This is a genomic window from Bacteroides sp. An51A (assembly GCF_002161565.1).
GTDB lineage: Bacteria > Bacteroidota > Bacteroidia > Bacteroidales > Bacteroidaceae > Phocaeicola > Phocaeicola intestinalis.
In genome coordinates this window covers 57,672-173,014 of sequence record NZ_NFIC01000007.1, presented here as the reverse complement: position 1 = coordinate 173,014, position 115,343 = coordinate 57,672, and the positions used below count along the sequence as shown (strand labels likewise).

104 protein-coding genes, 2 pseudogenes and 1 riboswitch (2 of these 107 cut by a window edge) are annotated in these 115,343 nt (G+C 45.4%); of the genes and pseudogenes, 34 read left to right on the top strand and 72 right to left on the bottom strand.

Annotated features, from left to right (window positions below):
• From B5G04_RS14675 to B5G04_RS14570, 22 genes are all read right to left on the bottom strand, one after another.
• Positions 1–920: the 5' portion of a hypothetical protein gene (locus B5G04_RS14675; protein ID WP_087397877.1), read on the bottom strand. It extends 214 nt beyond the left edge of the window; only the first 920 of its 1,134 coding nucleotides appear in the window; its start codon is at positions 918–920; its stop codon lies off the left edge, out of view.
• A 13-nt stretch (positions 921–933) separates the two neighbouring features.
• Positions 934–1,698 carry a DUF5045 domain-containing protein gene (locus tag B5G04_RS14670; protein WP_041584190.1) on the bottom strand — a complete coding sequence of 255 codons (765 nt, stop codon included), beginning with the start codon at positions 1,696–1,698 and terminating at the stop codon, positions 934–936.
• Between the two features lie 24 nt (positions 1,699–1,722).
• Complete coding sequence (locus B5G04_RS14665) at positions 1,723–2,448, bottom strand: hypothetical protein (protein WP_072545041.1); 726 nt, start codon at positions 2,446–2,448, stop codon at positions 1,723–1,725.
• Entirely contained in the window at positions 2,445–4,982 is a 2,538-nt protein-coding gene (locus B5G04_RS14660; protein WP_087397969.1) for a hypothetical protein, read from the bottom strand. The genes B5G04_RS14665 and B5G04_RS14660 overlap by 4 nt, the downstream gene beginning before the upstream one ends.
• Positions 4,983–4,988: 6 nt before the next feature.
• The gene (locus tag B5G04_RS14655) at positions 4,989–7,709 is read right to left on the bottom strand and encodes a conjugal transfer protein TraG (RefSeq protein ID WP_087397875.1); all 2,721 of its coding nucleotides are present in this window, start codon (positions 7,707–7,709) and stop codon (positions 4,989–4,991) included.
• 110 nt (positions 7,710–7,819) lie between these two features.
• Positions 7,820–8,116 carry a DUF4133 domain-containing protein gene (locus tag B5G04_RS14650; protein WP_022040909.1) on the bottom strand — a complete coding sequence of 99 codons (297 nt, stop codon included), beginning with the start codon at positions 8,114–8,116 and terminating at the stop codon, positions 7,820–7,822.
• A 12-nt stretch (positions 8,117–8,128) separates the two neighbouring features.
• Positions 8,129–8,497 carry a DUF4134 domain-containing protein gene (locus tag B5G04_RS14645; protein WP_013616558.1) on the bottom strand — a complete coding sequence of 123 codons (369 nt, stop codon included), beginning with the start codon at positions 8,495–8,497 and terminating at the stop codon, positions 8,129–8,131.
• 48 nt (positions 8,498–8,545) lie between these two features.
• Positions 8,546–8,872 (bottom strand): DUF4134 domain-containing protein, encoded by a 327-nt coding sequence (locus B5G04_RS14640; protein ID WP_013616559.1) that lies wholly within the window; start codon positions 8,870–8,872, stop codon positions 8,546–8,548.
• Positions 8,873–8,874: 2 nt separating this feature from the next.
• Complete coding sequence (locus B5G04_RS14635) at positions 8,875–9,315, bottom strand: hypothetical protein (RefSeq protein ID WP_022040908.1); 441 nt, start codon at positions 9,313–9,315, stop codon at positions 8,875–8,877.
• A 243-nt stretch (positions 9,316–9,558) separates the two neighbouring features.
• Positions 9,559–10,446, bottom strand: coding sequence for a toprim domain-containing protein (locus B5G04_RS14630; protein WP_021947366.1), 888 nt, complete (start codon positions 10,444–10,446; stop codon positions 9,559–9,561).
• Between the two features lie 59 nt (positions 10,447–10,505).
• Positions 10,506–11,582 (bottom strand): AAA family ATPase, encoded by a 1,077-nt coding sequence (locus B5G04_RS14625; protein ID WP_021947367.1) that lies wholly within the window; start codon positions 11,580–11,582, stop codon positions 10,506–10,508.
• Positions 11,563–12,021, bottom strand: a complete 459-nt coding sequence (locus tag B5G04_RS14620; RefSeq protein WP_021947368.1) for a helix-turn-helix domain-containing protein — start codon at positions 12,019–12,021, stop codon at positions 11,563–11,565. Before B5G04_RS14620 ends, B5G04_RS14625 begins: the two co-directional genes overlap by 20 nt.
• The gene (locus B5G04_RS14615) at positions 12,018–12,422 is read right to left on the bottom strand and encodes a helix-turn-helix domain-containing protein (protein ID WP_021947369.1); all 405 of its coding nucleotides are present in this window, start codon (positions 12,420–12,422) and stop codon (positions 12,018–12,020) included. The genes B5G04_RS14620 and B5G04_RS14615 overlap by 4 nt, the downstream gene beginning before the upstream one ends.
• 153 nt (positions 12,423–12,575) lie before the next feature.
• Complete coding sequence (locus B5G04_RS14610; protein ID WP_021947370.1) at positions 12,576–13,235, bottom strand: hypothetical protein; 660 nt, start codon at positions 13,233–13,235, stop codon at positions 12,576–12,578.
• A 188-nt stretch (positions 13,236–13,423) separates the two neighbouring features.
• Positions 13,424–14,947, bottom strand: a complete 1,524-nt coding sequence (locus B5G04_RS14605) for a hypothetical protein (protein ID WP_021947371.1) — start codon at positions 14,945–14,947, stop codon at positions 13,424–13,426.
• 13 nt (positions 14,948–14,960) lie between these two features.
• On the bottom strand, positions 14,961–16,118 hold the full coding sequence (locus B5G04_RS14600) for a site-specific integrase (RefSeq protein ID WP_021947372.1): 1,158 nt from the start codon (positions 16,116–16,118) through the stop codon (positions 14,961–14,963).
• 228 nt (positions 16,119–16,346) lie between these two features.
• The gene (gene mnmE / locus B5G04_RS14595) at positions 16,347–17,723 is read right to left on the bottom strand and encodes a tRNA uridine-5-carboxymethylaminomethyl(34) synthesis GTPase MnmE (RefSeq protein ID WP_087397873.1); all 1,377 of its coding nucleotides are present in this window, start codon (positions 17,721–17,723) and stop codon (positions 16,347–16,349) included.
• Positions 17,720–18,226: a GAF domain-containing protein gene (locus B5G04_RS14590; protein ID WP_087397871.1), complete on the bottom strand. Its 507-nt coding sequence runs from the start codon at positions 18,224–18,226 to the stop codon at positions 17,720–17,722. Before B5G04_RS14590 ends, mnmE begins: the two co-directional genes overlap by 4 nt.
• Positions 18,227–18,245: 19 nt before the next feature.
• Positions 18,246–19,130 carry a nucleoside phosphorylase gene (locus tag B5G04_RS14585; RefSeq protein ID WP_087397869.1) on the bottom strand — a complete coding sequence of 295 codons (885 nt, stop codon included), beginning with the start codon at positions 19,128–19,130 and terminating at the stop codon, positions 18,246–18,248.
• 114 nt (positions 19,131–19,244) lie between these two features.
• Positions 19,245–20,246 (bottom strand): flotillin-like protein FloA, encoded by a 1,002-nt coding sequence (floA, locus tag B5G04_RS14580; RefSeq protein ID WP_022040902.1) that lies wholly within the window; start codon positions 20,244–20,246, stop codon positions 19,245–19,247.
• Positions 20,247–20,272: 26 nt separating this feature from the next.
• Positions 20,273–20,743 carry an NfeD family protein gene (locus B5G04_RS14575; RefSeq protein ID WP_022040901.1) on the bottom strand — a complete coding sequence of 157 codons (471 nt, stop codon included), beginning with the start codon at positions 20,741–20,743 and terminating at the stop codon, positions 20,273–20,275.
• Between the two features lie 2 nt (positions 20,744–20,745).
• Positions 20,746–22,164, bottom strand: a complete 1,419-nt coding sequence (locus B5G04_RS14570; RefSeq protein WP_087397867.1) for a tetratricopeptide repeat protein — start codon at positions 22,162–22,164, stop codon at positions 20,746–20,748.
• A 123-nt stretch (positions 22,165–22,287) separates the two neighbouring features.
• Between B5G04_RS14570 and B5G04_RS14565 the strand changes: the two genes are divergently transcribed.
• Both B5G04_RS14565 and B5G04_RS14560 read left to right on the top strand, forming a co-directional pair.
• Positions 22,288–23,031, top strand: coding sequence for an ATP-binding protein (locus B5G04_RS14565; RefSeq protein ID WP_087397866.1), 744 nt, complete (start codon positions 22,288–22,290; stop codon positions 23,029–23,031).
• 18 nt (positions 23,032–23,049) lie between these two features.
• Positions 23,050–23,424: a DMT family protein gene (locus tag B5G04_RS14560; protein WP_022040898.1), complete on the top strand. Its 375-nt coding sequence runs from the start codon at positions 23,050–23,052 to the stop codon at positions 23,422–23,424.
• A gap of 105 nt (positions 23,425–23,529) precedes the next feature.
• On the opposite strand, the gene B5G04_RS14555 is transcribed toward B5G04_RS14560, so the two are convergent.
• A complete protein-coding gene (locus B5G04_RS14555; RefSeq protein ID WP_022040897.1) occupies positions 23,530–25,194 on the bottom strand; it encodes an AMP-binding protein in 1,665 nt (554 codons plus the stop codon).
• 406 nt (positions 25,195–25,600) lie between these two features.
• On the opposite strand from B5G04_RS14555, the gene B5G04_RS14550 reads away from it, so the two are divergent.
• Positions 25,601–27,343 (top strand): phospho-sugar mutase, encoded by a 1,743-nt coding sequence (locus B5G04_RS14550; RefSeq protein ID WP_087397968.1) that lies wholly within the window; start codon positions 25,601–25,603, stop codon positions 27,341–27,343.
• A gap of 110 nt (positions 27,344–27,453) precedes the next feature.
• Here B5G04_RS14550 and B5G04_RS14545 read toward each other — a convergent pair whose 3' ends face one another.
• Positions 27,454–27,969 carry a methylated-DNA--[protein]-cysteine S-methyltransferase gene (locus tag B5G04_RS14545; RefSeq protein ID WP_022040895.1) on the bottom strand — a complete coding sequence of 172 codons (516 nt, stop codon included), beginning with the start codon at positions 27,967–27,969 and terminating at the stop codon, positions 27,454–27,456.
• A 102-nt stretch (positions 27,970–28,071) separates the two neighbouring features.
• On the opposite strand from B5G04_RS14545, the gene B5G04_RS19960 reads away from it, so the two are divergent.
• Positions 28,072–28,242, top strand: a complete 171-nt coding sequence (locus B5G04_RS19960; RefSeq protein WP_158098125.1) for a hypothetical protein — start codon at positions 28,072–28,074, stop codon at positions 28,240–28,242.
• A 4-nt stretch (positions 28,243–28,246) separates the two neighbouring features.
• Here B5G04_RS19960 and B5G04_RS14540 read toward each other — a convergent pair whose 3' ends face one another.
• The 4 genes from B5G04_RS14540 to B5G04_RS19955 all read right to left on the bottom strand — a co-directional run bounded on the left by B5G04_RS14540 (position 28,247) and on the right by B5G04_RS19955 (position 30,038).
• Positions 28,247–28,966: a LytTR family DNA-binding domain-containing protein gene (locus B5G04_RS14540; RefSeq protein WP_087249146.1), complete on the bottom strand. Its 720-nt coding sequence runs from the start codon at positions 28,964–28,966 to the stop codon at positions 28,247–28,249.
• Positions 28,963–29,328: a GHKL domain-containing protein gene (locus tag B5G04_RS14535; protein WP_087397864.1), complete on the bottom strand. Its 366-nt coding sequence runs from the start codon at positions 29,326–29,328 to the stop codon at positions 28,963–28,965. Before B5G04_RS14535 ends, B5G04_RS14540 begins: the two co-directional genes overlap by 4 nt.
• Before the next feature lie 32 nt (positions 29,329–29,360).
• Positions 29,361–29,546 (bottom strand): hypothetical protein, encoded by a 186-nt coding sequence (locus B5G04_RS14530; protein ID WP_087208140.1) that lies wholly within the window; start codon positions 29,544–29,546, stop codon positions 29,361–29,363.
• 255 nt (positions 29,547–29,801) lie between these two features.
• On the bottom strand, positions 29,802–30,038 hold the full coding sequence (locus B5G04_RS19955) for a hypothetical protein (protein ID WP_158100114.1): 237 nt from the start codon (positions 30,036–30,038) through the stop codon (positions 29,802–29,804).
• Positions 30,039–30,509: 471 nt separating this feature from the next.
• On the opposite strand from B5G04_RS19955, the gene B5G04_RS14520 reads away from it, so the two are divergent.
• Genes B5G04_RS14520 through B5G04_RS14510 form a run of 3 tightly spaced genes read left to right on the top strand, consistent with a single transcriptional unit; the run spans position 30,510 to position 34,573 of the window.
• Positions 30,510–31,028, top strand: coding sequence for a hypothetical protein (locus B5G04_RS14520; protein ID WP_143270473.1), 519 nt, complete (start codon positions 30,510–30,512; stop codon positions 31,026–31,028).
• Entirely contained in the window at positions 31,025–31,534 is a 510-nt protein-coding gene (locus B5G04_RS14515) for a hypothetical protein (protein WP_087397858.1), read from the top strand. The genes B5G04_RS14520 and B5G04_RS14515 overlap by 4 nt, the downstream gene beginning before the upstream one ends.
• A gap of 57 nt (positions 31,535–31,591) precedes the next feature.
• The gene (locus B5G04_RS14510) at positions 31,592–34,573 is read left to right on the top strand and encodes an AsmA-like C-terminal region-containing protein (RefSeq protein WP_087397967.1); all 2,982 of its coding nucleotides are present in this window, start codon (positions 31,592–31,594) and stop codon (positions 34,571–34,573) included.
• 2 nt (positions 34,574–34,575) lie between these two features.
• Here B5G04_RS14510 and B5G04_RS14505 read toward each other — a convergent pair whose 3' ends face one another.
• The 14 genes from B5G04_RS14505 to B5G04_RS19950 all read right to left on the bottom strand — a co-directional run bounded on the left by B5G04_RS14505 (position 34,576) and on the right by B5G04_RS19950 (position 49,350).
• Positions 34,576–35,919 carry an MATE family efflux transporter gene (locus tag B5G04_RS14505; RefSeq protein WP_087397856.1) on the bottom strand — a complete coding sequence of 448 codons (1,344 nt, stop codon included), beginning with the start codon at positions 35,917–35,919 and terminating at the stop codon, positions 34,576–34,578.
• Between the two features lie 281 nt (positions 35,920–36,200).
• Positions 36,201–37,157, bottom strand: a complete 957-nt coding sequence (locus B5G04_RS14500) for a nitronate monooxygenase (protein ID WP_087209878.1) — start codon at positions 37,155–37,157, stop codon at positions 36,201–36,203.
• A 34-nt stretch (positions 37,158–37,191) separates the two neighbouring features.
• Complete coding sequence (locus B5G04_RS14495) at positions 37,192–38,829, bottom strand: radical SAM protein (RefSeq protein ID WP_087397854.1); 1,638 nt, start codon at positions 38,827–38,829, stop codon at positions 37,192–37,194.
• A gap of 105 nt (positions 38,830–38,934) precedes the next feature.
• A complete protein-coding gene (locus B5G04_RS14490) occupies positions 38,935–39,873 on the bottom strand; it encodes a ribose-phosphate pyrophosphokinase (RefSeq protein WP_087209873.1) in 939 nt (312 codons plus the stop codon).
• A gap of 83 nt (positions 39,874–39,956) precedes the next feature.
• A complete protein-coding gene (locus B5G04_RS14485; RefSeq protein WP_022040885.1) occupies positions 39,957–40,565 on the bottom strand; it encodes a thiamine phosphate synthase in 609 nt (202 codons plus the stop codon).
• 57 nt (positions 40,566–40,622) lie between these two features.
• On the bottom strand, positions 40,623–41,318 hold the full coding sequence (locus B5G04_RS14480) for a HesA/MoeB/ThiF family protein (RefSeq protein WP_022040884.1): 696 nt from the start codon (positions 41,316–41,318) through the stop codon (positions 40,623–40,625).
• A 138-nt stretch (positions 41,319–41,456) separates the two neighbouring features.
• On the bottom strand, positions 41,457–42,578 hold the full coding sequence (gene thiH, locus B5G04_RS14475) for a 2-iminoacetate synthase ThiH (protein ID WP_013619484.1): 1,122 nt from the start codon (positions 42,576–42,578) through the stop codon (positions 41,457–41,459).
• A 299-nt stretch (positions 42,579–42,877) separates the two neighbouring features.
• A complete protein-coding gene (gene thiC / locus B5G04_RS14470; protein ID WP_087397852.1) occupies positions 42,878–44,569 on the bottom strand; it encodes a phosphomethylpyrimidine synthase ThiC in 1,692 nt (563 codons plus the stop codon).
• 135 nt (positions 44,570–44,704) lie between these two features.
• Positions 44,705–45,481 carry a thiazole synthase gene (locus tag B5G04_RS14465; protein ID WP_022040882.1) on the bottom strand — a complete coding sequence of 259 codons (777 nt, stop codon included), beginning with the start codon at positions 45,479–45,481 and terminating at the stop codon, positions 44,705–44,707.
• A gap of 31 nt (positions 45,482–45,512) precedes the next feature.
• Complete coding sequence (locus tag B5G04_RS14460; protein WP_087397850.1) at positions 45,513–46,142, bottom strand: thiamine phosphate synthase; 630 nt, start codon at positions 46,140–46,142, stop codon at positions 45,513–45,515.
• Positions 46,132–46,332 (bottom strand): sulfur carrier protein ThiS, encoded by a 201-nt coding sequence (thiS, locus tag B5G04_RS14455; RefSeq protein ID WP_022040880.1) that lies wholly within the window; start codon positions 46,330–46,332, stop codon positions 46,132–46,134. Before thiS ends, B5G04_RS14460 begins: the two co-directional genes overlap by 11 nt.
• Positions 46,333–46,418: 86 nt before the next feature.
• A riboswitch (TPP riboswitch) is annotated at positions 46,419–46,511 on the bottom strand.
• Positions 46,512–46,712: 201 nt separating this feature from the next.
• Complete coding sequence (locus tag B5G04_RS14450) at positions 46,713–47,345, bottom strand: trimeric intracellular cation channel family protein (protein ID WP_022040879.1); 633 nt, start codon at positions 47,343–47,345, stop codon at positions 46,713–46,715.
• Between the two features lie 99 nt (positions 47,346–47,444).
• Positions 47,445–48,962 carry a DUF3078 domain-containing protein gene (locus tag B5G04_RS14445; protein ID WP_087397847.1) on the bottom strand — a complete coding sequence of 506 codons (1,518 nt, stop codon included), beginning with the start codon at positions 48,960–48,962 and terminating at the stop codon, positions 47,445–47,447.
• Positions 48,963–49,197: 235 nt separating this feature from the next.
• Complete coding sequence (locus B5G04_RS19950; RefSeq protein ID WP_158100113.1) at positions 49,198–49,350, bottom strand: hypothetical protein; 153 nt, start codon at positions 49,348–49,350, stop codon at positions 49,198–49,200.
• A 475-nt stretch (positions 49,351–49,825) separates the two neighbouring features.
• On the opposite strand from B5G04_RS19950, the gene B5G04_RS14440 reads away from it, so the two are divergent.
• On the top strand, positions 49,826–51,424 hold the full coding sequence (locus B5G04_RS14440) for a CTP synthase (RefSeq protein ID WP_022040877.1): 1,599 nt from the start codon (positions 49,826–49,828) through the stop codon (positions 51,422–51,424).
• A 116-nt stretch (positions 51,425–51,540) separates the two neighbouring features.
• Positions 51,541–53,400 carry a membrane protein insertase YidC gene (gene yidC / locus B5G04_RS14435; protein WP_087209855.1) on the top strand — a complete coding sequence of 620 codons (1,860 nt, stop codon included), beginning with the start codon at positions 51,541–51,543 and terminating at the stop codon, positions 53,398–53,400.
• Here the strand turns inward: yidC and B5G04_RS19945 are convergent.
• Positions 53,397–53,567, bottom strand: a complete 171-nt coding sequence (locus B5G04_RS19945) for a hypothetical protein (RefSeq protein WP_158100112.1) — start codon at positions 53,565–53,567, stop codon at positions 53,397–53,399. The two genes, yidC and B5G04_RS19945, sit on opposite strands and share 4 nt — an antisense overlap.
• 273 nt (positions 53,568–53,840) lie before the next feature.
• Between B5G04_RS19945 and B5G04_RS14430 the strand changes: the two genes are divergently transcribed.
• Positions 53,841–55,517, top strand: coding sequence for a putative transporter (locus B5G04_RS14430; RefSeq protein WP_087397845.1), 1,677 nt, complete (start codon positions 53,841–53,843; stop codon positions 55,515–55,517).
• 117 nt (positions 55,518–55,634) lie between these two features.
• Here the strand turns inward: B5G04_RS14430 and B5G04_RS14425 are convergent, their stop codons facing one another.
• Positions 55,635–56,078 carry a PepSY-like domain-containing protein gene (locus B5G04_RS14425; protein ID WP_022040874.1) on the bottom strand — a complete coding sequence of 148 codons (444 nt, stop codon included), beginning with the start codon at positions 56,076–56,078 and terminating at the stop codon, positions 55,635–55,637.
• 379 nt (positions 56,079–56,457) lie between these two features.
• On the opposite strand from B5G04_RS14425, the gene B5G04_RS14420 reads away from it, so the two are divergent.
• From B5G04_RS14420 to B5G04_RS14400, 5 genes are all read left to right on the top strand, one after another.
• Complete coding sequence (locus B5G04_RS14420; RefSeq protein ID WP_087209849.1) at positions 56,458–57,633, top strand: iron-containing alcohol dehydrogenase; 1,176 nt, start codon at positions 56,458–56,460, stop codon at positions 57,631–57,633.
• Between the two features lie 79 nt (positions 57,634–57,712).
• Positions 57,713–58,204 (top strand): pyridoxamine 5'-phosphate oxidase family protein, encoded by a 492-nt coding sequence (locus tag B5G04_RS14415; RefSeq protein ID WP_022040872.1) that lies wholly within the window; start codon positions 57,713–57,715, stop codon positions 58,202–58,204.
• 148 nt (positions 58,205–58,352) lie between these two features.
• Positions 58,353–58,784 (top strand): hypothetical protein, encoded by a 432-nt coding sequence (locus B5G04_RS14410; protein WP_087397966.1) that lies wholly within the window; start codon positions 58,353–58,355, stop codon positions 58,782–58,784.
• Between the two features lie 107 nt (positions 58,785–58,891).
• A complete protein-coding gene (locus B5G04_RS14405) occupies positions 58,892–61,015 on the top strand; it encodes a S9 family peptidase (protein ID WP_204247026.1) in 2,124 nt (707 codons plus the stop codon).
• Between the two features lie 5 nt (positions 61,016–61,020).
• Positions 61,021–61,677 (top strand): HAD family phosphatase, encoded by a 657-nt coding sequence (locus tag B5G04_RS14400; RefSeq protein WP_022040869.1) that lies wholly within the window; start codon positions 61,021–61,023, stop codon positions 61,675–61,677.
• A 162-nt stretch (positions 61,678–61,839) separates the two neighbouring features.
• Here B5G04_RS14400 and scpA read toward each other — a convergent pair whose 3' ends face one another.
• Both scpA and mutA read right to left on the bottom strand, forming a co-directional pair.
• A complete protein-coding gene (scpA, locus tag B5G04_RS14395) occupies positions 61,840–63,987 on the bottom strand; it encodes a methylmalonyl-CoA mutase (protein ID WP_022040868.1) in 2,148 nt (715 codons plus the stop codon).
• 40 nt (positions 63,988–64,027) lie between these two features.
• Positions 64,028–65,890 carry a methylmalonyl-CoA mutase small subunit gene (mutA, locus tag B5G04_RS14390; protein ID WP_087397840.1) on the bottom strand — a complete coding sequence of 621 codons (1,863 nt, stop codon included), beginning with the start codon at positions 65,888–65,890 and terminating at the stop codon, positions 64,028–64,030.
• Positions 65,891–66,197: 307 nt separating this feature from the next.
• Here mutA and B5G04_RS19940 point away from each other — a divergent pair, with 307 nt between their 5' ends.
• Positions 66,198–66,410 (top strand): hypothetical protein, encoded by a 213-nt coding sequence (locus B5G04_RS19940; protein WP_158100111.1) that lies wholly within the window; start codon positions 66,198–66,200, stop codon positions 66,408–66,410.
• A 156-nt stretch (positions 66,411–66,566) separates the two neighbouring features.
• Here the strand turns inward: B5G04_RS19940 and ligA are convergent, their stop codons facing one another.
• Positions 66,567–68,567, bottom strand: a complete 2,001-nt coding sequence (gene ligA, locus B5G04_RS14380; RefSeq protein WP_087397838.1) for an NAD-dependent DNA ligase LigA — start codon at positions 68,565–68,567, stop codon at positions 66,567–66,569.
• Between the two features lie 101 nt (positions 68,568–68,668).
• Here ligA and trmD point away from each other — a divergent pair, with 101 nt between their 5' ends.
• The gene (gene trmD, locus B5G04_RS14375; RefSeq protein WP_022039191.1) at positions 68,669–69,343 is read left to right on the top strand and encodes a tRNA (guanosine(37)-N1)-methyltransferase TrmD; all 675 of its coding nucleotides are present in this window, start codon (positions 68,669–68,671) and stop codon (positions 69,341–69,343) included.
• 153 nt (positions 69,344–69,496) lie between these two features.
• Here trmD and B5G04_RS14370 read toward each other — a convergent pair whose 3' ends face one another.
• The 4 genes from B5G04_RS14370 to holA all read right to left on the bottom strand — a co-directional run bounded on the left by B5G04_RS14370 (position 69,497) and on the right by holA (position 73,665).
• The gene (locus B5G04_RS14370) at positions 69,497–70,408 is read right to left on the bottom strand and encodes a dihydroorotate dehydrogenase (protein WP_087248872.1); all 912 of its coding nucleotides are present in this window, start codon (positions 70,406–70,408) and stop codon (positions 69,497–69,499) included.
• Complete coding sequence (locus B5G04_RS14365) at positions 70,396–71,172, bottom strand: dihydroorotate dehydrogenase electron transfer subunit (RefSeq protein WP_087211903.1); 777 nt, start codon at positions 71,170–71,172, stop codon at positions 70,396–70,398. Before B5G04_RS14365 ends, B5G04_RS14370 begins: the two co-directional genes overlap by 13 nt.
• A 103-nt stretch (positions 71,173–71,275) precedes the next feature.
• Positions 71,276–71,728 (bottom strand): helix-turn-helix transcriptional regulator, encoded by a 453-nt coding sequence (locus B5G04_RS14360; protein WP_087211900.1) that lies wholly within the window; start codon positions 71,726–71,728, stop codon positions 71,276–71,278.
• Positions 71,729–72,648: 920 nt separating this feature from the next.
• The gene (gene holA / locus B5G04_RS14355) at positions 72,649–73,665 is read right to left on the bottom strand and encodes a DNA polymerase III subunit delta (protein ID WP_022039186.1); all 1,017 of its coding nucleotides are present in this window, start codon (positions 73,663–73,665) and stop codon (positions 72,649–72,651) included.
• Between the two features lie 56 nt (positions 73,666–73,721).
• Here holA and B5G04_RS14350 point away from each other — a divergent pair, with 56 nt between their 5' ends.
• Positions 73,722–74,171: a type I restriction enzyme HsdR N-terminal domain-containing protein gene (locus tag B5G04_RS14350; protein WP_022039185.1), complete on the top strand. Its 450-nt coding sequence runs from the start codon at positions 73,722–73,724 to the stop codon at positions 74,169–74,171.
• 79 nt (positions 74,172–74,250) lie between these two features.
• Here B5G04_RS14350 and B5G04_RS14345 read toward each other — a convergent pair whose 3' ends face one another.
• The 10 genes from B5G04_RS14345 to B5G04_RS14305 form a co-directional block, all read right to left on the bottom strand.
• A complete protein-coding gene (locus B5G04_RS14345) occupies positions 74,251–75,042 on the bottom strand; it encodes a C4-type zinc ribbon domain-containing protein (protein WP_022039184.1) in 792 nt (263 codons plus the stop codon).
• Positions 75,043–75,048: 6 nt separating this feature from the next.
• Entirely contained in the window at positions 75,049–76,143 is a 1,095-nt protein-coding gene (locus B5G04_RS14340; protein ID WP_087397836.1) for a Nif3-like dinuclear metal center hexameric protein, read from the bottom strand.
• A gap of 76 nt (positions 76,144–76,219) precedes the next feature.
• Entirely contained in the window at positions 76,220–76,414 is a 195-nt protein-coding gene (locus tag B5G04_RS19935; protein ID WP_158100110.1) for a hypothetical protein, read from the bottom strand.
• 405 nt (positions 76,415–76,819) lie between these two features.
• On the bottom strand, positions 76,820–78,085 hold the full coding sequence (nqrF, locus tag B5G04_RS14335) for an NADH:ubiquinone reductase (Na(+)-transporting) subunit F (protein ID WP_087212213.1): 1,266 nt from the start codon (positions 78,083–78,085) through the stop codon (positions 76,820–76,822).
• Between the two features lie 19 nt (positions 78,086–78,104).
• Positions 78,105–78,728, bottom strand: a complete 624-nt coding sequence (nqrE, locus tag B5G04_RS14330; protein WP_041584217.1) for an NADH:ubiquinone reductase (Na(+)-transporting) subunit E — start codon at positions 78,726–78,728, stop codon at positions 78,105–78,107.
• Between the two features lie 18 nt (positions 78,729–78,746).
• Positions 78,747–79,385, bottom strand: coding sequence for an NADH:ubiquinone reductase (Na(+)-transporting) subunit D (locus B5G04_RS14325; RefSeq protein WP_087397834.1), 639 nt, complete (start codon positions 79,383–79,385; stop codon positions 78,747–78,749).
• Positions 79,386–79,399: 14 nt separating this feature from the next.
• A complete protein-coding gene (nqrC, locus tag B5G04_RS14320; RefSeq protein ID WP_013616830.1) occupies positions 79,400–80,077 on the bottom strand; it encodes an NADH:ubiquinone reductase (Na(+)-transporting) subunit C in 678 nt (225 codons plus the stop codon).
• Positions 80,078–80,092: 15 nt separating this feature from the next.
• Positions 80,093–81,256 carry an NADH:ubiquinone reductase (Na(+)-transporting) subunit B gene (locus B5G04_RS14315; protein WP_022039179.1) on the bottom strand — a complete coding sequence of 388 codons (1,164 nt, stop codon included), beginning with the start codon at positions 81,254–81,256 and terminating at the stop codon, positions 80,093–80,095.
• A 130-nt stretch (positions 81,257–81,386) separates the two neighbouring features.
• On the bottom strand, positions 81,387–82,739 hold the full coding sequence (locus tag B5G04_RS14310) for a Na(+)-translocating NADH-quinone reductase subunit A (protein ID WP_087397832.1): 1,353 nt from the start codon (positions 82,737–82,739) through the stop codon (positions 81,387–81,389).
• A gap of 165 nt (positions 82,740–82,904) precedes the next feature.
• A complete protein-coding gene (locus tag B5G04_RS14305) occupies positions 82,905–84,278 on the bottom strand; it encodes a C1 family peptidase (protein ID WP_087212205.1) in 1,374 nt (457 codons plus the stop codon).
• Between the two features lie 371 nt (positions 84,279–84,649).
• Here B5G04_RS14305 and B5G04_RS14300 point away from each other — a divergent pair, with 371 nt between their 5' ends.
• Genes B5G04_RS14300 through B5G04_RS19930 form a run of 4 tightly spaced genes read left to right on the top strand, consistent with a single transcriptional unit; the run spans position 84,650 to position 91,391 of the window.
• Positions 84,650–89,164 carry a translocation/assembly module TamB gene (locus tag B5G04_RS14300; RefSeq protein WP_087248886.1) on the top strand — a complete coding sequence of 1,505 codons (4,515 nt, stop codon included), beginning with the start codon at positions 84,650–84,652 and terminating at the stop codon, positions 89,162–89,164.
• 7 nt (positions 89,165–89,171) lie between these two features.
• On the top strand, positions 89,172–90,203 hold the full coding sequence (locus tag B5G04_RS14295; RefSeq protein WP_022039175.1) for an agmatine deiminase family protein: 1,032 nt from the start codon (positions 89,172–89,174) through the stop codon (positions 90,201–90,203).
• Positions 90,204–90,246: 43 nt separating this feature from the next.
• On the top strand, positions 90,247–91,134 hold the full coding sequence (locus B5G04_RS14290; RefSeq protein WP_022039174.1) for a carbon-nitrogen hydrolase: 888 nt from the start codon (positions 90,247–90,249) through the stop codon (positions 91,132–91,134).
• Positions 91,135–91,166: 32 nt separating this feature from the next.
• On the top strand, positions 91,167–91,391 hold the full coding sequence (locus B5G04_RS19930; protein WP_158100109.1) for a hypothetical protein: 225 nt from the start codon (positions 91,167–91,169) through the stop codon (positions 91,389–91,391).
• An 88-nt stretch (positions 91,392–91,479) separates the two neighbouring features.
• On the opposite strand, the gene B5G04_RS14285 is transcribed toward B5G04_RS19930, so the two are convergent.
• From B5G04_RS14285 to B5G04_RS14270, 4 genes are all read right to left on the bottom strand, one after another.
• Positions 91,480–93,012 carry an acyl-CoA carboxylase subunit beta gene (locus B5G04_RS14285; RefSeq protein WP_022039172.1) on the bottom strand — a complete coding sequence of 511 codons (1,533 nt, stop codon included), beginning with the start codon at positions 93,010–93,012 and terminating at the stop codon, positions 91,480–91,482.
• Positions 93,013–93,028: 16 nt separating this feature from the next.
• Positions 93,029–93,544 carry an acetyl-CoA carboxylase biotin carboxyl carrier protein subunit gene (locus B5G04_RS14280; RefSeq protein WP_022039171.1) on the bottom strand — a complete coding sequence of 172 codons (516 nt, stop codon included), beginning with the start codon at positions 93,542–93,544 and terminating at the stop codon, positions 93,029–93,031.
• A gap of 13 nt (positions 93,545–93,557) precedes the next feature.
• Complete coding sequence (accC, locus tag B5G04_RS14275) at positions 93,558–95,069, bottom strand: acetyl-CoA carboxylase biotin carboxylase subunit (protein WP_022039170.1); 1,512 nt, start codon at positions 95,067–95,069, stop codon at positions 93,558–93,560.
• Between the two features lie 514 nt (positions 95,070–95,583).
• Positions 95,584–96,378: a DUF4738 domain-containing protein gene (locus B5G04_RS14270; RefSeq protein ID WP_022039169.1), complete on the bottom strand. Its 795-nt coding sequence runs from the start codon at positions 96,376–96,378 to the stop codon at positions 95,584–95,586.
• Positions 96,379–96,484: 106 nt separating this feature from the next.
• Here B5G04_RS14270 and B5G04_RS14265 point away from each other — a divergent pair, with 106 nt between their 5' ends.
• Positions 96,485–97,603: an SPOR domain-containing protein gene (locus tag B5G04_RS14265; protein WP_022039168.1), complete on the top strand. Its 1,119-nt coding sequence runs from the start codon at positions 96,485–96,487 to the stop codon at positions 97,601–97,603.
• A 13-nt stretch (positions 97,604–97,616) separates the two neighbouring features.
• Positions 97,617–98,150 (top strand): FHA domain-containing protein, encoded by a 534-nt coding sequence (locus B5G04_RS14260; RefSeq protein WP_022039167.1) that lies wholly within the window; start codon positions 97,617–97,619, stop codon positions 98,148–98,150.
• Between the two features lie 91 nt (positions 98,151–98,241).
• On the opposite strand, the gene B5G04_RS14255 is transcribed toward B5G04_RS14260, so the two are convergent.
• Positions 98,242–99,129 (bottom strand): glucosaminidase domain-containing protein, encoded by an 888-nt coding sequence (locus B5G04_RS14255; protein WP_087211712.1) that lies wholly within the window; start codon positions 99,127–99,129, stop codon positions 98,242–98,244.
• Between the two features lie 111 nt (positions 99,130–99,240).
• Between B5G04_RS14255 and B5G04_RS14250 the strand changes: the two genes are divergently transcribed.
• The 9 genes and pseudogenes from B5G04_RS14250 (at position 99,241) to galK (ending at position 109,427) form a co-directional block, all read left to right on the top strand.
• Positions 99,241–99,717: a cytidine deaminase gene (locus tag B5G04_RS14250; protein ID WP_087211715.1), complete on the top strand. Its 477-nt coding sequence runs from the start codon at positions 99,241–99,243 to the stop codon at positions 99,715–99,717.
• Between the two features lie 478 nt (positions 99,718–100,195).
• Positions 100,196–102,076 (top strand): TonB-dependent receptor, encoded by a 1,881-nt coding sequence (locus B5G04_RS14245; protein WP_087397965.1) that lies wholly within the window; start codon positions 100,196–100,198, stop codon positions 102,074–102,076.
• A gap of 207 nt (positions 102,077–102,283) precedes the next feature.
• The gene (locus B5G04_RS14240; RefSeq protein ID WP_087248887.1) at positions 102,284–103,258 is read left to right on the top strand and encodes a DUF362 domain-containing protein; all 975 of its coding nucleotides are present in this window, start codon (positions 102,284–102,286) and stop codon (positions 103,256–103,258) included.
• A 245-nt stretch (positions 103,259–103,503) separates the two neighbouring features.
• A complete protein-coding gene (locus B5G04_RS14235; RefSeq protein ID WP_239414120.1) occupies positions 103,504–104,154 on the top strand; it encodes a hypothetical protein in 651 nt (216 codons plus the stop codon).
• 26 nt (positions 104,155–104,180) lie between these two features.
• Positions 104,181–105,473 (top strand): folylpolyglutamate synthase/dihydrofolate synthase family protein, encoded by a 1,293-nt coding sequence (locus B5G04_RS14230; protein ID WP_087248905.1) that lies wholly within the window; start codon positions 104,181–104,183, stop codon positions 105,471–105,473.
• 95 nt (positions 105,474–105,568) lie between these two features.
• Positions 105,569–106,663, top strand: coding sequence for an aldose epimerase family protein (locus B5G04_RS14225; protein WP_087248889.1), 1,095 nt, complete (start codon positions 105,569–105,571; stop codon positions 106,661–106,663).
• A 75-nt stretch (positions 106,664–106,738) separates the two neighbouring features.
• Positions 106,739–107,752 (top strand): annotated as a pseudogene (locus B5G04_RS14220) (MFS transporter); the annotation flags it as partial.
• Positions 107,753–107,932: 180 nt separating this feature from the next.
• Positions 107,933–108,226, top strand: a pseudogene (locus B5G04_RS20750) (MFS transporter); the annotation flags it as partial.
• 46 nt (positions 108,227–108,272) lie between these two features.
• Complete coding sequence (gene galK, locus B5G04_RS14215; RefSeq protein ID WP_022039158.1) at positions 108,273–109,427, top strand: galactokinase; 1,155 nt, start codon at positions 108,273–108,275, stop codon at positions 109,425–109,427.
• A gap of 121 nt (positions 109,428–109,548) precedes the next feature.
• On the opposite strand, the gene B5G04_RS19925 is transcribed toward galK, so the two are convergent.
• The 6 genes from B5G04_RS19925 to B5G04_RS14190 all read right to left on the bottom strand — a co-directional run bounded on the left by B5G04_RS19925 (position 109,549) and on the right by B5G04_RS14190 (position 114,527).
• A complete protein-coding gene (locus B5G04_RS19925) occupies positions 109,549–109,857 on the bottom strand; it encodes a hypothetical protein (protein ID WP_158100108.1) in 309 nt (102 codons plus the stop codon).
• 101 nt (positions 109,858–109,958) lie between these two features.
• A complete protein-coding gene (locus B5G04_RS14210) occupies positions 109,959–110,261 on the bottom strand; it encodes a GNAT family N-acetyltransferase (RefSeq protein WP_087248893.1) in 303 nt (100 codons plus the stop codon).
• Between the two features lie 232 nt (positions 110,262–110,493).
• A complete protein-coding gene (locus tag B5G04_RS14205) occupies positions 110,494–111,453 on the bottom strand; it encodes a hypothetical protein (RefSeq protein ID WP_239414119.1) in 960 nt (319 codons plus the stop codon).
• Positions 111,454–111,606: 153 nt separating this feature from the next.
• The gene (recA, locus tag B5G04_RS14200; protein ID WP_022038606.1) at positions 111,607–112,659 is read right to left on the bottom strand and encodes a recombinase RecA; all 1,053 of its coding nucleotides are present in this window, start codon (positions 112,657–112,659) and stop codon (positions 111,607–111,609) included.
• A gap of 114 nt (positions 112,660–112,773) precedes the next feature.
• Positions 112,774–113,223: a thioredoxin-dependent thiol peroxidase gene (bcp, locus tag B5G04_RS14195; protein WP_013617570.1), complete on the bottom strand. Its 450-nt coding sequence runs from the start codon at positions 113,221–113,223 to the stop codon at positions 112,774–112,776.
• A 110-nt stretch (positions 113,224–113,333) separates the two neighbouring features.
• A complete protein-coding gene (locus tag B5G04_RS14190) occupies positions 113,334–114,527 on the bottom strand; it encodes a saccharopine dehydrogenase family protein (RefSeq protein WP_013617571.1) in 1,194 nt (397 codons plus the stop codon).
• A 140-nt stretch (positions 114,528–114,667) separates the two neighbouring features.
• Between B5G04_RS14190 and B5G04_RS14185 the strand changes: the two genes are divergently transcribed.
• A protein-coding gene (locus B5G04_RS14185) for an META domain-containing protein (protein WP_087397830.1) crosses the window boundary here: on the top strand, positions 114,668–115,343 show its 5' portion. It continues 134 nt past the right edge of the window; 676 of the gene's 810 nt are visible here — the first part of the coding sequence; its start codon is at positions 114,668–114,670; its stop codon lies beyond the right edge, outside the window.

Here is a 115,343-nt window from a genome sequence, read left to right as displayed (position 1 = left end):
GTCTGCTCGCTCGCCGTTATCGCCGTCAGGTTCTCCACCTGGATGCACAGCACGATGTCGAACAGGAGCAATACGTAGAAGCCCACGAAGTAGAGCATCGCCCCGTAGAAGTGTACCGTCAGATACCTCGTGAGCCACTTCGCCCACGCGCCTTCCCATTTGGGCAGCAGGCTGAAAGCCCACTGTATTGGCCCGAATATCGTCAGCATCCCCAGCAGGATCTGCTGGCAGTATATCGTCGCCCACCACCCGATACGGAACACCACAAGGGCGATGAGCATGATGATTTTGTCGATGCCCACGACGATGCCGGAGGTCAGCGAGGTGAACCACAGCTTGGCCGCGTCTTTCTCCATGCTGGTCACTTCGTCCACGCCGGTCTGTTCCATCGTGGCCTCTATCAGGTTCGGGTCGGATGTTCCGGTATGGGCCACGTCCGCCTGCGCCTGTAGGCTGGTGTACATCGTGTCCCTGACAAAGATGAGTTCCTGCGCTTCCTCGAACTTGTCGCTGATTTGCGCGGCTTCCGCCTGATAGAGGTCGTGGGTGTACGAGCCGATGCAGTTCGGGATGTAGGACAGGAAGTCCAGGAAGCACCAGTTGCTGCCGCTGCCTGCCATGCCCGTATCTGCCGGAGGATACCACCAGCACAGCACAAGCGACACAGCCAGCGGTCTGAACAGTTTCATTATGTCCAGAGGCTCGTGCTTGACCATCATCTTGTAGGCCATGCCCGCCGTCATGATGATGGCGAACAGGGCGGCGAGTGCCATGCACATCTGCAGGATCCACCAGAACGGGCCTTGTGCACCGGTAAACGTGGCGTCGGTCAGAAACTCGTTGGTCTGAAAGATGACATCATCTATTTCCTCTTCCAGAAGGTCTATGCCGAAATTCGATAGGATATTTCCGTCTGCCATTTCCGTTTCTTTTTTAGTTCCTGTTCACGGTTTCTTCTCCGTCGCTTCCTCCGCTGCCGCCCCCCGTCTGCGAGCCACGCACGGCAAACCGGGATTCGTTCCACCGCTCCACGGCATCGCGCAGGATGCTTCCTTTGTCGATAGGCTGTGCTTCTTCTGCGTTCAGCAGTCCCTCCGTCACGGTGGCGTTCTGTTTCCGTGCGAGGTAGAGGATGAGCGTCCCGTTCTGCCGGGCCACATCCTCGCTGATGCGCAGGTACTCTTTCTTCCGCTGGGCGTTGGGCATGTAGGCATCCTTGGTGGCGTTGATGGCGCACTGGTACACCTGATAATATTCTTCCCAGCGTTCCCGTTCGTCCGGCGTGCCGCCACACAGGAGAATGCGGTCGATGTTGCGCCGGAAGCGTTCCATCTGTCCGTTCACCTTGTCGCCCTCGGCAAGCCAGGCCAGGTCCACCTGCCTGTCGGCCACGTTCAATGCCTCGACAGCGGCCCGTTTGACCAGTGCCGAGTCGATGGCTTCCGCCTCGTCCGTCTGGTTGTAGAGGTTCACTCCGGCCAGCGTCCGGAACGACAGCTTGTTCTTCGCCGCCGCCGTCTTCTTGTACTTGTTGTGCAGCAGCGTGTAGTAGATTTCCGGGGTGAATGCCCCGGTGCCGGTTTCCATCACGGTAATCTGGTTCTGCTTGGGCGAGTCGTGGTTGTAGGTCACATACTGCGCATGGGCGGCATGTGCCGTCAGGACTGCCGCCGCAAGAAGTGTCATTGTTCGTTTCATGTGCATATCCTTTTCCTTTTTTCGTTAATAATCCAGTCTTCCGGCACCGCGCCAGCGGCCAAAGGCTCCGTCGATGATTTCCTGACGGCTGCGTGCCTGGTATATCTTTTCTTTCCAGTAGCCGATGCGTACCTGTATGTATCGCCATGTCTCCATATAGGCACGGTTCAGGTGCCGCTCGATGTCGTCGAGAGAGCCGTTGATGGCTTCCATGACCATCAGCAGGTCGGAAGTCGAGCAGGCAGCCGCTCCGGTGGCGTACAGCACAAGGTCGTTGAGCGACTTGTACAACTGTTCCCCGTCATTGGCGATGTCTTCTATCGCTTTCTTGTTTATCGTGAGTATCAGGAGGTCTTCCGGCTCGGCCTTTCCGCGCTTCAGCACCTTGTCGTTGAACTCGGTCAGCATCTCCTTGTAATCGCCGATGCGGTCGCTCACAGTCGTATAGGTGTCCTTGGCGTTCAGCACCGTCCGCAGGGACTGGTACATCACGTCGATGACATCAAAGGCGCGTGTGTACCGGTCAAGGTCCACGTTCAGCTCCTTGTATTCCACGGTAGCGTCCTTGCTGTACTCGTGCAGCAGCTTGTTGCTGTATTCCAGGGTGGAACGTGCCAGCAGCAGGCTGCGCTGTTTCTTGTGGTCGTTGATGTAGGCTTCCACCGATACGATGTCGAAAGTCCATTGGGCTTTGGCGACATACGGCAGAAGAGCCAGCAGCAGGAAGGTCAAAGTCAGTCTCTGTCTCATCTTACGTCCTCCTTTCTGCCGTTCCCGTTGCGCAGGTTACGGGCATTTTCCACCCACCGCTCATGGCATTCTTCCACAAGCGTGAGCCTGCGTCCTTCATCCGTGTCCAGTTCGGGCAGCACATCCTTCAATAGGTCGATGATGCTGTACTTGTAGTGCATCATCTTCTCCAGCGACACGAGGTCGGCGTAGATTCTCGTGAGGCGGGTGTCCACCTCACGGGCGATTTCAAGGCGGTCGCTCGACCATAGCAGGTGGTACACATCGCCCGTAGGCGTGTCTTCCATCGGCGGCGTGCTGGCATATTCGGTAGTAATCTTGCAGGAGGGGTATTCCCTCGCTATCTCCGCGATACGGTCGTTCACTTGCTTGGCCTTTTCCGCGTCCGACAGGTTCGGGTCGAGCGTCAGAACATCGGCCACATGGGTGTCGGTGTATTCCGTGGTCAGTTCCCATGCTATCTGCAGGATGGCACGGTGTATCTTGATGCCGAGGAAGTATTTGGGCTTCCTCGCGATCGAAAGGGTCGCCTTGAAGGTGATGACGCCGTTGATGTCCGTCATGGTGGCCTTGCGCACGAAGGTGTAACCGTTCCATGCTCCGCCGTCCTGCCACGTCAGGTTGTAGGCGGTCTTGCAGTCCTGCATGATGGCCGGGATGCGGTAGTAGTCGTCCGTCGCCACGGCATTGTCGCCGGCAGCCTCCGATTTTGCGTTTTCGTAGTCTGCCAGTTTTTGCTGCCACTCGGCCAATTCGTTCTTCAGTTCCTGTAGCCGGGTCTGGTTCGCATTATACTGCTGGCGGTAAGCGGCGGCATCTTCCACGCTCGATTCGGAGATTTTCTTCAATAGGGCGGCATTCTCATCCTCCAGAGCCTTTATCTGCGACTGGAGGGCGGCGACCTGGTTCTCGGCTTCCTGCACCATCCCGTCCAGTTCCGAGGTGTCCAGTTCATTGTCCGTCACGGTGGTCTGCATGGCGCACTCCTTCGAATGCCCGTCCAGCGAACTGCCGCACTTGCGGCATTTGTATTGGGTGCTTCCTTGTCCGAGGGTCGCGCCGTCAGAACAGGTCACGCTAATGGTCACGCTCTCGCAGCCCTGCAGCTTGGCGGCGTCCGTCGCCTGATAGTAGTTCCGGGCATCGGAAGCGATATAGTAGGTGTACCCCTCCTCGTTTTCGTTGATTTCCGACAGGCGGGCGTTGAGCTGCGCCTTGAAGGTGTTCAGGTCCATCGAATAAGAGTCAAATACATCCTCATAGACGACTTCCTCCCGGTTCCAGCTCTGGGTCACATGGATTTCGTAGGCGTATGCCTTCTTAGTCTGTTTCCCGCCACGGCTGATGACGTAGGCCTTCTGGCTGTAACGGATGGAGTAAGTGAAACCGTCGTTTTGGTTGTTCAACTGCTGCACCCGGTCGCGCGACCATCCGGCATACCGCTCCGAGTTGGAGAGGGCCTGCTCACGCTGCGAGGCGTTGGGATAGAACCCGGCGTCGGTGGTCTCGAAACGGGTCCATTCGCCGCCGTTCAGTATGCTGTTGTCGTCGGTGGGCGGATAGTAGTCGCACAGCGACACGCTGCCTTGTTCTCGGCGGGCGATGTACCACCGCTGGGTGTAGTAATTCCCGGCGGCTTCGTCCATGTAGTCGGTAATCCACGAGGTCAGGTCGTAGTTGCTGAAGTTGAACAGCCCGGCCACATTTTCCGGGCCGCCCACCATGTCGAGCAGGAGTCGTCCGGCATCCTGTTCCGCAGCTTCGTACAGGTGGCTGTAATGGTCGTACAGGTGGAATATCTCTTCCACCTTGCCGTTCATCAGGTCATGGAACGAGCTGGTCTGCAGCAGGGCGTCGCCGATATTCCCGATGCCAGCCGTGGCCAGCCCCACACCCATGTTGTACAAATTGTCGAGGTCGCTCTGCAGGTTTTCTTTCGTGAAGTTGCCCGGTATGCGGGCCAGGTCGTCCAGCATCCGCTGCCAGTCAATGTTTCCCAGTTCGCTGAGCCGCAGCAGGGAGGCGAACTCTTCCTTGATTTCGAGAAAAGCCACATCGGAAAAAGTCAACGTGCTGTTGGTCACGATGCTCTCGAACTGCATGCACAGGCTCTTGGTGTCGTCGCACACTTTCATCAGGTAGCTGCCCCAGTAGAGGGCTGTCTGCGGGGATTGCAGCATCATCTTGGCCACCACCCAGATCTTCGGTATGATTTTCCGGGCAACCATGTTGTAGATGCGGCGATAATAGTAGTTCTCCGTGCTGCTGCTCCATATACCCAGCTCGGACAGGGCCTTGTGCTCAAGGAATTTCGACGAGAAGATGCCGGCGGCGGCGACCTCTGCGGCCGTATAGTGTTTGAGAATGTCATCCACTTGTTCACGGTAATAGCTCTCGGCGACCGTCTCCGTACCGAAGGCGGCGGCCATCGCCGCCACGGTGCGTGTGTCGTAGTTCACGCTGTAATACTGGGCGTGGACATGCTGCACGGTGGCGAGCGACAAGAACATTAGTATGAACGACAGCCGTTTCATGGTCATTTATTGCTGATTGTTTTTATCCCTCTTTTTCAGATTCAACACATGCCCCGCCGCATTCACCTTCTGGGCGAAAGGCAGGGACTTGCTTATGCCGCTGGCATCCCAGTCGCGGCAGTAGGCTTCGATGGCTTCCTGGTGGCTGCAACGGAGTTCTTTCTTGTACAGTTTCAACGCTTCCTTCTCCGCGCGTTCGGTGGTGTAGGTCATATAGCATTCGTGCGGCTCTTCCACGCCGTACACGCCGCTGGTCGAACCACGCCGGATGAATACCTCGCGGAAGAAGCTGCGCCCTTCCTTGTTTTCCAACCTGTTGATGGTGAATATCTTCTTGCAGTCCACATCAGTCAGTCCGAGAATGGCCTTGATGCTGTCGAACCGCTCCTTGAACTTGCTCTGGTCGAGCAGCATCACCACATCGGAGTTGTTGATGATGGCTTCCTTTACTATCTCGCTGCCGATGATGTCCTGTATCTCCTGCGTCACCACGCCCACCGAGGCCCAGAACTTTCTTGCGGTCTTGTACATGAACTTGATGTATTCGGCCATGAGCGGCGATGCGATGGCCTTCCACGCTTCCTCTATCACAAGGACTTTCCGGTTCTTCTTGATGCGCATCTTCTGCAGGAACACGTCCATGATGATAAGCGTTACGATGGGAAACAGTTTCTTATTTTCCTTGATGGCATCTACTTCGAAGACAATGAACGTTTCCGAGAACAGGGTAGTGTCCACGTTCTCGTTCAATATTTTGTCGTAGTTTCCGCCCTTGTAGAACGGCTGTATCATGTAGGTATATTTGTCGTAGTCTATCTCCGTGATGTTGTTTTCCAGACAGATAAGTTCCAACCGTTCACAGGAGTATTCATAGAAGGTATTGAACGACAGCGAGTTTACTTTCAAGGCTTTCCGCCGTTCCTCCAGCAGGCGTATCTTGCTGTCCACCTTTTGTTCCAGTTCCGGCAGGTTCTCTGCATTCCATCTGCCTTTCCGCTTCTCGGCGGCTATCAAGGTCTTGTGCAGGTTCTCGCGCTGCACGGGGTCGTAACCGTCGAAGCCGTAGAAGTAAGCGTCGTAATAGTCCGTCACCATCTGCTCTACGATGCGGAACTCCAGTTCCGTGATTTTCGTGTCCGACCCTTTCCATATCAGTAAAATCAAGTTTTTCAGGAAGTCTATCTTTTCGATATTCAGTTCTGCCTGGGTGATGTTGAAAGGGTTCATGGTGATGGGCTTTTCCTCTGTATAGCTGATGTACTTGCCGCCCAGATACTCGCATAATCCCTCGTATGAATTACCCGTATCAACCATCACCACGTCCGTGCCCTGCTCATGGAGCTGGCGCACCACGCTGTTCATGTGGAACGACTTGCCGCTGCCCGAAGGCCCCAGGCAAAAGAAGTTCGAGTTGTCCGTCAGCTTGTTCTTTCCCTCCTTTCCGGTGATGTCGATGGCCACCGGCACGCCTTGGCGGTCGGTGTAGTAGATTTTCAGCGGCGTTTCCTCGCTGTGCTGGATATGTTCCTTATACATCAGGCACATGGCTGCGTCGCTCAGGGTCAGGAAACGGTCGTAGTCCTCGTTCAGGGCATAGCAGTTGCCGGGAAAAGAGGCGACGAACAGTTCCAGTTGGTTATAGGCGTGCTTGCTGATGTGGATGCCCATGCGACCGAAGGCATTCTCCAGATAATTGGTGCATTTCTGTATGTCTGTGTCGGCAGATACCCCTACAACAAGATTGAAATGGCTGTACACGAGCATCTTGCTCTCCCTGGCAACTATCTCCTGCACACGCTTGATGTCCTCCACGGCCATCTGGTTGCCGGGATTGGGGATACTTGCGTGACGGTTCTTCTTTTTGTCAAGCGCCGCCAGTTCCCGCTTTTGGTTGGGCAGGAAGATGATCTGGTTATAGATCACCGTCTCGGCTTCCGGTATGCTGTCGATGACGGACAGCAGGTCAACGGGCATCTCCGCATTGTTCACCTCTATATTGGTATAGGGCCTGACGAGCGAAGGCAGCGCGGCACAGTCCACATCCACGAGGCTGTACACTTTGCAACGCTTGCCGCCCATCGAGACCGTCTCATCGTCCACCTTGAAGTTGGTCATCGAGACAATCCTGTCCTTGAAGTTCATGGCGAAGTAGCGGTCAACGAACGCATTCGCCTGGGGCTTATCCAGGAACTCCGCCTGTATGCCTGCATCGTGCAGTTGGTCATGCACCTTGCGTATCTTCACGAGGAAGTCGCGCCACTTCTTGCCGTCGAAAGAGAATAGGCTGCTTTTCTTTGATTCCTGCGTAATGGTCAGGTAGCATACGCTGTCCGTGTACATCCGGCCTTTGAAGTACCGGAAATAGGCGGAGGATAGGAACTCGTGCCGGTCGCCCGTCACATCCTCGAACTGCTTGCGCACGAACACGTCCTGCTTGTGTATCGCATAGCCTTCGCCCAGCGTCTGTGCGACGGCGGTGAGCAGGCTTGTGAACTCGTAGTAGCTGTCGATGTTGGCCGAATACTTCTGCACGGGGTTCTCCATCCGCAGGACGGCCGAGTATTCCCCGGTCTTGGTGTACAGCACCCCGATGCCGTTCACGTCCTCCACGGTGAAATAGATGTCCTGGAAGATGCGCTTGCGCTTGCCGCCCGTGCCAAAAGCATGGACCGAAATGGCCATGCCCGCACAGAGGGCGATGAAAATCAGTATGATGTACAGTGTCATTGTCGGTTGCTTTCTGCTTAAGTAAGGGCAGACTCGCCTGTTCCAAAGCGGGCCTGCCCGGGTTCAACATTCAATAGGCCACGCGCTCTCCGTCATGGCTTTTTCTTTTTTCATATCTTCTTCGAGCGGGCATAGACATACACTCCTTTCCGGTTCTTCTTGGTGTGAAGGCCTTTCCTTTGCTTGAGGATGATGAGCGAGATGCCCGCAGACAGGATGACGGCCAATACCACCAGTCCGGCCACGAAACCGGCAAGGCAGTAGGCAATGACGAAACCGACAATGGCTCCGCCTGCCGAACCCGCCGCCCAGTAGATATACCGTCCTTGTATGCCCATGAACTCAAGGGGCCGCTGAAGCCCCTTGAACAACGGGTAGTCCGGATAGCGTTCGTCCCTGCCTTTCATCGCGTCTCCTTTTTAGCCGCCGATACCGAAAAACAGCGGAAGTGCCTGTGCCGCCGCAATCAGGAAGATGCAGGCGCCCACGACCATCATGATTTTCTTCTTGACATCCTGCTCTTCGTTGTTCATCGCGATATAGACGCTGATGGCGCCCACGATGGCCACGACTCCGGCGATAGCATAGCACAGCTTCACCATGATGGGTACATACTTGGCGATTTCCTCCGCCACGGTGGTCAGGGCGTTGGTTCCGGCCGTGTAGTCGCCTGCGGTGTTCTGCGCCATCAGTGCGGCAGGCCCCGACACTAACAGAATGGCGAGCATCGCAACCTTGTACAATACTGCGCCTACGATTCTTTTCATTGCATTCTTTAACTTCTTCATTCTCGTTACTTTTAGTGATTACTATCATTGATATTCTGAATCTCTTTTCTATATGCGGTAGCCGAAAAAGGCCGGGAATACGATGGAGGCGCCTATGATGAACATGCATGCCCCGAACAGCATCAGGATGGATTTCACGATGCCGTCCTCTCCCGTGTTCCATTTGATATAGATCTGGAGCGCGGATATGACGGCCAGCACGGAGGCGACCGCATAACAGATGTAAAGGACGTACATCATCATCGTCACCACGAAGTCGTGCATGGTGGCAAGCGCATCCGCTCCCCATGAATAGTTTACGGCTCCGCTCTTGGCGAAGGCGAAGCAGGGAACCGTGAGCATCAGCAAGGCGCATACTGTCTTCTTCGTTTTCATCGCTAAATTTTGTCCATCGGTTTCCACGCCATTGCGGGACGGTTCTCCAGACGGCCGCCGGAAACTATCGCCTTGTACATATCGTCCGCTGTGAATGCCTCTGACAGGTAAGGGGTACTGTCCTCCATTTTCGCCTCGGCTTCGGCCTTCATACGGGCAAACCGCTCTTCGGCCGATTCCTTGTCTGTGTCTGCCGCGCCGTCCTGTATGGAAGTGCCGGAATTATCAAATGCGGTCTCGTACTTCTCCGTCCCGACGTTGAATCCGGTCTCGCTTTCCGTCACCGCCACGCTGTCCTGCCCGTTATCGGGGTCGATTTCAAAGACTTCCTCGTCCGTCCTGCCCTGGCTTCTCTTTCGGTACAGGTCCCTGGCGATGTTGGCCGCATAGTAAACGACGTAGATTGCCGTCAGAATGATTGCGAATATAAAGTATGATTTCATATCCTAATATGAATTTTATTTTGTATTCAAAATTTGATTTGCAAAGAAAATCCATCTGTTCTATATTAAGAAATAATTGAAATACAAATTGCTGCTTCCTTAATAAGATTTATGGTATTTCTAAAAATCATACTCTAAAATCATATTCTGACAGCTGTTTCATACTTGAAAATGCGCATTGGCAGACAAAAAAAAGAAGCCCTCCGTCAGGAGAGCTTCATAAATTCTGACACGCTGGCCGGGTCAGCGTCTTTTGCCTCTTAAATAGTCGTTCAGGTCTTTGTAGCCGTCGTACCGGTAGGCTTCGTTGTTGACTTTCCCGGTGAACAGCATGGCGATGGTTTCCACAGTTTTCTGTCCGGCAAGGTCATTGTCGAGGTAGCAATGGATGAACGGATATTCTTGCAAGTGTCCCAATGCCTTTTTAAGGTTGTTTACGGAGTTCATCACGAGATGGTCGCAAGGAACTTCAAGGCATATCTCCCTGTCTCCGGCCTGCCGCAGGGTCATATAGGAGAGAAAGTCCATGAATCCTTCGAAGACGCACACGTGGCCCTGCGTCTCGCCGTGCGTATGGCTTATCAGCGAAACATCCTTATTCTTCAGGCAGCCCTTGTAGTAAGGGTTGCGCACTTCATAGCCTCCTGACAGATTACAGAATGCCAGTCCGAAATAGTGTCGCTTGCGCAACTCATAATGCACTTCCTTGCAGAATATCTTTCCGATGTCGGCATCGATCATCCGGGAATGGAGGTACGACAGCAGCGCATGGTGTCGTAGCGGCACCACCCTTATATCCTTCATTTCCGCTTCCACCGGCCGGAGCATCACCGCCGGAAGCCGAACCCTCGGCAGTTCATTGGTTCCGGTGTGCCGTTCGATGCAGGCCAGCACCTCGCTTACACTGTCCGTTCCGTACAGGTGCTTGCCCAGTTCCACGAGGTCGCCCCCGGTAGCCGCCCCGAAGTCATACCATTCATTGAGCCGGTCGTTCACCTTGAACGACGGCGTCTTTTCTTCCCTGAAAGGGGAAAGATACCAGTATTGTCCCCCGCGCGCATTCTTCGGCTCATGGCCGAGAAGTCGCAGGTAGTCCACAATCCGTATTTGTTTCGCTTCCGATATGTTCATGTGCATCCTGTGTTTAGTATGGTTTCTTTATATATACCCGCAAACTAAACCGATACGGCTCAGATGCTGAAATTCTCGTTGTAACGGTATTCCCGGCCATTCTTTTGTATCGCGTTATGTTGAATCAGGAACTTACACAGATTGACCAGGGTATTTCTTCCTCTGGTGTAACCGATGCTGTCATATCCCTTTTTTAGTGCGTCAAGCAATGCCTGATAGCCAAATGAGGTGTTGTCGGAAAAGGCGACTTCCAAAGCAGAACGGTGTAGCTGTTCTGTCATGTCAAGGTATGAAGACAGCCTGTCTTTCTTGTTCATCTTAAATTGATAGTCTTTTACCAAATGGGGAAGCGAGTCTTCTCCGATTTCAAAGGCAAATGGTACAAACTCTTTATCCCTGATATGCATAGCTCTTACTTCACTGATTCTTCCGTTTTCTATATTTTTGGAGATTTGCAAGATGGTTTCAGCTTTATTATTCAATTCGGTACCGATATGCCCCCTGGTATTGTCATCTCCTTTATTCAGGTGGAGTACCGTATGGATGTGAAGCTCGTAATAGCTTGACCATCTCATCAGCTCATTAATAATATCAAGTGACTCGCTTGGACTGTTGATGTCATGGATTAAGTCGCGTATTCCATCTATGATAACCAGCCCGATATTTTTTTCTTCATGGAGGGCCCATTTGATGATGTCCCTGCGTTGGTCGGGAGTGTATTCGCGGAGAACAAAAAACTCAATGCGGTCATTCTCCTGGTCTATGGGCATACCTGCCAGTTTCAGTATTCTTTGAAGTACCTTATGACAGTGGCATTTGCTCTGTTCCGTATCAATATAAAGGATACGGTTCTTGCACGGAGGCAAGTCAGCTTTGTATTTCAATACCTCTCTTCCGGAAAGCGCCGATGCGACTATGGCGCTTACATTGAAGGTCTTTTTGCTTTTAGGTTTCCCCGTGGATGCACTGAAATTGCCTAATGTGGCTATGGTCACACCGTCAATCTGGACAATCTCTTGAGGGAAATCGTATTGTTCTGTGACATTGAGCCGGATATATTTCAGCAGCGACTTGTATTTCGCCTCGTCTATTCTGTGCGTATCCGGAAACATAAAATTAGATCTTTCCGTTTCCATCTCTTCTTGTTCTGCGTTTACGTTTGTTGTTGTTTTCAAGGCGATACGACATAACATTGGCCTGTTTGTCGATTTCTTCGTAGGAGAAACATGGATTACGTCTTATCCAGTCGTTCAGGTCGTCCCGGAGTACGAATATGTTCTTGCCGTTGGGCTTGTAAACGGTAAGTTCCTTGGTGGATGTCAGCTTATAGACAAAGCTCTTGGATACTTGCAGATACGCTGCAACTTCGTCTATGTTCAGAAAATCCTTTGCCGCATATGCTATCTTTTCCACGTTTTTCAGATGAGCCAGCAGTTCGTCCAGCTTGGCGAAACGTTGCAGGTAGTTCTCTACTCTTAATATTTCCCTCTGAAAGCCCTCCAATGTATTTCCCTCAATGAAGACACTTAGCCTTTCAATGCGGGATAGTATGATGTCCATGTCATTCTTTTTCATAATACGTTGTTTTTAATTGCCATTTCCTGATGGGGTTTCACTTGATTTCTCAAAGCCCAGTCGCACAACTCTTTCCTGTTGAAATAGACGAGTTTGCCGTTGGGCTTGTAATGGGGGATTTGTTTGGAGGCGGTCAGCTTGTAGATGTAGCTCTCTGACAGCCCCAGATAGGCGGATGCCTCGGAAATGGTCAGCACTTCTTTGGTAATCCACATGCGCTCCTTTATCTGACGGACAAAATTCTCTATATTGGGAATTTTATCGACTTCGCCGATTCGCTGCTCCAAGGATTGGATACGTTCGATGGGTTTCTCGGATGTCATTTTGGAAACCATGTTTTCCATCTGTCTGATATATCGGAAAACTGGACTGCTTCCACTGTTTGTTCTTCGTTGTTTCATTTATTGCTAAAATTAAATTTGACAATAGAAGGTTTGCCCTCCGCAGTTATTGATTACGGAGGGCAAAGTTATGGACAGCTTCCTGATGAGCATGTTGATAGTGTTGAGTGTCAACGTTTCTATCAACACGACTCTCAACAAATTTGCTTTCTTTTAGTCTATTTCTTTGTCTTTGATTAGCTTTATGTACCGGTCTATTGTCGCGAAGAATTTCTTTTCAGAGATACTCGGTTGTATGTCCTTTATCCTGTTAAGGGTAGAGGATAGGTCATGCTGATTGAGAAATTTCTTACCGGAAGAACTTCTGACAAGCTGCTTTTTGGCAATGACCGATTGCCAGTCATACGGTATGATGTCGTGCATGGCGAGTTTGTCAAGTAGCAACACCAACCGTGTGTTGTTTTTCGATGTGACCGGATTTAACATGGCTCTCTCATATCGGGTGATGACATCGTTCACATCCAGTTGTTCTATAAACAGGCCGACCTCATTGACAAGCTGTACAATGAGGCCGATTGTGTCTTTGTCAATCAATGGCTCATAGGAATCTGGCAAAGGGGGCTGTTCTGATTGACGGCTGTTTTGGAAACTTTGTATCCGGGATTTTGTTTGGAGATGTTCGGATGTATTGAATGTATCGAGCAATTTTTTAATTTGGGTTTCGTCTAAGGTGGACTGACTGAAGTATTGGCATACCAGCTTTTCATGGTTTTCCAATAGCTCTGAAACAATGCAATAATTCTTCTGATGTTCATTCTTGCTCCAAGCGTCAGTAGCATCGTGGTATTGCGTCGAATGAATAAAGTCAAGCATGAAGCGCCTGTAACATTTTCTGTGAGTTAGGACTTCAGCTTTATAAACTTCATGGGCTTGATAGACCAACCGGAATAACCCTTGTTCACCGGTTTGCGCAGGAGTCTTTCCGGCTCCGCGCATCGCTCTTTTCAAAAAGAGAGAGGAGCAAAGTTAAATTCTTTGTCATTGCTTGATTGAATTTGATGTTAGGTAATATATGCTTTAGCCTTTCTATCGGAGGCTGTTGCTTCCTTTTTTATTGTACAACTATTATACTCATCAGCAATTCTTTTCAATTCTATGTCATAGGTATCCAGTTTCCCTTTACTTATGATCGACCGGAAATTGCATCTTAGGCTTTCCCGGTTTATGGGCTTGCCTTCTCGAATTTGAAAGCAGTTGGCGCATTTTGTCCAAAAGTCAAAAGGATTATCTGCTCTGAATGACAAATAAACGAAGTACATGAGTGATACCTGACTTTTTATCCATAATACAGGCCGGGTAAATACCGTTTCATCAAAAATTCCCATGAATATATCAATTGAAGTGGTTGGCGAAATATATCCGCCATTGATGAGCCCTGAAAATACCGCTTGTTTCTTTTCTTCGCTTTTGTCTGAATAGAACACCTCTTTGCCAATGTGGATAATCCGCCCTTTATTTTCCACTTTTTCTTTTGCGGTTTCTTCAATATGGTTAAATTCTTCACAGATGGCTTTTAGTCTGGTGTCAAATCTATCCATCCACCCTAAGCGTTTAATCGAGCTGTAACCTGACTTAAAACATGCTATATGGGGAGCTTTTCCGTTGATTAGAAAACATTTTCCGCCTTTTACCCATAAATTCTTCTTGTTCCATTTGCCAAAAGCCAAATATAAAAAATATGCCAGCAAGCGTTGCTCCTTAATCCATTCGACAGGTTTTACAAACTTCGCTTTGTCAAAAATCCCATTAAAGACATCGAGCGTTGTATCAGGAGCAATATACTTGTATTTTATCAGCTCGTTGTACATCTTGGTTATATCTTCTGGACTTTGTGGGGTATAGAAGGTCTCAATCCCACACGATGACTCTAAGGGCGAAAAGTCCACTTCTGGATAAAGGGATTTCGCGTATTCGTAGAATTTGGTCCTGTATTTAGGGATACTGCATGTGCTGATTCTATACGAGGTAGTATGGCTCCATTGTTTCTCGAAATCTACATAAATTCGTGGAAATTTGCATATAGAAGATACTGCAAATGCAATGACTCTCAGTTGTAGTGTTTTTGTATCTGGAGTTGGCTGGAAATGATTGTCCAACAGTCCGGCATCAACGGCTCTTTGCAAAAGGGTTGCTACTTGCTCATTGGCCAGCGTCTCTACCAAATCCTTGTATTGGCCTTTTTCTTCACGCTGATACTGCCTGCATATTTCAAATAATGACTGTAACCTTTTAATAGAATCAATAAGTAGTGTCACGCAAGCAGTAGGAGTTATGTCTTCCTTGTGTTTTGCCAGATACTTTTTTATTTCGTCTGTATATCCTATGCTTGTAATTTGCCGTGCAAGGGAAGGGGATGGCTCTTGGCTTATATATTGCTGTATGTCTGCCGTCCATTCCGCTAACATTAATAACTGAGGTGTAAGAAAAGAAAAATCCAGAATAGTGTCTATGTCTATCCCATATTTTAATTCTCCCAGAATCTTGTTTATCTTGGCTACTTTTATAACGAAATCTTGTCTTGTCATAAATCAAATGCTGTTAACCGATTTCCGGAATAAGTGATACTGCGTTCTGCTTGTTCTTATCAAGAACCTTGGCATATATTTGTGTCGTGGAAAGTTCTTTGTGCCCGAGCAGTTTTGATACAGTATAGATGTCCGTGCCCAAGTCGAGCATCAGGACTGCGAAGGTATGGCGCCCGCAATGGAATGTTAAATTTTTCTTTATTCCTGCAGTCATGCTCCATCGTTGCAACTCTACGGATGTCCAGGAGCCGTATGTGAATCCGGTAAAAACAGGATCTTCTGGATTTCCTCTTTCTCCAAGATATTTTTCCGCTTGAGGTGAAATATCCAAATATTCCTGGCCGCCGGTCTTTTTCTGTTTGAAGATAATTCTTGTGAACTCACCAAATTTTTGCACGTCTCCCCACAAGAGTTTTTGGATGTCGGATTTACGCAATCCAGTCAGGCAGGAAAAGAGGAACGCACGTTTAAGTACGGGATAGCGGCACGGCGTTTCCGCTAATTTTCTGACTTCCTCTAATGTCAGATAATCACGCTTGACCTCTGCATCTTTGAACCCTTCAATTCCGCGTAATGGATTGACGGCAATAATCCTTTCATCATAAGCATGGTTGATACAGGCGCTAAGTTTTCTGAAATAGGACGCTTTCGAATTTTGAGACAGACCTTGAAACACATCACGTTCTCTGCGCGGCCCCCTGCGTTTGTGTGTGTCCTTTTCAACACTTTCTAAGAAATCTTTGAACCCCAAAATAAATTCTGGTGTAACATCTCTGAAAGTTGTTTTCTCATCGCAGTACAGCTCCAGATAACGCAAGCAACTTTGCCAGTTGCCATAGTTGCCTCTTGTATCTGGAGTATTCCGTTCTTTAACCATGTTACGGTAATATTCCAGGAATGGAGTATCCTCCTTGAATTGATGAGTGAATGTATATTCCCCGTTTTGAATCTCAATTAAACGCTTTGATTTAATTGCTTGAGCCGTTGCTAAAGTCTGTCGGTTCTGTTCCCGCTCGATAGGTGTTTTTGCTTCTATCAAGTATAATTTCAGGTATTCTTTGTGACGCTTCCCGTTTCTATATATGTCAAGATACAGGCTGATGTTTCCATTGCTCAGCTTCTTCTCACGGAGCTTGACCGGTTCCTTTTGTGCGATAGTTTTCTTTGCCATGACTGTTTCCTGCTTTATTGGTTATTAAATTTTCCCTTTGTCGGGGGACAGTTTTTTGTCCCTCATTAATGGTCTGGGGGACAAACTGGGGACAAAAATAAGGAAAAAATATGTAATAACGCAGAAAACATGAAGAAAAAGAGAAAATACATATATCTTGAAAAGTGCCTGATAATACGCATTTTACAGATATATATTTTCTCTTTTTATGATTTTCTTTTCTTTATATCACTTTCCTATGCAAAAATGCTCAAAAATACTTCCAAGCACTTCATCTGTCGTTACATCTCCTACAATATCACTCAGATGAAAGATGCATTCGCGCAAGTCTTGCGAGATGAAATCGCCGGAGAGGTTTGTGGACAATCCTTCTTGCACGCGCCGGATAGCCGCAAGGGCATGGATGAGGGCTTCATAGTGGCGGGCGTTCGTCACGATGACATCTCCGGTCCGGATGTCTGGAAGAGCGGCAAATTCCACCAGCTTTTCTTGCAGGGCGATGATGTTTTGTCCTTTCTTGGCGGATATCTCGATGACTGTTCCTTGTGGAGAGAGGAAGGTGGGAGTGTCCGCTAAGTCACATTTGTTAAGGGCTACGATGACTTGTTTGCCTTCAAGGCGGTCGGCCACTTGTCGGTAGAATGCTTGAAATGCTGATTCTCCTTGTGATTTGTCACATACGAGAATTACGATTTGTGCCCGGTCAATGGCTTGGAAGCTGCGCTCAATGCCTAATGCTTCTATCGTGTCTTGGGTCTGGCGGATGCCGGCCGTATCGATGAAACGGAAAGTGATTCCGTTTAAGCTTATCGTATCTTCAATAATGTCACGCGTGGTGCCGTGGATGTCACTTACTATGGCGCGTTCTTCTTTTACCAAGGCATTAAGCAATGTAGACTTGCCGGCATTGGTCTCGCCTATGATGGCTACAGGAATGCCATTCTTGATTGCGTTGCCCGCATGAAAAGAGTTTGCCAGATGCTTGATGAGCTGTTCTATCTGTGTGGCAAGAGCCTGCAATTCTGTACGGTCGGCAAATTCCAGTTCCTCATGGTCGGAGAAATCCAGCTCCAGCTCCATAAGCGAAGTGAGGTGAAGGAGCTGGTTGCGCAGCTTTGCCAGTTCCCGGCTGAAACCTCCGCGCATCTGATTCATGGCCAGGCGATGGGTAGCTTCAGACGTAGAGGCGATAAGGTCTGCTACTGCCTCCGCCTGGCTCAAATCCATTTTCCCATTCAGGAAGGCGCGCTGGGTATATTCGCCGGGCATTGCCGTACGGCATCCTTGCCCGATGAGCAAATGCATCACTTGCTGGAGGATATACGCCGAGCCATGGCACGAAATTTCGGTGGCATCTTCGCCCGTATAGGAATGGGGGGCACGGAAGACAGAGACCAGCACTTCGTCGATAATTTCTCCTTTGCTGTTTTTGATATGCCCGAAGGCAAGGGTGTAGGGCTTGCGTTCCGTCAGAGGGACGGTTGAGCCTATGGGGGTGAAAATACGGCCGGTTAATGTCACGGCATCGGGACCGGACACGCGAACGATGCCTATCGCTCCTCCTTGGGCAGTAGCTATGGCACAAATGGTATCTTGTTGATTCATATGGATGGTTTGCTGTTATTATATATGGTGTCGGCAAGTATCCGGACTACTTCTTCAAGGTACAGTTTATCGGTTTCGTCAAACGTATTCAGAAGGTCTGAATCAATGTCGAGCACGCCTTTTACTTCGCCTTGGACAATAAGAGGCACTACGATTTCCGAACGCGAGAGCGAACTGCAGGCAATGTGTCCGGGGAATTGTTCCACGTCGGGCACAACCAATGTCTGCATCCGTTCCCAGGCGGTTCCGCACACGCCCCGTCCTTTCTTGATGCGATAGCACGCCACGCTTCCTTGGAAAGGCCCTAATACGAGTTCATCGTTTTCTACCAAGTAAAATCCTACCCAGAAGAAACCGAAGGCTTCCTTCAGGGCGGCACAGGTATTGGCGAGTACGCTTATTTCATGTGTTTCACCCTCGATAAGGGGGGCAAACTGGCGGAGAAACGTTTTGTAGCGTTCCGCCTTGTCTGTAATGTTTTCTTGTTTGAAATTAGCTTCCATTGTAATTAAGGATAAAAAATCAAATCCGTTCAAGCACGACACGGATAAGGTCGTCTATTTGGTTCTTGTAACCCGTATTGGCTTCTTGCTTTACCCGGTTGGCTATGACCATGCATACCGTTGTGGCTTTGTGCCCAAGCAAAAGGGAGAGTCCGGCTATGGCGGAACTTTCCATTTCGTAGTTGGTAATATGCTGTCCTTTGTACTCGAAACTCTCTATTTTCTCGTTCTGGTGCGGGTCGGCAAGAGGGATGCGCAAGCGTCTGCCTTGAGGACCGAAAAATCCGCCGCATGCCACGGTGATTCCTCTTACCATATCGTTTCTTGCGATGCGTTCCACTAATTCGTGATTGGCATGCACGGCGTATGGAGTGGGGGAGCAGAGGTTTCCTGTCCATCCCAGGTGGTTTAGCAAGGCGCGTTCCAGAGGAAGGTCGCTTACGGCATTCCGCCCCTCGTAAAAGTTGAGCAGCCCGTCGAAGCCGATGGAGATTTCCGAGCAGACGAAAGTGCCTGCGGGCGTATAGGGTTGAAGCCCTCCGCACGTGCCGATACGTACCAGTTCCAGTTGGCGCAAGCTGTCTTTCTCTTCACGTGTCCCGAAGTCGATGTTGGCAAGTGCGTCCAGTTCGTTGAGCACGATGTCGATGTTGTCGCATCCGATACCCGTAGAGACCACGGTGATACGCTTGCCTTGGTATGTTCCGGTGATGGTATGAAACTCGCGGCTCTGGATGTCGCACTCTTTCGTGTCGAAGTGCGAAGCGACCAGGTTCACCCGTCCGGGATCGCCCACCAGTATCACCTTGTCGGCAATCTGTTCGGGACGCACATGAAGATGAAACACCGAACCGTCTTCGTTGATGATAAGTTCGGATGGGGGAAAGTAAGTTTTCGTTTGCATAGTAGTCGTGTTTTTTTACCGCAGATTACACAGATTTTTCTTTCGCGTTTTTGCGTTTCTGCGTTCCATTTATCAATTGAAAATCTGTGTAATCTGTGGTGAGAATGTGAGATTCTATTTTCCTATCGGCTCGCCTCCCGCGGGATGCTGGTCGGGCTGGGCGATGCTGTTCCGCATGTCGGTATCCGCCTGGATGTTCTTCATGCGGTAATAGTCCATGATGCCGAGGTTCCCGCTCCGGAAAGCGTCTGCCATGGCCTTGGGCACTTCGGCTTCTGCCTGAATCACGTTGGCACGGGCCTCTTCCGCCTTGGCTTTCATTTCTTGCTCCAGCGCGACCGCCATGGCACGCCGTTCTTCCGCTTTGGCCTGGGCGATGTTCTTGTCGGCGTTTGCCTGGTCCATTTGGAGGGCAGCCCCGATGTTCCGGCCTATATCGATGTCGGCTATATCAATAGAGAGGATTTCAAAAGCGGTACCGGCGTCCAGCCCTTTGCGGAGCACGAGCTTCGAGATAGAGTCGGGGTTTTCCAGCACCGACTTATGATTCTCGGACGAGCCGATGCTCGATACGATGCCTTCGCCTACGCGTGCCAAGACGGTATCTTCGCCTGCGCCTCCCACCAGCTGGCGGATGTTGGCGCGCACCGTTACGCGGGCTTTGGCGATGAGCTGGATGCCGTCTTTTGCCACGGCGGTCACAGGAGGCGTGTCAATCACCTTCGGGTTGACCGACATCTGTACCGCCTCGAACACGTCACGTCCGGCAAGGTCGATGCCCGTTGCCATCTGGAAGGAAAGCTCGATGTTGGCTTTCGATGCCGATACCAGCGCGTGCACCACTTTCTCCACGTGTCCGCCTGCCATGTAGTGGGCTTCCAGTTCATCGCGGGTGATGGTGTTCAGCCCCGCCTTGTGGGCTTCTATCATGGCGGGCACGATGACATGGGGAGGCACGTTGCGGATGCGCATCAGGAAAAGCTGTACCAATGATACGCGTACGCCCGATACCTTGGCGGAAAGCCAAAGGAAGAAGGGAACGTAATGGAAGAATACCGCCAAAATGATGACAATTCCGATTACAGTAATAATTTGCAAATAGAGAGGAGGAACCATAGTGTATTTATTTTAAAGTGAATAAATCAGTTTCCGGCACGTTTTACGTATACCGTGTTATTATCGATGCGGGTCACTTCGATAGGAGTGCCTTCATCAATGAAACCGTCGGCGGATTGCACTTCGATGAGATGTCCGTTGATGTCAGCGTTCCCTATCAACGTGAGGCGTGTGGTGGATATGCCACAATCGCCCGCCTTTATCTGAATGTCTCTTAATGGGTTGTGCTGATAATTGAGTTCTTTCTTCAAGGAGAGCCGGTCAACCGTTTTCGAGCGCATCACCCATACGGTGATGCCGATGATGCCGAGAACCACGATGCCCAGCGTGACGAATCCCGCTTGCATACCCATGTCGCTGAAGGCATAATAAATGGCATAGAGCAGACTGCATGCCGACGCGATGCCTGCAAGGGTAATGCCCGGCACGAGGAACACTTCGATAAGGAAGAGTATCAGTCCTGCCACGATAAGCGCGATGATGATAAGTATTTCCATAATTATTTTGATTTACTTAATTCTGTATTCCGTATCTTCTTCTCAAGAACCGTAATTTCATCCCGCAAAGTTTTCACGCGCTGCTCTTTGTCTAAGATACCTGGGGCAAGCTGCTCTTTTCCCGTCCGGTTGCTTTCGCGGTATGCCGTACGCAGGTTCTCCAGCGAAGTCTGAAGATCGGTCAGGTCTTTTTCTTTCTGAAGATATGATTGAAATTGCTCGCGTGCCTCTTTCGAAGCGAAGTCGGAAAGACGATGATAGATGACATTGTCATCCACTACAAAGCGAAAGTCACCACTCTTCTTTTTCGTATCTTCGGCATACGTCACTTGTGCCAGGCGTTGTCTGGCATTCCGCACCACATTATCGCTAGTCTGCGTTCTCTTTATTTCCTTCAGGCTGGCAAGGGCAATGATGTCCTCAGGGGCGGAGGTCTCAAAGTCGTACACTTCTTTCGATTCGTTAGGGACGAACACGTAGACGCATACCTTACCTTCGGGCTGGTAGCGGTCGGAGGCGAACCAACCGAGGTGGTTCACTTCGTCAATGGCATACATGTAATCATTGGCTGGCGAGTTGAACGGCATTCCTATGTTGTCGGGGCGCAGGTAGGTATTGTCATCCGAGTCATAGCGCGTAATGAAAATGTCGAGCCCTCCCACGCTTTCTTCTCCTTCGGCGGCATAATAAAGAGTGATACCGTCCGAATCAAGGAAAGGGAAATTCTGGCTATATTCCGCTTGATTTATTCCATGTAAAGGCTGAGGGTCACTCCAGTGGTCGATGAGTTTTATGCGTGAATAGAGATGTGTCTTTCCTTCGGTATCAACCTGCGGAAAGAGGGTTTTGTCACCCCATTCGTTGGTATATACGACACCATCTCCATTATCAGTCTGTTCGATACTTCCCGAAGCCTTGCTTAATTTATAAGCGGAGAGGAAGGAGGTTTTGTCTACCGTGAAGCTATCTATTACAGTCACTCTTTCTGTTCCCCGTAACATGCGGGCAGCCATCCGGCATCGAGTCAGTAATTGTTCCGCTTCTTTGGTGTTCCGCTTTTTCTTTTCCAGCCATGCGATATGCTCTTCTATATTTTCCACCGCATCGTCAAACCGGTATTGAGTGTAATATAGTTTGCCTAAATACAGGTAGGCATTAATCACTTTACGTGCCGCGCTCTTTTCCAAATAGGGCTGCGACTCCTCCCATGCGCCTGTCTCAAAGCAGCATGCCCCATACCAAAAGTTATAGTTGGCATTCGAAGGTGCACGTTTCACTAGTTTTTCGAATACGGGTTTGGCTTCGGAAAATTTGCCTTCGGTAAACCATTCTTTGGCTTGATTCAATGTCTGTGCGTATGTCGTCCCTCCGCACGTAAGTGTGAGAAGCAGGATAGCAAGTGTATATTTTTTCTTGTTCATGTGTTCTTTCCGTGTTGTTTTTATCAAAAGTACAAACTTTCTTTGAATTTCGAAGCATATTTTTGATTTCTTTTTTTCAGTATCGCTAATTTGATGTACTTTTGTGCCCGATTTTGTAAAAATATGGAGAAAGAAGACAAACTGATACGCACCATCAGCCGGAGGTTCAACAAAGGGGTGGTGGAATACGGACTGATAGACGAAGGTGACAAAATACTGGTGGGGCTTTCTGGTGGGAAAGATTCGCTGGCTTTGTTGGAATTGTTGGCAAAGCGTTCGCGCATTTACAAACCGCGCTTCTCGGTGGTGGCGGCACACGTAGTGATGACAAATATCGCTTACGAGTCGGATACCGATTACCTGTGTGCGTTCTCCGAAACTTTGGGAGTGCCTTTTGTGCGTTATGAAACTTCGTTCGATCCTTCTACTGACACTCGTAAGTCGCCTTGTTTCCTTTGTTCTTGGAACCGGCGCAAAGCATTGTTCACTGTAGCGAAAGAGCATGGATGCAACAAAATCGCTTTGGGGCATCATCAGGATGACATCTTGGAAACTCTTCTTATGAACATGACCTTTCAAGGTGCCATCAGTACAATGCCTCCACGCTTGGTGATGCGTAAATTTGATATGACTATCATTCGTCCCCTGTGTCTCGTACATGAAGCGGAACTGACGGAGCTGGCACGAGCGCGCGGCTATCGGAAGCAGGTAAAGAATTGTCCTTACGAGCACGATTCGCATCGTGCCGATATGAAAGTCGTTTTAAAGACACTGGAGCAGATGAATCCCGAAGCCCGTTATAGCTTATGGAGCAGTATGGCGAATATTCAGGAGGATTTGCTTCCGGTTCGTATGACTCATAATTAATTATTCATTAAAATAAAGATGTTTACACAAGGAATTTATTCGATTGTATTGTTGGTTTTTTCGAACATCTTCATGACATTTGCCTGGTATGGGCATCTGAAGATGCGCGAAGAGTTCAGTTGGTTTGCTTCTTTACCGCTGATAGGTGTCATAGCTTTTAGTTGGGCAATCGCTTTTTTCGAATACTGCCTGCAGGTACCTGCCAATCGCTTAGGATTTCGCGATAGTGGCGGACCGTTCGACATTATGCAGCTTAAAGTGATACAGGAAGTAATAACGCTTTCCGTATTCACCGTGTTTTCGATGATAGCTTTTAAGATGGAGTTGAAATGGAACCATTTTGCTGCTTTTGTCTGTCTGATCCTTGCAGTATACTTTGTGTTCAAGAAGTAGAGAGTATTTGTATGTATCCGGCGCCATCTGTCTATGCATTCTGAGGCACACAGATGGCGTCGGGAATATGTGTAAGGTCCTTCCAGACAAAAAAGCAATTATTTATTAGTTTTCGATGTTTTGGTAAAGGAATCGCTTGATACTCTTTTTTGCCGTTTTCTCGAACTCTTCGGGATAGAGGCGGATGCGGGTTATCTGGCAATAGGCGGGGAGTTGCTTGTTCAGTTCGCCGCGGTTCACTTCCATCAGCTGTTCCAGTTGGATGGCACTTAGCCCATGTGCGAAAGTATCTTCGTGGTCGGGGTAGACCAGCGCAATAAGCTTATCGCCCGAGAGAAGCACCAGCGATTCACCCACATAAGGCATGTTGTTGAGTCGTGCTTCGATTTCTTCAGGGTAGATGTTTTGTCCTGAAGCGGTAAGCAGCATGTTTTTACATCTTCCTTTGATAAAGATATTTCCTTCGGCATCCTTTATTGCCATGTCACCTGTGTGCAACCAGCCTTCGGCATCGATGGTTTGTGCGGTGGCTTCAGGATTTTTGAAATACCCGGACATTACATTGCGTCCCCGACATACCAGTTCTCCGGGAATGTGTCCGGGGTCGGGTGAGAGCACTTTCGTTTCCATATTGCTGACAGTCCTGCCACACGAAGTGTATTCGATTTCGTCCCACCGGCTATGACAGATAAGCGGTGCCGCTTCGGTCATACCATAGGCGATGGTATAGGGGAAGTTTATTTTGCGCAGGAAAGCTTCTACTTCGGCATTGAAAGGAGCTCCTCCTACAACGATTTCGATGAAGTTGTTGCCAAATACCTCCATTGCCTGATTGCGTATCTGTTCTTTTATCTTGTCACTGATGATGGGAAGTTTCAAAAGCAACTTGCCCAGTTTGTTGTCTACTTTGGGCAGGATGTTCTTTTTAAATATTTTCTCTACGATAAGGGGTACACAGGCAATGACACGCGGACGTATTTCTGCAAACGACTCGGCTATGATTTTAGGTGAGGGCATACGGGTAAGAAACCACAGGTGCACACCGACAGTTACTCCATACAAGAAATCGAAGGTAAGTCCGAAGATGTGTCCTAAAGGGAGCATGGATACAACGTTGTCACCGGCTTGCAGCCCCACTTTGCGATGGATGTGCTGAATATTCGACAAAAAACACCGGTATGGAAGCATCACACCTTTCGAGTATCCGGTAGTACCCGAAGTATAGTTGATGACAGCCAGTTCTTCCGGATCTTCACGCCGGTAAGACACGTGCTCGGCACGGAATCGGCATGGATAGCGCTTGCCGAACTCTTCGTTCAGATGCTCGCGTGCGTAGGTCAATTGTTTTGAGCGCGATACCACCAGGTCAAAGTTCTTCAATTCGATGATGCCTTCCAGCCTGGGCATAGCAGCCTCATTGAAATTTTCCCACACCTGGTCGCCTACGAACATCATCCGGGCATCGGAATGGTTGACAATATTGTGTACGTTGTCTGCCTTGAATTCGTGTAGGATAGGTACTGCCACAGCACCGTAAGTAATGATACTTAGGAATACAGCAGTCCAATTGGCACTGTTTCGTCCACATAGGGCAATCTTGTCGCAGGGTTTAATGCCGGCAAACTCGAAAAGGATGTGCATCTTTTCTATTTTCCGTGCCACGTCCCGGTATTGCAAGGTAGCACCTTTGTAGTCGGTCATTGCATCGCGGTCCCAGTTCCGGCGTATGCTTTCTTCTATTAATTGTATCAAGCTTTCTTTGTTCTCCATTTTTCTTAAAAAATTGCACAGAAGTTGGTGAATTGTGCGCAAAAGTAATAAAAATTTAGGCTTATAAGTGTATGTGTTGCGAACTTTTTCCAAATAAATGCCTCATTCCACATTGTTTTGATTTATATTTGGATGTCAAGCATGCCTTTTGATGAACATAAGTGAGTGCCCCGTTTCACATAAGTAACCCGGGCGTTTCACATAAGTGAGTCAGTCGTATCACTTATGTTCGTTTGAGGAGGATTTTTGGTCAATTGGAGATTGGTTATTTTTCAACAGTCTATTGATTGGTTAAAAATGGCTTTAAAAAAATGTCCTAAAATTAGGATATGTAGAATGAATCTTTTATTTTTGGGGTACAAAATGTATTATGCATATTACTAACTTTAATAATATTTATAACATCATGGAAAACGAAGCATTAATCAAACTTTGTACAGAAAAGGCTCAGAGCTGGTTGACTCCTGCTTATGATGCAGAAACACAGGCCGAAGTAAAACGGATTCTTGAAGACACAGACAAAACCGGACTTATCGATGCGTTCTATAAAGATTTAGAATTCGGTACAGGTGGTCTGCGCGGCATCATGGGTGCGGGTTCAAATCGTATGAACATCTATACAGTAGGTGCTGCTACACAAGGTATGGCCAATTACCTGAACAAATGCTTTGCCGGGAAAAAAGACATTGCAGTAGTAGTGGGGCACGATTGCCGCAACAATAGCCGTAAGTTTGCCGAAATTTCAGCTGATATCTTCTCGGCAAACGGCATTAAGGTATATCTTTTTGATGATATGCGTCCTACGCCGGAAGTATCGTTTGCTATCCGTCATTTGGGTTGTCAGAGCGGTATCAATATTACGGCTTCGCACAATCCGAAAGAATATAATGGCTACAAGGCATATTGGGAAGACGGTGCACAAGTGCTTGCTCCACACGATACAGGCATTATCGATGAAGTAAACAAGGTAAAGGTAACCGATATCAAGTTCCAGGGCGACAAAGAACTGATTCAAATTATTGGCAAAGATATCGATGATATTTATTTGGAAAAGGTGCATGGCATATCTATCGATCCTGAAGTAATCAAGCGTCAGAAAGACCTGAAGATTGTTTATACGCCGCTGCACGGAACCGGTATGATGCTGATTCCACAATCATTAAAGCTGTGGGGCTTCGAAAACGTGCATTGTGTTCCTGAACAGATGGTGAAGAGCGGCGATTTCCCGACAGTCGTATCTCCGAATCCGGAAAATGCAGAAGCTTTGACTATGGCCATTAACCTTGCCAAGAGCATTGATGCCGATATCGTGATGGCTTCCGATCCGGACGCAGACCGTGTAGGCATGGCTTGCAAGGACGATAAAGGTGAATGGGTATTGATTAACGGTAACCAGACCTGCCTGATATTCTTGTATTACATCATCAAGAACCGTATCGCAATGGGCAAAATGAAAGGCAACGAGTTTATCGTGAAGACCATTGTGACTACCGAAGTTATCCGTAAAGTGGCAGAAAAGAATAACATCAAGATGATAGATTGCTATACCGGTTTCAAATGGATTGCCCGTGAAATTCGTTTGCGTGAAGGCAAAGAGCAATACATCGGTGGCGGTGAAGAAAGTTACGGTTTCCTTGCTGAAGATTTCGTACGCGATAAAGACGCGGTATCTGCCTGCTCGTTACTGGCTGAAATCTGTGCTTGGGCAAAAGACCAGGGAAAGACTTTGTACGACATCCTGATGGAAGTTTATCTGGAATATGGATTCTCGAAAGAAGTAACCGTAAATGTAGTGAAACCGGGTAAGAGCGGTGCCGATGAAATCAAGGCGATGATGGACAACTTCCGTGCTTGTCCGCCGAAAGAATTGGGTGGATCAGAAGTGACCTTGACTAAAGACTACAAGACGCTGAAGGCTACCGATAACAAGGGCAATGTGACCGATATTGAAATGCCTGAGACCTCAAATGTGCTTCAGTTCTTCACGGCAGATGGTACGAAGGTATCTGTTCGTCCGTCGGGCACTGAACCGAAAATTAAGTTCTACGTGGAGGTGAAGGGCGAAATGGGCTGTCCGAAGTGTTATGCCCGCGAAACAGCCGCTGCTCTTGAAAAAGTAGAAGCTGTGAAGAAATCGTTGAATATCTGATCAGTAGCTTAGATTAATTACCAACTAATTCACATTTAAAGTGTGAATTAGTTGGTTTTTTTGTCTTCAGATATTTACTTGAAAATTCAAAAACACTTTCTGAAACAGGCTCAGGCATTGCGGGAAAGGAAATGTTCCCTTTCCAATTCCAGTAATTTTTCTTTTCGCCAAAGTCCGCCTGCGTAACCAGTCAAATTTCCGTTGCTTCCTATAACCCGATGGCAGGGAATAAGAATGCTGATGGGATTATGTCCGATAGCTCCACCTACAGCTTGTGCCGAAAAATGCTCGACACCTTTTTGGCGGGCGAGTTTTTGTGCAATGTCTTTGTAAGTGACGGTTTGTCCGTAAGGAATTTCTTTTAGTATATTCCACACAGCTTGCCGGAAAGGGGAACCTTGCGGTTGAAGGGCAGGCGGTACACCCGGAAGTTCTCTGTTGAAATATCGTTCCAGCCATTCAAGAGTCTCAACAAACACAGGAAGCTCCTTTTCAACGTAGGTAGCTGTCAGTGCAGGGTCAAAATATTTTTGTCCGTCGAACCATAATCCGGTCAGCGCTTCACCGTTGCTGGCAAGGGTTATGTCACCCAGTGGAGACAGGTATTTATATAGATATCCATTCATGCGAAATCGTTTTTTTATTGTAACAAAGATACGTTTTTCTTCCCAACCATCCAATGAAAGCTATGACTGTTTTTTTAGAAGCTGTTTTGAATTTATCGTGCGATGATTTGGGATGAGTTTTTGAGGCATTTCCGCTTCTGTGATGAGGAAGATAGCGGGCTATCTGACGAAGAACAGGAGCGAAAAAGACCAAAAAATCGCCCAAAGCACACACGAAAACGGATACATCAAGCCAAGAAAAACTTTTTGGAGAAATTCAAAACAGCTTCTTAGTGAATTATAAGATGCCATGCTTGCGGATGTACTCCATAAATTTTTCTTTGTAATTCTCGCCTACGGGAATCAGTGCTTTGGGTGAAAAGCAGATTCGGAATCTGGAAATTTCTTTGATTTTCTGCATATTGACGATATATGAGCGATGTACTCGCATGAAATGAGCGGGTAAACGAGCCTCCAGCCGTTGCAGGCTATAGAGGGTAGTAACGGGCTTCTCGCGTTCGTCGGTATAGATTCGAATGTATTCGCTCATGCTTTCAATGTAGTTGATGCTGTCTATGTTGATGCGTACAACCTTGTAATCGCTCTTTACAAAAAGAGTTTCGGGGTTCTCTGTTTCTGCAGTTGCAGGAATGGATTGTGAAAGGCTTTGCATCTTTTGTGCTTTTTCAGCCGCATGCAGGCAATCTTCGAATTCGAAAGGTTTCAGCAGGTAATCTACCGCGTTCAGTTTGAAGCCTTCGATGGCATACATGGGGTATGCTGTAGTAAAAATAACCATTGGCGGGTGTGTGAGCGACCGGATAAATTCTATGCCGTTTTTGTCTGGCATGTCGATGTCTGTGAATAATAAGTCTATGTTTTTCCCTTCTAAAAGAGATTGGGCCTCATGTGTTTCCAGACAAGCTTTTTCTAAAGTCAAAAATGGGATTCGCTTGATATATTCAGCCAGTTTAAGCAAGGCCAATGGTTCGTCGTCAAGGATGATACAGTTTATCATTGTGCTGGAATAATTAAAAGTACACGATATTGATTGTCTTTTCTTTCGGCATTCAGTGTATAATTATTGCCGAAAAGCAAGTTGAGTCTTTTTTGTATGTTGAGCAATCCGATACCTTGATGTTGGGTTGCTGCCGATTGGTGTGCCAGACTGTTCTTGCAGGTAAAATAAACAGAGTCCCCTTCTACATGGATGCTGGCATCAATAAATGAGTTGTCGCAATGGCTGATGCCGTGGGTAAAAGCATTTTCCAGCAGCGAAATGAAAAGCAGGGGAGGAACTTGCACCTCAGGGATGATGATGAATAACAAAGGGATAATGAATATGACGGCTGTTACATATCCGGCATATTGCTTTTTCAATAGCAGGACCGGAATCAGTACATAGTTATTTATTAAGAAGAGGAAAAAAAGGGACTGGTAATAATCCACATATCAATGGCAGGACGGGTAATCTCGGTTTTTCCATTAGTCTGATATGCCATCAACAAGGCATTGATGATAGGAGTAGCAAAAATCAGTATGGCAATTGTTGCGTAAATTGTATGCTCGAAAAATTGTTGTTTTTGTAAAGTAGTCATAGTCTTGTCGTCTTTTTAATATTGCATGAAACAAAGATAAAAGAAAAGATATGTTGCAGCAAAAATAATCGGCGAATTGGACGATTTCACAGACTGTTCAGCCAATTTTGCAAGCTATTGGGGTTATAGACATTTTAGCGTATAGAACGGTGTTTTTATTGAGAGAATCCTTTGGTTAGCTGATAGTTTTTTGCCGAGTGTTTGCAGTAATCTAATTTCGTAGTGGTGAGCCGACAGATGATGTGAACAATAATCCTAATTTGGAGCAGTTGCCAGGCTGGTAACAAACATCAAAAAGATTCCAAAACATGAATGTACAAAGTAAGAAGCTGTTTTGAATTTCTCCAAAAAGTTTTTCTTGGCTTGATGTATCCGTTTTCGTGTGTGCTTTGGGCGATTTTTTGGTCCTTTTCGCTCCTGTTCTTCGTCAGATAGCCCGCTATCTTCCTCATCACAGAAGCGAAAATGCCTCAAAAACTCATCCCAAATCATCACACGATAAATTCAAAACAGCTTCTAAAAAATCAATTTTTTTCTCATAACAGCTGCTACCTTGTGAAAGGTGGCGGCTGTTATACTTAATGAATTCCTGCAAACAGTCATACCCTTGAAAAATGAATATATACTGCATCAACGGTTGAATATATACTGCATTCGCGGTTGAATATATACTGCATTCGCTTACGGATATATACTTCATCGGCAGATGCAGTACTACTGCGTTTTCAACTCGGCCGGATTGGCTGATGACGGAATTCATATCATACTTTATACAAACGTTTTTCGGTTTAAATATCATATTGTTGACAAGTGATTAGGCCTTTCCTTGTATGTATGTGCCGAAATGACAGATTCATTATGAAAATAGAGCGATTTACTGATAAGATAATCCGGTTGGTTGATAGTTTTTGGTATGGGATGAAAGAGCGCTTAACTTTGAAACATCATTAAAACAAAGAAGATATGAAAAGATACATTTGTAGTTTGTTGTTGGGGATGGCTTTCGGCGGAGAAATGTTTGCCGTGGCAGATAATTTTTCTGCTTTTCCTTGGCAAGCAGAAGAACAGGTAAAGGAAGTCCCCAACCCGGAGAAGATGGCAAAAAGGCGAACGGACGAAATGAACGAACTTTTGCAATTAAGCGAAAAGCAATACAAAAAAATATATAAGCTTTACTTGAAACAGGAAAAAGAAAAAGTGGAAAGGATGACAGAAAGACATCTGCCTGAAGGAGGGCGTCCTCCAATGCCTCCTGAAGGAGGAGGAGGGATGCCTCCACAAGGCGGAATGCCTCCGAGAATGGAAGGGATGCCACCTTCGATGCCCATGAAGAATGAACGGGAAGATATGCAGAAACAGATAAAAAAGTTCGACAAGAAGTTAAAGAAGATTCTAACTGACGAACAATATGAAATTTGGTCTTCCCGAACTCCTGCAGGGAAAGAGGACGAGATGTTGGTACCGGAAATGCTGATGGAATGAAAACGATAATAATATGGAGTGTGTTTGTTTTGTCAGTTATCAGTTCCTGCCAGCAAGCAGACATCGAATATTATCCGATAGAAAAGCATCATTTGGGGGAAACTTATACCTCATACACAATAAATAATGTGATGCAAAGCGATTCGGCAGGAGTGGTAGTATTCAATTTTTATCCCGAAGAAGTAACCAGTCTGTCGTATATCAATTACGATGAAGCGACATGTGTCTTTACTTTTCACCGGGGAGAAACGGCCGACTATCTTATTTCCTGGGATTATGAAACAGACGGCAACTACGTGGAAGTACAGTATGGACAGAATGCGATGTGGTATACCGTTAATGAACAAAAACACACAGGCGAATACCTCTTACGGGCGAATGACGGTATGTCAGTGCGCATGTGCATGCGGTCGGGAGGAAGTATGTATATTGAAAATGGGGAAACGTTTTATCAGGCAAATGTGACAGTGATAAAGTTTTCTATTGAAGAAGCGGCAGAAGAATAACCGCCGCTTCTTTTTATTTGTATCTTTGCCGTTGTTTTATGAACAAATAAAAGAATGATGAAAAAACGGACAAAGAATATTCTGAAAATAACCAGTTTGTCGGTCGTTGCACTGATTGTTCTGGCGTTGGGAGGCATAGCTTTGGCGGTTAATTTTATATTTACGCCCGAAAAACTTACTCCAGTGGTATTGAAGGTATCCAATCAGGTCTTGAATGCCAAATTGGATATGAAAAGTGTGGAATTGACTTTCTTTTCCACATTTCCCCGTTTCGGACTGAAACTGACAAATGGAAGTCTGGTCTCGAAAGCGTTGAAAGACACATTGTGGCAGAAAACAGATTCATTGGTCGCGTTCGACAAGTGTGTGGTGGTAGTTAACCCGTTGGATTATTTGTATAAGAATAAAATTACGGTTAATTATCTGGGATTGGAAAATGCCTCTGTCTATGCTTATAAAAGTAAGGAAGGGGTGGCAAACTGGGACATCATGCAGGTTGACACTTCTGCTGTGGCAGCAAAGGATACGGTAACGGCAAAGCCCCTGACGGGAGGCATTGACATCCGCCGGGTTTCGCTGAAACATGCAGATGTGGTTTTTGACGACCGCGACACACGGTTGTATGCCAGCTTGCAGAATGCTTCTTTAGGATTGCGTGCCGCTCTGCATAAGGAACGTTCGCGATTGTCGTTGAAGTTTAAAAACGATAACATTATTTTCTGGCAAGACGGTCAGTTGTTGCTGCACCGGATAGCTGCAGAGTTGGATACCGACCTTGAACTGGAACGGCAAACACGTAAACTGGTGTTGCATGATGCCGGCATCAAGGTCAACGGTATTCATTTTGATGTGAAAGGGACATTGCAGGGCGATACGGTTCGTCGGGCACTGGCTGTAGATCTCACATACGGTCTGCATGCTCCTACGCTTGAAACGGTACTGAGCATGATACCCGAAAGTATTTTAAAACGTGAAAGCATGACTGCCAAGGGGGAAGTGATGATGCGGGGAACGGTAAAAGGCTGGTACGGGAAAAAACAGGTACCTGCTGTCACACTGGATGTCCGTATCAAGGATGCTTCTGCCAAATACGATAAATTGCCCTATGGAATTGACCATCTCTCGGCAGATTTTCAAGCTTTTGTAGACCTGATGCGTCAGAAACCTTCGTATGCCGATTTGAAAATTTTCCGTTTCCAAGGTGCACATACCGATGTATTGGCAGATGCGAAGGTGGATGATTTATTGGGTGATCCGGTGATTACGTTCAATACCCAATCAAAGATAGACCTGACTTCGTTGGCACAGACTTTCCCGTTACAACAGGGAGTAACTATCCAAGGAGCTGTCGAAGCAAACTTACGGTTGAAGACACGGTTGTCATCTATTAAGAAACGTGATTTGGGACGTATCCGGGCGGCAGGTAAAGTCACGATGAATGACATGTCGCTGCAAGATACAGCCAAAGGCTTCGAGTTTACCAGCGATGCATCACTGGCATTTTTAGGCAATGATTTCTTGGCCGCCCGTGCTCAGATAAGCAAGCTGGTGTTACGCTCTCGCCGTCTGGATGCCAATCTTTCCAGTCTTACCGCTACAGCAAAAACAACCAATCCGCAGGATACGGCACGAATAGCTAAAATGGATTGCAAGGTGGAATTGAATCAATTGAAAGGGAATATGGGAGATTCATTGGCTGTGTTTTGTAAGAAGACTACTGCCACTATCAGTCTGGAGCCAGGACAGCGGAATCCTTCCATGCCACGTATCGGACTTTCAATGGAGGCAGATACATTGTTTGCACGTGCAGGCGATATCCGGTTCGGTATGGACAAGGCAGGGTTTGGCGTATCGGCAGAAAAGGTGCGCGATTCATTGTGGATACCTAAAGGCATCATTGGTTTCAATCGCCTGAAAGTAAATGTTCCTCAATTTGCTTTGCCTGTCCGTATGCGCAAGACGGCACTTACTGTAGGCGACCGTCGGATAACATTGAAAAATGCCAGTTTCCGTATTGGCCGTTCCGATTTGACAGCAAGTGGTGTGGTTTACGACTTATATGGCGTAATGAAGCATCATAAGGTATTGCGTGCCCAGTTGGATGTGTCTTCGCACAACCTTGATTGCAATCAGTTGATTAATGCCCTCAGTTTTCCGGCAGACACGGTGGATACGGAAGAGGCTGCAGAAGAGAAAGTGGATACAGCCTCGGCAATGAAATTGTTTATCGTGCCGAAGAACATAGATTTCGAACTGCAGACAAATTTGAAAAGTGTACGTTACGACAAAATGGTATTCGAAAATGTACGTGGTGAAGTAAACGTCCGGGATCAGGCTGTGCACCTCAATGCTTTGCGGATGAAAGGATTGGATGCAAGTATGTTTGCAACGGTGGTTTATCGGGCCACAGAGAAAAAGCGAGGATATGCGGGATTTGATTTCAGGCTGCGTAGAATCAATATCGGTAAACTGGTTGATTTCATTCCTTCGTTGGATACCATCGTGCCAATGCTTCGTTCGTTCAAAGGGCAGGTCAATTTTGATGCTGCGGCAGAAGCCCGGCTTGATTCGAACATGAACATCAAAATACCCAGCCTGCGTGCCGCAGTCCGTATCGATGGTGACAGCTTGGTATTGATGGATGGGGAAACTTTTTCCGAGATATCAAAAATGTTGAGGTTCAAAAACAAGAAACGGAATGTGTTCGACAGCATATCAGTTAATGTAACGGTGAAAGACGGTAATGTGACGGTATATCCGTTTGTAGTGCAAATAGACCGTTATAAAGCTGCAGTGGGAGGGACACAAGGATTGGATATGAATTTCAATTATCACATATCCATTTTGAAATCGCCTTTGCCTTTCAAGATGGGAGTTACCATAACGGGCAATCTGGACAAGATGAAATTCAAACTGGGTAAAGCGAAATATAAAGATGCGGTTACACCGGTGGCCATCCGGCAGGTAGACAGTACGCGGGTTAACTTAGGACGTGACATCGTGAACGATTTTCGGAATATCGTGAGGCGGAGAGAATAGCCTTACCGAAGTATTTTGGGGAAGCGGAAGGCAAAAATAAGGGTACAACAGATGGCTGCTGTTGCATCTGAAATGCCTTCTGCTGCAAATACACCATGCACACCCATGATATGTGGAAGAACAAGTGCCAAAGGAACCAGAAGGAAGACTTTTCGCAAAAGGGCGATGAAAATGGATACTTTTGCCTGACCCAGTGCCACGAACATATTTTGGCAAGTACGTTGCAAGCCGAATATGGTCATACCGGCAAGGAATATGGGCATCATTTGACATACAACGGTTATTAGTTTTTGATCGGTAGTAAAAGCGCCAGCTATGACTGAAGGAAACAGTATCATAAACACAATCAGCACAAAGTTGAATGAAAACATCGAGATAAGCGCAATCTTGAAACACGATTTGACACGATTGAAATTGTGATGTCCGTAGTTATAGCTTACAATAGGGACAAATCCTTGTGCAAATCCGGTTAGTGGAACACTGACAATCATCATTGCACTTTGCATAATAGCGAGTGCACTGACGTAGATGTCGCCAAAGCGCTCCAACGTACCGTTTAATACGAAGCTTACCAGGCTTTCAGTACTTGCCATGATAAAAGGAGAAATTCCCAGTGCCAGAACGAGAAAAAGGATGCTTTTGTGTAGCTTCATATACTGCCGTTCCAGCCGGAGGGAAGCTTTTCCGGATGTCAGGAAACTTAACGTCCAGGCCGCACTGCAAGCTTGCGACAAGATGGTGGCAAAAGCTGCTCCTTTTACTCCCATGTCGAATGTAAAAATGAACAGAGGGTCTAACGCGATATTCAGAATGGCACCTATCAGCACTGAGTACATGGCAATGGCGGGACGTCCTTGTATGTTGATAAAAGTATTGAGCCCTACCGACAATTCTACGAAGAGCGTTCCCAGCAGATAAACCGACAGGTAATCGGTAGCATAGCCGATTGTCCGTCCGGATGCACCGGTAAACAATAAAATCGGCTCCATGAAAATATATGCTATGGAGGAAGTGATAAGTGTAAAGATTATCAGTAAAATGAAACCGTTACCCAGTATTTTCCCGGCCCGTTCGCGATCGCCTTGTCCTAAGGCTATGGCTGCCAATGGAGCACCTCCAGCTCCTACGATAGATGAAAAGGCAGAAATCAGAATGATGACTGCGCTGGTCACACCGATTCCTGCCAGCGCATCAGTTCCGATGTCTGGAATATGCCCGATGTAGATACGGTCTACGAGGTTGTATAGTAGGTTTACAAACTGTGCCGCGATGGCTGGGAGTGCCATCTTGAATACCAGCGGCAGCATACGTTCGGTACCTAATCTTTCTTCATATGCATTGTTCATTGCGCCTTTGCTTGAAAAATCGTGCAAAGGTAATCAATTATTTGAATGCATAAACGAAGAGAAAGCTGGATTTTATCGCTCTTTGTTTGTGCTTTATGTCCCGATTTTGTTTCAAACGAATATCTTCATAAGTCCATAACATCTCCTTCTGAAAACGAAGATATACTTCATAAGCTATTCCAGTTAACTGCTACAGTCCATGAAGATAACTGAAACGGCAAAGTAATATATCTTCATTTTCACCTCATTATTTTAATAATGACCGTCACATGCTTTTTGTTTTATGCCATATCCATCAGGCGGTTTGCCTGCAGGCGAATCAGCGATTCATTATATTCATCTATCAGTTCTTTCATCACTTCGTCAACTGCTTGCAAGCGTTTGATTTGTGAGGCAACTTGACCAATTTCGATTTCTCCCTCAAAGATGTCTCCTTCGAATATTCCTAACTTGGCGCGTCCCCGTCCTAAGATCTCACGAAGTTCATCTACTGATGCACCGCGCAGTTCTGCTTCTTCAACCCGTTTGTAGAATTCATTTTTCACCAATCGGGTAGGCGAAAGTTGTTTCAGTGTCAGTATCGTGTCGCCCTCGTTCAGGCGCAGGCACCGGTCTTTGAACGAGAAGTGTGCCGAGCTTTCTTCGGTTAATGCGAATCGGGTTCCTATCTGTACGCCGTCGGCTCCCAAGGCTTGTGCGGCAAGGATGCTTTCGCCAGTCGCTATGCCTCCTGCAGCCAATAGGGGCAGAGTACATGTACGGCGAATGGCAGGGATGAGACACATGGTGGTGGTCTCTTCTCGTCCGTTATGCCCCCCGGCTTCGAATCCTTCGGCTACGATAGCGTCTACGCCCGCTTCCTCACATTTGGCTGCAAATTTGGACGAAGCCACTACGTGTGCCACGAGAATATCCCGTTCGTGAAGCCAGTCAGTCCATTTCTTTGGACTGCCTGCCGAAGTGAAAACGATTTTTACGCCTTCTTCGGCGATGATTGGCATGATAGTATCTATTTCGGGATACATGAGCGGTACATTTACTCCAAAAGGCTTGTCGGTAGCTGCTTTACACTTACGGATGTGCTCGCGTAAGGTTTCGGGGTGCATTGAGCCTGCTCCCAGCAAGCCAAGCCCTCCAGCGTTGCTTACGGCAGAAGCTAATCTCCAGCCGCTGCACCATACCATTCCACCTTGGATGATGGGGTATTTAATGTTGAATAGTCGGCAAATTCGGTTCATGGTATTTTTTAGTTAACAGTTAATAATGAATGATTTATAAAGTCCTTGCTTTGAATACCGGTTTGGTTTGTTGCGATTCAGGTTCGAAACCAAACCAATACGTAATGTCTTCGTTTTCGGCAGGCGGAAGCAGGCAGAGACGCAAGTTTTCGTGATAGGTGCCATTGAGCACCTCCCAATGTTCGGGAGGTAATACGTGTTTGGTACGGACGCGGTAGGCTGGTTCTTTCTTGAGCGACATGCCCGCTTCTATCCATGCAAGTGTCACGGCGGTTTCGTAAGCCGGATAGTTTTCTTGACAGAACTTATAGAGTAGGATGCCACGCCGTTCCAGGCTCATGGGCTGGTCAATGACGCCGATACGAGTCAGATGCTCCAAGAACCGGTGCAAGAATTCAGACTCTTCCACAATCAACCGGCGAGTGATTTCTTGCCAAGGTTTGGCATTGTAGAATCCGTCTATGAGGCGTGATAACATGCGTGCTGTTTGAAGTTCGTCGGGAGTGATTTCGTTGGTTTTCAATACTTCGTATGGAGGAAAAGGAGAGTAGCTGATGCTTAACTCCGAGCTGCGCCGGCGCATTTCCGTTCCGGGAAGAAGCTTTAGAGATTCCAATTGGATTTCGCCGGCACGATAAGAAGCCAACGTACGGACATCATCGAATATCTCTTTTAAATGATATAAAGGTAATCCTGCTATCAGGTCGGCATGGGTTTCCAAATTGGGCAAAGCACATAAGAATTCCAGACCGGACAGGGCATCTGCCAAGTCTCCTGCTCTCCGGCTGACGGTCAGCACTTCCTGATGGAGGCTTTGAATGCCTGCCTCTAAATGTAATTGTCCCTTTGGCATGGCGGCAAGTATTTCTTTCAGCTCTTCGGATAAAAGGGCGGGATGCACTTCTAAGTGAAAACGGATGTCTGGAAATTCGCGGAATAAATCGAGTAAGGCGCGGGCATGACGGGTATTGTAATTGAAAGTCCGGTCGAGCACCCGGATATTCCGGATGTGGTGCTCCTGAATCAAGGAGATTCGCCTTCGGATGGTTTCAATGGGAAGGGTGCGTACGGGTTTCTCGCCTCCGCTTACACAAAAGGCGCATGTATTGAAGCATCCGCGTGTAGTTTCCAGTTGCACGAAAGGTTTGCTCCAATTGAAGAACGGGCTTTCTTCGGGCGGGACAAGCCGGTCGAAATGCATCACTTGTGCACGTCCGTTATCGTGGTAGGTGGAAACTGTATCCAAATAACATAAGCCGGTTATGGTGTGCCATGCTTCCGGCTTGTTCCATATTTCCAGCCAGCGTGCGAAAACCTCTTCTCCTTCGCCTCGGAATACACAATTCACGAAAGGATAGTTACGTAGGAACCTTTCATTATCCCCCAAAAATTCGGGACCTCCCAGTGTGATGCAACAATCGGGGAGCAAAGCCTTGATACGTCCCAAAGTGTGAAGTAACATTTCGTGATTGAAAAGCCAGCAGGTAGCGGCTACGATATCCGGTTTCCGACGGAATACTTCAGCACTCGCCATGCCCGGATTTTCATTGATAGTTGCAGAAACAATATCCCACTCTATATCGGCACGTCCGATGAGTTGGGCTTGCAAGGCGGGCAAAGCCAACGAGGAATGCGCATACGAACTGTTCAGGTCAAGCCAAAGGATTTTCATGAGGAAATTTTATTAAAAACACAGATTAGCTCAGATTGACGCGGATATCATATTATTTAATTATGAATCAGCAAGAATCTGGGTTAATCTGCGTTTCATAAGAAATCAAAGCAAATATTGCGAGCTGATAGATTCGTGGCTCAATACACGGCGAATCGTCTCAGCAAACATGTCGGCTATAGAAAGCTGTTTCACTTTGGCACAACGGTTTGAGTACGGGATGCTGTCGGTGAATACCAGTTCTTCCAGTTGCGAGTTTTGTACGCGTTCGGATGCAGGACCCGACATGACACAGTGGCTGGCAATGGCACGTACCGAAGTCGCTCCGGCTTCTTTCATGATGTCGGCAGCTTTGGTGATGGTACCGGCGGTATCTACCATGTCGTCTATCAGCACTACATCTTTACCCTTTACATCACCGATGATTTGCATCGATGCTACCACATTGGCTTTTTCACGTGTCTTGTGGCACAATACCAAAGGTACATCCAGGTATTTAGCATACGTACTGGCACGTTTCGAACCTCCCACATCGGGAGTGGCAATGACCAGATTTGGCAAATGTAAAGACTGGATATAGGGAGCAAAGATGGTAGAACCGTACAGGTGATCGACCGGAATATCGAAGAATCCCTGAATCTGGTCGGCATGCAAATCCATGGTAATCAAGCGGTCAATGCCCGCTACGCTTAATAAGTCTGCCACTAATTTGGCACCGATGGATACACGGGGCTTGTCCTTGCGGTCTTGTCGTGCCCAGCCGAAATAGGGGACAACGGCGATGATACGTTTGGCCGAAGCACGTTTTGCTGCGTCAATCATTAATAAAAGCTCCATCAAATTGTCGGAGTTCGGAAAAGTTGACTGTACGAGAAATACGTGCTGGCCACGAATCGATTCTTCGTAAGATACTGCAAATTCGCCGTCAGCGAAATGAGTAATGTTCATGTTACCCAGCGGGCATCCCAAACTTTTGCAGATTTTCTCTGCCAGATATCTCGAGTTTGTACCCGAGAAGACTTTAAATCTTGATGTTTCGCTCATTGTTAAATATGTTGCCTTAAAAAAGTATATATACAAAGTTACACTATTTCTTTAGCCGGACAAAACATGTATCGAAAAAACTTCTAGTCAGCCAATTTCTTCAGTTTCCTGAATTGTTCAATCAGGTCACTGTAATTATAGTCATGCTCCGGACAGAACTTGTTCCACAATCCTCCCAATACGGCACACCCTCCAAATCCGAAATCTTTTACTTGCAGGATATTGCTTTCGTCAATACCTCCCAATGCGATGACACGTTTGTCGATGATGCCGTTTTTAGCTGCAGCCCGGATTTCTTCAGGTGTGAAAGCCGAATCGTATCCTTCTTTCGATATGCTGTCGAAGATAGGACTGAGGAACACGTATTCGAACTGGGGCTTTTTCTGTTTCACTTCTTCCAGCGAATGACAGGAAGTAGTGATAGGACCTGAATAGTTGTCGGGTATCACAGAATTATGGCTGTTGATATGAATCCCTCTTAACTTATATTCTTCTTTCAGGTAGAAATTCCCATGTACGACAATACGCTTCCTGTATTTTTCCGGAATCAATGTCAGCAATCTTTCTGCATAGACCGGAGTGGAATCGGTTTTGCGTAAATGAAGAATCTCCAGTCCTTCTTCGAAAAGGGCTGTCAGTATTTTATCTTCTTCCACAAAGTAAGTGGGCCTGGTTATTACTATCAGTTTCATGTGAAAACACAATATGGTGCAGCAAAGGTAGTAATAAGTTTGTAATATTAGCGTAAGTTAAAGCAAAATCGTGTACGTTTCCATCGTTTTCAGGTCGATTTGCCATAATTTCCCTGCCAAAATGGTCCCGTAACCACAAATAATCTTGATAACTTCATGAGCTTCGACGCAACCTACCAGTCCGGGAGTAACTCCTATCACTCCTTTGGGAAGTGGGGGCATGGATAACATTTCCTGTTCATCGGGATAGAGGTCGCGGTATCTTTTTTCTCCTTTATTATATAAGAATACCGATACTTGTCCTTCGAATGCCCGGATTGCCCCGTACACATATGCTTTTCCCAGTGAGGCACACGTGTCATCAATCAGGTATCGGGTGATGAAATTGTCGCATCCGTCCACTACGATGTCATAGTCTGATATAATTGCTTTAGCATTGTCGGGTGTCAGGCGGGTAGGGTAGGCCTTTATCCGGATGGTGCTGTTCAGTGCTTCCAGCCGTTTTTGGGCTTGCAGAGCTTTGGGCAGGTTTACTTCGGCTTCAGAATAGAGCACCTGGCGCTGCAGGTTGCTTTCACTTACGGTGTCATCATCAATCAGCCCGATTGTTCCTACTCCGGCACCTGCCAGATAGAGTGCGATGGGAGAGCCGAGCCCTCCTACACCTACAATGAGTACACGTGCCGCTTTCAGGCGTGCTTGTCCTTCTTCGCCAATTTCGGGAAGAAGGAGTTGGCGGTTGTATCTTTCCATTTTTTTTGAATGAAGAATTAAGAATGAAGAAAGAGGAATGAAGAATCTGGTGCAGCTATATGCATAGGTCTGCGGATATAGCTTCATCGGCTTGCGGATATAGGTTCATCAGAACCCCGATTCTTCATTCATCATTCATCATTTTACAAAGTCGAATGAAGCATCCCAGTCTTTCCATACCGGTTCGCGTCCGGCTGCCTTTAGTGCGCACTCTACTTCCATGGCGGTACGGTCGTCGCTGATATGGAATTGTTCTAAGGCCTGAGGATAAGTGTAATATCCTCCCGGTTCGGTTTTGCTTTCGGCACTCATGGTGGTTACGCCCAGCGATGCCATGTGGTCGCGGATATAAGCCGGTTCACGGGTAGAATACGAAATATCCACATCGTGGTCGAAGATACGCATGGCAAAGGTCACCTGTGCCAGTTCCTTGTCGCTCATGATAACGTTGGGCTGGAATCCTTCGTTCTCTGCGGGGCGCATGCGGGGGAAGTTGACACTGTATTTGGTCTTCCAATAGTGTTTTTGCAGATAACGCAAGTGGTATGCCATCATCGTGACATCGGTACGCCAGTCTTCCAATCCTATCAATACGCCCATGCCGATAGAATGCACGCCTGCTTGTCCCATGCGGTCGAAGCCGTTTACGCGCCATTCGAATTTCGATTTCATGCCACGCGGATGATAGATGTTATAACGTGCTTTGTTGTATGTTTCCTGGAAACAGATGACCCCGTTCATGCCGTGTCTGGTCAGTTCGGCATATTCTTCGGTTTTCAGCGGCATTACTTCTATTTTCAGGTTCGAGAAATAGGGCTTTGCCAGATCAAGTGCTTTGGCAAGATACGGTACGCCTGCCTTTGCCGGATTTTCTCCGGTTACTATCAGCAGGTTTTCAAACGGAGCCAGTTTCTTGATGGCTTTGTACTCGTTCTCCATTTCTTCGGGTGTCAGGATAGTCCTTGCCATGGGATTGCTGATATGGAATCCGCAATACACGCACGAATTGGTACACGAGTTGGTCAGATAAAGCGGAATAAACATCGATACTGTTTTCCCGAACCGTTCTTCGGTATATTTGCGACTCAGGCGTGCCATCGGTTCCAGGTATTTTTCGGCAGCCGGCGAAACCAGTGCCATAAAGTCGTTCACATCACAATGTGACTTGCCGAGTGCCCGCAGCACATCGGATTCTGTTTTGGAGTAGATGGCTTCGGTCGTCTCCTCCCAGCTTATTTTTTCTAATTCTTCGCTAAACATGCTATTCAATGAATAAATTATCTTTTTCCCAAAGGAAAGTATTATTTAAAATGTATTCCTCAATTTCATCATACGAATGTTGGTTCCGGATGATATGTTCATAATAGTTGCGTTGCCAAACAGAATAGCCTATTCTTCGTGAAACAGCTCCTTTGTATCCACGTATAATGGCACCTATAGTTTTTGATGTTGATTGTAGGGGCGTATTGCATACGCCCTGATTACATCCACTATTATTTGCGTTGATGCATTCGGGCGTATGCGATACGCCCCTACATGAGCTGTTTGCGGATGCTCATTTAATTATTAATTGAAGAGAGATCTCTCGAAAGCTTCATGGCGCAGAAGTTCGGACCGCACATGGTGCAATACTCCCCGTCGGTATGGCGTCCTTCGTTGAAGTATTCCAGCGCACGGTCGGGGTCAAGGCTCAGATGGAACTGGTCGCGCCAGCGGAACTCATAACGGGCTTTGCTGAGGGCATTGTCTCGGATTTGTGCTCCGGGATGTCCTTTGGCAAGGTCGGCAGCATGGGCAGCTATCTTATAGGTAATGACTCCCGTACGCACATCTTCGCGGTTGGGCAATCCGAGGTGTTCTTTCGGAGTGACATAGCACAACATTGCCGTACCTAGCCAGCCAATTTGGGTGGCTCCGATGGCTGATGTGATGTGGTCATATCCCGGAGCGATGTCTGTTACCAACGGACCGAGGGTATAGAACGGAGCGTTATGACAATGCTCGATCTGGCGTTGCATGTTCTCTTGAATCTTGTGCAAAGGCACATGGCCCGGACCTTCGATGAATGCCTGTACGTTCTTTTCCCATGCACGGACAACAAGTTCACCCATGGTGTCGAGTTCGGCAAATTGGGCTTCGTCATTGGCATCGGCAATACATCCGGGTCGCAGGCCGTCTCCCAGAGAGATGGCTACATCGTATTGGGCAAGGATGTCGCAGATGTCATCGAAGTGTTCGTAGAGGAACGACTCACGGTCGTGGATAAGGCACCACTTACTCATGATGCTTCCTCCGCGGCTCACGATGCCGCATAAACGCTTGTCCGCCAGGTGTACATTGTGCCGGCGGATACCTGCATGGATGGTAAAGTAATCCACTCCTTGTTCGCATTGTTCTATTAAGGTGTCCTTGTAGATTTCCCATGTCAGGTCTTCTACTTTGCCGTTTACTTTTTCCAATGCCTGATAGATGGGTACGGTGCCTACAGGTACGGGGCAATTTCGGATAATCCATTCGCGTGTCTCGTGGATGTTGTCTCCCGTAGAGAGGTCCATCAACGTATCGCCTCCCCATTTGCAGCTCCATACGGCTTTGTCCACTTCCTCTTCGATGCTCGAAGTTGTGGCAGAGTTTCCGATGTTGGTATTGATTTTCACCAGGAAGTTGCGCCCGATAATCATCGGTTCGCTTTCCGGATGATTGATATTGGCAGGCAATACGGCACGTCCTGCGGCTATCTCGTCACGCACAAATTCGGGAGTGATGTGGGTGTCGATGCCTAATTCTTTGCAATTCATGTTTTCACGGATTGCCACATATTCCATTTCCGGAGTTACGATGCCTTGTTTGGCATAGTACATCTGGGTGCAGCATTTTCCGGCTTTGGCACGATAGGGTAGGGCGATGTGTTCGAAACGCAGGTGATCGAGCGAAGGGTCATCCCGGCGCATCTTGCCATATTCGGAAGTAATGGAAGGCAATTGCTCTACATCCCCTCGTCCGGTAATCCACGGTTCACGCATACGGGCAATGCCTTTCTTCAAGTCTATCTTTACCGAAGGGTCGCTGAACGGGCCGCTGGTATCGTAGATATAAACAGGCGCATTCGGAGTCATCACTTTCTTTCCGTCTTGGATGGTGACGGTAGGGGCCAGGTTTACTTTCTGCATTCCCACTTTGATGAAGGGGAAGAGTGTGCCTTGCATGTAGGCTTTCTCGCGGTGTGCGTAAGGTTTGTTCTCTTGTTCCATGGTGGTATTTTTTGTAGGTGATTAAGGACTACGTACTAGGTTTCACGTACTAGGTAATTCTATATAGTTTGACCGGTGTTTGCCAGACTATTCAGAACCTAGTCACCTAGTCCCTGGTACCTAGTCCCTAATACATTAATTATTCAGAAAAGCGGTTAAGGGTGACGAGGCAGAAGCTTCGAAGCTCTCACTTTGCACGCCAAGTCCTGCTTCGTAAGCACGGCGTCCGGCTATCACGGCTTCCTTGAAGGCAATAGCCATTTCTTCCGGATTTCCGGCTACAGCGATTGCTGTGTTTACCAGACAGGCGTCTGCTCCCATTTCCATGGCTTCGGCTGCATGGCTCGGTGCACCGATACCAGCATCTACTACTACCGGCACGTTACTTTGTTCGATGATAATGCGCAAGAAGTCGCGTGTCTGCAATCCCTTATTTGTACCGATAGGGGCGGCGAGTGGCATCACTGTAGCGGCTCCGGCTTCTTCCAGGCGTTTGCAAAGAGTAGGGTCTGCCTGGCAATAAGGTAATACCACAAATCCCAGCTTCACCAATTCTTCTGTCGCTTTCAACGTTTCGGCAGAGTCGGGCAGAAGATAGCGCGGGTCTGGATGAATCTCCAGCTTCAACCAGTTGGTACCGAATGCTTCGCGTGCCATTTGTGCGGCGAATACAGCTTCTTCTGCCGTACGCACACCCGAAGTGTTGGGCAAAAGTTGGATATGCGGATGAACGATGTGATGCAACATATCGTCTTCCTTATCATTCAGTTCAATGCGTTTCATGGCCACGGTCACCATTTCCGTGCCCGAAGCCAGGATAGCTTTCTCCATAATCTCATTCGAGTTGAATTTGCCTGTACCTAAAAACAAGCGTGAGTCGAATTCTTTATCGGCGATAATCAGTTTTTTCATATATTCAATATCAACTATTAATTATTAACTGTTAACTATTAATTATCCTCCTTGTTTCTGCTATCGGGTCATCCGCACGCAGGATGCTTCCGCTAAGAGCAATGCCCGATACTCCAGTCTGCATAATAGCCGGAATATCTTCGAAGGCGATGCCTCCAATGGCTACGATAGGCAAGTTGATGCCTGCCTCTTTCATACGTGATACGATATTCCGGTAGCCTTCCAGTCCCAGTACAGGACTTAGGTTTTTCTTGGTTGTTGTGAAGCGGAACGGTCCGCAGCCAATGTAGTCGGCACCTGCGGCATAATGCATCTGCACGTCTTCGAATGTGTTTGCCGTACCTCCGATAATAAAGTCTTTTCCCAGCAGTTTGCGGGCTTCGGCTATCGGCATGTCCTTTTTACCTAGATGCACACCGTCGGCATGTAGCTTTTTTGCCAAAGCCACGTGATCGTCTATGATGAACGTGGCTCCGTACTGGCGGCATAAGTCCTGTACACGTATCGCTTCCTTTTCTACCTCTTCTTCGGTTGCCTCCTTCATGCGCAACTGAATCCACCGGCATCCGCCTGCCAGTGCCATCCGGGCAGAATCGAAGTAGGTATATCGGCCGGTGTAATGGGTAATGAATTGCAGTTCCATAGCTGTATTATCCTCCACAAGCCGCTTTGATGATAACTAAACTATCGTTTGGTTGTAAGGTTTGGTCTGCCCATTTTTCACGGGGAATCATACGGTTGTGCAAAGCTATGGCTACTCCTTTTTCAGGAAGCTCCAGTTGTTTTGCCAAATCGGCAATGGTATTCCCTTGGGTTAAATCGGTCTCTTTGTTGTTTACAATAACTGTCATAGTGGTTCTCTATATAAATAAAGTATAAATATAATAAGGAGTAATCCAAAGAGACACCTTTCAGGAGAGGGAGGTATGTAAAGAGTGTTTTCCGAAGAAACAATCCCTTCGCCGGTACTAACCGTATCAGGTTCGTAGGGTATGATCTCAGCCCGACATGGGCACCCCTTTGTTTTACTTTCCGGCAAAGATAGAAGAACTTTTTGAGAAAAACAAAAAATGGTTGGAAATATACAGGCAAACACATAAATTATGCAGATTATCCTCAATGCCGGAAAAGATTATCTTCTACATCGGGAAACAATCGTTGTGCTAAAAAACTGTTTTGAATTTCTACAAAAAGTCTTTCTTGGTTTGATATATTCGTTTAATCCGTCTGTCTATTCTTTCTCTTGCTGATTTGTGGGGTCTCCTTTCAAAATGGGAAGAGTAATTTGATATTTCACGGCTAGGATACGGACTATCAATACCGTCATTCCGCCTACAATCTGCGAGACATAATCCTCCATGCCCAATTGAAGGCAACCCCAATATGCAAGTCCTCCAATCACACATGCCATGGCATAAATTTCTTTTCGGAAAATCAACGGAATCTCGTTTATAAAAACATCACGGATTACTCCTCCTGCCGCACCTGTTATGCTCCCCATGATAATAGCGACCCAAAACGGAAATCCCAAAGCAATAGTCTTACCGAATCCTACTACAGTAAATAATGCAAGTCCAATACTGTCGAAAAAGAAAAAAGTGTTATTTAGATGAATCAGGTATTTGCCAAAAATAATAACGAAAAACATGGCAAAAGCCGTACAGATTAAATAGATGGGGTCGGTCATCCATACGGGTGTCACGTTTAGCATCACATCACGCAGGGTTCCACCTCCGATGGCTGTTGCCAACCCCACGATATATGCTCCAAACCAGTCAAAACGTTTGGCGGAAGCCAAACGGATGCCGCTAATAGCGAAAGCAAATGTGCCTATGAAATCAAGAATTTGAACAAATGAAATCATAATTTTATGTCTAAATTTATAACATACATCACAAAACCCTACAGGTCCGGTATCCCTATCTGTTTCTGTGACAAAATAAGTTTAATCTCTACTCTTTTCTCACCACGTGTAATTGAATCCTAGACTCAACAATTCCTGAAGTTGAAAATAACTATCGTCATCCGCTTCAAGCGTTACCGAATCATCGAAACGTGCGTGCACGAATAACTTTGTTGAAAAATATTTATTGAATGCAAACGTAAACGTATTTTCCCATTCTGCCAAGACTTTTTCATAATTTGTCGTATACGAAAAACGTGACTCCCATAGCAAGTTGTTCAACAGGTTCCATTTCAACGTGGTTTCCAGGCGCGAACCCAACTGATTCTCTATCTTATGTCCTGCCTCGATATTGAATTTAGTCGGGTCTACCCGGTCGCTTGTCACACTATAGCGTGAGTAGTTGAACGGATTGATCAGGACAGACAAGTTACAGATGTTGTCTTTCACATATTTATAATCCATACCGATACCGATGTTCAGTTCGGCAGGAGAGAGTAAGCCCGAAACGAGATTGTCCGAGTTCGTATCATATTTGGAAAAGAATTGAGTCTTGAATTCTGCCGAAATCGTATAATACCAGTTCCAGATTGCTTTGTAGCCGAATTTCGAACTGAGGCGGAGCATATCTTCACTGGTTTTGTACTGGTGCACGGTATCCGAAGGGGCTGTGATAAATCCCAGTTTCCATTCGATTTTGTTTTCAAACTGGATTTTCTGCTTGTCATCGTAATTGAATTGCCATGTCATACCAGACAAAAGCGAAACAGTACTTTCTCCTCCCTTATACCAATTGTCCGAAATATAGTTTTGTGAAAACTGGATATAACCGTTCCCTGAAATGGTCCAAAAATTCGGCCGGATTATCAATAAATTATCTTCACCCATCCGGTATGTCGATTCTGGAGTCAGCAAGGTAAGCACTTTGTTCTTTCGTGGTTTCCTGACAATCATTTCATCCGGCAAAGGCTCCAGGCCGCTTAGGTCGTTTTCGTTTTTACGTACCAAATTAGGATATTGTACGTAAAAGTTTAACAGTTGGCGGTTGATGGCACGGTCGACATCCGCTGTATGCGTAAGACGGGGTATCTGGAACAGAGAATCTTTTATCGGATTTTTTTCCGGGAAAGGACTTTCCGGCTTCCAGCCATCGATAGAGATTGCCTGCTCAATAGCATCCGAGTAATATGTGGCAGGCATGGCAAGCTTGAAATAATCGGCATCCGGACGAATCCACGCCGGAGCATGTGGTATGAAGATATCATCCCAACGTTCTGACATTTCCTGCCGGGTTTTCCGATATTGGGAGAGCAGTGCATAAAAACGGGCTTTTACTTTCCGGTTTATGGGGTTTACAACCGGTTCCTTTACTACAGCAACCATTGTATCTAACGAAACAGACAATGTATCATTTAACGGATTTACAGCTGGAACCGATACTGAATCACCCGAAAGTTCTGTTATACCTGTTGTATCTGTCGCATACACACGGTCTGTTTTTATCGAATCTGCATCCGTTTGTGCAAAGCCATACATACTTATTAATAATAATCCCACAAAAATGCCTATCGTCTTCATTTTCTTATTTTGATATATTTATATAAACATCTGTATTTCTCTCTGTGAAAGTTTAGATATCCAATAAAGTTGATGAATGGTCCGCAAGCAGTCAATACATACCCTTGAAAAATGAATATATACTGCATCCGCGATTGAATATAACTTCATCCGCCTACGGATATATACTTCATCGGCGAATGCAGTACTACTGCGTTTTCAACCCGACCGTATTGGCTAATTACGGACATTCATATTAAGAAACTATTTTGAATTTCTCCAAAAAGTTTTTCTCGTCTTGATGTTTCCGTTTTCGTGTGTGCTTTGGGCGATTTTTTGGTTCTTTCCGCTCCTGTTCTTCGTCAGATAGCCCGCTATCTTCCTCATCACACAAGCGGAAATGCCTCAAAAACTCATCCCAAATCAGTACACGATAAATTCAAAACAGTTTCTTCTAAAGTTTTTGCAAAAATACAATTTTTTCCATTTGCAGAACAGGGGTGCCTATTTAAAATAGGACCGAAATGAAAAAGAATCGCACTCTTACAACAGATATGCGGCAAAGAATGTTTATTGGGAAATGAATTCCGCATTTTGCCCAATAAGGAGTTAAAAGGATTTATTTCAGGGAGTTAAAAGAAGTTAGAAGCCAATACTTTTGCTCATGGAAGCCATAGCAGGACTGTTGGCCTTTAACTTCTGCCGAAAGCATAACTCCTTCTAACTTCCTTTTATACTATGGGCATTTTGCGGACCACATATTAGGTTTTTATGGTTACATGCAGGATAATTTGCAGTATCATAGTGCAAGATTCGGCAATTTTTACTAATTTTGCCACTTTGAAATAGAAGTGCTAAACCAAAAACATTAAAACTAACATATTGTGGCAGAAACAAAGTACATTTTCGTAACAGGTGGTGTTGCCTCTTCTTTGGGAAAAGGCATTATTTCATCATCTATCGGTAAGTTGCTGCAAGCCAGAGGCTACAGCGTGACTATACAAAAGTTTGATCCCTACATCAACATCGATCCTGGAACACTGAACCCATACGAGCACGGTGAATGCTACGTCACGGTGGACGGACACGAGGCTGACCTCGACTTAGGACATTACGAACGCTTCCTGGGAATCCAGACAACGAAGGCGAACAACATCACGACAGGCCGTATCTACAAGAGCGTTATCGACAAGGAACGCCGCGGTGACTACCTGGGTAAGACGGTGCAGATTATTCCCCATATCACGGACGAAATCAAGCGCAACATCAAATTGTTGGGCAACAAGTACAAGTTCGATTTCGTAATTACTGAAATCGGCGGAACTGTAGGCGATATTGAGTCGCTCCCTTATCTGGAAAGCATCCGCCAGCTGAAATGGGAATTGGGACGCAACGCCTTGTGCGTGCACCTTACTTATGTACCCTATCTGGCTGCAGCCGGTGAGTTGAAGACCAAACCCACACAGCATTCTGTCAAGGAATTGCAGTCGGTGGGCATCCAGCCCGACATTCTGGTATTGCGTGCCGAGCACGCATTGAGTACGGGGCTGAAGAAGAAAGTGGCCTTGTTCTGTAATGTCGATGAAAATGCTGTCGTACAGTCTATCGACATGCCTACCATTTATGAAGTGCCGCTCCGCATGCAAGAGCAGGGACTTGATGTCACCATCCTCAAGAAAATGGGCCTTCCCATTGGCGAGACTCCGACACTGGGTCCGTGGCGTGCCTTCTTGGAACGCCGTCATCATGCTACAGAAGTAGTGCGTATCGGTCTGGTGGGAAAATACGACTTGCAGGATGCCTATAAGTCTATCTTGGAAGCCCTCTCGCAGGCTGCCACCTACAACGACCGCAAGGCAGATATTCATTTCATCAACAGCGAGAAGCTGAACGAAGGCAATGTGGAAGAAAATCTGAAGGACATGGACGGTGTCATCATCTGTCCGGGATTCGGTCAGCGAGGCATTGACGGCAAATTTGTAGCTATCAAGTATTGCCGTACCCATGATATACCCACTTTTGGCATTTGCCTGGGCATGCAGTGCATGGCCATCGAATTTGCCCGTAACGTATTGGGCTATGCCGATGCCAACAGCCGTGAAATGGATGAGCAGACCCCTCATAATGTCATCGACATCATGGAAGAACAGAAATCCATCACTAACATGGGTGGCACGATGCGTCTGGGAGCCTATGAATGCGTACTCGAACCAGGCTCGAAGGTTTACGAGGCCTATCAGACAGAACACATTCAGGAGCGCCACCGCCACCGCTACGAGTTTAACAACGACTACAAGGAAGAATTCGAGAAAGCAGGAATGAAGTGCGTGGGCATTAATCCAGAATCAGATTTGGTGGAAATCATCGAAATTCCTACCTTGCGCTGGTTCATTGGTACCCAGTTCCACCCCGAATACAGCAGCACCGTGCTCAAGCCGCACCCGCTGTTCTTGTCATTCGTCAAAGCGGCAATCAGCAAGTAAAAAGATTCGCACAGAGAACACAGGGATATGCAGAGTATTTAACTAAAAAAATCTTCTGGTATATCCTGTGCCCTCTTGTGGAAACAGAAAAGAATAACTTATAAATTTAAAAGCAAATGGATAAAAACACGTTAGTGGGAGCCATCCTGATTGGCGCAGTTGTCATCGGATTCAGCATCTACAGCCGCCCTAGCCAGGAAGAGATGGAGCGTGCACAGCACTACCAGGACTCCATCGAGACTGTAGTGCAACAGCAGGAAGAACAAATGCTGAAAGCCAAGCAGGCTGAAGCTGCACAAGTGCTTCAGGCAGACTCCACTTCGCAATTCTTCGCCCATACCCAAGGCACCGAACAGTTCACTACCCTCGAAAACAACGTCGTGCAAATCACGCTTTCCAACAAGGGAGGACGAGTAAGCAAGGCGATGCTGAAAGAATACAATGACCAGCAAAAGCAACCGCTGGTATTGTTCGATGGCGATGATGCCTCGCTCAACATCGGTTTCGAAGGAAAGAACGAGAACATATTGAGCAGCAATCTGTATTTTGAAACCACGGATGTAACCGATAGCACCGTAACAATGCGCTTGAACGCGGCGAATGGTGGACATTTGGACTTCAAGTACCGCCTGTTGCCAGACTCGTACATGCTCGACTTTACCGTGCAGGCCAGCGGTTTGCAGAACTTTTTTTCGCCTGCGGTAAAGACTATGACTATCGACTGGAAGCAACGTGCACGCCAGATGGAGAAAGGATACAACTTCGAGCAGCGATATACCTCGCTAACCTACAAGCCGGTGGGGGATAGCTTCGACTACTTAAGCGAGACCAAGGATGAGCAGGCAAGTATAACCGAACCGCTTGATTGGGTAGCGTTTAAGAACCAATACTTCTCGTGTGTGTTTATGGCTGAGAAGAACTTCGAAAATGCTACTCTTGACTCGAAGATGGAAGAAAAAAGTAGCGGCTATATGAAAAATTATCATGCCGGCATGCAAACAGCTTTCGATCCTACCGGTGCACAGCCCAGCCACTTCCAGTTCTACTTTGGCCCCAACCATTTCAAGACATTGCTGGCCAGCAATGACCTGAGCTTCAAAGATAAAGATCAGGAACTGGAAGACCTGGTTTACTTGGGTTGGCCCATTATACGGCTCATTAACCGCTGGTTCACCATCAACCTCTTCGACTGGTTGTCGGGACTGGGACTGAGCATGGGTGTCGTTATCCTGCTGATGACTATCATCGTGAAGATATTGGTACTGCCCACTACGTGGAAATCGTTTATATCTTCGGCTAAGATGCGTGCCCTGAAGCCTTATGTAGATAAAATCAACGAGAAATATCCCAAGCAGGAAGATGCGCTCAAGAAACAACAGGAAACCATGTCGCTTTACAGCCAGTACGGCGTAAGTCCGATGGGAGGGTGCTTGCCGATGCTGATACAGACACCAGTGTTCATGGCGCTATTCTTTTTCGTACCCAATGCTATCGAGTTGCGTCAGCAGAGTTTTCTGTGGGCCAGCGATCTTTCATCGTATGATGATTTGATTCACTGGAGCACCAGCATCCCGTTGCTGGGAAATCATCTCAGCCTGTTCTGCCTGCTTTTCAGTGCCACTACGGTAATCAACCAGATTATCATGATGAAACAGCAAGACACAGGTGCCAACCCACAGATGGCAGCTATGAAATGGATGATGTATATCATGCCGGTAATGTTCTTTTTTATTTTCAATGAATATGCTTCGGGATTGAGTTATTATTACTTTATCTCTGGGTTAATAGGTATTCTTACGATGTGGATCATGCGGCGTATGACCGATGAAAAGAAGTTGCTGGCACAACTGGAAGCCAATAAGAAAGCGCCTTCCGAACGCAAGCAAAGCGGACTGATGGCGAAGCTGGAAGCCTTGCAGAAAGAGCAGGAACGCCTGCAGAAGGAACGTGAAGGACGAATGAATAAAAAACATTAAGAAGCTGTTTTGAATTTCTCCAAAAAGTTTTTCTTGGCTTGATGTATCCGTTTTCGTGTGTGCTTTGGGCAATTTTTTGGTCCTTTCCGCTCCTGTTCTTCGTCAGATAGCCCGCTATCTTCCTCATCACAGAAGCGAAAATGCCTCAAAAACTCATCCCAAATCATCGCACGATAAATTCAAAACAGCTTCTAAGAATTGTTTTTCAATAAAATAAAAAAGCTCTGTTCTATTAAGAATCGGAGCTTTTTCATTTTATTGAAAACAGAATTTACAGAGGAACATCAGTGAATCACAGACAAACAATTTCTGTGCATTAGAAATGTATTTACAATGCTATATTACTATACATTCTCTAATTTTATTTCTTTTTTTTAGAGCAAAAGCTTTGACATATTATTTGATTTGGTTACATTTGCGTAACTTAAAGAGATAATATTATGAATTGGCTACAAGATTTATTGACGAATCCCAACTCCATAGCGCACATTGTTGCGCTTTATGCCTTTGTAATTTCAGGCGGAGTACTCTTAGGGAAAATTAAAATTTTCGGCATCTCGCTGGGAGTTACTTTTGTCTTGTTCGTTGGAATCTTGGCAGGGCATTTCGGCTTTACGGGGAATCCTGCCATCCTTTCTTTCCTGCAAGACTTTGGGTTAATATTGTTTGTCTTCTGCATTGGTCTGCAGGTAGGTCCTTCATTTTTCTCCTCATTTAAGGAGGGAGGAATTAGACTGAACCTACTTGCTACTGGCATTGTTGCATTTAATATCATTGTTGCCCTTATTATTTATTATGCCTTGCAAGGACGCATTGAAGTTCCGATGATTGTGGGTATCCTTTGTGGTGCAGTAACGAATACACCGGGGCTAGGAGCTGCCAATGAAGCGTTGCAACAGTTACACTATGAAGGTCCGGAAATTGCCATGGGATATGCATGTGCTTATCCGTTGGGAGTAATCGGCATTATTCTTTCAATGATTCTTATCCGCTATATATGCAGGGTAGATCTTGAAAAGGAATCGGAAGCTATCCAACAAGCCGAAGAAGCCAACCCACATCTGAAACCTTATCGAATCCAGCTAAGGGTGGAAAATCCGGCTTTAAATGGCAAGACTATTTTGCAGTTGCAAAATTTCTTGGCACGTAATTTAGTGTGTTCGCGTATCCTCCAAAACGGAGAGGTAAATATTCCTAATTCTAAAACAGTGCTACACACAGGTGATGAAATGAACATCGTATGTGCCGAAGATGACGCAGAGGCAATAGAGGCCTTTATCGGTTCAAAAATTGAAGTGGACTGGGAACATCAGAATACAGAAAACAAACCGATGGTATCGCGCCGTATTTTGGTGACACAACCTTCTATTAACGGGAAAACTGTGGGTGAACTACATTTCAGTAGCATGTATGGTGTGAATGTGACTCGTGTCAATCGTTCGGGTATGGACCTTTTTGCAGCCCGAAGTTTAACATTGCAGGTCGGTGACCGTGTAATGGTAGTAGGACCGCAAGATGCCATTGAACGTGTGGCTGGAATGTTAGGTAACCAGTTGAAACGTTTGGACCACCCCAATATTGTGACTATTTTTGTGGGGATTCTTTGTGGTATTATTTTTGGCAGCCTGCCATTTGCTATTCCAGGTATCCCTACACCTGTAAAGCTAGGCTTAGCAGGTGGTCCATTAATCATTTCTATTCTGATTGGACGTTTCGGATATAAAGTTCATTTAGTGACTTATACTACAATGAGTGCAAATCTGATGCTGCGTGAAGTCGGATTGGTTTTGTTCTTGGCAAGTGTGGGCGTCAAGGCTGGTGAAAACTTCGTGCAAACTGTTGTCGAAGGTGATGGTTTGCTATATGTAGGAGTCGGTTTTCTTATTACATTACTTCCTTTAATGATTATCGGCTTAATAGCACGGTTATACTATAAAATCAATTATTATACCCTGATAGGTTTGATAGCTGGTAGTACAACTGATCCACCAGCACTGGCATATTCTAATCAAGTGTCAGGTAATGACGCACCAGCGGTAGGTTACTCTACAGTATATCCATTAGTTATGTTCTTGCGAATTTTAACTGCACAATTATTCATCCTATTTATGGCTTAAACCACTAAAAGCCAATAATAAATTCAATAGGAGAGGAGCAAAAAATAGAATTAATAAATGAACAATTGACAATTATGGTGCTACCAGCTAATTGTCAATTGTTCATTGTTAGGTTACTTAGTCATTATCATTATCCATATCGATGAGATTTCCATTAAGGTCAAAAGTCAATTCCCAAAAATTGGAGAGTCTTACTTCGTATTCATAACGGTCTTTCTCAATCTTTATTACATTGGCATCGGGATAATTGCTTTTTACGAATTCTTGTACTTTGGTTGGCACTATGGCTTGTGGAACCGTCATCCGCCGGCAACTCACATCTTTCCAATTACCTTTTTTATCGAATTCAACCTTATCACCATTGATGAATATAACATCGTAGGACGAATCAAGAAATTCTTTTTCCATTTTGACAAAAGCAACTTTCGCATCAGCAAAATGTTGCTTAATAAAAGTTTGTGCAGCCGCCGGCAGCTGTTCAAAAGTAATAGGCTTATCATTGTCTGCCATAGCTACTTGCATCGAAAACATACATACTAATAAAAACATCCACTTTTTCATAAGGCTTACATTTTTAATGGTTAATAATTTCATTCCGTTTAATTTTTCTATTGCAAAGTAAAGCAGCAAATCTGAAAGAATTTGGGAATTGAAAAAATTAGAATACCTATTAACATTCTTTTTATGTTTATCAATTCGATAAAAACAAATGATTGAAAGTGGTGGAAATATTATTATGAATTAAACATAATCGCGATTATACTAATATTGGACGTTTATCCAATTTTATAATAGTCAGTAAAAGTATGCGATTTATCGAGAATATTATCTACCTTTGTCTGCAGAACTCATTGTTCCTAAACATGGAAAAACAAAAGAAATAAACCGAATCAAATTTGATTTTGTAATCTACTAAAATCAATTTAACCAAATTAAAAGTATGAATAATTTTATGTTTTACAGTCCCACAGAGTTTGTTTTCGGTAAAGATACTGAACTACAGACGGGAACGTTAGTGAAAAAATTTCACGGGACAAATGTATTGATAGTATATGGAAAAAGTTCTGTCCGAAAAAATGGTTTATTGAATCGCGTAAAAAAATCGTTAGAAGAAATAGGCATTGTCTACACCGAACTAGCAGATGTGCAACCTAATCCTACTGATTTGAAAGTGTACGAAGGCATTGAGCTAGGAAGACGTAACCAAGTAGATTTTCTCTTACCTATAGGCGGAGGTTCTGTTATTGACACGGCTAAAGCGATTGCTGCCGGCATCCCTTATGAAGGTGATTTTTGGGATTTCTTCACCGGTAAGAGTGTGCCCCACATAGCGCTGCCTGTGGGTGTGGTGCTCACCATCCCTGCGGCAGGTAGCGAAGGGTCAGGCAATTCGGTCATCACGAAAGTGGACGGACTAAAAAAACTAAGCTTACGCACTCCTGAAGTGTTACGTCCACAATTTGCCATAATGAATCCAGAATTAACTTATACCCTACCTGCTTGGCAGACAGCAAGTGGCATCACCGACATGATGGCGCATATCATGGAGCGTTATTTTACAAATACTCCTGGTACGGAAGTAACCGACCGCCTGTGCGAAGGCATCTTGAAAGCCATTATCGAGGAAGCACGGAAAATAATAGCCGACCCGTATAATTACGAAGCCCGTGCCAACATCATGTGGGCAGGTACCATAGCCCATAATGGCATTTGTGGTACAGGCTGTGAAGAAGACTGGGCCTCTCACTTCATGGAACACGAAGTAAGTGCTCTCTACGATGTGACTCACGGAGCGGGTCTTGCCGTAATTTTCCCTGCATGGCTCACTTACATGATTAACCATAATGTTGGCAAAGTAGCGCAATATGCTGAACGCGTATGGGATGTGCCGGTTAGTGAAGACCAAAAAGCAGTGGCACAAGAAGGTATCACACGCCTGAAAGCCTTCTTATGTGAAATCGGCATGCCTACAACGTTCCGGGAACTTGGCATCGAACACCCAGACATTGACAAACTGGTAAAACATCTGCATGCCAATAAGGGTGAACGAGTAGGTAACTACGTTCCCTTAGACCGCCAGGCAACACGGGAAATTTATGAGATAGCCAATAGTTAACGAAAAAATTAAGGATATTAAAAAAGTTAAAGGAGTGACCAATTCCTTCTGCTTCTGACTTCAAATAAAAACTAGTCTTATGAGATTTGACAATTCAACCATCCGTCGGCAAGACCGGACACTGGAACAAGAACGCGCCTTTGAAATCTTGCGGGAAGGCGAATATGGCGTGCTGTCTATGCGCAGCGAGGACGGGAACGGTGCGTACGGAATCCCCCTTAGTTACGTGTGGGACCGCGGCAATTCCATCTATATCCATTGCGCCCCTACTGGACACAAGCTATTGTGTATTGATGCCTGCCCACAAGTGTCCTTCTGCGTAATAGGACGTACGCAAGTAAAGCCAGCGCAGTTCACTACTGCCTATGAAAGCGTGATTGTGCAATGTACTGCTCACCGCAGCTTACATGAGGCGGAACGCATGTCGGCGCTCTCGCTCTTACTTAGCAAGTATTGTCCAGATAATAAGATGCAAGGCATCGAATATGCCCAAAAGTCGTTCCATCGTACGGAAATAATCCGATTAGACATAGAGCTTGTCAGTGCCAAAAGCAAACAAGCATTTGTCTAAGTTAAACACGAAAAGCTTATTGGAAAGAGGGAAATCCCTATCATGAATAGGAATCTCCCTTGTCCGATTTAGGAAAAATAAGTTGGAAGTACCGAGTGTCAAGTTTATCTTTGCACATAGAAACCAACAACAAGAAAAGGAGGATGACATGAAAACCCAGACACACAAACTTTACCGCATATTTTTCCTGACGGCAATGGTGCTCACATTAGCTTCATGTGAATACGCAGGAATAGGAATCGAATTTGGAAATGGCACGAACAGTTACCGCGAATGTACCGATTATCTATGCAGCAGGACATGGGTGGAAGAATGGTACGATGAGTATGACACGTATTATTATCAGGAACTTCGCTTCTACCCCGATAATACAGGTACGGACTACCTCTATCAAGAAGACCGGTATGGGAACCAAAACGAGTCAACGATGCATTTCGGATGGGACTGGTGGAATGTTTCATACACCAGCATCCGAATTGACTACCGGAACGGTTATTCGTACATGGATAACATCCAGATGGGAGGCAACCAGCTGAACTGCTTGTTCGACAACTATCCGGCCTATTTTACCGGAAAGTGAACTGCACATTCACTACCAAATACAGAAGAGCTATTGAAAACAGACTATGCTTCCCTGTCTTTCTATGGTGAAATAATTGAACAACCTAAATTTAACATTAAAAATAAATGAAAACAAGTTTAATGACTATGACTGCCGCCGTGATGCTTGCTGCAAGTGGACAGACGTACGCCGGCGTGCAAACAGATAAACCTTTTATCGGCAAACAGGAGATAACCATCAAAGACGGCCGGTTAACCCCCGAAGCCCTTTGGGCAATGGGTCGTATCGGTAGCACCAATGTGTCGCCCGATGGAAAACGGATTGCCTACACCGTATCATATTACAGCGTAAAGGAAAACGCTAGTCACACGGTCATCTATGTGATGAACGCTGACGGTACGGGAAACACTATGCTCACCACCTCTGCAACTAGTGAAAATTCCCCTACCTGGATAAAAAACGGTACCAAAATCGCTTTCCTCACATCGGAAAGTGGAAGCAGCCAGCTTTGGGAAATGAATCCTGATGGCAGCGGACGCAAGCAACTCTCGGCACACCCAAGCGATATTGAAGGCTTCCAGTTCTCACCCGACGAAAACAAGGTACTTTTTATTGCTCAAGTAAAATACGGCGAACGCACCTCCGACCTATATCCTGACCTTGACAAGGCGAGCGGACGGGTGATAGATGACTTAATGTACAAGCACTGGGACGAATGGGTGGAAACAATCCCACACCCTTTCATTGCATCTTTTGACGGCAATCAAGTGGGCGATGCTACCGATATCTTAGCTGGAGAGCCTTATGAATCACCGATGAAGCCTTTCGGAGGCATCGAACAACTGGCATGGAGCAACGATGGCAAGCAAATAGCCTATACTTGCCGCAAAAAAAACGGTAAAGAGTATGCCGTATCGACCGACTCGGACATCTACCTTTACGACATTAATACCAAACAGACTCGCAACCTCTGCAAAGAAGATGCCATCGATAAGAACTTGGGCTATGATACCAACCCACAATTTTCGCCAGACGGTAAGCACATTGCCTGGCAAAGTATGGAACGAGATGGCTACGAAAGCGATCGTAACCGCCTGTGCGTAATGAATCTGGACAGTGGAGAGAAAATCTACGTGACGGAAACATTCCAATCAGGCGTGGATAGCTACTGCTGGGCTCCAGACAGTGAGACCTTATACTTTACAGGCGTATGGCACGCTACCAGCATGATTCATAGTACCAACCTGAAGGGAGAGGTGAAACAACTCACTGAAGGAATGTACGATTATACATCGGTCAGCATGTTGAATGATAAGCAACTGCTTACCATGCGCCATTCGCTGAGCGAAGCTGACGAGCTTTTTACTGTCGACCTGAAAGAAAAACACAAGGTGACTCGCATCACGACGGAAAACGACCATATCTTCGGCCAATTGAAGAAAGGAAAGGTAGAACCCCGTTGGACCAAAACCGTAGACGGCAAGGACATGCTCTCGTGGGTAGTTTATCCCACAGACTTTGACCCGAGCAAGAAATACCCCACCCTACTCTTCTGTGAAGGAGGACCGCAAAGCCCCGTCAGTCAGTTCTGGAGCTATCGCTGGAACCTGCAAATCATGGCTGCCAATGGTTACATAGTCATCGCTCCCAACCGTCGCGGATTGCCTGGATTCGGCATGGAATGGTTGGAGGAAATCAGTACTAACTATGGCGGACATTGCATGGATGATTACTTGAGCGCAATAGACGATATTGCCCAGGAACCCTACGTTGACAAGGAACGCCTAGGTTGCGTGGGAGCCAGCTTTGGAGGATACTCGGTATACTGGCTCGCCGGACACCACAACAAACGTTTCAAGGCTTTTATCTCCCACGATGGATTCTTCAACATGGAACAACAATACTTAGAAACCGAAGAACTGTGGTTTACCAACTGGGACTTAGGCGGTCCATATTGGGATAAGCAGAACCCTGCCGTACAGCGCAGCTATGCCAACTCGCCACACCTCTTCGTCGATAAATGGGATACACCTATCCTTTGTATCCATGGTGAAAAGGATTACCGCATCCTCGCTTCACAGGGAATGGCAGCTTTCAATGCTGCCAAACTCAGAGGAGTGCCCGCTGAACTACTCATTTTTCCCGATGAGAACCACTGGGTGCTGAAACCTCAGAATGGTGTATTATGGCAACGCATTTTCTTTCGCTGGTTGGACAAATGGCTAAAAAATAACCCTAGAAACAAATAACAAGTATGATAAAGAATGTTGTATTTGATTTCGGTGGCGTGATAGTCGACCTCGACCGCGAACAAGCGGTCAAGGCTTTTGTACATCTTGGTCTGACCGATGCCGGCCACATTCTTGACAAGTATCACCAGACCGGAATATTTCAAGAATTGGAAGAAGGGAAACTGCGCGAAGAAGACTATCGTGAGAAACTGGGGCAATTGTGCGGACGCACACTGAAGCGCGAAGAAGTACGTCAGGCCTGGATGAGTTTCGTGAGTGGCATGGACTTGCGCAAACTGGACTACATCACCGAATTGCGCAAGCAGGGGTATCGTACCTTCCTACTTAGTAACACCAATCCCTACCTGATGGATTATTGGGCACGCACGCCCCAGTTCACTCCTTCGGGTAAAAGCATTGACACGTATTTCGACAAGCTCTACCTCTCGTTCGAGATGAGATGTATGAAACCTGGAATGGATATTTTCAAAAAAATGTTGGAAGACGCACGGATGCAGCCTGAAGAAACACTATTCATTGATGATAGTATAACGAATATAGAATCAGGTAAAAAAGCAGGTATGAACACTTTATGCGTATCAAATCTGTCTGATTGGCGGAAACAAGTAGATAATCTACTGGCAAAAGTCAACCAATCAGGTCTTATCCAGAAGTCATGACAGTACGGGAAGTTTACTAAGATTCAGCAATTTGCACAATAAAGATGGCATATAAGATGATTAAATAGGTAGTTCATCTTCATATGCCATCTTTTATTTTTAAGGACATAATCCTGAAACAGGCTTTTATATTTCCCTGAGACCTTCTATAAATTCACACAATTAATCCTCGCCAAGCAAGAATTCCATAACTTGACATGCCGACTTCGCAACCGAAGTTCCAGGACCAAATATAGCCATTACACCAGCCCGATAAAGAAAATCGTAGTCTTGCGGAGGAATAACACCACCGGCAAATACAAGTATGTCTTCACGGCCTAAATTTTTCAGCTCTGCGATAATTTGTGGAATAAGTGTCTTATGTCCTGCAGCCAGTGATGATACTCCTACAGCATGCACATCGTTCTCTACAGCTTCACGAGCTGCTTCTGCCGGAGTTTGAAACAAAGGACCCATATCTACATCGAAGCCACAATCAGCAAATCCTGTGGCTACAACTTTAGCCCCTCGGTCGTGTCCGTCTTGTCCCATTTTAGCAATCATTACCCGCGGACGCCTTCCCTCTTTTTTGGCAAACTCTTCGGTTAACTCACACGCCCGTGTAAAGTCTGCATCTTTTTTACTTTCTGATGAATACACGCCTGAAATTGTTTTAATTACTGCTTTATATCTTCCTACCACCTTTTCGCATGCGTACGAAATCTCACCCAATGTTGCACGTACTTTGGCTGCCGCCACTGCAAGTTCAAGTAAATTCCCCTTACCGGTGCGTACACATTCTGTAATTGCATTCAAGGCATTATCTACCTCTTCTTGATTTCTTCCTTCACGCAGACGTCGCAGATTCTCTATTTGTTCTTGACGTACAGCTGTATTATCTACTTCTAGAATATCAATCGGATCTTCTTTTTCCAAACGATACTTGTTAGTACCAACAATAGTCTGTTCGCCCGAATCAATACGTGCCTGAGTACGTGCTGCTGCTTCTTCAATACGCATTTTCGGAATTCCTGTCTCGATAGCTTTTGCCATTCCACCCAATTTTTCAATCTCTTGAATATGTTCCCATGCACGATGGGCAAGTTCATGAGTCAATGATTCTACGTAATAAGACCCAGCCCACGGATCTATCTCACGGCAAATCTGTGTTTCTTCCTGTATATAAATTTGAGTGTTACGTGCGATACGTGCCGAAAAATCGGTAGGCAGCGCAATAGCTTCGTCTAAAGCATTGGTATGCAAAGATTGTGTATGTCCTAATGCAGCTGCCATTGCTTCAATACAAGTACGGCCAACATTATTAAAAGGATCTTGTTCGGTAAGCGACCATCCGGATGTCTGGGAATGAGTACGCAAAGTAAGTGATTTGGGGTTCTTCGGATTAAATTGCTTGACTATTTTTGCCCACAACATACGTGCCGCACGCATCTTGGCTATCTCCATGAAATGGTTCATGCCGATTGCCCAAAAGAAAGAAAGCCGAGGAGCAAAGGCATCAATGTCAATCCCAGCCGCAATCCCGGCACGAAGATATTCCAATCCATCGGCAAGAGTATAGGCAAGCTCGATATCAGCTGTAGCACCAGCTTCCTGCATGTGATAGCCTGAAATAGAAATTGAATTGAATTTGGGCATCTTCTGCGAGGTGTATTCAAAAATATCAGAAATGATTTTCATTGAAAATGCAGGTGGGTAGATATACGTATTACGCACCATGAATTCTTTCAATATGTCATTCTGAATAGTGCCAGCCATTTCCTCCAGTTTCGCCCCCTGCTCTAATCCTGCATTGATATAAAATGCCATAATGGGCAATACGGCACCATTCATGGTCATTGAAACGGACATCTTGTTCAAGGGAATGCCATCAAACAAGACTTTCATATTTTCAAGTGAACAGATAGATACACCTGCTTTTCCCACATCTCCTACTACACGAGGATGATCTGGGTCATAGCCACGATGAGTAGGAAGGTCAAACGCGACCGATAATCCTTTCTGTCCTGAAGCCAAGTTACGACGGTAAAATGCGTTCGACTCTTCTGCCGTAGAAAAACCAGCATACTGACGGATTGTCCAAGGACGGAAAGCATACATCATCGAGTAAGGCCCACGCAAAAATGGTGGAAGCCCTGCTGCATAATTGAGGTGTTCCATACCTTCCAGGTCTTCCTGGGTATAGACAGGTTTTACTTGGATTTGCTCAGGTGTTTTCCAGCTAGCAGTAATGCCATTGGAGCGTTGCCATTCTTTTCCATCTTGAGGATGAAAGCCGGCAAATATGTCAATGTCTTTAAAATTCGGTTTCATGGTTTATGGTTATTCCGTGGTTCTGTGTTCGATAAGTCAATCATAATAATTCAGCATTGAATGTACGCAAGGTTTCCAATACATTGCAACGGACATGAATGAAATGTTTAATACCTGCTGCTTTTAAGTCCTCCATGCAGGCAGGAGCACCTGCAACAATGAACATTGCACGACCATTCAAAGCCTGATAGGCAGGCACTGCATATTGAGCATATTCATCATCACTGGAGCAAAGGACTACAACATCTGCATTTGACTTTAAAGCCGCTTCTATGCCTTCCTCCACTGAATCAAAGCCCAGGTTATCTATTACTTCATATCCGGCACATGCCAGGAAATTGCAAGAGAACTGGGCGCGTGCCTGACGCATTGCCAGATTGCCAATGGTAAGCATAAACGCTTTCGGACGTTTTCCCGAACGTTCGGTTTCCAGGCGGAGTGCTTCAAATTGGCTTGCTGCACGCTCGGTACTGAGTCTTGCAAACGATTTTTCCTCCTCATGATGATGCTTTCCATCACATCCGCACACATGTTCATACGGGACTTTACTTCCAGCTATTTCATTAAAGTTCGGATACTGATTGGTTCCCAGCAGAATTTCTTTCCGGCGTGATACAGCTTCGTGGCGTGCCTGGTTACTTTGGTTTACGGCATTCTGTACATTTTCTGCAAGAATAGCTTTTACCATTCCACCTTCTTCATCGGTTTTCAGAAACAGGTTCCATGCCTGCTTGGCTATGGATACAGTAAGGTTTTCAATGTAATATGAACCGCCGGCAGGGTCTACAATACGATTGAAGTGAGACTCTTCTTTCAGCAACAGTTGTTGGTTGCGTGCCAAACGTTCAGAAAATTCACTCGGCGTTTCATAAACACTGTCAAAAGGAGTGACGGTTATCGAATCCACCCCTGCCAAGGCTGCACTCATTGTTTCCGTCTGTGTGCGAAGCAGATTAACATACGAATCAAACAACGTCAGGTTGAATGTAGAGGTTTCTGCGTGTATATTCATTTGGCATGCCGTATCTTCCTTCGGCTGGTAAGCTTTCACTATAGACGCCCAAAGCATACGTGCAGCACGGAATTTGGCGATTTCCATAAAATAGTTAGAACTTATGCCAAAATGGAACTTGATTTTTCTTGCAGCAAGGTCTGCTGGAATTCCGCTTTCTACCAGCCTGCTAAGATATTCATTTCCCCATGCCAATGCATAGCCTAATTCTTGATAAATATAGGAGCCGGCATTGTTAAGTTGACATGCATTGACAACTACACAGCGGAAATGGGGATAATCGGCAAGAATACGTACCAACTCAGCTGCCTGGCTGATAATCGGGCTTACATCTTTACCTTTTTGCAGCATCTTGCCGATAGGGTCAAAATTGAGCGATCCGTAAAGTTTGTCAGAGGCATACCCTTTCTCTTTAAAATAATCGGTTAGTAACTGCGCCAACAGTACGGTGTGACGCTGGCAAGTAGTAAAGTTCAATTCGATGCTGTCACAATAGATTCCTTCCAATAACGTGCGAAGGTATTCAGCATTCAAGTCTTTTGCCTTGATATGAAATCCCAACGAATCAACCCCTTTGTTGAGTAAGGCAAGAGCATGCTGATTGGCTTCTAAAGGATTTTCCACATGGATATCTTGACGAATAAACCAGGCATTGTCATTTTTTTTATTTCCTCTCAAATAAGGGAATTCACCTGGAAGCGAATCAATTGTTTTCAGTTCTTCCAAATCTTCCCGACGATAAAAAGGCTTTACATTAAAACCTTCATTGGTTTTCCATACCAATTTCTTTTCATAGTCAGCTCCTTTCAGATCTGTCTGGATTCTGTCCATCCATTCTTGAGTTGTCACTTCTGGGAAATCGGAAAAGAGTTTTTCTCTATTATCTGTCATACTTTGTGTTTTATGGGTTTACGATTTAAGTTGATTGGCACACGGATTAAATACGCATGCTTAGGCAAATATACAAAATTATAGTAGAACAAAACTGATTTGCGGATTTTTTTTAAATGAATTCCGCAATTAGATCCGTCGTTTAAATTTTGCTCAGGTTAATTTTGCGAATTGTTTTCGAGGATGTTTTTCTGATTTTATGAGGAGGATAGCGGGCTATCTGACGAATAAAATCGGGAAAACAGACCGGAAACAAACGCAAAAGAACCTGATAGAATATTAGAAGCTGTTTTGAATTTATCGTGCGATGATTTGGGATGAGTTTTTGAGGCATTTTCGCTTCTGTGATGAGGAAGATAGCGGGCTATCTGACGAAGAACAGAAGCGGAAAGGACCAAAAAATCGCCCAAAGCACACACGAAAACGAACACATCAAGCCAAGAAAAACTTTTTGGAGAAATTCAAAACAGCTTCTTACTTTATTGGAAAATTTAAACAGGCTCTTAGCCAATCCGACTGAGGTGAAAAACGCAGTAGTACTGCGTCTGCCGATGAAGTATATATCCGTAAGTGGATGCAGATATATTCAATCGCAGTTGCAGTATATATTCAATCGCGGTTGCAGTATATATTCATTTTTCAGGGGTATTGGCTGTTTACGGAGCTCATTTTATTTTTATCCGTTTATCATATTCAGAAACTCATCTTCACTTAGGATAGGTATGCTTAGTGCACGGGCTTTTTCCAGCTTGCTGGGACCCATGTTTTCGCCGGCAAGGATGAAACTGGTCTTTTTCGAGATACTGCCCACGTTCTTCCCTCCGTGCTTCTCTATCATCTCCTTATATTCATCGCGCGAATGACGGGCGAATACGCCGCTAATGACAATCGACTTTCCCTGTAGCTTATCGGTATGCCCTGCAAGGTCTTCTTCATCGGCTTCCAGCTTCAGCCCAGCCGTACGCAGGCGTTCGATAAGGTTACGGTTTTTCTCGTCGGCAAAATAACGCAGTATGCTGCCAGCTATCTTCTCGCCGATTTCGTCTACATGAATCAGGTCGTCGAGCGTAGCTGTAGCCAATGCCTCGATGGAACGGAAAGCACGTGCCACTTTCTTTGCAACTGTTTCGCCTACAAAGCGGATGCCTAATGCAAAAAGCACCCTTTCGTAAGGCACTTCGCGCGAACGGGCAATACCCTGAATGATGTTCTCTGCCGACTTTTCGCCCATGCGTTCTAGCCGTACGAGGTCTTCTGCCTTCAGCGTGTAGAGGTCTGCTACATCGTGTATCAGTCCTTCCTGGTAGAATTGGTCGACGGTTTCAGGTCCCAAGCCTTCGATGTTCATCGCACGGCGGCTGATAAAATGCTCGATCTTCCCTTTTATCTGCGGCGGACAGGAGCTTTCGTTGGTGCAGTAATAGGCTGCCTCGTCTTCGTAACGCACCAACGGGCTTCCACATTCGGGACAATGGGTGATGAAGGTTACTTTCTCGCTTCCTTCGGGACGGGATGCCACGTCTACACCTGTTATTTTCGGAATGATTTCGCCTCCCTTTTCTACATAGACGTTATCGCCAATATGCAAATCAAGTGAGGCAATGATGTCGGCGTTGTGCAACGAAGCGCGTTTGACTACCGTTCCTGCCAATTGCACAGGTTCCAAATTAGCGACAGGTGTTACGGCTCCCGTGCGCCCTACCTGATAAGTGACTTTCAGCAATCGGGTCAAAGCACGTTCTGCCTGAAACTTGTAGGCGATAGCCCAACGCGGCGATTTGGCTGTATAGCCCAAATTGCGTTGCTGGCGCAAAGAATTTACCTTTAACACAATGCCGTCGGTAGCCACGGGCAGATTCTTCCGTTCTACATCCCAATAATTGATGAAGTCGAATATCTCCTGCAGGGTCTTCACCTTGCGTGTCACGTGCGAAACCTTGAAGCCCCATCGGGCAGCCTCTTGCAGGTTTTCATAGTGTCCGTCGTGAGGCAGGTTTTCGCCCAACATATAATAAAGGTAAGAGTCAAGCTTGCGGGCTGCTACTTCGGCAGAGTTCTGCAACTTCAGCGTGCCCGAAGCCGCATTTCTCGGATTGGCAAACAAAGGCTCTTCACGTAGTTCGCGTTCGTGGTTCAGTTCCTCGAACACCTTCCAGGGCATCAGCACTTCGCCGCGCATTTCGAATTGGCGGGGATAGCCGTCGCCGTGCAGCACCAGCGGAATAGCCCGAATGGTCTTCACATTATCGGTCACGTCATCGCCTCGCACACCGTCTCCACGTGTCACGGCACGTACCAGCTTGCCGTCTTCATAAGTCAACGAAATGGAAGTGCCGTCGTATTTCAGTTCGCAGCAGATCTCAAAATCTTCGTTCAGTGCTTTGGCAATACGCTCGTAAAACTCCGTCACTTCGGCTTGCGAATAGGTGTTCCCTAACGAAAGCATCGGATAACGGTGCTCTACCTGGACAAAGTTCTTATTGATGTCGCTACCCACCCGCACCGAGGGCGAATTGGGGTCGTAATGCTCCGGATGACGGGCTTCGAGGTCTTGCAGTTCGCGCATCAGGTGGTCGAACTCCTGGTCGGAGATGACGGGCGCATTCTCTACATAATATTTATAGTTGTGAAGGTGCAATTCTTCACGCAACTGGTCGATTCTTTCTGTTTCTGTCATGTTCGTTTCGGATGTTTCTTGCAAAAATAGCAAAAATGTGCCAGTGTGCGGTACGGGAACAACGGAAACTTCGTACTTTTGCAAAAAAATAACAAGGAAACATGCGAATAGACATTATTACCGTTTTGCCCGAAATGATTGAGGGCTTTTTCAACTGCTCCATCATGAGCCGGGCACAAAAGAAAGGCATCGCTGAATTTCATATCCATAATTTACGTGACTACACCTTCGACCGTTACCGAAAAGTAGACGATTATCCTTTCGGCGGATGTGCAGGAATGGTGATGAAGATAGAGCCGATAGACCGTTGCATTTCGGCCCTGAAAGCTGAACGCGATTATGACGAAGTGATTTTCACAAGCCCTGACGGCGAGCAGTTCGACCAGAAAATGGCGAACACCTTGTCGATGACTCAAAACCTGATTATCTTGTGCGGGCATTTCAAAGGCATCGATTACCGCATCCGCGAACATTTTATTACGAAGGAAATCAGTATCGGCGATTACGTACTAACTGGAGGCGAACTGGCGGCAGCCGTCATATCTGATGCCATCGTACGGGTTATCCCTGGTGTGATATCCGACGAGCAATCGGCACTGTCCGATTCATTTCAAGATAATTTACTGGCTCCACCAGTCTATACCCGTCCCGCAGAATACAAAGGATGGAAGGTACCCGATGTTCTGCTTTCGGGGCACGAAGCAAAGATACGTGAATGGGAGTTTCAACAATCTTTAGAGCGTACCAAACGGTTGCGTCCGGACTTGCTGAAGTAAGATATTTCTTTACATTTATTTCAAATCTACATATTCACGAAAAAAGGCCACAGATTTATATTTTCCTCTCTCTTGACAAAAAAGTAAAAAAAATCTGTGGCCAATTATTTTATTTGCATTTTCAGTATGCCATTCGCATATGTAAATTATTTTTTAATATTCCAACGCGCCGATGATGTCACGAACTGAAGCAAATCCATGGCGGTCTAGATAGTCGTTGATACCTTCCGCTACTTTTACGGTTATAGCCGGATCAATGAAGTTGGCCGTACCTATCTGTACGGCGGTTGCTCCAGCAAGCAGGAACTCCACGGCATCGCGGGCATTCATAATTCCACCTAGCCCAATGACAGGTATCTTCACGGCTTTTGCTACTTGCCATACCATGCGCAAGGCGATAGGCTTCACTGCTGCTCCACTCATCCCTCCAGTGATAGTGGATAAGACCGGTTTACGCTTTTCGGCATCTATTGCCATTCCCAGCAGCGTGTTGATGAGTGATACACTGTCTGCTCCGGCAGTTTCCACTGCACGCGCTATTTCTGTGATGTCGGTCACATTGGGCGACAGTTTCACGATCAATGTCTTGTGATAAGCTTTTCGCACTGCAGATACAACCTCGGCGGCTCCATGAGCTGTTACTCCGAAAGCCATCCCACCTTGCTTGACATTCGGGCATGAGATGTTCAGCTCAATAGCCGGGATGCAGTCCAGGCCGTCGATAATGCTTGCTGTTTCCACATAATCCTCTATTTGCGATCCAGACACGTTCACAATCATATTGGTACGGATGTCTTTGATTTGTGGGTAGATATGTTCTGCAAAATAATGCACCCCTTTGTTTTGTAGTCCCACAGCATTCAGCATGCCCATCGGTGTTTCCGCCATACGCGGATAAGGATTTCCTTCACGGTGATGAAGTGTCGTCCCCTTCACGATAATTCCTCCAATTTTCTCCAAATCCACAAAGTCTTGGAATTCAAGTCCGTAACCGAATGTTCCCGATGCAGTCATCACCGGATTCGATAAAGCCAGTTTTCCTATGTTTACACTTAAATCTGCCATAATAGTTTCTTTATATTAAATACAGGACCTTCTTTACATACACACACATGACCATCCCGGGTGTTTTCCACACAGCAAAGGCAAGCCCCCACACCGCATGCCATCGTGTTCTCTAGCGACACTTCACACGCTATGCCCTGCTGATTGGCATATTTGGCCACGGCCATCATCATTGGTTTAGGACCACATGTGCAGATTAGATCGAACGTATTGTCTCTCAGTACACTGTGCATCGTGACATACCCTTTCTCTCCCATACTTCCGTCTTCGGTAGTAGTATGGACATCGCCCAACGCCTCGAACAAGTCCAGTTGCAACAAGTCATTCTTCGAGCGTGCTCCCAACAAGAATGTAGGTTTCAAGCCTTTCTTCAACAAAGTTTCGCCTAAATAAAGTAAAGGAGCCGTGCCTACACCTCCACCTATCAGCAACACCTTAGTAGCAGTGTCTTCTGGGACTGTAAAACCGTTTCCTAACGGCATGACCACATTAACTGTGTCCCCAGGATTCACGGTAGCCAATTTACGTGTACCATCACCAACCAGCTGAATCAAGAACCAGACCTCATTTTTCTGGCGGTCTACGTAATTAATAGAAATAGGACGACGCAGGAATGTCGTGTTCGAACCGTCTACCCGTATTTCGGCGAACTGCCCCGGAAGCATTTCAGGCAACGGCTCAGCCTGGGTCAACTTGAGTAATACATAGTTTGCATGCAAACGTATGTTTTCTGTAACAGTCAAATCAAGAATGTATTTCTTCATAAAATAAATTGAGGTAAATTCGTTTCACAGTACAAAGATAACGAATTTACCTCAATCTATAGAGAAAACTCCATCGCTTTTGCCCATCCACTTCCACAGATAATCAAGATTTCTCTGGCCTGAATACCTGATATGTTCCATTATCAAAGAAAATACGTATTTCAACTATTTTCGGATGAGGTTTTTCTATATATTTAATTTCTTCTTTTACAGTGTTTTGCATACCATTTCCTGGAGTGGAAGACGCGTTTTCCTTGCGAAAATCAAAACGAACCGGATATCCGCTTGCATTTTCTGGATTCTCATTGCTGTACAGACGGCTATTTCCATCTGTGGTACCTTCTTCAACGACTTTCATTTCACCTTCACCATAAAGCAACCAATTCAAGTTAATAGAAGGATAAGCCTTGTGAATGCGCATGACCACTTCCAGGCTAGGTTTATTCCGCTCTGTCAATATGTGCGACAGAGAAGATGTCGATATGCCTATTTTTTCAGCAAATTCGGCATTGGTTAACGACTCCTTTTGTATGATTTGTAAAATACGGTCTTTCATTATAATTATTTGTGTATATAATCTTAATGATTACAAATGTAATGCTTTTTATTTTCATTTGCAAATTTACATATGGAAAAACAAATAACAAAATTACATAACCATGAATTACATCTGTAATCATATCTAATGTTTACATCTGTAAACCATCAATTTCAAGTTCTTTTTAACTTTAACAAATTCATATAAACTACTAGGATATAGATTGTTATACTATAATTTTGATTGTTTACACTTCGATAATATAGAAATGTAAACAGTTATTTAATGCCATATAAAATATTATTTCATTAATTCTTCATAGATTGTTGGGTTTTAGCCTATTATCCTGTGTATAAATACATTGTATAAATTATCATGTACATTTATAAAAGTACACAATATAACCATAAGACCATGTATTTACATTTGTACTACAGCCTAAACAAATATACATATCGATTCATGGCATTTACAAATACAAATGTATTTTAGGTTCATCGGAGCCAAAATGTAGAAATGTATATGTCTGAATGTAAAAAAAGCCCGAATCTATTCTTTAAGATTCATCAGAATAATGATGTGCAAAATAAAGATATATTCATAGCCATTTCAGTTATCTTCATAGCTTGTAAAAGCTATCTGGAATGGCTTATGAATATATCTTCGTCTGGTAGGCAATATTGGTTGAAAAAAGAATGGCAAAATCACACAAGCCACGGAAGCAAATCAACTTTTCATCTTTCCGGAAATGTGTTTCTTTAGAAATTGGATGCAGGGATTAATTTTGCACAAATGCCCCGATGTTGAAGATATTCTCTTCTCAAGATCGGATAACCCTCTCCGTTACCGAGGATACATCTGCATAATTTTACAGATACGTTTGCCCTTGGACCGTGGGTATTGTGACTTTGCCTTGATTGACTTCAGCCGGACTGCAATCAATGAAGAATTTGATAAATCAGTTCACGCAACAATTCCCCGTCGGAAACCGAAGCGTTGTTCACACCTTTCGAACGAACATCGCATTGACGGATGCATTCGATAATCTTCATTACTTTTACTCCCGAATAGTGTTTCATGGCAGCCAGGTAATCGCGTGCTTGCCACGGGGATCGCAGGCTAAGTTGAGCGGCCACTCCCTCTTCATTTTTTTGGGGAGCATAGTATGCCAACATCAGGTTGGCAAAGAAATTGAACAATACAGCCAGCGTAACCTGCAACGGATTGTGTTTTGGATTTTCTTCAAAATATTTTACTATTCGATTCGCTTTGAATACGTCTTTTACGATTAATGCATTCCGCAATTCGAAATTATTAAAGTCCTTACTGATGCCGATATTCTGTTCTATCTGCTCGGGTGTAATCCGCCGTTGTCCCTTGGGAAGCGTGATAATTAATTTTTCCAACTCGCCTGCCATTCGGTTCAAATCCGTCCCTACAAATTCTGCCATCATTTCTGAGGCTTTTGGCTCAATTTCCACTTGACGGCGTTTTAAATAAGATGCGATAAACCCTGGAAGTTGAGTGTCTTTCAGCTTCCGGGATTCGAACAGCACACCTACCTTTTCCAGTTCTGCTGTCAGCTTTTTTCTACGATCTAATGCGCCGTGTTTATAGCAAAATACCAGAATGGTAGAAAGCATCGGCTTTTGCAGATAATACGTCAACTCGTCCAAGTTCTTTAAGTTTTGTGCTTCGCGAACTACAACCACCTGGTATTTCGACATCATCGGATACCTTCTTGCTGCGTTAATAACAGAAGCTATATCTGTGTCTGTTCCATATACTACGGTCTGGTTAAACTCTTTCTCCGACTCTGTCAAAACGTATTGCATGATGTATTCGGATATGCGGTCGATATAGTAATCCTCTTCTCCCATCAGGAAATAAACGGGAGCATAGTTTTTATTTTTCAGGTTGCGGGCTATTTCTTCGTAAGTTATTTCTTTTGCCATACTTTTTTGTAACTTTGTATGATAAATTATTCACGCTATTCATACAAAGATATAAAATGTTGGAATTAAACTTACCTCCTTATCCGTTTAAAATTGCTAACAAAGACGGGAAAAAATTCATATTCGATGTGTTACGCAAGAAATATGTTACCCTTACACCCGAAGAATGGGTGCGGCAGCATTTCACTCATTATTTGCTGGAGCACAAAGGTTATCCTTGGGGATTGCTGGCTAATGAAATCCAATTGAATCTGAACGGAATGAAAAGGCGGTGCGATACGGTGCTTTATAACCGCAATCTGACCGCCCGGATGATTATAGAATATAAAGCCCCAAATGTGGAAATCACGCAAGCTGTATTCGACCAAATTACGCGTTATAATATGGTGCTGAAAGTAGAATATCTGATTGTGAGCAATGGAATCCACCATTATTGTTGCCACATTGATTATGCAACGCACTCTTATACATTCTTGCCCACCGTACCGGCGTATGAGGAACTATGAATGAAAAGAATCGCCCCAACGGACAAAGCTCAAGATGTCTTTGCTCGCTGGGGCGACCCATATATTTTGCAGGTAAAAATCATTTCACTTTTGTTTCCAAGTGTCTTTCAGGCATTACTCCTGCCAGTTCCGGGTCAATCATGATGCGTCCACAATATTCACACACAATGATTTTCTTTCGCATACGGATGTCCAATTGTTTTTGAGGCGGAATCTTATTAAAGCATCCCCCACATGCATCACGCTGCACATAAGTAATTCCCAATCCGTTTCGAGAGTTTTTACGAATGCGCTTGAATGCCTGAAGCAAACGCGGTTCGATAGTTGCTTCCAACGCTTTTGCCTTGTCGCGGAGTTTTTCCTCTTCCTGTTTAGTCTCAGAAATGATTTCATCCAATTCATTTTTCTTCATCTCCAAGTCTTTCTTTCTTTCTTCCAGGGTATGTGTGTTCTTTTCTATTTCCTCTTGTTTTGATTCGATAGAAGAGGTATACTCTCTGATGCGTTTTTCACACAATTCCACTTCCAAGGTTTGGAATTCGATTTCCTTTGTCAGCACATCATATTCACGATTATTACGCACATTGTCTTGTTGTGCTTTGTATTTATCGATTGAAGCCTTGGCTGTTTCAATTTCAATACGCTTGGTAGCAACGTTCGATTTCAATTCTTCTATTTCACCTTTAATCTTTTCGATGCGGGTGCTTAAGCCTGTCACTTCATCTTCCAAGTCTTGTACTTCCAACGGAAGTTCACCTCTTAAAGTCTTGATTTTGTCAATTTCAGACAACATGGTCTGCAATTGGTACAAAGCTTTCAGTTTTTCCTCCACACTCAGTTCACTAGGATCTTTTTTTACTTCTTTCGCCATAATGCTTTATAAATATTTAATCGGATTTGTATTGATTCGGGTCATACGAAGTTCCAATGATGGGAATTTTTTCTCTAATAAAGAACAAATCAATTCTTTAGTGTATTGTTCGCTTTCGTAATGGCCTATTTCTGCAATCAAAATACTATTCTCATAATAAAAATAATCGTGATACTTCACTTCGCCTGTTATAAACACATCAGCCTGGCTGGCTATAGCACGTGGCAGCAGAAATGCTCCCGCTCCTCCACACAAAGCTACATTTCGGATTAACCTTCCTGTCAGCCGCGAATGTTTCACGCAGCCTGCTTCAAAAATCTGCTTGACGCGACGCAGGAAGTCACCTTCTGTTTCCGGTTCTTCCAAGACACCTATGATGCCTGCCCCTGCCTGGTTCAATTTGTTTTGCACCGGATAAAAATCAAATGCCGGTTCTTCATAAGGATGGGCTGCCAATAAAGCTTTGGTTACTACATCCCGCTTATACACCGGAAGAATGGTTTCTATCCGCATCTCTTCTTCGTGATGTAATTCACCTATTTTACCACAATAAGGATGTGTACCGTTTCCAGCCCGGAATGTCCCGATTCCTTCTATATTATAACTACAAGCATCATAGTTGCCTATACAACCGCAACCTGCTCCAAACAGAGCATCACGTACTTGGTCGACGTGTTTCATCGGTACGAATGTCACCAGCTTCAATAATGCGTTTTCTCTAGGCTCTAATACACGCACTTGCCTCAATCCTATTTTTTCTGCAATCTTATAATTCACTCCCAACAAAGCATTGTCCAAATTGGTATGCATCGAATAAATTACAATATCGTTCTTAATAGCCTTAATAACGCATCGCTCCACATAGTCTTTACCCGTAACCGACTTGAATCCTTTAAAGATAAGCGGATGGTGTGATACTATCAAATTATATCCCAAAGCTATTGCTTCGTCCACCACAGCTTCAGTCACGTCCAAACACAACAAAGCCCCTGTAACCTCCGCGTCTGTTAATCCAATTTGCAAACCGGCATTATCAAAACCGTCTTGCAAAGGCAGAGGCGCGAACATCTCAAGGGCATTCAAAACTTCCTTAATCTTCATGTCTCAAAAAAAATCGTACAAAAATAATAAAAAACTGTGATATATTAAAAAGTAAACCGCTTAGATTTACATAACATTAACGCATAAGCGAAATTGGAATATAAGAAGCTGTTTTGAATTTCTCCAAAAAGTTTTTCTTGGCTTGATGTATCTGTTTTCGTGTGTGCTTTGGGCGATTTTTTGGTTCTTTTCGCTCCTGTTCTTCGTCAGATAGCCCGCTATCTTCCTCATCACAGAAGCGAAAATGCCTCAAAAACTCATCCCAAATCATCGCACGATAAATTCAAAACAGCTTCTAAAAGACGGGGGTGTGGAAGCTGTACATGCTTTCTCAACAGATGAAACTGACGGACTGTTTGCCTGCCGATTATTTGCCTGGATTATCGGGAAGGATTAAATAAAAAATGAATGTCCGCCAACAGCCAATATATACCCCTGAAAAATGAATATATACTGCATCCGCGGTTGAATATATACTGCATCTGCGATTGAATATATACTGCATTCGCCTATGGATATAACTTCATCAGCAAACGCAGTACTACTGCGTTTTCAACTCGGTCAGATTCGCTAAAGGACATTCATAAAAATATCAAGGAGAATCAGAAACTTACGTTGATTCTCCTTGATATTCAAAGCACCTGTTTAGAACTGTTTTTGATTAAAGCTCTTTATCTTATCCGAAATTGTCGTACATAATAGAAGATGAATCCACTCCCAAGCTATCCAACATGTTGACGACAGCTTTCGACATCGGACCCGGACCGCACATATAGTACTCAATGTCTTCGGGTGCCTCGTGATTCTTCAAGTAAGTTTCATACATCACCTGATGCACGAAGCCCGGAGTATATTTCACGCCTGCGGCATCGGCTGCAGGGTCAGGACGGTCAAGCGCCAAATGGAAATGGAAGTTCGAGAAATCTTTTTCCAATTGCAGGAAATCTTGCAAATAGAACACTTCATTCAATGCACGGGCGCCATAGAAATAATGCATTTCACGGTCGCGCGTATTCAATGTACGGGTCATGTGCATAATCTGTGCACGCAACGGAGCCATACCGGCACCACCTCCTACCCAAATCATTTCTTTCTTCGAATCGAATATCGGGTGGAAATCACCGTAAGGACCGCTCATCAGCACCTTGTCACCCGGCTTCAGCGTAAAGATATAAGAAGATGCGATACCCGGATTCACATCCATAAAACCACTGCGGTCGGGCTTGAACGGAGGCGTGGCAATACGGACCGTCAACATGAACACATCACCCTCTGCCGGATAGTTCGCCATTGAATAAGCACGGATAGTCGGCTCAGGGTTGACGCACTTCAACGAGAACATATTGAACTTCTTCCATGCAGGCAAATATTCATCACCGATCAATGACTTGTCAATATCCTTGTCGTAATCCATCGTAAATGCCGGAATCTTAATCTGTGCATACGAACCGGGGATGAAGTCCATGTGCGCGCCGGCAGGCAATTGCACCTTGAATTCCTTGATGAATGTTGCCACATTCTTGTTCGAAATAACGGTACATTCGTATTCCTTCACACCCAAGACAGATTCAGGCACTTTGATAGCCATATCGCCTTTCACTTTCACCTGACATCCCAAACGCCAGTGGTCTTTCTGCTGCTTACGGCTGAAATGTCCTACTTCCGAAGGAAGGATTTCTCCCCCGCCTTCCAACACCTGACACTTGCATTGGCCGCAAGAACCTTTTCCACCGCAAGCCGATGACAAGAATATATTGTTTACAGCCAAGGTGTTCAGCAATGTCGAACCAGATTCCACTTCCAACTGGTTTTCTCCGTTAATGGTCAGTTTTACCTTACCCGAAGTTACCAAGAACTTTTTCGCCACCAACAAAATGATGACCAACACCAGAATAGTCACCAGGAATACTCCAATGCTTGCTAATATAAAATTCATGTCCATTGTCTTATTCCTTTCCTTATTAGATGTTCAAACCTGAGAAACACATAAATGCCATAGCCATCAAGCCTACTGTAATGAAAGTTATGCCCAAGCCCTTCAACGGAGCAGGCACATTGGAGTAAGCCATCTTCTCACGAATGGCAGCCAGGCCCACAATTGCCAGCAGCCAGCCTATACCCGACCCCAAGGCGTATGAAACAGAGTCCCATACATTGCCGATAAATTTCGGGTCAGACTCTCCCAAGCCAATGCGTTGCTGCATAAACAAAGACGCACCCATAATCGCACAATTCACGGCAATCAAAGGCAAGAAGATACCCAATGAAGCATACAATGAAGGGCTGAAACGCTCTACAACCATTTCTACCAACTGGGTGATGGCAGCAATAACGGCAATAAAGAGGATGAAGCTCAAAAAACTTAAATCAATACCCAAGATACCGTCTGCCGCAAGCACTTTGGTCTGAAGCAGATAGTTGACCGGTAAAGTCACAACCAATACGAACGTAACGGCAATACCTAACCCGAGGGCAGTTTTTACATTCTTCGACACAGCCAGATACGAACACATACCCAGAAAGAATGCAAAAATCATATTGTCCACAAAGATTGAACGGACCAATAAACTTATAAAATGTTCCATAATCATTACCTTTCCTTATTATTCCTTTTCTTGTAATTCGGGATGTTTCGCACGCTGATACCATATCAGGCAAGCCACAATAATCAATGCCATAGGCGGCATCAACATCAAGCCGTTGTTCACATATCCCGCCTCCTTAATGGCATCGTAATTCAATATATTGTAGCCTAACAACGTACCTGAGCCTAAAAGTTCACGGATAAACGCCACGATAATCAAAATCTTGGCATAGCCTAAGCCATTGCCCAGACCGTCCAGACAAGATTCCCACGGGCCGTTTGCCATCGCAAACGCTTCAAGACGTCCCATCAAGATACAATTCGTAATAATCAGACCTACGTAAACGGATAATTGCACACTGACATCGTATGCAAATGCCTTCAACACTTCGCTTACGATTGTCACCAAAGCGGCAACCACTACCAGCTGGACAATGATACGGATACGGTTCGGAATCGTTTTGCGAATCAATGAAATGACAACGTTGGAAAATGCCGTAATAATCGTTACGGAAAGCCCCATTACGATAGCCGGTTCCAACTTAGAGGTTACGGCGAGTGCAGAACAGATACCCAATACCTGAACCGTTACCGGGTTGTTCATGCTTATCGGAATAGAAAACACCTCTTTATTCTTAGCTGAAAATAAACTTCCCATGATATTCGTCCTCCTTATTTAGTAGTTAAAAAATTGGTATAATGGCCCATGCAGCTCTTTAACATCTGGCCTACCGCTACCGAAGTGATTGTACCGCCTGAGATTCCATCCACCTGGAATTCCGGCTTCTCAACCTTCCCGTTCTTCACGACATCCAGACCAACCACAGAACCATCCATGACTTTCTTGTCTTTAAACTCGTTTTGGAAATGCTCGGTAGCGATTTCCGCACCCAAGCCCGGAGTCTCCGAAGCATGAGAGAAATAAGTGCCATACACGGTATTCTTGTCTTCGTTCAGCGCCACATATCCCCAGATGGCACCCCAAAGGCCGGCACCGTAAACAGGAATAACATACTTTGTTTCCCCGTCCACTTCACAGACAAAGAGATGAGCTTCTCCTTTTTCTTTATATGCTTTCTCATATCCGGTGACAAAAGCGCCTTCATACGGTTTCAGCGAACCGTCTTCAGCCACCAGCATATCTTCCTTCACCACCTCGGCAAACTTGGCTTCGGGATTCTGCACATCGCGAATGCCCAGTGAAGAAAGAATCTGTTTCTTCGTATCCAACTCAACGTTCTTTCCTTGCAGTTCGCGCAAAGAAGAGTTGACGAAAGCCAGCAAAAACGCTACGATAATAACCAATACCGAAGCATAAATGATAGTATATGAATTACTATTGGTATTCATTGTTCTTCCGGTTTTTTAATTGTTAGACATTGCACGTTTGGCACGGCGTGAGATATTGTTCTGCACGACAACATAGTCAATCAGCGGTGCAAAAATATTCATCAACAGGATAGCCAGCATCATACCTTCGGGATAACCCGGATTAAGCACACGGATAATGATAGCCATCGCACCTATCAGGAAACCGTAAACAAACTTGCCGTTTTCGGTACGCGAAGAGGTAACCGGATCGGTAGCCATAAACACAGCACCAAAACAGAAGCCTCCCAAACACAAATGTTCGTACCAAGGCATGTGGGCAATGGCGGTATCCGGTCCCCACGTATTGAATACCCAACCCATAAGTGCACCACCTACGAATACGGACAGCATCGTTTTCCAGCTTGCCACTCCCGACCATAGCAGGATAACGGCACCGATAGCAATGGCAATCACGCTAGTCTCGCCGATAGAGCCAGGAATCAGACCGGTCACCATATCCCACGAGAAAGCAGGGCACTCGGCAACCTTAGCCACGCCTAACGGAGTAGCCGCCGTCAACCCATCCACAGTCTTACCCAGACCGAAGATGCTATCACCCGAAACCCATACGGTGTCGCCCGACATCTTGGTAGGATATGCAAAGAAAAGAAAGGCACGGGTTATCAAAGCCGGATTGAAAACATTCATGCCTGTCCCTCCAAACACTTCTTTACAGAATATGACCGAGAATGCTGTAGCGATAGCAAGCATCCACAACGGACAATCTACCGGAACAATCATGGGAATCAGCATACCTGTCACTAGAAATCCTTCCTGGATTTCTTCTTTTTTCCATTGGGCAACAATGAATTCAATGCCTAGTCCCACTACATAGGAAACAATAATCTTGGGCAACACGGCCAGAAAACCATAACCGAACATTTCGATGAAACTTCCTTCAGCACCGGTAGCATGAAAATGCTGATACCCTACATTGTACATACCGAACAACAATGCCGGCATCAGAGCAATGACCACGAACGACATGATACGTTTGCTATCTATCGCATCGTGAATGTGCGTTCCCGTCTTCGATGTGGCATTCGGGACAAACAAAAATGTCTCGAAACCTTCGAATACAGAACGAAAAGCATGGTATTTGCCTCCCTCTTCAAAGTTCGGCTTTATCTTATCCAGATAATTTCTTAATGCGTTCATATTAAAGTTTATTAGTTTATTAGTTTTTGAGTTTGTTAGTTTGTAAGTTTGTTGGTTTGTCCATCGCTGCCTGCAAATCAGCTACAACTTAAAAAACTTAAGAACTTAAAAACTCAAAAAGCCATATCAATTAACACATTTCCTTACGAAGCATATCCAATCCTTCGCGGACAATACGCTGAAGCTCCATCTTTGATGAGCAGACAAATTCACAAAGAGCAAAGTCTTCGGGAGCGACCTCGTATATGCCCAGTTCTTCCATACGATCGATATCGCCCGCGATAATTGCCTTTATCAAGTATTCGGGCAGAATATCCATCGGAAGGACTTTGTCATACTCGTTAGACATGATCATGTGACGTTCTCCACCTTTCACACGGGCATCCAGAACATACTCTTTCTTTTTGCCCATCAGCCAGTTGAAATACGAATGGCTGGTACTATAATCATTCAGACGAGGCATTATCCAGCCCAGCATTTCGTGCACGTCATTACCTTCCGGTATCACGGTGAGCTGCGAATGAAAGGCTCCTAAAAATCCGTTTACAGGAATTTTCTTCCCGGTCAAGACGTTGCCACTGATACAACGCACTTCCCTCTCCTTATTAATATTACCGGCAAGCACATCGGTCAGCATCGCTCCTATCTTCAATTTGCAATATGCCGGCTTCTTCACTTCCGAACCCGTGATGGCAACGGTACGGGTCAAATCCACCCTGCCCGTATTCATCAGGCGGCCGATAAAGATAACCGCTTGCGGATCAACCGTCCATACGGTCTCGCCCTTATTTACCGGAGCGATGTGATTGATTTGCACACCGACATTACCTGCCGGATGCGGGCCTTCGAATACGGTCAATGTAACGCCTTTCGCTTGAGTCAATGCCTTAGCCTGCTGGCTTGCGCTGATGCTGAGATACACGCCGGCTATCTTAGCCAAAGCATCCAGCCCGGTTTGGAAATTCGCCTCCTCTCCTTTCAACGCGAACTCAAAGTCTGGTGCCAACGGATTCGAATCGAAAGCCGATACGAAAATCGCCCGTGGTGCAATTGTCGGGTCGGCAATTACATCATACGGGCGTTGGCGGATGAATGCAAACAAACCTGCATTCAGCAACAGTTCTTTTACGGCAGTTCCATCCATACGGGTTACATCTTGTTTCCCGAATTCTTCATAGTCTTGTTCTGCGGCTGCTTCTACTGTGATACTCATCACTTTACGGCGTGCGCCGCGTTCCACACTCGTTACTACGCCACTTACGGGCGAAACAAATTTCATCTCTGGGTGATTCTTGTCAATAAACAAGGGCCCTCCAGCCATTACATACTCCTGTTCTTTCACCACCACTTTCGGGATGACTCCCGTAAAATCATCAGGACACAATGCATAAAATCCCGGTTCTTTCACGTTCATCAGTTCCGTAGCAGCTTTTCCTTTCAGGTTTATGTTTAAGCCTTTACGTAATTTGATTAGATTAGCCATATATCAGGTATAAAATGAATATTCTAAGTTCGCGACAAATTTACACAATAATAGGGCAACGAAGAAAGTTTGCTTGCCCGATTACAGAATTATTTCCTTATTCAAGCAAGCAAACAACGTCTTATCACGAATAAACCACTATTTTGTAATGTAAAGAATACAAAATCAGTATTCTTCGGCAAACATCGGGTCCCATGCCGGAAGAAGGACAGGCTTTTGTTTCAAGATGTCCAGTACACTTTCCGGCACGTATTTTTTTTCTACTACCAGCCGGAACATATATTCGTCAAACCATTCATCAGTCATGATAAGATGTCCGTGATAACCGGCTTCTGCGCCCCAACTGTTTTCGACCATCCATTTCTTCGGTTTGCCATTGGCATCGAGGTCTACCGCCATCAGGGTCATGGCGTGGCTTGAACCACTTGCAAAAGTCTGGATACGCTGTTTTTTATTCATTCCGAATGAGGTGCCCATCAAAGAAGCATAATCGTAATTGTTCAAGTCGAGTGTACCGCGCTTGCTGTCAAGAAATTTTGCCACATCACACGAGAAATACATCATCGTACTATCCTTAATCGAACGGACAGCCATTTCCTTGATGTCTTCTATCGGCAGATTCACATACGTCCAGTTACGCCCATCGTAAGTATGACGGTCGTAATCAATTTCATAACACTTGTAAAACTCGCGGCTCGGGTCATTCATCAACATTACATAATTACCCGTCAAGTCATTACCTAAAAAAGTTTGATAGAAAGAGAGTGGTGTATATTCCTTGGTTTCACCGTTCATTGTCCAGGTGAAACGTTCAACCGGTTCCCCGAAAGCCAAAGCCAACATCCGGTAAATGGTGCCCATCATCTCTTTTTTCTGTTCTTCCAGTGCAGTTTCCTTTGCTCCTTCCCCGGCAGCTTGACGCAACTGCAATCCGAACTCTTTCAGTTTAAGTCCCAGCAAGTCGGCTATCTGTCCGGTATGCTCGCTGCTATAAGTTTCCGGCATAACCGAAGCAGGTACTACACCATATTTTCCAATAATATCCGAAATGCCTGTAAACTGTCCTCCGTCGCTGATAGGATGCTTAAAAAGCCATTCTACCATTTTGTCTTCCATCGGTTTTTCACGGGTATCAATGATGCCTTGCAGGAAAAGGTTTGCTTTTTCCAGTTGGTCGTAGAAAAAACAATAATTTTGAGAAAATTCCATTTCGTCCAACCCATACTTCGCCATCATCTGTGCCCGAAGTACATTCAGTCCCGTAAACAGCCAACAACGCCCTGATTGTTGCTGGTCGGTAATGCCGTGCGAAACAACACGGTTGGAAAAATGCGTATCAAAATTTGCCAGATTCTCATGGTTCTTTGCCAATACTGAAATGCTGGTCCCTGCCATCGCATTGTAAATAGCCTTATCAGATGGCGTAGGCTTGTAGCTGTCTTTGATGTCTTTCAACAATTCAGGAGTAATCCCCCCTTGCTGTGCCTGTGCCGCAGCCAGCGCCATTGTCATAAGACAGAATGCAATACTTCTCTTCATGTTCGCTATATCTGTTAATTAGATGTAATATTTTTATAAAATCATCGATATATGGATGCAAATATAACAATTTTCTCATATTTCCCCATGCCTTTTCAACGCTTTTTCATTTCAGAGGCTTCAGGAAAAACAGTCGGCTAAAAGCTTCCTCAAACGAACATAAGTGACACGACTGACTTACTTATGTGAAAAGCCCAAGTTACTTATGTGAACCAACCCACCCACTTATGTTCATCAAAAAGCATGCTTGAGCCGTGTCTTTATTGCCCGAATGTGGCATTCATTTTTTAAAAATCTTGAAATAACAGAAGAAAATAAAGCTTACCTCAGCTGATATTTGTACTTTTGGTTAATTTTCTGAAAGCATATATATGAGAAAGGTAATCCACATAAAACATTTTGTCCGTTCTGTTATCATACTGATTTTGGTATGTTACTTCGGATTGATTGCCATATTCAACCTTTCTTTCGTCCAAAAACAAATATCAGACCTTGCTGCCGAAGAGCTAAGTAAGCTCATGAAGACCGAAGTGAGCATTGGCAATATCGATTTAGGGTTACTGAACCGGGTTATCATCCAAAATGTGACGTTAAAAGATCGGGAAAACGAGGAGCTGCTTAAAGTCTCACGTTTTTCGGCCAAAGTGGAAATATCATCTTTGTTGCATGGGAAAATCCGTATCAGCAGTGTGCAACTTTTCGGACTGAATGCACGATTGAACCGCAAAACACCTGACAGCCCTGCCAATTTCCAATTCGTACTTGATGCCTTTGCCTCGAAAGACACGGTAAAGAAAGAGAAAAACATTGACTTGCGCATCAACTCAATATTAATCCGGCGCGGACAAGTGTATTATGATGTGCTTTCCGAACCTGCCACTCCCAACCGTTTCAATGACAAACATATCGGTATCCAGAATTTTTCGGCCACTCTTGCATTGAAAGCTTTGACCAATGATTCGGTCAATGCACAAGTCCGGCGAATGAGTTTCAATGAAATCAGTGGGTTCAGGCTAAAGAAACTTGCCTTGAAATGTATTGCTACTCCACGCTACTTTACCATAAATGATTTGGAATTGCAATTGCCTGAAACCATTCTTTCCATTGACAGCCTGACCGCAGCGTACGACAGTGTACCCCACTTCCCTCATCTGACCAAGAATACCACCTATCAGATGCAGCTGAATGCCCGTATTACACCAGCCGACATATCCATGTTTGTACCGGCGTTCAGCCACTTTCACAGTCCCGTAGAGCTTCATCTGGCACTGGATGGAAAGGGAAATCATACCCGTTGTACCGATATCTTTGTAAGCGGAAACCATCAGACCTTATTGCTGAAAGCCCAAGGTATGATCAATCATTGGAACCGGAAGGAAGACCTTTATCTTTTCGGGCAAGTGTCTCATTTAGATGCCGATGCCCAAGGACTGTCATGGCTTTTCCACAACCTCTCGGACAAAGATTCCATACCCGGTATTGTAAAACATCTGGGAGACGTACATTTCAATGGAGATGTATCAGGCTACCTTCACCAGCTGACAACACATGGCACTGTCCTATCCGAAGCCGGCTCTGTGCGGGCTAACGTAACGATGCATAAACCGAAAGGTGCGTTGTATCATTCTTATTCAGGCAAAATAATCAGTGAGCAGTTAAATTTAGGTGCGTTACTCGGACAGGAAAAAACATTTGGCAATGCAGCTTTCGATATCGAACTGCAAGGATTCCGTTATCAGGACGGGAAACCGGAATCATACATCAAAGGCATTGTTTCGTCTTTGTCTTACAAACAATATGAATACCACAATATCTTACTCGACGGGCAATACACGCCCGGAGGATTTGATGGGAAAATATCAGTAAATGACCCGAACGGAAGTATCGAAATCGAAGGTCATGTCGCTACCCAGCAGGCTATTCCCGATTACAACCTGAAAGCCACCATCCGTCATTTCAACCCTAACAGGTTGAATCTTACAGATAAATATCAAAACACAGATTTCTCACTGAATCTCATGGCAGACTTTACAGGACATTCTGTCGATGACATGAAAGGAAGAATCAGCATTGACAGCCTGATAATGAAGGCACCCGAACCGGAAAAATGCTATACATTCGACCATTTCAGCATTCTGGCAGGAGCAGTTCCCAACAGTGGTGAGAAGCAAATTAAAATCCAGTCCTCTTTTTTAAAAGGAGAAATACAAGGGTATTATTCGTATCGCACGTTGCCTGTAAGTATCCTGAAGACAGTACAACATTACTTGCCTTCTTTACTGGCTGCCGACAAGCATCTTTCTGATACCAACAACAACTTTCGTTTCCATATACAGATAGACAATACAGAGCTTTTATCAAAAGTGTTTGATGTCCCTTTGCTACTATCCATGCCGGCTTCCCTGCAAGGATATTTTGACGACAGCCATACCCGCATCCAGGTACGGGCTTATGCACCCGAATTTACATACAAAGGTGCCTATTACGAATCTGGGACTTTTTTGTGCGACAATACGGAAGAAGGATTGCAATGTCAGCTCCGTACCAATAAACGGATGAAAAAAGGAGGAATGATAAACCTTGCTGTCAATGCGCTGGCCAAAGAAGACCAGTTAAAAGCAACCATTAACTGGGGGAATAATACAGTTAACACTTTTAGTGGACTGATAGATGCCGAGGCATATTTCGAGAAACCGGAATCAGGAGAAAAGCTAAGCACACGTATCAACATACAGCCCAGCCAAATCGTTTTGAATGATACCATTTGGAAAATACATCCTTCGGAAGTTGTCATCGACCAAGGCATCGTAGATGTACGTAATTTTTTGTTCGAACATCAAGACCAATACGTACGCGCCAACGGACGTATCGGTAAATCGGGAACAGACAGTTGCCTGGTCGACTTAAGTAACATCAATCTGCAATACATCATGGATATCATCCAGTTTCATGCAGTCAAATTCAACGGACTGATTACCGGTCGTGTACATCTTCATCACGTGCTGGACAATCCTGTCATGTACACACGACTGGACGTGAAAGGTTTTTCACTGAATGATGCTTTATTAGGCAGAGGCGACATCAAAGGTGAATGGGACAACGAATTAGGAGGCATACGCCTGTTGGCAGACATCCGTGAGAACGAACATTATTCAACTTTTGTTAATGGTTATATTTCGCCTAAAGAAAAAGGATTGGATTTACACATCAAGGCAGGAGGTACTAATCTGGCTTTTCTTCAGCCATTCATTGATGGTATTTTTACCAATATGCAAGGACGTGTATTCGGCAATGTCCGTCTGTTCGGTCCGTTCTCGGGACTGGATTTGGAAGGAAGTGCCCAGGCTGATGCCAGCATGAAAGTAGACATATTGAATACATCTTTCAAGTTACACGCCGACTCTGTGTGTATCCGTTCCGGACATTTCGGATTCGAAAACGTACAAATAGCGGATATGGAAGGCCATACCGGTCTGGTAAACGGAGCCCTCAACCATCAGAAGCTGAAACACTTGACTTATAATTTCCGATTCAATACCAACAACATGCTGGTATATCACACAGAAAAAGAAACCCCTGAATTTCCATTCTATGGAACTATCTACACCACGGGCGAGGTATTGTTACGAGGCGGAAACAATGCACTGAATGTAGACGGCACTTTACGTACTGACCCACGTACATCATTTACGTATGTTACTGCTACGGCGGCCGAGGCCACAAGCAAACAGTTTATCAAATTTGTAGACCGAACGCCACGACGCCAGCAGGAAAACATCCATACAGAAGTATACCATCCCCTTAACATACAGAAAGAAGAGGAAGAAGACGATACCCCTCTTGATATGCATTTAAATTTCCAAATAGAAGCCACTCCTGACGCAACGATGCGCATTATCATGGATCCTGTGGCGGGAGACAACATTTCCGCTAACGGCACGGGAAACCTGCGCATTAATTTTTATAACAAAGGCGATTTTCTGATATTCGGCAACTATAATATCGGAGAAGGTATATATAAAATGAGTATGCAGAATGTCATCCGCAAAGACTTTGTTTTACAGTCGGGAGGTACAGTCTCATTTAACGGCAACCCACGTCAAGCAAATCTGAATGTACAAGCTGTTTATACGGTCAATTCGGCTTCATTGAACGATCTTGTAGCAGACGCATCCTCCACCAAAGGAACTGTACGTGTAAACTGCCTTTTGAATTTAAGCGGTAACCTGACCAGCCCGACACTGAAGTTCGACCTTGATTTGCCCACCGTTAGCGATGAAGACCGCGAACTGGTACGTAGCCTGACCAGTACCGAAGAACAGATGAACACCCAGATTATCTATCTGTTGGGGGTCGGCAAATTTTACACATACGACTACAATAGTAATGCCAACCAATCGGATGCAACCAGTTCACTGGCATTCAGCACCTTGTCCGGTCAATTAAACAATATGCTCTCGCAAGTCATCGACAACCAGAACTGGAACGTAGGCACGAATCTAAGTACAGGAGAAAACGGCTGGAGTGACGTAGAAGCAGAAGCTATTCTTTCGGGAAGACTACTGAACAACAGACTCATTATCAATGGCAATTTCGGATACCGCGACAACGCCATGCAGAATACCAATTTTGTAGGTGACTTTGAGGCTATGTGGATATTGACCAGGAACGGCGAATTCCGCTTAAAGGGTTATAATGAGACCAATGACCGATACTTTACCAAATCTACACTGACAACGCAAGGCATCGGCCTAATGTATAAAAAAGACTTTGACAATTGGCGCGAACTGTTCGATTGGATATTGCTTCGCAGAAGAAAAGACAAGAAGTCTACAGACGAACAACCTGTCGCCCAACAAAAACGAAACAAAAAACAAACTAAATAATTCAGTTATGGGAAAGAATTTTTATCTACCAGCCGAATGGCATGCCCAAAGCTATATCCAGCTGACTTGGCCACATGCCGGAACAGACTGGAACTATATGCTTGAAGAAGTAGAATCGTGCTTCCTCCATTTGGCTCAGGAAATAGCAGCCCGGCAACCGTTGTTGCTCGTGGCTCCCGAATATCCGAAAATACTTGAGAATGTTGACTTCAGGCATAACATTCACTTTATCGCCTGCCCTACCAATGATACATGGGCACGCGACCACGGCTTCATCACAGTACTTCAACAAAATGCCTCCCCACTGTTACTCGACTTTTGTTTTAATGGTTGGGGAATGAAATTTGCCGCCTGTAAAGACAACCTGATTAATATGCATCTGCATGAAAGTGGTGTATTGAACGGGCATTACGTCAATTGCCGCAATTTCGTATTGGAAGGCGGTTCGATAGAAAGTGACGGAGAAGGTACATTGCTTACTACTTCCACTTGTCTGCTGGCTCCAAACCGGAATGATACTTTATGCCGCAATGAAATCGAACAATATTTGAAAGAACGATTCAACCTGTTCCAGGTATTGTGGTTAGATTATGGCTTCCTGGCTGGTGATGATACAGACAGCCATATCGATACGTTGGCACGTCTTTGTCCTGCTCATACCATTGTATATGTACAATGTACCGATGAAAAAGACGAACATTACGGTGCTCTGCACGCAATGGAAGAACAACTGAAGTCTTTCCGCACACTCAACGGAGACCCCTATCGTCTACTCCCAGTACCTCTGCCCGATGCCATTTACGATGCTGAAGGTGAAAGACTGCCTGCCACATATGCCAATTTTCTGATTATGAACGATGCTGTATTATATCCGACATACGCTCAGCCAGAAAAAGACAAAGAAGCTGCCAAAGTATTGAAATCGGCTTTTCCCGACCGGGAAATCATAGGAATAGACTGCCGGGCACTGATACAGCAACATGGTTCATTGCACTGTGTCACCATGCAATATCCCGAAAGCGTATGCCCTTCCTTGTAAAACAAGATTAAATTACTTCACCTTTTATATAATTAAGACAATTATGACAAGAATCATTCGCGTAGGTATCGTACAACAGGCTTGTTCGAACGATATCAAAGCCAATTTAGAAAAACTGCACGGCAACATTGCTTCCGTAGCACAAGCCGGAGCCAATCTGGTCGTATTGCAAGAATTACACAATACTCCCTACTTTTGCCAGACAGAAGATACAAGTTTGTTTGATTTAGCTGAACCTATACCCGGTCCTTCAACAGGCTTTTACAGTGAAATAGCTGCCGCTTACGGCATCGTCTTGGTTACGTCACTGTTCGAACGCCGTGCTCCCGGACTATATCATAACACTGCAGTCGTATTCGAAAAAGATGGGAATATTGCTGGAATCTACCGCAAGATGCACATACCCGATGACCCTGCCTATTATGAAAAGTTTTATTTCACTCCTGGTGATATCGGTTTTGAACCGATTGAAACATCTGTCGGGAAATTAGGTGTACAGGTTTGCTGGGATCAATGGTATCCGGAAGGTGCCCGGTTAATGGCACTGAAAGGAGCAGAACTGTTGATTTATCCCACAGCCATTGGTTGGGAAAGTACGGACACACATGAAGAACAATTACGTCAAATCGGTGCTTGGGTAACTGTTCAGCGGGGACATGCTGTTGCCAACGGGCTACCGGTCATTGCCGTAAACCGTGTAGGACTGGAACCCGATCCTTCAGGGCAAACCAATGGTATTCTGTTTTGGGGCAACAGTTTTGTTGCCGGCCCACAAGGCGAACTGCTGGCACAAGCAAGCAATACAAAAGAAGAAAATCTGGTTGTGGACATAGACATGAACCGGAGTGAAAACGTCCGTCGCTGGTGGCCGTTTTTAAGAGACCGGCGCATTGAAGAATTTGGTGATTTAACCCGTCGATTTATTGATTAGTTTCTTAGAAGCTGTTTTGAATTTATCGTGCGATGATTTGGGATGAGTTTTTGAGGCATTTCCGCTTCTGTGATGAGGAAGATAGCGGGCTATCTGACGAAGAACAGGAGCGAAAAGGACCAAAAAATCGCCCAAAGCACACACGAAAACGGATACATCAAGCCAAGAAAAACTTTTTGGAGAAATTCAAAACAGCTTCTTATATAGTAGGACAAAATTGGTTTGCGAAAATTCCTCAATGCATTGATTCAACATGACCAATGATGTTTCGCATTTCATTTTTGATTGACTATACATATTGTATCCAATTAGTTGGTTCTTAGGAACCAACTAATTGGCCATATTTTATAGAGGCATATTCCCGTGTTTTTTCGGGGGATTACTCTGACTCTTGTTTTGAGTCATCTCCAATGCTTGGATTAATTTAAAGCGCGTATCCTTAGGCAAAATGATTTCATCAATATACCCCTGCTCGGCAGCCCGGTACGGGTTCGAGAATTTCTCCTTGTATTCCTCGATGGCCTGCGCTTTTTCCTCGGGCGTAGCCTTGCGATAAAGAATGTTTACGGCTCCATCAGCTCCCATCACAGCAATTTCGGCTGTAGGATACGAGAAGTTTACATCGGCACCGATAGGCTTGCTATTCATTACAATGTAGGCACCGCCATATGCCTTGCGGGTGATGACTGTGATTTTAGGAACAGTAGCCTCGGCGTATGCATACACGATTTTAGCTCCGTGGCGGATGATACCGTTATGCTCCTGCGTACAACCCGGCAAGAAACCCGGTACATCTTCGAACGTCACGATAGGAATGTTGAAACAGTCGCAGAAACGGATAAAACGTGCAGCCTTGTCGGAAGCATCGATATCAAGCACGCCAGCTAAGTAGGCAGGCTGATTTGCTACGATACCCACCGAGCGTCCGCCCAGACGGGCGAAACCGATTACAATGTTCTTGGCAAAGTGGGGCATCACTTCAAAGAAATAATGGTCGTCTACTACCGGCTCAATAATATTTTTGATATCATAAGGCATGTTAGGATCATCCGGTATGACACTCATCAGTGACTCATCAGCACGACGGATGTCATCGGTGCAGGGCATACTCGGCGCATCTTCCATGTTATTGGAAGGTAAGAAACTCAGCAGTTCGCGGATACTCATCAAAGTTTCCTCTTCAGTATCACAAAGAAAATGAGTCACACCACTCTTGCTACTATGAGTGTAAGCTCCGCCTAACTCTTCCTTATCCACTTCCTCGTGGGTAACCGCTTTTACCACATCAGGACCGGTGATGAACATATGGCTTTTTTCCTTCACCATAAAGATAAAGTCGGTGAGTGCCGGTGAGTAACAAGCTCCTCCTGCGCAAGGACCTAAAATAGCTGAAATCTGTGGGATGACACCCGATGCAATCGTGTTCTGATAAAAGATAGAAGCGTAGCCTGAAATACTACCCACGCCTTCCTGGATGCGTGCACCACCCGAGTCATTTAACGCGATAACCGGTGCACCGTTTTTCAACGCCAGTTCTTGAACCTTAACGATTTTCTTAGCTCCAGTGGTGCTCAGTGTCCCACCATATACAGTAAAATCGTAGGCATACACGTACACTAACCGTCCGTCTATTTTGCCATACCCACATACGATGCCATCACCGGGAATATGCTTCTTGTCCATCCCGAAATCAGTACAATGATGAACCACCAATTTGTCCAATTCATTAAACGTTCCTTTGTCGAGCAACATGTCGATACGTTCACGGGCAGTCATATGACCGTTGGCGTGCTGCTTTTCCACGCGTTCCACGCCTCCACCTTGGGAAGCCAGTTTGTCAAGCTCCTCAAATTTTTTATATTGTTCTGCTGTAGTCATTTGTCTTATTGTTTGGTTATTCTTCGTTTATCACGTCCAGCGTCATGATTATCTGGTTGCTGTTAACTGAGTCACCTTCGTTCACCAGAATTTCCTTCACCACGCACGGACTATTCACTTTATAGTTGCTTTGCATCTTCATGGCCTCAATCACCGCCACGATGTCACCAGCCTCCAAACGGTCACCTACCTGGACAGGTATCTTCACCACTTTACCCGGCATAGGTGAGACAATCTTATCTTGCTGTTTCTCGTCGGCTCCTTTGCGCATACGCAGGTACTTGGCCTGAGAGTCAATGATGTCAACATTGTATGACTGGTAATGCGCGTTTACCGTATAACTCTTGCCTCCTTCTTTACGGATGAGCTCGGCATTATACGATTTGCCATTATGCAATATGGAACAACTACCGTTTTCTGCCATCACAATGTCCACGTCGTAAGGCACACCATCAATCGTAAGCTGCACCTTGTTTCCTTCCTTGCTGACTAACGAAACGTCAGCAACTCTTTCTCCGATATGTATTTCCATGTGTATTGAATCCTTAAATCCGTAATACTCCTTTCTTCAAACCAAATTCACGCCAGCGGCTAATAGGACGGTTATCAGTGGCTCCCGATTTGTTTTCTTCCAAGTTCATCAGGTAATCGATGTAAGCGGCAATCATGGCAATATTCTCCGTCTCTTCTTCTTTCTGTCCTGCCCACTCGCGCAACATTTCCTGATGCTTGGGAATAAAGAGGGTGTCGTAATGACCTTCTACAAAGTCGGGTACATGCATGATGTGGCGCAAGTAAGAGATGTTGGTTTTCAGTCCTGTAATCTTATACTCGTAAAGCACACGACGCATACGTTCGATGGCAAACTGGCGGGTAGTGGCCCACACGATAAGTTTACCAATCATCGGGTCGTAATAAATAGGAATTTCATAGCCATCGTATACGTAACTATCAATACGCACCCCAATGCCATTGGGTTCTGTCAATTGACGGATGATGCCCGGCGAAGGCATAAAATTATTTTCTGTATCTTCAGCACAGATTCGGCACTCAATAGCATGACCACGCTGTTTTAAGTCTTCCTGCTTATAGTGAAGCGGTTCGCCATTGGCCACACGGATCTGGTCTTTTACCAAATCAACGCCCACTACTTCTTCAGTAATAGGATGTTCTACCTGCAAACGGGTATTCATTTCCAGGAAATAGAAATTGCGATGTTTGTCAACGAGAAATTCGATGGTACCGGCACCTTTATAATGAACTGCTTTTGCAGCTGCGACAGCCGCTTCACCCATCTTCTGACGAAGTTCAGGTGTGACGAAAGGAGATGGAGTCTCTTCCACAATTTTTTGATTACGCCGCTGGATAGAACACTCACGTTCGAAGAGATGAACGGCATTGCCATAGTTGTCTCCTAAAATTTGAAATTCGATGTGATGTGGTTCTTCCACGAATTTCTCAAGATACACGGTGTCATCACCAAAAGAGGACATCGATTCTGAACGGGCGGTGTTGTAGGCCTCTTCCACTTCATCTTCGCTATGTATGAGTCGCATACCTTTGCCTCCACCACCCATCGACGCCTTCAGCATCACAGGATAACCGATACGGTTACAGATTTCCTTAGCTTCCTCTACGCTCTGCAACGGTTGCTCCGTACCTGGAACTACAGGTACTCCTGCCGCAATCATGTGCTTACGTGCAGAAATCTTATCGCCCATAGCATCCATCGTTTCCGGATCGGGACCAATGAAGATGATGCCTTCTTCGCGGCAGCGGCGTGCAAACTCCGAATTTTCGGACAAGAAGCCATACCCTGGATGAATAGCATCTACGCCATGGTGTTTGGCTGCCCAAATAATCTTATCGATGTTTAAATAACTTTCGCGTGAAGCGGCTGGTCCTATCAGGCAGGCTTCATCTGCATAAAATACGTGGCGTGCAGTCCTGTCGGCCTCCGAAAAAACAGCCACAGTACGAATGCCCATCTCCCGACAGGAGCGCATCACCCGCACGGCTATTTCGCCACGGTTAGCGATCAATACTTTGTGTATCATGCCTTATTCTTTTATTGTTACATTTTTCAATAAGTTAAGCCATTTTAGTATATGACTTAAGCAAAAGGCTTCTCTTTTCGCACAAGAAACCCAAAACTGTGCAAAAGTAACAAAAAAAACGAATACATTCTTATTTCTGTGTTTTTTTTTAGGCTGTATGCCCTATTTATATTCAATACTCCGGTATAATTCTAAAATCAAAACATTATAACCGGCTAAAGCAGGTTCAACAATACCAGATTAAAAGAATCATTGAAATATTGTCAAGGGTGAGAAACTGTTTTGAATTTATCGTGTGCTGATTGGGGATGATTTCTTGCAGAGGCGCAAAATCTTGCATCTCTACTATGAGGAAGATAGCAGGCTATCTGACGAAGAGCAGCAGCGGAAAGAACCCAAAAATCGCCCCAAGCACACACGAAAACGAATGCATCAAGCCAAGAAAAACTTTCTGAGGAAATTCAAAACAGTTTCTGCGATCTGTAAAAGAGCCTAACCATCTGAGAGATAAAAGCTATTCTTTCAATTTAAAGGATATATTGTTTTGCCTGTCGATCAAAATAGTCACATAATAACACGACAATTCATCGGGCATACTGACTGTAGCCTGATAATGATATCCGTCAGAATCAACCCCCATAAAACTCATGTCGGAAAGAATGGCCATTTTTAAGAAATCGGCAGGTATGATATTTTCAAACATCTCTTTATTAATATCTTTGGCATACAACCTTTGTTTGCCCTGAAACACACAAATATGAATAATGTTATCAAAATACACATTATCAACAATCATCCCTTCTTCCGTTACTACCGGATGATATACTTTTTTACTGGAAGGATTGATATAGGCATATCCTCTATAGCGGTTCCCTTGATAAAAGAATACTGAATCTTTTTCGATAACTTCCTTTTGTACCGGTTCAATAACCGTCTGATAACCAAATGGTATTGTATCAGTATCTGATTTATGAAGAGTAATCAAATCACCCTGCGACGTATAGAATTGAAATACATGTGGCTCAAGCTTGGTAATACGATAAGTCACCCTTTCAGAACTATGCGCAATAAGCGTATCTCCTGAAATACTGAAACGAAACGGAGTATTAACCTGGCTAGCAAGATAGATACTGTCACCAGCTATTTTCAACATCGGCAACTCTGTGTTCTCGTCTACCCAGATACCTTGTAATTGCTGTTTAGCAAGTTGGTTGCGTTCGTTTTGGGCCTGTCCATCCTGTTTGTTTCTGTTCTCTGCACAGGCTGTAACTAAAAACGCGAAAAGTGCTGCCAATAATACTTTTCTCATTTTCTTATGCTGTGTTTTCTTGGTTTTTATTTCATTTCTTGCCACAAATGTATAACAAATTACTCAAGTCACATAAAATAACAGAAAAAAATCTTATATTTGCAGTATGATTGAATTAGCTAAACATATTGAAGTATTGCTGTTAGAGAACGATTGTGTCATCGTTCCAGGCTTGGGAGGCTTTATAGCTCATTACCGTTCTTCTATATATAATAAGGAGATGCGGGAATTTTATCCACCGGTACGTACCATTGGGTTTAACCCGAAGTTAGTGATGAATGATGGGTTACTGGTGCAATCTTATATGCAGACCTATAATACTGATTTCCCGGATGCCAGCCGGAAAATCGAGAATGTGGTAAATGCATTGAAAGAAAAACTGTATCAAGAAGGCAGTGTATCCTTGGGACAGGTGGGAAGTTTGTATTACAACATGAATGGTGTTTATGAATTCGAGCCGGCAGAAAATGGATTTTTCACTCCTTCCCTTTATGGATTGGAAACTTTTACATTTCAAAAACTGGCTTTCAGCACTTCATTAAATGTAAAAAAGGAAAGAGAAGAACGGTTGCCCCGACTATCTGCCAACAAGACGAACCCAACATCTTGGCATTGGACACGTAGCATAGCGGTCGTCGCAGCTACGATCTTGTTGTTTTTCTTGTGTTCTGTTCCTGTAAAGAATACCTACATTGACGAGGCGAATTATGCATCATTGGGTTCGGAGGGTCTGTTTGCTGCAATCCGGAATCAATCTGCAGCATCAAGTGTCATCTCTCCTATTCGGCAAAAAACTTCTGAACAAAATTCAAATCAACAGAAAAACGAAAAGAAACAATTAAAAAATAATGTCAATACCTTAAAGCCGGTTACCATAAAGACCGAAAAGGTAGAAGCACGTATTGAGAAAAAAGTTTCAGCGAAAAAAAATGACCGGACCGTAAAAGAGAAAGCTCAGCAGACTACCCCAAAAACAATTTCCACCAAAAAACATGGGGGCAACAACCACATTATCGTGGCAAGCCTTACCAATGCAGCTGATGCAGAGAAAGTGGTTAACGGTTTGAAACAAAAAGGATATGCAGATGCCCAGGTGATTGTGTCGCAAAACCATTATCGTGTTTCATTAGTTAACTATGCAAATAAGGCCGATGCCTATCAGAAAATAAAAGAGTTGAAGAAACAACCAGACTTTGCTTCAGCATGGATATTCATTTCCAAATAAAGCCCTAAAGAATATGAAAAGAGTAAGATGTCCTAAGTGTGACAATTATATACAATTTGATGAGACCAAATACAGCGAAGGGCAGTCGTTGGTATTTGTGTGCGATCAATGCAAGAAACAGTTTGCCATCCGTATCGGAAAAACCAAGTTAAATGCAGGAACACGCCGGGAAGAAGTCATTGACGAAAGAGAAGGATTGAAAGATTGGGGAAACGTTGTAGCAATTGAAAATGTATTTGGCTACAAACAAGTAATCCCGTTACACGAAGGTGACAATCTCATCGGACGCCGGTCGAAAGGTACAGAAGTAGATATTCCCATTGAAACCAATGACCCAAGCATGGACCGTCGGCATTGTATTCTAAATGTGAAGCGAGACAAGCAAGGACAAATAGTGTATACCTTACGCGACAATAACAGCATTACCGGCACTTTTGTCATGAATGACTTGTTAGGCCCCAAGGATCGTGTCCGGTTGGAAGACGGAGCCATTTTTACCTTAGGAGCTACTTCCTTGATTTTACGAGCAGCTGAGAACAAAGAATGATATGAATGTCCGCCATTCCCCCTTGAAAACGAAAATAGACTTCATTTCGCACATCATTATTCCGGATATTTGCGGACATTCCCCACACTTTTTACCTTAACCAGATAATATCTCCCACGTTTGGAGCAGGAGCATCTTCTTTCATCCCGTTCAATTGGTAAAGATTCTTCAATTTGATGCCGAACATCTGCGAGATTGTGTACATCGAGTCTCCTTGCTTCACGGCATAAGAGATGTGATCCTGGGTGGCTTTCTTGCGTTTTTCTTCCAGATAGACAATTTCGCCTCCACGGAACGTGTAGTCCTTGGGCAACTCGTTGTACTTGCGTACATTCTTCTTTTTCAGATCAAATTCTTTGGCTATGCTCTTGAACGTATCGCCCGGACGGGCTATCACGTAAAGCAATTCATTCGCCAGATAAGGCTGGTGCGGGTTAGGAAACTCTTCTGCCCATTTCAATCCCCCTTTGCGGTCGTACTTGTCAAGGTCGTAGGTCTCGATGATGTTTATCAGGCGATTGGCATAATTGGGGTCAGTAGCATAACCCGCTTTTTTCAACCCCTTTGCCCACCCTTTGTAATCGGTTATCTTGAGTCGGAAAAGAAAAGCATAACGGGCACCCGAACGCAAAAACTTGGAATGGTCACGATACGAATCCTTTACGTGTTTGTAAGCACGGAAACATTCATTAGGTGCATCGTCGGTATAACGCACCGAACGTCCGTCCCATGAGCCACCGCACTTGATACCGAAATGGTTATTCGACTTCCGGGCAAGCTGACTCCTGCCCGCCCCCGACTCCAGCAGACCCTGCGCCAGCGTAATGCTTGCCGGGATACGATAATGCTTCATTTCGTCCACCGCTATGCTTCGGTATTTCTTGATATATTCCTCGTATGCCTTGTTCCGTTGTGCCGAAGCCGTGCTTGCAGCAAGCAACAAGACCACCATAACCAACCAATACGTTAAGTTTTTCATTTCCTTTTTATGTTTATCCAAAGGCAAAGATAAGTGTTCGCACGAATAAAAGCAACACAAGATAGGAAATCTCCTTTTTTTTCTGTTTATTTGTACAAAAATACAAAGCTTATGAGAAATTTCCGTATCGAAATCCCCGTATGCGCCTGCTCGTACGATGAGCTAAGCGAAGCAGACCGCCAACTGATAGATGCTGCCAAAGAAGCTACCTCCCAAAGCTATGCTCCCTATTCGCATTTTGCCGTAGGGGCCGCAGCATTACTCGAAGACGGCACAGTCGTCACTGGTTCCAACCAAGAAAATGCTGCTTATCCCTCGGGTACTTGTGCCGAACGCACTACCCTGTTCTATGCCAACTCGCACTATCCCGATCAAGGGGTAAAGGCACTTGCCATAGCTGCCCGAAATACTCAAGGATTCCTCGACTCGCCCATTCCTCCCTGTGGGGCATGCCGACAGGTATTGCTCGAAACCGAACGACGCTACAGCCTCCCGATACGCATTTTGCTGTATGGTGTACGCGAGACTTATTGCCTGCAAGGCGTCAAAAGCCTGCTCCCTCTCTCTTTTGGCGCAGAATTTCTGTAAGCCCGGTCATATTTCCTTTTTAATGAATAATGCGAATCAGGAGTTAAACGTAGTTATGTTTCACAGGAGTTATCACTTCGTTCAGAAGTTATACTTCACGCGGTATTTATTTTGTGCATTTTGTATATGCCACGTAGTAGAGACGATGTGCACATCGTCTCTACAGAAGCGGCGCAAAAAGGTATTGGCATCTAACTCCCAGCCCGCCCTGCGGGCGATAACTGCCTATAACTCCCTTTTAACTCCTGATTGGCATGAATATCCGCATTTTGTCTCTACATGGGATGTTTGCGGATATTCAATCCCCAGATTTCTTCGTTCATGATAAGTCCACCATAGTATTATATATCATGCGAATTACATACAAGCAGACACAAGCGTAATCCGGGTTGCAAAATCCGTAATATGTATAAAAAAGATACATTTTTCTGTTTTATCTTTGCACATCGACAACAACAACCATTCAAACGAAACAAAGATGAAACAGAAACTGATTTTACCCATCTTGGCTTACAGCCTGCTTCCGACGGCTCTTAATGCCACAGAACTTACAGACTCATTGAAGATGCGGCACAACTATATACTGGAAGAAACGGTAGTGACCGGCACACGCAACGCGACGGATATCCGCCACCTTCCCATGACCATTTCGATAGTAAACCGCGCCCAATTGGAAAACCGTTACCAGCCTTCCGTGCTTCCGGCACTGACCGAGCAAGTTCCGGGGCTTTTCGTTACCAGCCGGGGCGTAATGGGATATGGCGTATCTACCGGTGCAGCCGGAGGCATCAGCCTGCGCGGCATGTCGGGAAGCGCACAGATGCTGGTGCTCATCGACGGGCATCCGCAATACATGGGACTTTTCGGGCATCCTATTTCCGATGCCTACCAGACCATGCTTGCCGAGCGGGTGGAAGTGTTGCGCGGACCGGCATCGGTGCTTTACGGTTCCAATGCCATGGGGGGAGTCATCAACATCGTCACACGGAAAATGCAGGAAGACGGCGTGAAGACGGACATCAATTTAGGAGGCGGCTCGTATGGGACAGCACAGGCAGAAGCGACCAACCGCGTGAAGAAAGGACGGTTCAGCAGCACCGTATCGGCATCGTATATCCGCACCGACGGACACCGCCCCGACATGGCGTTCGAGCAATATGGAGGCTATGCCAAATTAGCATACGACTTTAACCCGAACTGGAAGCTATGGGGAGATGTCAACGTGACCCACTTCAACGCTTCCAATCCCGGAGAGGTTTCCGACCGGCTTTTCGACAACGACTCGCGGATTACAAGAGGAATGGTTTCGGCTATGCTGGAGAACCGGTACGAACGGACTTCGGGCGCACTGAGCTTCTTCTACAACTGGGGAAGACACAAGATAAACGACGGATACCATGCCGGCGAAGAGCCGCAAACCTCCCTCTTCCACTCGAAAGACCTGATGATGGGCGTGTCGTGGTATCAGAGCGCCGAGCTTTATACGGGCAACCGCCTGACCTTGGGCTTCGACTACCAACACTTCGGCGGAGAATCGTGGAACGAAGCCATAGCCGACGGAGCACGCACACCGGGCGTAGACAAGAAGCAAGACGAGTTTGCCGGTTACGTCGATTTCCGTCAGGACATCGGAACATGGCTCTCGCTCAACGTAGGATTACGTGTCGACCACCACTCACACGTAGGCACCGAACTGGTTCCACAAGGCGGGCTTGCCTTCCACCTGCCCAAGAACGCCGAACTGAAAGCCATGGTGAGCAAAGGTTTCCGCAACCCTACCATCCGCGAAATGTATATGTTCCCGCCACAGAATCCCGACCTGAAGCCGGAACGGATGATGAACTACGAGCTTTCGTACACCCAGCACCTTTTAGACGGTGCCCTGAGCTACGGCGTAAACCTCTATTACATCAACGGAGACAACCTGATTATGACGACTCCTGTAGACGGTCGCCCCCACAACGTCAACTCGGGCGAAATCGAGAACTGGGGAGCGGAAGGGAACATTACCTACCGCATCAACCGTCAATGGAACGTAAACGCCAACTACAGCTGGGTGCACATGGAACATCCGGTCATCTCGGCTCCGGAGCACAAGCTGTATGCCGGCGCCGACTTCCGGCAAGGAAGCTGGGGCGTGTCGACCGGCATCCAGTACATCAAAGGGCTATATACCTCCGTCAGCCCTGCCAGTACCGAGGACTTCGTGCTTTGGAACCTGCGTGCCAGCTACCGCCTGTGCCCGTATGCCTCGCTCTTTGTGCGCGGCGAGAACCTCTTGGCACAACGCTACGAAATCATGGCTGGCTATCCCATGCCGAAAGCCACATTCTTGGGAGGAATCCATATCCATTTCTAATCCCATATAAATGTCCGGATTATGCCAGATATATCACTTTCCAAACGAATATATACTTCGAAAGCAGTTTCAGTATATATGAAACTGCCTTCGAAGATAACTGCATCGGCAAAGGCAGTATATATTCGTTTTCGAATACCATTACATGGGTCAATTACAGGCATTATATGACGAAAGAATTCTATTTACCCTAAAATAAAACAAAACATGAAAAAGACATTTCAAACTTTAATCTGCGCGGCATTCACACTGGCAAGCACCGTCGGATGCGGACATGCGCAATCCTCGGAAAACAAGGCTGCCGAGAGCAGCGAGAACCTTCCGAAAGTGTATTTCTACAAAGAAATCAATTCAGAGAACTTGGTCAAAATCTACGAAGCCTTAGGGCGTGAAGCCAAGGGGAAAGTGGCGGTAAAGCTCAGCACCGGCGAACCGGGCGGACACAACTTCCTTCAGCCCGCATTGATAAAAGACCTGGTGCAGAAAGTGAACGGCACTATCGTAGAATGTAATACCGCCTACGGAGGCAAGCGCGGAGATACCCAGAGCCACCTGCAAGCGGCTAAAGACCACGGCTTCACCGCCATCGCCCCAGTGGACATCATGGATGCCGAAGGCGAAACGGAATTGCCGGTTACAGGCGGCAAGCACCTGAAATCGGATATCGTAGGGAAAAATTTCCTGAACTATGACTTTACCGTTGTACTCTCCCACTTCAAAGGACATGCCATGGGAGGATTCGGGGGTGCCATCAAGAACATCTCCATCGGCATCGCCTCGTCGAACGGGAAACGGAACATCCACTCCGCAGGTGCCAGCACGACCAGCTGGGGCAATCCGGAACAAGATGACTTTCTGGAATCCATGGCAGAAGCCGCCAAGGCGGTTATCGACCATTGCGGAGAAAACATTCTCTACATCAGCGTGGCCAACAACCTCTCGGTGGATTGCGATTGCGACTCCTCTCCTGCCGATCCTCAAATGGGCGACATCGGCATCCTTGCCTCGCTCGACCCCGTCGCATTGGACAAAGCTTGCACCGACCTGGTCCGCTCTTCGAAAGACCACGGGAAAATCCACCTGATAGAACGCATCGACTCGCGCCACGGCATGCACACCCTCGACTATGCCGAACAATTAGGCATCGGAAGCCAGAAATATGAATTGGTAGAGCTGGACTAATCCGATACTTTCCAGAATAGCATAAACTCATTGGCCGGTGAAGATAGCTGTATAGGAACGCGGCTATCTCATCGGCTCAAGCTACACTTCTCCTCAAAGCCTGGAAAACATTCCACAAAAGGATGTTTTACGTTATATGAATTCCGCATTTATTTTACGTTAATCTCCGTTAATCTCCGTTTCTGTCTTTCTCCTACTGGCAGATTATCTGTATCTTTGAACTGATAAATAAAAAAGGAGTGATTATGATGAAGCGAAGTTGGTTTGTTTTTATAACGGTTATCTGCTTATCTGCCACGGCAAAAGCGCAAACCGAACAACAACCTGACATACAGGCTAAGCAGGACGTACGTGCCCTACCCGACTCATTGCAAGCCGACACGTTAAGCGTAGCTTTGCAATCGCCCGTGAGCTTTTCTTCGCCGTTCCGCCCTTTCAGCATGTATGGCATCACGCCTTTCGACTACAATTACGCCACATGGGAGCTGCATAAAGGATTCAATGCTTCCATCGGACTGAATGTCACATTCAGCCCCAGCCGGTATGCCCCATCGGGAGTAGGCTTCGGACAAGATTTTGCCTTTATGTATGCCGTACCGGTCACCGACCGGTTGAGCGTAGCAGGCGGACTGTATGCTACTAATATGGACTGGGGATTCCTACGCTATCGCAACGTAGGTATAGCCGGAGTAGCTGCCTACCGGCTCACCGACAAAATCAGCATCTATGCATACGGCAACAAATCGTTCATGCCCAACCGTATGCCTTACTGGTATCCCCTACCCAACTATACGCCCGACCGCATTGGTGGAATGATTAACTTCAAACTGGGCGAAAGCAGTTCGTTCAGTATCGGCATCGAAGGCCGGAAAAATGATTACCCGTGGTGGTATTAAACCAGGAACTAATTTGCTATATAAAGATGAATTACCAAGAAACTCTTACCTATTTATATAATAGTGCCCCTTTGTTTCAGCAAGTAGGCAAAGACGCATACAAGGAAGGACTTGAAAACACATACGCATTAGACGAATATTTCGGCCATCCGCACCAGCAATTCCGCACCATCCATGTAGCGGGAACAAACGGAAAAGGGTCTTGTTCGCACACATTGGCAGCCATCCTGCAATCGGCAGGTTACCGGGTAGGGCTTTACACTTCGCCCCACTTAACGGATTTCCGCGAACGAATCCGGATAAACGGCGTGCCCGTACCAGAAGAATTCGTCATCGGTTTCGTGGAAAAACACCGTCATTTCTTCGAACCTCTGCATCCGTCGTTTTTCGAGTTGACCACCGCCATGGCTTTTCATTATTTCGCCCGGCAAGCGGTAGACGTAGCGGTCATCGAAGTCGGGTTAGGCGGACGGCTGGATTGCACCAACATCATCCATCCGGATGTATGCGTCATCACCAACATCAGCTTCGACCATATACAATTCCTAGGAAACACCCTTGCACAGATAGCAGGCGAGAAAGCAGGCATTATCAAACCCCATACACCGGTAGTGATTGGCGAGACTACTCCCGAGACCAAGCCTGTTTTTCTGGACAAAGCTTTATCGGTAGATGCCCCCATCATATTTGCCGAAGAAGAACATCTGTTATACAATGCTAGCCACGAAGCAAACGGGAACTACCTTTACCAGACAGCAGATTATACTGACCTGAAAGGTGAACTAGGCGGTTTATGCCAGGAAAAAAACACCAATACCCTGCTTTCAGCACTCCGCCAACTAAAACAAACCGGCTATCGCTTCAGCGAAACAGATGTACGGAACGGCTTTGCACACGTATGCGAGCTGACCGGACTGCAAGGACGCTGGCAACGTTTGGCAAACCACCCTACAGTAATATGCGATACCGGACATAACGTAGGAGGCATCCGGTACATTGCCGAACAACTCTCGCGCCAACACTATGACCGGCTCCGTATCGTCATCGGCATGGTAAACGATAAAGACATCCGTGGCGTACTAGCCTTATTGCCAACCGATGCATCCTATTATTTTACCCAAGCGAGCGTAAAACGTGCCCTTCCTGCCGAAGAGGTACAAAAACAAGCGTCAGCCTTCGGACTGAAAGGCAATGCTTATCCCAACGTTAAAATTGCTTTAAAGGAAGCGTTAGCACAATCCGGCCCCCAAGACCTCATTTTTATAGGGGGAAGTAGCTTTATTGTTGCCGATTTATTGGCAACATGTTATACTTCGTGAAATATTTAACTAAATTGCTTGTGTATCTTGAATAAAATCTTTTTATTTGCATACATTTATCGTTGTAATATCAAAAAGAAAGGACATTCAAGCACATGATTAACACATTTTATTATGAAAATAACCTTTGCGGAGTAAAGCGAAGCGATTTTCAACGTACAATCGATGGTAAAGAAGTTGATTTATTCATTCTGAAGAATGACAAAGGTGCCGAAATGGCAGTAACCAACTACGGAGGAGCTTTAGTGGCTATTATGGTTCCGGACAAGAACGGCAAGCTTGCCAACGTGATTCAAGGACACGACACACTGGACGGAGTTATCCATAGCCCCGAATCGTTCTTAAGTACACTTATCGGACGGTATGGCAACCGAATCGCCAAAGGTAAATTCCAACTGGGAGGAGAAGAATACCAACTGGCAATAAACAATGGTCCCAACTCGCTTCACGGAGGTCCCACAGGTTTTCATTCACGCGTATGGGATGCCGAGCAGACCAGCAAACAAAGCCTTACTTTAAGTTATCTGTCAAAAGACGGTGAAGAAGGCTTCCCCGGCAACTTGAAAGTTCAAGTCATTTACACGTTTACCAACGAAAACGAATTTATCCTTACCTACACAGCTACGACCGACCGTACGACATTAGTTAATCTTACCCATCATGCATTTTTCAGTTTGTCGGGTCTGGAGAAACCAACCCCCAGTGTAGAAAACAATATTCTTACCCTTAATGCCGATTTCTACGTACCCATAGATGAATATTCTATCCCTACGGGAGAAATTTTAAAGGTTGCTGATACTCCAATGGATTTTCGTATGCCTCATAGTGTAGGCAGCCGTATCAATGAACCGTTCCAACAATTGATATACGGCAAGGGATACGACCATACGTATATTGTCAATAAAAAGGAAGTGGGTGAATTGGCATTTGCAGCCAAATGCGTAGAACCTCAAAGCGGACGTTCGCTTGAAGTATATACGACAGAACCGGGCGTGCAAGTATATACGGCAAACTGGCAAAGCGGCTTTGCAGGCTGGCATGGCGCAACCTTCCCCGAACGCAGTGCCATCTGTTTCGAAGCACAACACTTCCCCGACACACCTAATAAGCCACATTTCCCGTCAGCAGTATTGAATCCGGGTGAAACCTATCATCAGGTTACGGTGTATAAATTCGGAGTAGAAGCTTGATAAGCCATCAATTAAGAAAATTCTTAGATTTATCTTGAAAACTAATGTATTACTAACCTTTTTTAATATTAAACCATGAATCAACAAAAACAGAACGGAAATCTCATCGCAATCATCACGATGTTTTTCTTATTTGCGATGATCTCTTTCGTTACCAATCTTGCCGCTCCTTTCGGCACCATTTGGAAGAATCAATATGCGGGAGCTAACACTTTGGGCATGATGGGAAACATGATGAACTTCCTTGCTTACCTGTTTATGGGAATCCCGGCGGGAAACATGCTGGTAAAGATAGGTTATAAAAAAACCGCCCTGATAGCAATGGCAGTAGGTTTCTTAGGCTTGTTCACCCAATATCTTTCCAGCCTGGTGGGTGCCGATGTAGATGTATTCAACATGGGTGCATACGCCATCAAGCTGAACTTTATCATCTACCTGCTGGGCGCGTTTATCTGCGGTTTTTGCGTATGTATGCTCAATACCGTCGTCAACCCGATGCTGAATCTGTTGGGCGGAGGCGGAAACAAAGGAAACCAGCTCATTCAAGCCGGTGGTGCCCTAAACTCTCTGTCGGGAACCTTGACTCCGCTATTTGTAGGGGTATTAATCGGAACCGTCACGCCTGAAACAGCCATGTCGGATGTCACCCCGCTGCTTTTCATCGCAATGGGTGTGTTTGTCCTTTCCTTCATCGCCATTTCGTTTGTAGCTATTCCTGAACCCCACTTACACAAAGGAAACGTAAAAGAAGAGAAATTCAGCCACAGCCCCTGGAGTTTCCGCCACACCGTATTAGGCGTATTCGGCATCTTCGTATATGTAGGTATCGAAATCGGTATTCCAGGCACCTTGAATTTCTACCTTGCAGACTCTTCGGCCAAAGGTGCAGGCATCTTGTTCAATGGTGCAGCTATCGGTGGAGCCATCGCAGCCATTTACTGGTTACTGATGTTGGTAGGTCGTCTTACGAGTACAATCATCAGCGGCAAGGTATCTACACGTACCCAATTGATTACGGTATCCAGTGTAGCTATCCTGTTTATTCTGTGTGCCATATTCATCCCGAAGACTGTAGGTATCAACGTACCGAAAGTCGTTTACGACCCTATTGCCAAAACTTCTGAAATCTTGACCGAAGCAGGCGTATCAGAAAACGAAATCAGCCTGATTCTTGCCGACACATCTTCAGAAAACCTTCAAAAGTATGAATCAACGCTGTCGGCCGCTAATTTGACACAAGCTGACATCGAAGGTTCACTGGCTACTCCGAAAGTCCCGATGAGTGCCTTATTCCTCGTACTTTGTGGATTATGCACTTCCATCATGTGGGGAGGAATCTTCAACCTTGCCGTAGAAGGGTTGGGCAAATACACTGCGCAAGCATCGGGTATCTTCATGATGATGGTTGTAGGTGGAGGTATCTTCCCACTCCTTCAGCAGGTTATTTCAGATTCAGTCGGCTATATGGCAAGCTACTGGTTGATTATCGCCATGCTGGCATACCTGTTATTCTACGGACTGATAGGCTGCAAGAACGTAAACAAAGACATACCCGTTGACTGATTTTAATTACAGCATATTTTATTAACCCTTTAATTTTTATATTACCATGGATATAGATTTTGTAAGAAGTCGTTTCATCAAACATTTCGATGGAACAACAGGAGCTATTTATACTTCTCCGGGACGTATCAATCTGATAGGCGAACATACAGACTACAATGGCGGATATGTATTCCCCGGCGCAGTAGACAAAGGCATCACAGCCGAAATCAAGCCTAATGGTACGGATAAAGTACACGCTTATTCCATCGACCTGAAAGATTATGTAGAATTCGGATTGAATGAAGAAGATGCCCCGAAAGCCAGCTGGGCACGTTATATTTTCGGAGTATGTCGCGAAATGATCAAACGCGGAGTAGATGTAAAAGGTTTCAATACCGCTTTTGCAGGCGATGTACCTTTAGGTGCTGGCATGTCTTCTTCGGCTGCACTCGAATCAACTTTTGCCTTTGCCTTGAACGAAATATTTGGCGACAATAAGATAGACAAGTTCGAATTGGCAAAAGTAGGACAGGCTACCGAACATAACTATTGCGGTGTAAACTGCGGTATCATGGACCAGTTTGCTTCTGTATTCGGAAAAGAAGGTCATCTGATGCGTCTAGACTGCCGCTCATTGGAATATAAATATTATCCGTTCCGTCCGGAAGGCTATCGCCTGGTATTGGTAGACTCAGTTGTAAAACACGAACTGGCATCATCTGCATATAACAAACGTCGTCAAAGTTGCGAGAATGTTGTAGCTGCCATCAAGAAGAACCATCCTGAAATAGAATTCCTACGTGACTGCAACATGGATATGCTGAACGAAGTGAAAGAAACAGTCAGCCAGGAAGACTATATGCGTGCTGAATATGTTATTGAAGAAATCCAACGTGTACTTGACGTATGTGATGCGTTGGAACGCAACGACTACGAAACAGTAGGCCAAAAAATGTATGAAACCCATCACGGCATGAGCAAATTATATGAAGTAAGCTGTGAAGAACTGGATTTCCTCAACGACATTGCTTTCGATTGCGGTGTAACCGGTTCGCGTGTCATGGGTGGAGGCTTCGGAGGCTGCACCATCAATCTTGTAAAGAACGAGTTATACGAAACATTCATCACAACAGCGAAAGAACGCTTCAAAAAGAAATTCGGACGTTCGCCCAAAGTATATGATGTAGTGATTAGTGACGGTTCGCACAGAGTTTGCTAATCTTTATTATGAGAGGGTGCGTCAAAACGAAATGACTAATCAAATATATTGATACCTAAAAAGGTCGTATCAAATCTTCATTTAGAAAGAATGATACGACCTTTTTTATCCTTTAGAATGCTCACAATCTTAGAAACCGAATTTCACAAAAAATATTTTTAACTTGATGTTTCGTGTGATTGGGGCGATTTTTTAATTCCTTTTTGCTTCTGTTCTTTGCCAAATGACCTGCAATCTCCCTCATCCCAGCCAGCACATGATAAGAAGCTGTTTTGAATTTCTCCAAAAAGTTTTTCTTGGCTTGATGTATCCGTTTCCGTGTGTGCTTTGGGCGATTTTTTGGTCCTTTTCGCTCCTGTTCTTCGTCAGATAGCCCGCTATCTTCCTCATCACAGAAGCGAAAATGCCTCAAAAACTCATCCCAAATCATCGCACGATAAATTCAAAACAGCTTCTAAATTCAAAAACAGTTTTTAAAATTGAAAGTTCATATTTCAAAAATTGAATTTTGCCCCCTATTCTTTACTTCTCTTATAAGGCGCAAGTACCACTTCCTGCATAGTCCGTGCTGATTTCGCCTTGATATTCAGGATGCCTTTGCAACCATCGTACAGCATAAGAACATGTAGCAACGGGCTTTAAACCCTTATTCCGAGCATAATCGTATGCAGTTTTCACCAACATTGAGGCAATGCCTCTTCCACCAATCGCTTCCGGTACAAGTGTATGGCGAATATCCAAATGATCTTTACCCAATACATAAGCCATATCTGCCTTATAGCCATCAACTTCTACCCAAAACTTTCTCTGCGCTTCATCATGATGTACTTCCATAATCTTATATTTTTTAAAAGGTTACGTTTGCAAGATATAAAAAAAATTGGATATTTCCGTGCACGCTCACAAAAAAATAAGAATAATCAGCCCTGCTTTACAACATACTTTTACCTACCAGCTAAAAATGTAAAAAATAGAATATAAAAACACGAAAAACACCGAGAGAAAACGTCAATTATCCATTGAAAAAACGGTGTTTTTCGTGTCTTTGTACTCCAAACATACTTTCTTACTGCATGGCTTTTGCCAAGTTTTCCACTAACTGCGGGTCGGACAAATCAGCTTTACCAAACAATACATAAGAAAAATTGTCTGCCAATACTTCTTCCGGATCAATGGCATACGCTGTATTCTTACCTATCCGTTCTTGAAAGTCAGAAACTTGCTCAGGAGCATAAATCGTAGTTATTCCGTTTTGCTGGTAAGGTATAAATTGTTCATTCAAAGGTACAAGCCCTATTTGTATATATTGATTTAAAGAACCCTCTGTATAAGCCCTATCGGTATAAATCACCATGGCACAATTCATTGACTTACCATCTATTGTAAATGGTGCATAACTGTCATGACAACTTACATCCGGATTGGAAATAAGTTTTTGCATCAAATCGGCAGGGAAAACAATCGGACGGTCAAGTACATTAAATCCAATTACAGAATAAACCTTTTTCTTGAATGCAACATCTGCCCTTGTCAAAAGATGGAAAAGTTCATGTGCTATAAGACGTGCCAAATCATTATCTGACGCTTTTTCCAAAACCTGTTCACCGATAGCTATCCAATTCTCACGAGTATAAGCAGCCGCTCCTCCTTCTTCTGCCATAGAAGTTTTCAACAAAATCACTTCGGAAGGAAAAGGAAGTTTCAACTTCTGTTTTTTGATAGCCGCCTCTACTGCCATAAATGCTTTATTCAATTTTGACCGGTCTGCATCGCCCCATTCGCGAGTCGACTCCATAGCCAATGTCAATAATTGTGACTTCCTTCCGTTTAGGGACTGAAGGCGCGCATTGATATCGAACTGGTTCCAGCTGTTAGTATATTGGTCTATGTCGGTAATAAGCATCTGTGCTTCTGCCCGCGTAGCAAAACGATAAGGTATATCGGCCGAAACTTTCTGAGCCTTGCCGGCAACAGCCAACAGCAAAGCACCGACAGTAAAAAGCAGATGTGTCAATTTCATATTCATAATTAGATAGATTAAAAAAGGGAAACCGTCCTCCCTGCCCGAAGATGACGGTCCACCTTCTATATTGGTATTACATTTTATTCTATTGAATATCCGCAATCAATCTTCATCTAACTTTTATCTCTCAAAATAAGACTGGCGGACATTTTCATATTATTCTTTATCCTTCAAAGCTGAAAAGATAAGCTCTTCCAATTCATCAGCCAGTTCGGGATTATCCTGAATACACTGCTTGGCAGCATCACGTCCTTGCCCCAACTTAGTATCGTTATAGCTATACCATGAACCACTTTTCTTGATAATGCCCAATTCTGACCCCAAATCGATAATCTCTCCACTGTGCGAGATACCTTCACCGAACATGATGTCAAACTCTGCCTTGCGGAAAGGAGGAGCGACCTTGTTCTTCACCACTTTCACACGCACCTGGTTTCCGATTACATCTTCCCCGTCTTTCAATTGGGAGATACGGCGGATATCCAAACGTACGGAAGCATAAAACTTCAAGGCATTTCCTCCGGTAGTAGTTTCGGGATTGCCAAACATTACGCCTATCTTCTCGCGCAACTGGTTGATGAAAATACACGTGGTATTGGTCTTGCTGATAGCCGAAGTCAGCTTGCGCAAAGCCTGCGACATCAAGCGTGCCTGCAGTCCGACTTTATTGTCGCCCATATCACCTTCAATCTCTGCCTTCGGAGTAAGGGCAGCCACCGAGTCGATAACAATAATATCGATAGCCGATGAGCGAATCAACTGTTCGGCGATTTCCAATGCCTGTTCGCCGTTATCCGGTTGGGAAATCCACAGATTGTCAATGTCTACTCCCAACTTTGCCGCATAGAAACGGTCGAACGCATGTTCAGCATCAATAAATGCCGCAATACCTCCATTCTTTTGTGCTTCCGCAATGGCATGGATGGCAAGTGTCGTTTTTCCCGAAGATTCTGGTCCGTAGATTTCAATAATACGTCCTTTGGGATAACCTCCTACCCCCAATGCCGCATTCAAGGCGATAGAGCCGGTAGGAATGACTTCCACTTCTTCCACATGGTCATCACCCATTTTCATTATCGACCCTTTACCAAAATTTTTTTCTATCTTATCCATTGCAGCCTGCAATGCCTTTAACTTCTCGCTGTTATTCGGTTTCGAAGAAGCACTTTCTACCCCTCCTTCAAATGCCAATTCATCTTTTTTTGCCATACCTTATTCTTTTAGTTGACTAGGTATCAGGTACTAGTTGACCAGGCTCTAAATACATAAGTAAAACTATTTAAAACCTAGTACCTAGTCAACTGGTACCTCGTACCTTCATGATTATTTTAATATCTGCGCCGCATGGTCTTTTGTCTTCACCTCTTTCGGAGAGATGACACGCTCTACGACACCTTCTTCGTTGATAATAAATGTCGTACGGAACGTGCCCATATACTTGCGGCCGCACATGCTCTTCTCACCCCATGCGCCAAATTCCTCGGTCAATTTATGTTCCGTATCAGCAATCAGCGTGAAGGGAAGCTGGTTTTTCTCAATAAACTTCTGGTGCGACTTCTGGTCGTTGATGCTTACACCTACCACTTCATAACCTGCCTTGCGCAGTTCATCGTAATTGTCACGCAGGTTGCATGCCTGAGCGGTGCAGCCCGAGGTCATGTCTTTCGGATAGAAATAAAGCACCACTTTACGCCCTTTGTAATCGCTCAAATGTATTTCTTTCCCGTTTTGGTCCACGCCCAATAAATCGGGAGCCTTGTCGCCTACAATCATTTCTTTAATTAATAATGAATAGTTAATAATGAATAGTGACATCCCCAATGAATAACTAACAACGAAGCAAATCCCGTTAATTAATTATTCATTGTTAATTATTCACTGAATTACAGTTCCAAATCGCCGTCGAATACCTCATGCCACGGCAAGCCGTTCTTGTTCAGTTCGTCCATAAACGGATCTGGGTCGAATTCTTCCACGTTCCATACACCCGGACGCTTCCACAAGCCTTTCACGAACATCATCGCGCCAATCATCGCCGGAACACCCGTCGTATAGCTTACGCCTTGCATGCCGGTTTCCTTGTAGGCTTCCTGATGCGAGCAGTTGTTATATACATAATAGGTACGCTCCTTACCGTCCTTAATACCCCGGATGCGGCATCCGATAGACGTTTCGCCTTCGTAATTCTCGCCCAGGTCTTGCGGATTAGGCAGCACTGCCTTCAAGAACTGGAGCGGCACGATTTCCATTCCGTTATAATTAATCGGCTCGATGCTTGCCATGCCGATATCCTGAATCACACGCAGGTGGGTCAGGTATTCCTGGCCGAAGGTCATCCAGAAGCGGGCACGCTTGATGGTCGGGAAATTCTTCACCAACGACTCCAGTTCCTCGTGATAAAGCAAATACGAGTCGCGCGGACCGATATTGGGATAAGTCAAATCCTTATGGATTTCCAGCGGCTTGGTGGTAATCCACTTCCCGTCCTCGTAATAACGTCCGTTCTGGGTAATCTCGCGGATGTTGATTTCGGGATTGAAGTTGGTGGCGAAAGCCTTATGATGGTTGCCCGCATTGCAGTCTACGATATCCAAGTACTGGATTTCGTCGAAATGATGCTTGGCTGCGTATGCCGTGTATATACCGCTTACCCCCGGATCGAAGCCGCAACCTAAGATAGCGGTCAACCCGGCATCCTCGAAACGTTTCTTATATGCCCATTGCCAGCTATATTCGAAGTGAGCCACGTCTTTCGGCTCATAATTTGCCGTGTCCAGATAATTCACGCCTGCTTTCAGGCAAGCTTCCATAATCGTCAGGTCCTGATACGGAAGAGCCACATTAATAACGATCTCGGGTTTAAACCCATTGAATAAAGCCACCAGTTCGTCTACATTGTCTGCATCTACCTTAGCGGTCTTGATGTTGGGATTGCCGATTGCTTTTACAATTGCATCGCACTTCGACTGGGTACGGCTGGCAATCATCACTTCCGTAAACACCTCGGGATGTTGAGCCACTTTGTGTGCAACCACGGTACCTACACCGCCTGCACCGATAATCAATACTTTACTCATTTCTTATTTTTCAGATTTAATGCCCGGTAAACGTTACCGTTCACCCTGCAAAGATATAAATTTTTCCGAAACTTCATGCAGTATTCCGAGTATATCCGTATTTTTGTAATAGCAAACTATCTAAAACAAGGACAAAATTTATGAAGAAAGTAGTTTTAAAAGCAGCTGTCCTGCTTTGTGCAGGCATAGGAATGAGTGCATGTAAAAGTAGCAAACAAGCCGTACAGCCTATTGACCTGACGGGAGAATGGAACATCGTAACGGTAAACGGCGATAAAATCAATGCTGCCAACACACCATTTATCGGACTGGACATGAAAAAAAAACGAGTATACGGGAATGCCGGATGCAACCGGATGACAGGAAGTTTCGAGATAGACTCATTACATCCGGGGAAGATACAGTTCGGACAAATAGGAACGACCCGTATGATGTGTCCGGATATGGAAACAGAAAGCAAAGTATTGCAAGCATTGGACAACGTAACGGGATACACCGAAACAGCCCAGGGCTTAAGCCTGACCGATGCAGAAGGCAAAGCGCTTATGACACTGGAGAAACGCCAGCTTCCCGCTTTTTCCATCAATGACCTAAACGGTGAATGGATTATCAGTGCCATCGGCAATACACAACTTGGCAAAACCGAAAACACGCCGTTCCTAGCTTTCGATATCGAACAGAAACGGGTACACGGCAATGCCGGTTGTAATGTTATCAATGGAAGTTTCTCGCAAGAAGAAGGCAAAGATAACTCGTTGAAATTCTCACAAATGATTTCCACGATGATGGCTTGCCCTGATATGGAAACTGAACGTC

Coding starts and splice junctions, on each gene's coding strand:
- B5G04_RS14670 (WP_041584190.1), bottom strand. CDS start 1,698: ATGAAACGAACAATGACACTTCTTGCGGCGGCAGTCCTGACGGCACAT.
- B5G04_RS14665 (WP_072545041.1), bottom strand. CDS start 2,448: ATGAGACAGAGACTGACTTTGACCTTCCTGCTGCTGGCTCTTCTGCCG.
- B5G04_RS14660 (WP_087397969.1), bottom strand. CDS start 4,982: ATGAAACGGCTGTCGTTCATACTAATGTTCTTGTCGCTCGCCACCGTG.
- B5G04_RS14655 (WP_087397875.1), bottom strand. CDS start 7,709: ATGACACTGTACATCATACTGATTTTCATCGCCCTCTGTGCGGGCATG.
- B5G04_RS14650 (WP_022040909.1), bottom strand. CDS start 8,116: ATGAAAGGCAGGGACGAACGCTATCCGGACTACCCGTTGTTCAAGGGG.
- B5G04_RS14645 (WP_013616558.1), bottom strand. CDS start 8,497: ATGAAGAAGTTAAAGAATGCAATGAAAAGAATCGTAGGCGCAGTATTG.
- B5G04_RS14640 (WP_013616559.1), bottom strand. CDS start 8,872: ATGAAAACGAAGAAGACAGTATGCGCCTTGCTGATGCTCACGGTTCCC.
- B5G04_RS14635 (WP_022040908.1), bottom strand. CDS start 9,315: ATGAAATCATACTTTATATTCGCAATCATTCTGACGGCAATCTACGTC.
- B5G04_RS14630 (WP_021947366.1), bottom strand. CDS start 10,446: ATGAACATATCGGAAGCGAAACAAATACGGATTGTGGACTACCTGCGA.
- B5G04_RS14625 (WP_021947367.1), bottom strand. CDS start 11,582: ATGGAAACGGAAAGATCTAATTTTATGTTTCCGGATACGCACAGAATA.
- B5G04_RS14620 (WP_021947368.1), bottom strand. CDS start 12,021: ATGAAAAAGAATGACATGGACATCATACTATCCCGCATTGAAAGGCTA.
- B5G04_RS14615 (WP_021947369.1), bottom strand. CDS start 12,422: ATGAAACAACGAAGAACAAACAGTGGAAGCAGTCCAGTTTTCCGATAT.
- B5G04_RS14610 (WP_021947370.1), bottom strand. CDS start 13,235: ATGCTTGACTTTATTCATTCGACGCAATACCACGATGCTACTGACGCT.
- B5G04_RS14605 (WP_021947371.1), bottom strand. CDS start 14,947: ATGACAAGACAAGATTTCGTTATAAAAGTAGCCAAGATAAACAAGATT.
- B5G04_RS14600 (WP_021947372.1), bottom strand. CDS start 16,118: ATGGCAAAGAAAACTATCGCACAAAAGGAACCGGTCAAGCTCCGTGAG.
- mnmE (WP_087397873.1), bottom strand. CDS start 17,723: ATGAATCAACAAGATACCATTTGTGCCATAGCTACTGCCCAAGGAGGA.
- B5G04_RS14590 (WP_087397871.1), bottom strand. CDS start 18,226: ATGGAAGCTAATTTCAAACAAGAAAACATTACAGACAAGGCGGAACGC.
- B5G04_RS14585 (WP_087397869.1), bottom strand. CDS start 19,130: ATGCAAACGAAAACTTACTTTCCCCCATCCGAACTTATCATCAACGAA.
- floA (WP_022040902.1), bottom strand. CDS start 20,246: ATGGTTCCTCCTCTCTATTTGCAAATTATTACTGTAATCGGAATTGTC.
- B5G04_RS14575 (WP_022040901.1), bottom strand. CDS start 20,743: ATGGAAATACTTATCATCATCGCGCTTATCGTGGCAGGACTGATACTC.
- B5G04_RS14570 (WP_087397867.1), bottom strand. CDS start 22,164: ATGAACAAGAAAAAATATACACTTGCTATCCTGCTTCTCACACTTACG.
- B5G04_RS14565 (WP_087397866.1), top strand. CDS start 22,288: ATGGAGAAAGAAGACAAACTGATACGCACCATCAGCCGGAGGTTCAAC.
- B5G04_RS14560 (WP_022040898.1), top strand. CDS start 23,050: ATGTTTACACAAGGAATTTATTCGATTGTATTGTTGGTTTTTTCGAAC.
- B5G04_RS14555 (WP_022040897.1), bottom strand. CDS start 25,194: ATGGAGAACAAAGAAAGCTTGATACAATTAATAGAAGAAAGCATACGC.
- B5G04_RS14550 (WP_087397968.1), top strand. CDS start 25,601: ATGGAAAACGAAGCATTAATCAAACTTTGTACAGAAAAGGCTCAGAGC.
- B5G04_RS14545 (WP_022040895.1), bottom strand. CDS start 27,969: ATGAATGGATATCTATATAAATACCTGTCTCCACTGGGTGACATAACC.
- B5G04_RS19960 (WP_158098125.1), top strand. CDS start 28,072: ATGATTTGGGATGAGTTTTTGAGGCATTTCCGCTTCTGTGATGAGGAA.
- B5G04_RS14540 (WP_087249146.1), bottom strand. CDS start 28,966: ATGATAAACTGTATCATCCTTGACGACGAACCATTGGCCTTGCTTAAA.
- B5G04_RS14530 (WP_087208140.1), bottom strand. CDS start 29,546: ATGACTACTTTACAAAAACAACAATTTTTCGAGCATACAATTTACGCA.
- B5G04_RS19955 (WP_158100114.1), bottom strand. CDS start 30,038: ATGATTTGGGATGAGTTTTTGAGGCATTTTCGCTTCTGTGATGAGGAA.
- B5G04_RS14520 (WP_143270473.1), top strand. CDS start 30,510: ATGAAAAGATACATTTGTAGTTTGTTGTTGGGGATGGCTTTCGGCGGA.
- B5G04_RS14515 (WP_087397858.1), top strand. CDS start 31,025: ATGAAAACGATAATAATATGGAGTGTGTTTGTTTTGTCAGTTATCAGT.
- B5G04_RS14510 (WP_087397967.1), top strand. CDS start 31,592: ATGAAAAAACGGACAAAGAATATTCTGAAAATAACCAGTTTGTCGGTC.
- B5G04_RS14505 (WP_087397856.1), bottom strand. CDS start 35,919: ATGAACAATGCATATGAAGAAAGATTAGGTACCGAACGTATGCTGCCG.
- B5G04_RS14500 (WP_087209878.1), bottom strand. CDS start 37,157: ATGAACCGAATTTGCCGACTATTCAACATTAAATACCCCATCATCCAA.
- B5G04_RS14495 (WP_087397854.1), bottom strand. CDS start 38,829: ATGAAAATCCTTTGGCTTGACCTGAACAGTTCGTATGCGCATTCCTCG.
- B5G04_RS14490 (WP_087209873.1), bottom strand. CDS start 39,873: ATGAGCGAAACATCAAGATTTAAAGTCTTCTCGGGTACAAACTCGAGA.
- B5G04_RS14485 (WP_022040885.1), bottom strand. CDS start 40,565: ATGAAACTGATAGTAATAACCAGGCCCACTTACTTTGTGGAAGAAGAT.
- B5G04_RS14480 (WP_022040884.1), bottom strand. CDS start 41,318: ATGGAAAGATACAACCGCCAACTCCTTCTTCCCGAAATTGGCGAAGAA.
- thiH (WP_013619484.1), bottom strand. CDS start 42,578: ATGTTTAGCGAAGAATTAGAAAAAATAAGCTGGGAGGAGACGACCGAA.
- thiC (WP_087397852.1), bottom strand. CDS start 44,569: ATGGAACAAGAGAACAAACCTTACGCACACCGCGAGAAAGCCTACATG.
- B5G04_RS14465 (WP_022040882.1), bottom strand. CDS start 45,481: ATGAAAAAACTGATTATCGCCGATAAAGAATTCGACTCACGCTTGTTT.
- thiS (WP_022040880.1), bottom strand. CDS start 46,332: ATGACAGTTATTGTAAACAACAAAGAGACCGATTTAACCCAAGGGAAT.
- B5G04_RS14450 (WP_022040879.1), bottom strand. CDS start 47,345: ATGATTTCATTTGTTCAAATTCTTGATTTCATAGGCACATTTGCTTTC.
- B5G04_RS14445 (WP_087397847.1), bottom strand. CDS start 48,962: ATGAAGACGATAGGCATTTTTGTGGGATTATTATTAATAAGTATGTAT.
- yidC (WP_087209855.1), top strand. CDS start 51,541: ATGGATAAAAACACGTTAGTGGGAGCCATCCTGATTGGCGCAGTTGTC.
- B5G04_RS19945 (WP_158100112.1), bottom strand. CDS start 53,567: ATGATTTGGGATGAGTTTTTGAGGCATTTTCGCTTCTGTGATGAGGAA.
- B5G04_RS14430 (WP_087397845.1), top strand. CDS start 53,841: ATGAATTGGCTACAAGATTTATTGACGAATCCCAACTCCATAGCGCAC.
- B5G04_RS14425 (WP_022040874.1), bottom strand. CDS start 56,078: ATGAAAAAGTGGATGTTTTTATTAGTATGTATGTTTTCGATGCAAGTA.
- B5G04_RS14420 (WP_087209849.1), top strand. CDS start 56,458: ATGAATAATTTTATGTTTTACAGTCCCACAGAGTTTGTTTTCGGTAAA.
- B5G04_RS14415 (WP_022040872.1), top strand. CDS start 57,713: ATGAGATTTGACAATTCAACCATCCGTCGGCAAGACCGGACACTGGAA.
- B5G04_RS14410 (WP_087397966.1), top strand. CDS start 58,353: ATGAAAACCCAGACACACAAACTTTACCGCATATTTTTCCTGACGGCA.
- B5G04_RS14405 (WP_204247026.1), top strand. CDS start 58,892: ATGAAAACAAGTTTAATGACTATGACTGCCGCCGTGATGCTTGCTGCA.
- B5G04_RS14400 (WP_022040869.1), top strand. CDS start 61,021: ATGATAAAGAATGTTGTATTTGATTTCGGTGGCGTGATAGTCGACCTC.
- scpA (WP_022040868.1), bottom strand. CDS start 63,987: ATGAAACCGAATTTTAAAGACATTGACATATTTGCCGGCTTTCATCCT.
- mutA (WP_087397840.1), bottom strand. CDS start 65,890: ATGACAGATAATAGAGAAAAACTCTTTTCCGATTTCCCAGAAGTGACA.
- B5G04_RS19940 (WP_158100111.1), top strand. CDS start 66,198: ATGATTTGGGATGAGTTTTTGAGGCATTTTCGCTTCTGTGATGAGGAA.
- ligA (WP_087397838.1), bottom strand. CDS start 68,567: ATGACAGAAACAGAAAGAATCGACCAGTTGCGTGAAGAATTGCACCTT.
- trmD (WP_022039191.1), top strand. CDS start 68,669: ATGCGAATAGACATTATTACCGTTTTGCCCGAAATGATTGAGGGCTTT.
- B5G04_RS14370 (WP_087248872.1), bottom strand. CDS start 70,408: ATGGCAGATTTAAGTGTAAACATAGGAAAACTGGCTTTATCGAATCCG.
- B5G04_RS14365 (WP_087211903.1), bottom strand. CDS start 71,172: ATGAAGAAATACATTCTTGATTTGACTGTTACAGAAAACATACGTTTG.
- B5G04_RS14360 (WP_087211900.1), bottom strand. CDS start 71,728: ATGAAAGACCGTATTTTACAAATCATACAAAAGGAGTCGTTAACCAAT.
- holA (WP_022039186.1), bottom strand. CDS start 73,665: ATGGCAAAAGAAATAACTTACGAAGAAATAGCCCGCAACCTGAAAAAT.
- B5G04_RS14350 (WP_022039185.1), top strand. CDS start 73,722: ATGTTGGAATTAAACTTACCTCCTTATCCGTTTAAAATTGCTAACAAA.
- B5G04_RS14345 (WP_022039184.1), bottom strand. CDS start 75,042: ATGGCGAAAGAAGTAAAAAAAGATCCTAGTGAACTGAGTGTGGAGGAA.
- B5G04_RS14340 (WP_087397836.1), bottom strand. CDS start 76,143: ATGAAGATTAAGGAAGTTTTGAATGCCCTTGAGATGTTCGCGCCTCTG.
- B5G04_RS19935 (WP_158100110.1), bottom strand. CDS start 76,414: ATGATTTGGGATGAGTTTTTGAGGCATTTTCGCTTCTGTGATGAGGAA.
- nqrF (WP_087212213.1), bottom strand. CDS start 78,085: ATGGACATGAATTTTATATTAGCAAGCATTGGAGTATTCCTGGTGACT.
- nqrE (WP_041584217.1), bottom strand. CDS start 78,728: ATGGAACATTTTATAAGTTTATTGGTCCGTTCAATCTTTGTGGACAAT.
- B5G04_RS14325 (WP_087397834.1), bottom strand. CDS start 79,385: ATGGGAAGTTTATTTTCAGCTAAGAATAAAGAGGTGTTTTCTATTCCG.
- nqrC (WP_013616830.1), bottom strand. CDS start 80,077: ATGAATACCAATAGTAATTCATATACTATCATTTATGCTTCGGTATTG.
- B5G04_RS14315 (WP_022039179.1), bottom strand. CDS start 81,256: ATGAACGCATTAAGAAATTATCTGGATAAGATAAAGCCGAACTTTGAA.
- B5G04_RS14310 (WP_087397832.1), bottom strand. CDS start 82,739: ATGGCTAATCTAATCAAATTACGTAAAGGCTTAAACATAAACCTGAAA.
- B5G04_RS14305 (WP_087212205.1), bottom strand. CDS start 84,278: ATGAAGAGAAGTATTGCATTCTGTCTTATGACAATGGCGCTGGCTGCG.
- B5G04_RS14300 (WP_087248886.1), top strand. CDS start 84,650: ATGAGAAAGGTAATCCACATAAAACATTTTGTCCGTTCTGTTATCATA.
- B5G04_RS14295 (WP_022039175.1), top strand. CDS start 89,172: ATGGGAAAGAATTTTTATCTACCAGCCGAATGGCATGCCCAAAGCTAT.
- B5G04_RS14290 (WP_022039174.1), top strand. CDS start 90,247: ATGACAAGAATCATTCGCGTAGGTATCGTACAACAGGCTTGTTCGAAC.
- B5G04_RS19930 (WP_158100109.1), top strand. CDS start 91,167: ATGATTTGGGATGAGTTTTTGAGGCATTTCCGCTTCTGTGATGAGGAA.
- B5G04_RS14285 (WP_022039172.1), bottom strand. CDS start 93,012: ATGACTACAGCAGAACAATATAAAAAATTTGAGGAGCTTGACAAACTG.
- B5G04_RS14280 (WP_022039171.1), bottom strand. CDS start 93,544: ATGGAAATACATATCGGAGAAAGAGTTGCTGACGTTTCGTTAGTCAGC.
- accC (WP_022039170.1), bottom strand. CDS start 95,069: ATGATACACAAAGTATTGATCGCTAACCGTGGCGAAATAGCCGTGCGG.
- B5G04_RS14270 (WP_022039169.1), bottom strand. CDS start 96,378: ATGAGAAAAGTATTATTGGCAGCACTTTTCGCGTTTTTAGTTACAGCC.
- B5G04_RS14265 (WP_022039168.1), top strand. CDS start 96,485: ATGATTGAATTAGCTAAACATATTGAAGTATTGCTGTTAGAGAACGAT.
- B5G04_RS14260 (WP_022039167.1), top strand. CDS start 97,617: ATGAAAAGAGTAAGATGTCCTAAGTGTGACAATTATATACAATTTGAT.
- B5G04_RS14255 (WP_087211712.1), bottom strand. CDS start 99,129: ATGAAAAACTTAACGTATTGGTTGGTTATGGTGGTCTTGTTGCTTGCT.
- B5G04_RS14250 (WP_087211715.1), top strand. CDS start 99,241: ATGAGAAATTTCCGTATCGAAATCCCCGTATGCGCCTGCTCGTACGAT.
- B5G04_RS14245 (WP_087397965.1), top strand. CDS start 100,196: ATGAAACAGAAACTGATTTTACCCATCTTGGCTTACAGCCTGCTTCCG.
- B5G04_RS14240 (WP_087248887.1), top strand. CDS start 102,284: ATGAAAAAGACATTTCAAACTTTAATCTGCGCGGCATTCACACTGGCA.
- B5G04_RS14235 (WP_239414120.1), top strand. CDS start 103,504: ATGATGAAGCGAAGTTGGTTTGTTTTTATAACGGTTATCTGCTTATCT.
- B5G04_RS14230 (WP_087248905.1), top strand. CDS start 104,181: ATGAATTACCAAGAAACTCTTACCTATTTATATAATAGTGCCCCTTTG.
- B5G04_RS14225 (WP_087248889.1), top strand. CDS start 105,569: ATGATTAACACATTTTATTATGAAAATAACCTTTGCGGAGTAAAGCGA.
- galK (WP_022039158.1), top strand. CDS start 108,273: ATGGATATAGATTTTGTAAGAAGTCGTTTCATCAAACATTTCGATGGA.
- B5G04_RS19925 (WP_158100108.1), bottom strand. CDS start 109,857: ATGATTTGGGATGAGTTTTTGAGGCATTTTCGCTTCTGTGATGAGGAA.
- B5G04_RS14210 (WP_087248893.1), bottom strand. CDS start 110,261: ATGGAAGTACATCATGATGAAGCGCAGAGAAAGTTTTGGGTAGAAGTT.
- B5G04_RS14205 (WP_239414119.1), bottom strand. CDS start 111,453: ATGAATATGAAATTGACACATCTGCTTTTTACTGTCGGTGCTTTGCTG.
- recA (WP_022038606.1), bottom strand. CDS start 112,659: ATGGCAAAAAAAGATGAATTGGCATTTGAAGGAGGGGTAGAAAGTGCT.
- bcp (WP_013617570.1), bottom strand. CDS start 113,223: ATGATTGTAGGCGACAAGGCTCCCGATTTATTGGGCGTGGACCAAAAC.
- B5G04_RS14190 (WP_013617571.1), bottom strand. CDS start 114,527: ATGAGTAAAGTATTGATTATCGGTGCAGGCGGTGTAGGTACCGTGGTT.